General features: G+C 73.2%; 79 protein-coding genes (1 of these 79 running past the window's edge). 38 read left to right on the forward strand and 41 right to left on the reverse strand.

Annotated features, from left to right (window positions below):
- On the reverse strand, positions 1-608 hold the 5' portion of the coding sequence (locus FHU30_RS08495; RefSeq protein ID WP_253873683.1) for a diacylglycerol/lipid kinase family protein. Its footprint begins 406 nt before the window's first position; 608 of the gene's 1014 nt are visible here — the first part of the coding sequence; the start codon lies at positions 606-608; the stop codon falls past the left edge of the window.
- A gap of 184 nt (positions 609-792) precedes the next feature.
- Here FHU30_RS08495 and FHU30_RS08500 point away from each other — a divergent pair, with 184 nt between their 5' ends.
- Both FHU30_RS08500 and FHU30_RS08505 read left to right on the forward strand, forming a co-directional pair.
- Positions 793-1755, forward strand: coding sequence for an alpha/beta hydrolase (locus FHU30_RS08500; protein WP_253873685.1), 963 nt, complete (start codon positions 793-795; stop codon positions 1753-1755).
- A gap of 51 nt (positions 1756-1806) precedes the next feature.
- On the forward strand, positions 1807-2697 hold the full coding sequence (locus FHU30_RS08505) for an amidohydrolase family protein (RefSeq protein WP_308211235.1): 891 nt from the start codon (positions 1807-1809) through the stop codon (positions 2695-2697).
- Positions 2698-2707: 10 nt separating this feature from the next.
- Here the strand turns inward: FHU30_RS08505 and FHU30_RS08510 are convergent, their stop codons facing one another.
- The 6 genes from FHU30_RS08510 to FHU30_RS08535 form a co-directional block, all read right to left on the reverse strand.
- On the reverse strand, positions 2708-3643 hold the full coding sequence (locus FHU30_RS08510; protein WP_253873687.1) for a cation diffusion facilitator family transporter: 936 nt from the start codon (positions 3641-3643) through the stop codon (positions 2708-2710).
- 308 nt (positions 3644-3951) lie between these two features.
- Positions 3952-5139, reverse strand: coding sequence for a vWA domain-containing protein (locus FHU30_RS08515; protein ID WP_253873689.1), 1188 nt, complete (start codon positions 5137-5139; stop codon positions 3952-3954).
- Positions 5136-7469: a DUF5682 family protein gene (locus tag FHU30_RS08520; RefSeq protein WP_253873691.1), complete on the reverse strand. Its 2334-nt coding sequence runs from the start codon at positions 7467-7469 to the stop codon at positions 5136-5138. Before FHU30_RS08520 ends, FHU30_RS08515 begins: the two co-directional genes overlap by 4 nt.
- A complete protein-coding gene (locus FHU30_RS08525) occupies positions 7466-8536 on the reverse strand; it encodes an ATP-binding protein (RefSeq protein ID WP_253873913.1) in 1071 nt (356 codons plus the stop codon). The genes FHU30_RS08520 and FHU30_RS08525 overlap by 4 nt, the downstream gene beginning before the upstream one ends.
- A 98-nt stretch (positions 8537-8634) precedes the next feature.
- Positions 8635-10185, reverse strand: a complete 1551-nt coding sequence (locus FHU30_RS08530) for a DUF5691 domain-containing protein (RefSeq protein ID WP_253873693.1) — start codon at positions 10183-10185, stop codon at positions 8635-8637.
- Positions 10182-11135 carry an SWIM zinc finger family protein gene (locus FHU30_RS08535; protein WP_253873695.1) on the reverse strand — a complete coding sequence of 318 codons (954 nt, stop codon included), beginning with the start codon at positions 11133-11135 and terminating at the stop codon, positions 10182-10184. The genes FHU30_RS08530 and FHU30_RS08535 overlap by 4 nt, the downstream gene beginning before the upstream one ends.
- A gap of 364 nt (positions 11136-11499) precedes the next feature.
- Between FHU30_RS08535 and FHU30_RS08540 the strand changes: the two genes are divergently transcribed.
- Both FHU30_RS08540 and FHU30_RS08545 read left to right on the forward strand, forming a co-directional pair.
- Complete coding sequence (locus tag FHU30_RS08540) at positions 11500-12639, forward strand: serine hydrolase domain-containing protein (protein ID WP_253873697.1); 1140 nt, start codon at positions 11500-11502, stop codon at positions 12637-12639.
- A gap of 95 nt (positions 12640-12734) precedes the next feature.
- A complete protein-coding gene (locus FHU30_RS08545; protein WP_253873699.1) occupies positions 12735-13835 on the forward strand; it encodes a DmpA family aminopeptidase in 1101 nt (366 codons plus the stop codon).
- 70 nt (positions 13836-13905) lie between these two features.
- Here FHU30_RS08545 and FHU30_RS08550 read toward each other — a convergent pair whose 3' ends face one another.
- Positions 13906-14613, reverse strand: coding sequence for a M50 family metallopeptidase (locus tag FHU30_RS08550; RefSeq protein WP_253873915.1), 708 nt, complete (start codon positions 14611-14613; stop codon positions 13906-13908).
- 167 nt (positions 14614-14780) lie between these two features.
- On the opposite strand from FHU30_RS08550, the gene FHU30_RS08555 reads away from it, so the two are divergent.
- From FHU30_RS08555 to FHU30_RS08580, 6 genes are all read left to right on the forward strand, one after another.
- Positions 14781-15611: a hypothetical protein gene (locus FHU30_RS08555; protein WP_253873701.1), complete on the forward strand. Its 831-nt coding sequence runs from the start codon at positions 14781-14783 to the stop codon at positions 15609-15611.
- A 117-nt stretch (positions 15612-15728) separates the two neighbouring features.
- Positions 15729-17336, forward strand: coding sequence for a CocE/NonD family hydrolase (locus FHU30_RS08560; protein ID WP_253873703.1), 1608 nt, complete (start codon positions 15729-15731; stop codon positions 17334-17336).
- A gap of 196 nt (positions 17337-17532) precedes the next feature.
- Positions 17533-19650, forward strand: a complete 2118-nt coding sequence (locus tag FHU30_RS08565) for a fibronectin type III domain-containing protein (RefSeq protein ID WP_253873704.1) — start codon at positions 17533-17535, stop codon at positions 19648-19650.
- Positions 19651-19663: 13 nt separating this feature from the next.
- Positions 19664-20653 carry an AAA family ATPase gene (locus FHU30_RS08570; RefSeq protein WP_253873706.1) on the forward strand — a complete coding sequence of 330 codons (990 nt, stop codon included), beginning with the start codon at positions 19664-19666 and terminating at the stop codon, positions 20651-20653.
- Between the two features lie 2 nt (positions 20654-20655).
- Positions 20656-21783, forward strand: coding sequence for a DUF58 domain-containing protein (locus FHU30_RS08575; protein ID WP_253873708.1), 1128 nt, complete (start codon positions 20656-20658; stop codon positions 21781-21783).
- Between the two features lie 293 nt (positions 21784-22076).
- Complete coding sequence (locus tag FHU30_RS08580) at positions 22077-24341, forward strand: transglutaminase TgpA family protein (protein ID WP_253873710.1); 2265 nt, start codon at positions 22077-22079, stop codon at positions 24339-24341.
- Between the two features lie 91 nt (positions 24342-24432).
- Here FHU30_RS08580 and FHU30_RS08585 read toward each other — a convergent pair whose 3' ends face one another.
- Positions 24433-25383, reverse strand: coding sequence for a DUF5996 family protein (locus tag FHU30_RS08585; protein ID WP_253873712.1), 951 nt, complete (start codon positions 25381-25383; stop codon positions 24433-24435).
- A 78-nt stretch (positions 25384-25461) separates the two neighbouring features.
- A complete protein-coding gene (locus FHU30_RS08590; protein WP_253873714.1) occupies positions 25462-26169 on the reverse strand; it encodes a helix-turn-helix domain-containing protein in 708 nt (235 codons plus the stop codon).
- Between the two features lie 63 nt (positions 26170-26232).
- Between FHU30_RS08590 and FHU30_RS08595 the strand changes: the two genes are divergently transcribed.
- Positions 26233-27180 carry a threonine ammonia-lyase gene (locus tag FHU30_RS08595; protein ID WP_253873716.1) on the forward strand — a complete coding sequence of 316 codons (948 nt, stop codon included), beginning with the start codon at positions 26233-26235 and terminating at the stop codon, positions 27178-27180.
- Positions 27173-28147: an ornithine cyclodeaminase family protein gene (locus tag FHU30_RS08600; RefSeq protein ID WP_253873718.1), complete on the forward strand. Its 975-nt coding sequence runs from the start codon at positions 27173-27175 to the stop codon at positions 28145-28147. The genes FHU30_RS08595 and FHU30_RS08600 overlap by 8 nt, the downstream gene beginning before the upstream one ends.
- A 162-nt stretch (positions 28148-28309) precedes the next feature.
- Here the strand turns inward: FHU30_RS08600 and FHU30_RS08605 are convergent, their stop codons facing one another.
- Entirely contained in the window at positions 28310-29932 is a 1623-nt protein-coding gene (locus tag FHU30_RS08605) for a serine/threonine-protein kinase (RefSeq protein WP_253873720.1), read from the reverse strand.
- A gap of 384 nt (positions 29933-30316) precedes the next feature.
- Here FHU30_RS08605 and FHU30_RS08610 point away from each other — a divergent pair, with 384 nt between their 5' ends.
- The 3 genes from FHU30_RS08610 (at position 30317) to FHU30_RS08620 (ending at position 35961) form a co-directional block, all read left to right on the forward strand.
- Entirely contained in the window at positions 30317-32323 is a 2007-nt protein-coding gene (locus tag FHU30_RS08610; protein WP_253873722.1) for a hypothetical protein, read from the forward strand.
- Between the two features lie 137 nt (positions 32324-32460).
- Positions 32461-34647, forward strand: coding sequence for a hypothetical protein (locus FHU30_RS08615; protein ID WP_253873724.1), 2187 nt, complete (start codon positions 32461-32463; stop codon positions 34645-34647).
- Positions 34648-34812: 165 nt separating this feature from the next.
- The gene (locus FHU30_RS08620) at positions 34813-35961 is read left to right on the forward strand and encodes a CaiB/BaiF CoA transferase family protein (protein WP_253873726.1); all 1149 of its coding nucleotides are present in this window, start codon (positions 34813-34815) and stop codon (positions 35959-35961) included.
- A 36-nt stretch (positions 35962-35997) separates the two neighbouring features.
- Here FHU30_RS08620 and FHU30_RS08625 read toward each other — a convergent pair whose 3' ends face one another.
- The gene (locus FHU30_RS08625) at positions 35998-36645 is read right to left on the reverse strand and encodes a TetR/AcrR family transcriptional regulator (protein ID WP_253873728.1); all 648 of its coding nucleotides are present in this window, start codon (positions 36643-36645) and stop codon (positions 35998-36000) included.
- 71 nt (positions 36646-36716) lie between these two features.
- Between FHU30_RS08625 and FHU30_RS08630 the strand changes: the two genes are divergently transcribed.
- On the forward strand, positions 36717-37025 hold the full coding sequence (locus FHU30_RS08630) for a hypothetical protein (protein WP_253873730.1): 309 nt from the start codon (positions 36717-36719) through the stop codon (positions 37023-37025).
- Here FHU30_RS08630 and FHU30_RS08635 read toward each other — a convergent pair.
- The 14 genes from FHU30_RS08635 to FHU30_RS46955 form a co-directional block, all read right to left on the reverse strand.
- Positions 37022-37666, reverse strand: coding sequence for a DUF1707 SHOCT-like domain-containing protein (locus FHU30_RS08635; protein ID WP_253873732.1), 645 nt, complete (start codon positions 37664-37666; stop codon positions 37022-37024). The genes FHU30_RS08630 and FHU30_RS08635 overlap by 4 nt on opposite strands.
- A gap of 241 nt (positions 37667-37907) precedes the next feature.
- The gene (locus FHU30_RS08640) at positions 37908-40229 is read right to left on the reverse strand and encodes an ATP-binding protein (protein WP_253873734.1); all 2322 of its coding nucleotides are present in this window, start codon (positions 40227-40229) and stop codon (positions 37908-37910) included.
- Between the two features lie 197 nt (positions 40230-40426).
- Positions 40427-42715, reverse strand: a complete 2289-nt coding sequence (locus tag FHU30_RS08645; protein ID WP_253873736.1) for an FdhF/YdeP family oxidoreductase — start codon at positions 42713-42715, stop codon at positions 40427-40429.
- A 199-nt stretch (positions 42716-42914) separates the two neighbouring features.
- Positions 42915-45182 carry an ATP-binding protein gene (locus tag FHU30_RS08650; RefSeq protein ID WP_253873738.1) on the reverse strand — a complete coding sequence of 756 codons (2268 nt, stop codon included), beginning with the start codon at positions 45180-45182 and terminating at the stop codon, positions 42915-42917.
- 244 nt (positions 45183-45426) lie between these two features.
- Entirely contained in the window at positions 45427-47562 is a 2136-nt protein-coding gene (locus FHU30_RS08655) for an ATP-binding protein (protein ID WP_253873740.1), read from the reverse strand.
- Between the two features lie 162 nt (positions 47563-47724).
- On the reverse strand, positions 47725-48903 hold the full coding sequence (locus FHU30_RS08660) for a S1C family serine protease (protein ID WP_253873742.1): 1179 nt from the start codon (positions 48901-48903) through the stop codon (positions 47725-47727).
- Positions 48904-49093: 190 nt separating this feature from the next.
- Positions 49094-50077, reverse strand: coding sequence for a phosphotriesterase family protein (locus FHU30_RS08665; protein ID WP_253873744.1), 984 nt, complete (start codon positions 50075-50077; stop codon positions 49094-49096).
- A gap of 42 nt (positions 50078-50119) precedes the next feature.
- A complete protein-coding gene (locus FHU30_RS08670) occupies positions 50120-50509 on the reverse strand; it encodes a PASTA domain-containing protein (RefSeq protein WP_253873746.1) in 390 nt (129 codons plus the stop codon).
- Between the two features lie 121 nt (positions 50510-50630).
- Complete coding sequence (locus FHU30_RS08675; protein WP_253873748.1) at positions 50631-52376, reverse strand: TRAFAC clade GTPase domain-containing protein; 1746 nt, start codon at positions 52374-52376, stop codon at positions 50631-50633.
- 4 nt (positions 52377-52380) lie between these two features.
- A complete protein-coding gene (locus FHU30_RS08680) occupies positions 52381-54573 on the reverse strand; it encodes a GAP1-N2 domain-containing protein (RefSeq protein WP_253873750.1) in 2193 nt (730 codons plus the stop codon).
- Between the two features lie 5 nt (positions 54574-54578).
- Complete coding sequence (locus FHU30_RS08685; RefSeq protein ID WP_253873752.1) at positions 54579-55850, reverse strand: GTPase; 1272 nt, start codon at positions 55848-55850, stop codon at positions 54579-54581.
- A 20-nt stretch (positions 55851-55870) separates the two neighbouring features.
- Entirely contained in the window at positions 55871-58624 is a 2754-nt protein-coding gene (locus FHU30_RS08690) for a SaeA-related protein (protein WP_253873754.1), read from the reverse strand.
- A gap of 682 nt (positions 58625-59306) precedes the next feature.
- A complete protein-coding gene (locus FHU30_RS08695; RefSeq protein WP_253873756.1) occupies positions 59307-60890 on the reverse strand; it encodes an Hsp70 family protein in 1584 nt (527 codons plus the stop codon).
- Positions 60891-60974: 84 nt separating this feature from the next.
- The gene (locus FHU30_RS46955; RefSeq protein WP_253873758.1) at positions 60975-62294 is read right to left on the reverse strand and encodes a nucleotide exchange factor GrpE; all 1320 of its coding nucleotides are present in this window, start codon (positions 62292-62294) and stop codon (positions 60975-60977) included.
- A 180-nt stretch (positions 62295-62474) separates the two neighbouring features.
- On the opposite strand from FHU30_RS46955, the gene FHU30_RS08705 reads away from it, so the two are divergent.
- From FHU30_RS08705 to FHU30_RS08715, 3 genes are all read left to right on the forward strand, one after another.
- Complete coding sequence (locus FHU30_RS08705; protein ID WP_253873760.1) at positions 62475-63098, forward strand: ACT domain-containing protein; 624 nt, start codon at positions 62475-62477, stop codon at positions 63096-63098.
- 545 nt (positions 63099-63643) lie between these two features.
- Positions 63644-65056 carry a radical SAM protein gene (locus FHU30_RS08710; protein WP_253873762.1) on the forward strand — a complete coding sequence of 471 codons (1413 nt, stop codon included), beginning with the start codon at positions 63644-63646 and terminating at the stop codon, positions 65054-65056.
- A 292-nt stretch (positions 65057-65348) separates the two neighbouring features.
- Positions 65349-66110 carry a PT domain-containing protein gene (locus tag FHU30_RS08715; protein WP_253873764.1) on the forward strand — a complete coding sequence of 254 codons (762 nt, stop codon included), beginning with the start codon at positions 65349-65351 and terminating at the stop codon, positions 66108-66110.
- 177 nt (positions 66111-66287) lie between these two features.
- On the opposite strand, the gene FHU30_RS08720 is transcribed toward FHU30_RS08715, so the two are convergent.
- Positions 66288-67202: a carbohydrate kinase family protein gene (locus tag FHU30_RS08720; protein ID WP_253873766.1), complete on the reverse strand. Its 915-nt coding sequence runs from the start codon at positions 67200-67202 to the stop codon at positions 66288-66290.
- 74 nt (positions 67203-67276) lie between these two features.
- Here FHU30_RS08720 and FHU30_RS08725 point away from each other — a divergent pair, with 74 nt between their 5' ends.
- The 3 genes from FHU30_RS08725 (at position 67277) to FHU30_RS08735 (ending at position 69917) form a co-directional block, all read left to right on the forward strand.
- Complete coding sequence (locus FHU30_RS08725) at positions 67277-67918, forward strand: class II aldolase/adducin family protein (RefSeq protein WP_253873768.1); 642 nt, start codon at positions 67277-67279, stop codon at positions 67916-67918.
- A 745-nt stretch (positions 67919-68663) separates the two neighbouring features.
- On the forward strand, positions 68664-69473 hold the full coding sequence (locus FHU30_RS08730) for an enoyl-CoA hydratase (protein ID WP_253873770.1): 810 nt from the start codon (positions 68664-68666) through the stop codon (positions 69471-69473).
- A gap of 21 nt (positions 69474-69494) precedes the next feature.
- A complete protein-coding gene (locus FHU30_RS08735) occupies positions 69495-69917 on the forward strand; it encodes a TIGR03668 family PPOX class F420-dependent oxidoreductase (protein WP_253873772.1) in 423 nt (140 codons plus the stop codon).
- 809 nt (positions 69918-70726) lie between these two features.
- Here the strand turns inward: FHU30_RS08735 and FHU30_RS08740 are convergent.
- Entirely contained in the window at positions 70727-71725 is a 999-nt protein-coding gene (locus FHU30_RS08740) for an ADP-ribosylglycohydrolase family protein (protein WP_253873774.1), read from the reverse strand.
- Positions 71722-72555, reverse strand: a complete 834-nt coding sequence (locus tag FHU30_RS08745) for an AraC family transcriptional regulator (RefSeq protein ID WP_253873775.1) — start codon at positions 72553-72555, stop codon at positions 71722-71724. The genes FHU30_RS08740 and FHU30_RS08745 overlap by 4 nt, the downstream gene beginning before the upstream one ends.
- A 62-nt stretch (positions 72556-72617) precedes the next feature.
- Here FHU30_RS08745 and FHU30_RS08750 point away from each other — a divergent pair, with 62 nt between their 5' ends.
- Positions 72618-73031 carry a DUF2000 domain-containing protein gene (locus FHU30_RS08750; RefSeq protein WP_253873777.1) on the forward strand — a complete coding sequence of 138 codons (414 nt, stop codon included), beginning with the start codon at positions 72618-72620 and terminating at the stop codon, positions 73029-73031.
- Here the strand turns inward: FHU30_RS08750 and FHU30_RS08755 are convergent.
- Together FHU30_RS08755 and FHU30_RS08760 are read right to left on the reverse strand one after the other, a co-directional pair.
- Positions 73006-74148, reverse strand: a complete 1143-nt coding sequence (locus FHU30_RS08755; RefSeq protein ID WP_253873779.1) for an acyl-CoA dehydrogenase family protein — start codon at positions 74146-74148, stop codon at positions 73006-73008. The two genes, FHU30_RS08750 and FHU30_RS08755, sit on opposite strands and share 26 nt — an antisense overlap.
- Positions 74149-74389: 241 nt before the next feature.
- Positions 74390-74890, reverse strand: coding sequence for a MarR family winged helix-turn-helix transcriptional regulator (locus tag FHU30_RS08760; protein ID WP_253873781.1), 501 nt, complete (start codon positions 74888-74890; stop codon positions 74390-74392).
- Positions 74891-74997: 107 nt separating this feature from the next.
- Here FHU30_RS08760 and FHU30_RS08765 point away from each other — a divergent pair, with 107 nt between their 5' ends.
- The 4 genes from FHU30_RS08765 to FHU30_RS08780 all read left to right on the forward strand — a co-directional run bounded on the left by FHU30_RS08765 (position 74998) and on the right by FHU30_RS08780 (position 79406).
- Complete coding sequence (locus FHU30_RS08765) at positions 74998-76260, forward strand: MFS transporter (protein ID WP_253873783.1); 1263 nt, start codon at positions 74998-75000, stop codon at positions 76258-76260.
- Positions 76261-76515: 255 nt separating this feature from the next.
- Complete coding sequence (locus FHU30_RS08770) at positions 76516-77382, forward strand: peptidoglycan-binding domain-containing protein (protein WP_253873785.1); 867 nt, start codon at positions 76516-76518, stop codon at positions 77380-77382.
- A gap of 122 nt (positions 77383-77504) precedes the next feature.
- Positions 77505-78410 carry a peptidase inhibitor family I36 protein gene (locus FHU30_RS08775; protein ID WP_253873787.1) on the forward strand — a complete coding sequence of 302 codons (906 nt, stop codon included), beginning with the start codon at positions 77505-77507 and terminating at the stop codon, positions 78408-78410.
- Positions 78411-78446: 36 nt separating this feature from the next.
- Positions 78447-79406: a SpoIID/LytB domain-containing protein gene (locus tag FHU30_RS08780; RefSeq protein ID WP_253873789.1), complete on the forward strand. Its 960-nt coding sequence runs from the start codon at positions 78447-78449 to the stop codon at positions 79404-79406.
- Between the two features lie 69 nt (positions 79407-79475).
- Here the strand turns inward: FHU30_RS08780 and FHU30_RS08785 are convergent, their stop codons facing one another.
- Positions 79476-80411: an NBR1-Ig-like domain-containing protein gene (locus FHU30_RS08785; RefSeq protein ID WP_253873791.1), complete on the reverse strand. Its 936-nt coding sequence runs from the start codon at positions 80409-80411 to the stop codon at positions 79476-79478.
- 235 nt (positions 80412-80646) lie between these two features.
- Here FHU30_RS08785 and FHU30_RS08790 point away from each other — a divergent pair, with 235 nt between their 5' ends.
- A complete protein-coding gene (locus tag FHU30_RS08790; protein WP_253873793.1) occupies positions 80647-82866 on the forward strand; it encodes a WD40 repeat domain-containing protein in 2220 nt (739 codons plus the stop codon).
- Positions 82867-82901: 35 nt separating this feature from the next.
- Positions 82902-83885 (forward strand): hypothetical protein, encoded by a 984-nt coding sequence (locus tag FHU30_RS08795; protein ID WP_253873795.1) that lies wholly within the window; start codon positions 82902-82904, stop codon positions 83883-83885.
- Here the strand turns inward: FHU30_RS08795 and FHU30_RS08800 are convergent.
- Together FHU30_RS08800 and FHU30_RS08805 are read right to left on the reverse strand one after the other, a co-directional pair.
- Complete coding sequence (locus tag FHU30_RS08800) at positions 83882-85864, reverse strand: serine/threonine-protein kinase (protein WP_253873797.1); 1983 nt, start codon at positions 85862-85864, stop codon at positions 83882-83884. The genes FHU30_RS08795 and FHU30_RS08800 overlap by 4 nt on opposite strands.
- A gap of 165 nt (positions 85865-86029) precedes the next feature.
- The gene (locus FHU30_RS08805) at positions 86030-86497 is read right to left on the reverse strand and encodes a MarR family winged helix-turn-helix transcriptional regulator (RefSeq protein ID WP_253873799.1); all 468 of its coding nucleotides are present in this window, start codon (positions 86495-86497) and stop codon (positions 86030-86032) included.
- Positions 86498-86527: 30 nt separating this feature from the next.
- On the opposite strand from FHU30_RS08805, the gene FHU30_RS08810 reads away from it, so the two are divergent.
- Together FHU30_RS08810 and FHU30_RS08815 are read left to right on the forward strand one after the other, a co-directional pair.
- The gene (locus FHU30_RS08810; protein ID WP_253873801.1) at positions 86528-87595 is read left to right on the forward strand and encodes a GNAT family N-acetyltransferase; all 1068 of its coding nucleotides are present in this window, start codon (positions 86528-86530) and stop codon (positions 87593-87595) included.
- Between the two features lie 169 nt (positions 87596-87764).
- Entirely contained in the window at positions 87765-89210 is a 1446-nt protein-coding gene (locus FHU30_RS08815) for a prenyltransferase/squalene oxidase repeat-containing protein (RefSeq protein WP_253873802.1), read from the forward strand.
- Here the strand turns inward: FHU30_RS08815 and FHU30_RS08820 are convergent.
- Positions 89207-89722, reverse strand: a complete 516-nt coding sequence (locus tag FHU30_RS08820; RefSeq protein WP_253873804.1) for an NUDIX domain-containing protein — start codon at positions 89720-89722, stop codon at positions 89207-89209. The two genes, FHU30_RS08815 and FHU30_RS08820, sit on opposite strands and share 4 nt — an antisense overlap.
- 182 nt (positions 89723-89904) lie before the next feature.
- Here FHU30_RS08820 and amcB point away from each other — a divergent pair, with 182 nt between their 5' ends.
- From amcB to FHU30_RS08835, 3 genes are all read left to right on the forward strand, one after another.
- Positions 89905-91050: a cyclophane-forming radical SAM peptide maturase AmcB gene (amcB, locus tag FHU30_RS08825; protein WP_253873806.1), complete on the forward strand. Its 1146-nt coding sequence runs from the start codon at positions 89905-89907 to the stop codon at positions 91048-91050.
- Between the two features lie 5 nt (positions 91051-91055).
- Complete coding sequence (locus tag FHU30_RS08830) at positions 91056-91196, forward strand: hypothetical protein (protein WP_253873808.1); 141 nt, start codon at positions 91056-91058, stop codon at positions 91194-91196.
- Positions 91197-91284: 88 nt separating this feature from the next.
- Complete coding sequence (locus FHU30_RS08835; protein ID WP_253873810.1) at positions 91285-91950, forward strand: pentapeptide repeat-containing protein; 666 nt, start codon at positions 91285-91287, stop codon at positions 91948-91950.
- A 109-nt stretch (positions 91951-92059) separates the two neighbouring features.
- On the opposite strand, the gene FHU30_RS08840 is transcribed toward FHU30_RS08835, so the two are convergent.
- Together FHU30_RS08840 and FHU30_RS08845 are read right to left on the reverse strand one after the other, a co-directional pair.
- Positions 92060-92314 (reverse strand): DUF397 domain-containing protein, encoded by a 255-nt coding sequence (locus tag FHU30_RS08840; RefSeq protein ID WP_253873812.1) that lies wholly within the window; start codon positions 92312-92314, stop codon positions 92060-92062.
- Complete coding sequence (locus FHU30_RS08845; protein ID WP_308211236.1) at positions 92311-93249, reverse strand: helix-turn-helix domain-containing protein; 939 nt, start codon at positions 93247-93249, stop codon at positions 92311-92313. Before FHU30_RS08845 ends, FHU30_RS08840 begins: the two co-directional genes overlap by 4 nt.
- Before the next feature lie 260 nt (positions 93250-93509).
- Here FHU30_RS08845 and FHU30_RS08850 point away from each other — a divergent pair, with 260 nt between their 5' ends.
- Entirely contained in the window at positions 93510-93842 is a 333-nt protein-coding gene (locus FHU30_RS08850; protein ID WP_253873816.1) for a hypothetical protein, read from the forward strand.
- On the forward strand, positions 93839-94216 hold the full coding sequence (locus FHU30_RS08855) for an ATP-binding protein (RefSeq protein WP_308211237.1): 378 nt from the start codon (positions 93839-93841) through the stop codon (positions 94214-94216). Before FHU30_RS08850 ends, FHU30_RS08855 begins: the two co-directional genes overlap by 4 nt.
- Here the strand turns inward: FHU30_RS08855 and FHU30_RS08860 are convergent.
- Positions 94206-94979, reverse strand: a complete 774-nt coding sequence (locus tag FHU30_RS08860) for a MerR family transcriptional regulator (RefSeq protein ID WP_253873820.1) — start codon at positions 94977-94979, stop codon at positions 94206-94208. The two genes, FHU30_RS08855 and FHU30_RS08860, sit on opposite strands and share 11 nt — an antisense overlap.
- 2 nt (positions 94980-94981) lie before the next feature.
- A complete protein-coding gene (locus FHU30_RS08865; protein WP_253873822.1) occupies positions 94982-95437 on the reverse strand; it encodes a VOC family protein in 456 nt (151 codons plus the stop codon).
- 109 nt (positions 95438-95546) lie between these two features.
- Here FHU30_RS08865 and FHU30_RS08870 point away from each other — a divergent pair, with 109 nt between their 5' ends.
- Positions 95547-96113 (forward strand): hypothetical protein, encoded by a 567-nt coding sequence (locus FHU30_RS08870; RefSeq protein ID WP_253873824.1) that lies wholly within the window; start codon positions 95547-95549, stop codon positions 96111-96113.
- Here the strand turns inward: FHU30_RS08870 and sbnB are convergent.
- Complete coding sequence (sbnB, locus tag FHU30_RS08875) at positions 96110-97135, reverse strand: 2,3-diaminopropionate biosynthesis protein SbnB (protein ID WP_253873825.1); 1026 nt, start codon at positions 97133-97135, stop codon at positions 96110-96112. The two genes, FHU30_RS08870 and sbnB, sit on opposite strands and share 4 nt — an antisense overlap.
- A gap of 23 nt (positions 97136-97158) precedes the next feature.
- The gene (gene sbnA / locus FHU30_RS08880; RefSeq protein WP_253873827.1) at positions 97159-98196 is read right to left on the reverse strand and encodes a 2,3-diaminopropionate biosynthesis protein SbnA; all 1038 of its coding nucleotides are present in this window, start codon (positions 98194-98196) and stop codon (positions 97159-97161) included.
- 369 nt (positions 98197-98565) lie between these two features.
- On the opposite strand from sbnA, the gene FHU30_RS08885 reads away from it, so the two are divergent.
- Positions 98566-99634: AMP-binding protein (locus tag FHU30_RS08885; protein ID WP_253873829.1), on the forward strand; the 1069-nt coding region annotated here is incomplete at its 3' end.

The following is a 99634-nucleotide window of genomic DNA, read 5'->3' on the forward strand; positions in this document are numbered from 1 at the left end:
GCCGTCAGCGCGTACGCCGGACGGCCCAGCACCCGCTTCAGCTCGTGCGGGACATGCCGCGCGACCTGCACCGACAGCCCGAGACTGACCATGTTCGCGAAAACATGCCCGGCCTCGTCACCCGCGTCGGTGCCCGCGTCAGCGTCGGCGCCCGCGCCCGCGCCCGCGCCCGCGTCGGCCCGGCCCGCGCCGGTTTCGTCGGTGGTGCCTTCGAACCAGCCGACGTCGACGTCCGCGACCTTGCCCGCGCGGAGCACCTCGACGGCGCCCGCGAGGTCCATCGGGAGTTCGAGGCTGCGCGCGAAGTTGTTGGTGGTGCCGAGCGGCAGCACGCCGAGCGCCGCGTCCTGGTGGGTGAGGTGCCGGACGGCCTCGGCGATCGTCCCGTCGCCGCCGCCGACGACGACCAGGTCGGGGCGGTCCGCGAGGACGCGGCGGAACAGCGGCCGCAGCCCGGACGGGTCGGTGACCGGGACGATCTCGGCGAACTCCAGCCCGGCGGCGTTCAGCAGGGCGCGCGCCCGCCCGTACAGCCGGCGGCCGCGGCGGGACCTGGCGTTCACGATCAGCACGGCGCGGCCCGACCCGCTCCGGATGGCGGAATCCAACTCCTCTTTCGAACGCGGCAAAACAAACCTTTCGGTGATTACCGTGCGTTAAAGCACTCTTGGCTCTGGGAATAAGTTACCTAACGTAGAAGGTTTTGAGCGGGGCGGAACGATGTGGCGGCGTGGCTGGCTCGGGGCCGGACTGATCACCGGGGCGGCTCTCGCGGGATGCGCGGGACTAGCGGTGACCTCGGGTTTCCTGCTTCCCCTTTCGATCGCGCCCGGCGGACCGGCGCCCGCGCCGTCCGCCGCGTCCGACGACGGCGCGACCGTGGTCGGCGAGCGGATGCGCGGCGAGCGGGTGCTCGACCTGGCCGTCCGGTCGCCCGTCCTGCCGGACGTCGCGCACGTGCGGCTGCTGCTGCCGCCCGGCTGGCGGCGCGGCTCCGCGCGCACCTGGCCGGTGCTGTGGCTGCTGCACGGGATGCGCGGCGACCACACGTCCTGGAGCGAGCACTCCGACGTGGAGCTGCTCACCGCCGACCTCGACGTGCTGGTCGTCATGCCGGACGGCGGCGGCTGCGGCCTGTACACCGACTGGTGGAACCAGGGCGCCGGTGGGCCGCCGAGCTGGGAGACCTTCCACCTGACCGAGCTGCGGCAGATCCTCGAACGCGGCTACGGCGCCGGGACGTCCCGCGCGGTCGCGGGCGTCGGCGCGGGCGGGCTGGGCGCGCTCGGCTACGCGGCCCGGCACCGCGGCCTGTTCCGCGCCGCGGCGTCCTTCAGCGCCCCGCTCCACATCCTGCACGACGACCCGGACGGCCTGGACGTCTCCGACCTCGTCCAGCTCGCCGTCGCGATCGGGTCCCGCGGCGCCGACTGGACGGACGTCTGGGGCGACCCGCGCGAGCAGCGGATCGTCTGGCGGCAGCACAACCCCTACGACCTCGCCGACCGGCTCTCCGGCGTCCGGCTGCACGTGGCGTCCGGGGACGGCTCGCCCGGCCCGTTCGACCCGCGCCCGTCGCGCGCGCCGGACGTTCTGGAACGCCTGTCCCGGACGCTCAGCGGCGAGTTCACCGGGAAGCTGAAGAAGCTCGGCGTCCCCGTCTCCACGCACTTCTACCGCGGCACCCACAGCTGGGCCTACTGGCAGCGCGAACTCCGCGCCGCCCTCCCCCTGCTGCTCGCCGAGATCACCTGATCCCGCGGCCCCGCGCCCGGCGGGCGGGGTCGGGCGGCTAGGCTCGCGGGCGTGACTGAACCGCGTTCGGATTCGTGGGTGGCCGGCGTCTGGCGGGAGCTGGGGCTGCCGGGCCTGATCGACGTGCACGTCCACTTCATGCCGCCGCGCGTGCTCGCCGCCGTCTGGCGCTACTTCGACGAGGCCGGACCGCTCATCGGCGTCGAGTGGCCGATCCGCTACAAGTGGCCCGAGGACGAGCGGATCGAGCACCTGCGCTCGATGGGCGTCCGGGCGTTCACCTCGCTGCTGTACCCGCACAAGCCGGGCATGGCCGAGACGCTGAACGGCTGGGGTGCGGAGTTCGCCGCCCGCGTCCCGGAGTGCGTCCAGACCGGGACGTTCTTCCCCGAGGCGTCCGCCGCGTCCTACGTGCGGCGCGCGCTGGAGTCCGGGACCAAGGTGTTCAAGGTGCACCTCCAGGTCGGCGGCTTCGACCCGCGCGCGGACGAGCTGGACGAGGTCTGGGGCCTGCTCGCCGAATCCGGCGCGATCGCCCTCGTCCACGCGGGATCGGGCCCGGTCGCGAACGGGTACACCGGGCCCGGGCCGTTCGGCGACGTCCTCGCGCGCCACCCGAACCTGCGGACGGTCGTCGCGCACCTCGGCGCGCCCGAGTTCACCGGGTTCTTCGACCTCGCCGACCGGTTCCCGAACGTCCACCTGGACACGACCATGGTGTTCGTCGACTTCACCGGCGGCCTCGGCGTCTTCCCCGCCGCCGAGATGCCGCGCCTGCGCGACCTCGGCCTGGCCGGGCGCATCCTGTTCGGCTCGGACTTCCCGAACATCCCGTACACCTACGCGCACCAGCTCGAAGGGCTCACGCGGCTCGACCTGGGCGACGACTGGCTGCGCGCGGTCTGCTGGGACGGCCCGTCCAAACTCCTGGGCGTCCCCTAGCGGCGGACGGTCAGTGTCCGCAGGGCGGCTGCACAGCCTCGGCCGTCTGCGCGGGCAGCGGAGCCGCGGGCTGCTCGGCGGGGGACAGTGGGACGTGGCGGGGGCCGTGCGGGTCCTCGCAGTGGAAGCCGTCGCCCTCGTGGTCGACCTCCAGCGTGCTGTGCGTGATGCCGTAGTCGTCGCGCAGCAGTCCGCGCAGATCGCGCCGGACGCCGTGGCAGTTCCCGTCCGGATTCACCATGACGTGCGCCGACAGTGCCGGGTAGCCCGAGCCGAGCTCCCAGACGTGCAGGTCGTGGACCTCCCGGACGCAGGGCCGGTCCGCCAGCCGGGCGCCGATCTCGGCCGGGTTCAGGCCCGTCGGCGCCGCCTCCATCAGCACCCGCCCCGCGTCCCGCAGCAGGTTCCAGCCCGCCTTGAGCATCAGCGCGGCGACGACCAGCGACGCGATCGCGTCCGCGCGGGCGAACCCGGTCGTCCAGACGACCAGGCCCGCGACCGTGGTGGCGATGAACGCGTACAGGTCGTTCAGGATGTGCTGGAACGCGCCCTCGACGTTCAGGCTCGACCGGTTCGCCTTGCCGAGCAGCCAGGTCGCGAGGACGTTCACGCCGATCCCGGCGAGCGAGGTCCAGAACACCAGCGCGCCCTCGACCTCGGGCGGGGCGACCAGCCGCCGCCCGCCCTCGAACACGAAGTACGCCGCGAGCAGGATCAGCGTCAGCCCGTTGAGCTGCGCCGACAGGATCTCGGTACGGCGCAGCCCGTAGGTGTAGCCGCCGCGCGGTGGGCGCGCCGCGATCCGCATCGCGACCAGCGCCAGGACGATCGCGAACGCGTCGGTCATCATGTGCGCCGCGTCCGACAGCAGGGCCAGCGACCGGGCGAGCAGGCCGATCACGACCTCGCCCGCCATGAACCCCAGGATCAGCGCGAGCGCGCCCATCAGGTACCGGCGATCGGCCCCGTCCGAGACCCCATGCCCGTGCCCATGCCTATGCCCATGCCCGTGCTCGTGCTCGTGCCGCCCGCTCCCGTGCCCCGCGTTCCCGTGCCGTCCGCTCCCGTGCTGTCCGTTCTCGTGTGCGTGCGCATGACCGGTGGACATCACGTGGTCGGCCCCCCGACATATGAAGTCTCGTTCATATGAGCAAACATAACCCATCGCGTCCGGGACGGGTCATGCCTCCAGGGAACGGTGTTCCCCGAGGTGAGCGAGGGAAGCATGGCGGGACCGGATGCCCGCCGAAGGGTTCACGCGCCGGCGGCGTCGGCCAGGGCGGCCGGGTCGCGGCCTTCGAGGGCGGCGGCCATGAGGTCGGGGAAGGCGTCCGGGGTGCAGGCGAACGCCGGGACGCCGAGCGCCGCCAGCGCGGCCGCGTTGTCGTGGTCGTAGGACGGCGCGCCCTCGTCCGACAGCGCCAGCAGGACGATCACCCGGACGCCCGCGCCGGTCAGCGCGGCGGCCCGGCGGAGCATCTCGTCCCGGACGCCGCCCTCGTACAGGTCGGTGACCAGCACCAGGACGGTGTCGTTCGGCCGCGACACCAGCGTCTGGCAGTAGGCGAGCGCCCGGTTGATGTCGGTCCCGCCGCCGAGCTGCGTGCCGAAGAGCAGCTCGACCGGGTCGTGGAGCTGCCCGGTGAGGTCGACCACCGAGGTGTCGAACGCGACGAGCGAGGTGCGCAGCGACCGCACCGACGCCAGGACGGCCCCGAACACGCTCGCGTACACCACCGACGCCGCCATCGACCCCGACTGGTCGACGCAGAGGATCACGTCCCGGCGGACGCCGCGCCCGCGCCGCCCGTGCCCGACGAGCCGCTGCGGCACGAGCGTCCCGCGGTCCGGCTGGTAGTGCCGCAGGTTCGCGCGGATCGTCCGGTCCCAGTCCACCTCGGACGGGCGGCGCGGACGGACCGACCGCGCGGCCCGGTCCAGCGCGCCGCCGACCGCCGACCGGGTGCGCTCGGCCAGCCGCCGCTCCAGCTCCCGGACCAGCGCGCGGACCACCGACCGCGCCGACTCGCGGGCCCGGTCCGGCAGCACCCGGTTCAGCGACAGCAGCGTCCCGACCAGGTGGATGTCCGGTTCGACGGCGTCCAGCATCTCCGGTTCGAGCAGCAGCCGCGCGAGGTCGAGCCGCTCGATCGCGTCCCGCTGCATGACCTGCACGACCGAGGACGGGAAGTACGCGCGGATGTCGCCGAGCCAGCGCGCGACGCTCGGCGCCGAGTCGCCCAGCCCCGCCCCGCGCCGCCCCGGCCGGGACCGCCCGCTCTCGCCGGTGCCGTACAGCTTGGCCAGCGCGCCGTCCATCCGCGCATCATCGCCGCTCAGCACCACATCGGCGCCCTCGCCCGCATCCCCGCCAAGCACCAACCGCCACCGCCGCATCCGCTCCACATCGCCCGCGCCGGCCGACTCTGGGGTTTCGGTCATGGTTTGGCCTCCGGGGCGAGGATGCGTAGGACGGTGGCTGTGGCGGGGGCGGCGCGGACGGGGTCGATCGGGGCGTCGGCGCGGTGGGCGGAAGGCGCGTCGTCCAGGTGACGGACGCGGTCGCCGATCGCGCGGCGCTCGGCGACCGCGAACTCGCCGAACGCGCGCCGCAGCAGGGGGAGGACGCCGGTGAACGCCTCGGCGGGCAGGCCGGTGATCCAGCCGTCCACGAGCCTGAGCAGGACGTCGTCGTGGACGAGCACCAGCCCGCCCTCCGACAGGAAGCCCTCCACCCACGCGGCGGCGCGCGCGGGCGCGGCCCCCGCCGACACGGCCCGCGCCATCCGGTCGGGCACGTCGGGGAGGATCCCGGCGTCCAGCAGCAGCCGGGTGAGCCGTCCTTCGAGGAGTCCGTGCAGGTCGTCGCGGTCGACGAGGGCGGCGAGCGTGGTGTGCCAGCGGGCCGTGTGCGCGGCGTCGTCGAGCAGCGCGAGCGCCGCGTGCGTCCGGTCGAGCCGTCCGAGCAGATCGCGCGCCGCGTCGTCGTCCAACCCGCGGGACGCCGGGACGAGCCCGACGCACACCCGCACGACCAGGCCGTCCACGACCGTCCGGAGCGGACCCGTTCCGGTGGCGCGCACATCGCCGTACCTGAGCGCGCGCACGAGGGCGGGCAGCGCGTCCATGAGGTGCGCGACGTCGCCGTCCAGCGCGGCGCGGTCGGCGAGCGCCCACATGACGGCCGGTAGCGCCTCGTCGAGATCGGCCAGCAGGCAGCGTTCGACCACGGCGGTCAGCTCGGCGAGCGACTCGGCCTCGGCCGCCATCGCGCACGCACGAGCCGCGGACGCTCCCGCGACCGTCGTGCCCCACGCGCTCGCCTCGATCAGCTCGACGTCGAACTCCGGGCGCCAGCACAGCGTCCACGTCTCCCGGAACGTGCCCTTGCCGCGGCTCTCCGCCGGGACGCCCCAGTCGACCTCCAGCAGCCGCAGCCGGTGCAGCAGGCGGCTGCGCGCGAGATCGACGTCGCGCCGCAGGTCCAGGTCGAGATCCCGGGAGTCGGCGGACGGCGCGAGCCGCAGCCGCCGCTGCCGGTCGGCGAGGTCGCGCTGCAGCGGCACCATCGGGGTGTCGTCCGGGACGGACCCGAGCCGCTCCCCGACGACCATCCGCCGCCGGATCAGCTCGACCGGCAGGTCCGCGCCCTCGCACAGCACCGCGCGGGTCGCCTCGGTCACCTCGTCCAGCCCGGCGAGCGGGCGGCCGCGCAGCGCGGCGAGGGCCTCCGCCAGCCGCACCGCCTCGATCACGTGCGCGGACGAGACGTGCAGGTCCTCCTGCCGCAGCACGCCCGCCGCGTCGGTCAGCCACCGCTCGACCGGACGGTCCGGAGCCGCGAACAGGTGCGCGTACCAGCCCGGCGACCGCACGCCCGCGCCGTACCCGGACCGCTCGGCGAGCCGCCCATGCGTCCACGGCACCCACGTCATCGACACCTTCGCCTTGGGCAGCCCGCGCAGCACCTGGTCGTCCCGCGCCGCCGGGACCTTCGCCAGGATCGCCGGGACGTGCCACGCCCCGCACACCACCGCGACCCGCTCGAACCCGTCCTTCAGCGCGCGTCGCAGCGTCCGGCGCATGGCCGCCTCGCGCTGCTCCTCACGCAGCAGGTACCCGGGCGGCAGCCCCTTCGAGGACGGCTGCTCGGCGACGCGCTCGCGCAGCTCGGCCATCGCCTCGGCGATCGCGGGGAACGGCGACGGACCGCCGTCGCGATGCTCGACTACGTCGTCCCACCACCGCTCGGCGTCCTCGTACCCGGCCGCCCGCGCCAGCCACCCCAGCGGATCAAGCCGAATCCCCTCGTCCCCCTCGCCTTCGTGGGCGGGGCCGAGATCGTCGCCGGTGGCGTTCTCGGGGACGGGTGGGATGAGCTGGTTCGCGGCGGGCAGGTCGCAGAAGCGGACGGCGGCGCCCTCGTCCAGCGCGTAGCGGACGGCCTGCCACTCCGGGCTGAACTCGGCGAACGGCCAGAACGCGGCCCGCCGGTCCGAACCGGACGCGGGGTCCTCGCCCGGGGCGGGCGGCTCGCCCGGCGCGTACGCGAGCAGCGCCACCGGCGGGACCATGCCGGGATCGGCCGCGAGGTCGACGATCGCGTCCGCCTCGGGCGGGCCCTCGACCAGCACCGCGTCCGGCCGGAACTCCTCCAGCGCCCGCCGCACCGCCCGCGCCGACCCCGGCCCGTGATGCCTGATCCCGTAAACCTCGACCCGCGCCGCCTCGCGTGCGATGCCGCCCGAGCCGTTCGCGGTGGCTTCGGTCAAGAGACCTCCCGGCAGGCGCGGTAGAAGTCGGACCAGTCCGGACGTTCGCGGACGACCGTCTCCAGGTACTCCTGCCAGACGACGCGGTCGGACGCCGGGTCCTGGACGACGGCGCCGACGATGCCGCCCGCGACGTCCGGGGCGCGCAGGACGCCGTCGCCGAAGTGCGCGGCGAGCGCGAGGCCGCTGGTCACGACGGAGATCGCCTCGGCGGTGCTGAGCGTGCCGGACGGCGACTTCAGCTTCGTCCGGCCGTCGCCGGTCACGCCGGCGCGCAGCTCGCGGAAGACCGTGACGACGCGGCGGATCTCCTCCAGCCCGGCGGGCGCCTCGGGCAGCTCCAGCGCGCGGCCGAGCTGGTCCACCCGGCGCGCGACGATCTCCACCTCGTCCGCCTCGGACGCGGGCAGCGGCAGCACGACGGTGTTGAACCGGCGGCGCAGCGCCGACGACAGCTCGTTGACACCGCGGTCGCGGTCGTTCGCCGTCGCGATCACGGTGAACCCGCGCCGCGCCTGCACCTCGGAGTTCAGCTCCGGCACCGGCAGCGTCTTCTCCGACAGCAGCGTGATCAGCGTGTCCTGGACGTCGCCGGGCATCCGGGTCAGCTCCTCGACGCGCGCCACCGCCCCGCGCCGCATCGCGCGCATCAGCGGGCTCTCCACCAGCGCCCGCTCGGACGGCCCCTCGGCGAGCAGCCGCGCGTAGTTCCACCCGTACCGGACGGCCTCCTCCGGCGTCCCGGCCGTGCCCTGCACCAGCAGCGTCGAGTCGCCGGAGATCGCCGCCGCCAGGTGCTCCGACATCCACGTCTTCGCGGTTCCGGGGACGCCGAGCAGCAGCAGCGCCCGGTCGGTCGCGAGCGTCGCGACGGCGACCTCGACCAGGCGGCGCGGCCCGATGTACTTGGGCGAGACCTCCGATCCGTCCGGCAGCTCGCCGCCCAGCAGGTAGGTGGTCACCGCCCACGGCGACAGCAGCCAGCCGGGCGGACGCGGCCGGTCGTCATGCTCGGCCAGCAGCGCCAGCTCGTGCGCGTACTGCTGCTCGGCATGCGGCCGCAGCACATCATCGGGAGAGGCGCCGGAGCCGGAGGCGGCACCGGAGTCGGCAGCACCAGAGTCGGCGGCACCGGGGGCGGGGGAGGCACCGGGGGCGGGCTGGGTCACGGATGGAGCTCCTTCAGCATCTCGGCGCGGAACCGGAGGGTCTCGGTGAGTTCGGTGAGGACGGCGCCCGCCACCCCGCCCGGGTCGGCGGCCAGGTACCGCTCGGCCAGGGCGTGGATGCGCGGCGCGAAGGCGGGGGAGAGGCGCTGGTCGGCGAGCCGGCACAGCTGCGTGAGGGTGTGCTCGTGCCGGTGCGTCTGCCGGTCGGCGGCGGTGCCGAGCGTCGCCACGACGGCGTCGGCCAGCTCTCCCGTCCACGGGGCCAGGACGCGCTCCAGCACGCGGGGCAGCTCAGGCCCGCCCGCGACCCAGCGGATCAGCCCCGCCGCCGCGCCCTCGCGCTCCTCGCTCGGCAGGACGGTCAGCAGGTCGGCGAGGGCGTCCGGTTCGTCCACGACGACGCCGCCCTTCAGCAGCGCCCGCGCCCACGCCGGGTCGCGCTGGCGCAGCGCCGCGCGCGCCCACCCGATGTGGACGTCGCGGGCGGCGCGTCCGGAGTCGCCCGCCGCGTCCGTGATCGGCAGGCAGACGACCTCCATCGGCGGTAGCGCGAACAGGTCCGTCCAGGTCGAAAGGGGCGTGCGCGCGAGGATCTCGCGCAGCCACGCGGCGCGCGTGCCGACCGGCCCGCCGCCCGCGCCCGCCGGGGCGAACGAGCCGCTCGGATGGAACGGGACGCCGTCGCGCGCGAGGTCTTCGTCATGCGTCTCGGGCGGCTCGACCACGACCCACGTCTGCCGCCGCTCGCGGACCGTGCGGGTCTCGGCGCGCAGGCACGCGCGGGCGCGCGAGGCCATCCGCCTGCCGTAGTCGGAGTCGGGCAGCCGCGCGAGCAGGTCGGACGCGAGCTGCCGGACGTCCTTGCCCCGGTCTTCGAGCGCCGCTTCGAGGAAGTCCTCGTCGTCCATCGACAGGCCGCGCGCGAACGTGCCGAGGAACGCCGCCCGGTCGGGCGCGGCCTCCTTCGTCCACACCGCGCCGAGCGTTTCGCGCGCCTCGGACGGGTCGCTCCCGCGCAGGCGCGTGAGGAACGCGACGCGCTGCTGCCGCGTGCCCGTTTCCCACACCTCGTCGCCGCCGCCCGGATCGTCCCCGGAACCGATCAGGTAGGCCCAGTCAGTGTTCCGCAACGCCAGCCACACGCCGCGGTGCCCGGCCGCGCGCGCGATCGCCGGACGCAGCATCCGATCGCCGCGTCCCTTCTCCAGCAGCTCGGGCAGGAGCCGCGCGGGCACCCGCCAGCCGCCGCGCGCCGCCGCGTCCAGCCACTCGGGCAGCACCTTGACCTGCTCGCCCGCCAGGATCCGGGTGAGCCGCCGCGCCGCCGCGCGCGGGACCACGGGAAGCTCCTCGTCGGGCGCGGCGGCGATCGCCTCCACGCCGTCCCGCGGCAGGACTCCGGCCCGGCGCCGCACGGCCAGCACCGCCGCCTGATCCAGCAGCCGCCCGGCCGCGTCCGTGTCGGTGGCCGGCGTCTCGGACGGGGGCGGAGGACGGCGGTCGGTGCCCAGCAGAGCGGCGCTCACGTGCTCCGACCAGGTGCTCACAGCAGCACGACCCCCTCTTCGGGATGCCAGAGGGCGAGCGGATGCAGGCCCTCCGGCGTCCACTCGCCGGACAGCGTCACCGGCCCGCCGCCCGACACCGCCAGCAGCGGCCACGGATCGCTCGTCCGCAGCGGCAGCGCCTCGCCGGAGGTGTCGAGAACGTGCAGGTCACCGCGCTTGTCGCGGCCCGGGCGGACGCCCGCGAGGACGGCGGGCCAGCGGTCGAGCCACGGGTCGTCCGCGAGCGCGGCGGCATGCTCGTCCAGCATCGCGCGCACCGACGTGCCGGACGGCGTTCCGCGCGCGGCGGGACGTTCGGAACGCTCCGCCACGAGCGCGCGCAGGCCGTCCGGGTAGAACGCGAGCGTCGCGTCAACGGCCGTGCCGACGGCCAGGGACGCGTCGAGCGGACGCCCGCGCGCGGCGAACGACAGCACGAGCGCCGACCGGCCGCTCGCCTCGCCGCGCAGCCAGACGCGGCGCGTGGTGAGCTGGTCGAGCGTCGCATCGCGCGACCCGATGACGCACCACGCGTCGCGGACGCGTTCGCCGCGCGCGAGGACCTCGTCCTGCGGCATGGCGAAGCCGATGCGCGCGCGCACGACCTCGCGCAGGCGCGGCGGCAGCGCCTCGCGCCCCTGGTACGCGCGGACGAGCAGCCGCAGCAACGCGTACTCGGCGAGCAGCCGGTCGGGCCAGCCCGCGCGGCGCGGCACCCCGGCGAGCGCCCGCACCTGCGCCGCCAGCGACCCGGCGGACGCGTCGACCAGCCGCCGGGACGCGTCGTCCCAGAGCCGGTAGGGCGCCCGCTCGGCCCGCGCCAGCCCGTGCGCGACCTGGTCGCGCAACCACTGGTCGAGCTCGGCGAGACCGTCCTCCACCCGCCGCTCGCGGCGCTCGGCGGTCCTCGGATCACGCCCGCGCCCGCCCGCGCTCGATCCCTCGCTCACACCGTCGAAACTATCGGCCGGGTCCGACAATCTCCGGCGTTCCCGACACCCCGTCAGAAGTCCCGGTCAGCAGCGCACGCACGCAGTTCCAGCCAACGCTCTCAGCGGCCTTTTCCCTTTCCGGCCGTTGGGCGGCTGCGGTGCCTGCGGGCCCGGACGCGGGCCTTGCGCTTGCGGTGGTAGGAGCCTCGGTCGAGCTTCTTCGCGGCCATGGCCCATGGTCCGTCCGGACGCTCCGACACGCGAGCGCATGGCCGCGTACGGTCAGCGGCACCGCCGCCCCGGACGGGTGTAGATAGGTACACCTCGCGGTCGGTGTCCAAGCCCCTGGGGCGGGAAAGCGCTGGTCGGCAAGCTTGATCACGTGAAGAACAGCATCCGGCGCACCGCCGCCGCCACCCTCGCCACCGCCGCTCTGACCGCCGCCGCCGTCCCGGCGATGGCGTCCGCTTCGTCCGCTTCCACGGCGTCCGCCGCGTCCCGCGGGAGCACGCTGCAGAAGGCCGTGGACCAGCTCGTCAAGGACGGCCAGCCCGGCGTCATCGCGCTGTCCCGCAAGGGCGACCAGGTCACCCGCGTCACCGCCGGGTACGCCGACGTCAAGACGCACCAGAAGATGTCCCCGGAGCTTCGCTTCCGTATCGCGAGCGTCAGCAAGACCTTTACCACCGCGGTCGTCCTGCAGCTCGTCGCCGAGCACAGGATCTCGCTGGACGACACGGTCGCGCGCTGGCTGCCCGGCGTGCTCACCCGCAACGGCAACGACGGCCGGAAGATCACCGTCCGGCAGCTGCTCGGGCAGACGTCCGGGCTGAACGAGTACGTGCAGGACCAGCGGGTCTGGCAGAACCCCGCCCGCGTGTGGAAGCCGCGCGAGCTGGTCGACATCGCCCAGGAGAAGGCGCCGCTGAGCAGGCCCGGCGCCAAGTGGAACTACGCCAACACCAACTTCATCCTCGCCGGGATGATCGTCGAGAAGGCGACCGGGCGCCCGTTCGCCGCCGAGCTGCAGCGCCGGATCGTCAGGCCGCTGCGGCTGGCGCACACCTTCCTGCCGACCTCCGACACCGGCTTCCACGGCGCGTACGTGCACGGCTACTTCGACCAGTACGGCGACGTCAGCACGATGATCAGCCCGTCCAGCGGGTGGACGTCCGGCGGCATCGTCTCGACCGTGGACGACGTGGCGCGCTTCCAGCGGGCCCTGGTCACCGGGAGGCTGCTGCCCGCCCGCGTCCAGAAGGCGATGATGACGACGCGTCCGGTCGTGGACGACTGGGTGAAGGAGAACTACGGCCTCGGCCTGGCGCGGATCAAGACGTCCTGCGGGTTCGCGTGGGGACACGACGGCGGCTGGCCCGGCTACCGGACCTGGTCCTACACCACCCCGGACGGCAGGCGGCAGGCCGTCGTCACCTACAACCAGTCCAGCCCGGTCCTGGAGGCGAAGCCCGCCTTCCGCGCCGACATCACCAAGGCGATCAACGCGGCCCTCTGCCGCTAGCCGTCCCGGCCACGGACGTTGTAGACAGTTGAGGGCGTCCGGCGGCTGGTGAACGCCGCCGCCCGCGAACTCGACATCGACCGACCGGAGAACCCGTGACCCGAGCCCGCGCGTTCGGCCTGCCCCTGCGCGGCACGCCCGGACCGTCCAATGCGATCACCGACGTGCCGGGCGTGGAGGTCGGCTACACGACCCTCCTATCCGGGGATGGACCACTGCGCGTGGGGGAGGGGCCCGTCCGGACGGGCGTCACGGCGCTTCTCCCGCGCGGGCGCGCGGGAGATGGCCATCCGTGCACGGCCGGGCTGTACTCGCTGAACGGCAACGGCGAGATGACCGGCGCGCACTGGATCGCCGAGTCCGGCACGCTCGCCGTGCCCGTGCTCATCACCAACACGCACGCGGTCGGCCCGTGCCATCGCGGCGTGATCGACCGGGCCGTCCGGGAGCGGGGCGGACGGCCCGCCGAATGGATGCTGCCGGTCGTCGCCGAGACCTGGGACGGCTACCTCAACGACATCGACGGCCCGCACGTGACGTCCGCCCACGCGGTCGCGGCCATCGACGCGGCGCGGGGCGGACCGGTAGCAGAAGGCTCGGTCGGCGGCGGAACCGGCATGAACTGCTACGGCTTCAAGGGCGGCAGCGGCACGTCCTCGCGGATCGTCGAGTACGGACCCGACACCTACACCGTCGGGGTCTTCGTCCAGGCGAACTTCGGCGCGCGGCGCGAGCTGACCGTCTGCGGCGTGCACGTCGGGGACGACCTGGCGGACGACAACCCGATGGAGGACACCGACTGGATCGCCCCGCCCGGCGCGGGATCGGTCATCGTCGTGGTCGCCACGGACGCGCCGCTGCTGCCCGGCCAGTGCACGGCGCTCGCCCGGCGCGTCCCGCTCGGGCTCGCCCGGACCGGGACGGTCGGCCACCACTCCTCGGGCGACGTCTTCCTCGCGTTCTCCACGGCCGACCAGGGGCCGATGACGGACGGCTTCCCGGTCGGACCGCCTGGCTACGACACGCTCCGGTACGTCCAGCGGAACCGGATCGACCCCTTCTACGAGGCCGTCGTGCAGGGCGTCGAGGAGGCCGTGCTGAACGCGCTGCTCGCGGCGGAGACGTTGGTCGGACGCGACGGCCACCGCTCCCCGGCCCTCCCGAAGGACCGGCTTCGCGACCTCATGGGCCTCTGAGCGGCGACTCGGCTGAGCGGTGACTCAGCTGAGCGGCTCAGCTGAGCGGCGGCCTGGCCGAGCGCGGACCTTAGACGTGCGTGGTGGCGGCGTCCGGGAAGAGGAGGGCGCCGCCCGCCACCAGGGACAGCAGCGCGACCAGCGCGAACACCGTGACCCAGAACAGGCCGGGGACGCCGGTCAGGTGCGCGAGCTGGTCGGCGTCCGAGCTGGGCGCCATCCGGCGGGTGCGCATCCGCTGCAGCTCGACGACCGGACGCGTCCCCGCGAGCAGCAGGAACCAGGCCGCCAGGTAGCCGAAGACCGCCTGGACGGTCGAGCCGCCGAACCAGGAGACCGCGAACACCACCGCGCCCGTGATGATCACCGACAGCGCGCCGTAGGCGTTGCGGATCATGACGAGCATCCCGGCGAGGAGCAGCAGCGAGAACCAGAGCATGAGCGTGATCCGGCCGCCCGCGAGCAGCGCGGCGAACAGCAGGCCGAGCAGCGGCGGCGTGACGTACCCGGCCATCGCCGTGAACACCATGCCGGGCCCGTGCGGCTTGCCCCGCGACACCGTCACCCCGGACGTGTCGGAGTGCAGCTTGATGCCGTCCAGCTTGCGGCCGGTCAGCAGCGCGACCAGGGCGTGCCCGCCCTCGTGCGCGATCGTCACGACGTTGCGGGCGAGCCGCCAGGTCGGCCCGTGCGCCACCGCCGCCAGCGCCACCGCGGCGGCGATCCCCACCAGCCACCACGGCGGCGCCTGCTGGGTGCCGGTCAGCCGGTCGAACATGTCGGCGATGCTCACCTGGTCGTTCACGTCCACCTCGGGTCTCGTCGGGTCCGCGCTGCCCAAGAGTAGGACGTAGGGGGTAAGCCCCGCGTTCGGTTACATCTCGATCCCCTTTCGACGGGGGCCCGCACGTTGCGAAAATCGGATCAATGGGGTGAAGTCATCCCGTGAAGTACTGGATCGCCGCAGGTCTCACGCTCGCCGGCGCGCTGGCGCTGTCGAGCGCCGTCCAGGGCGAGGGGGCCGTCGGCCTCGCCGTCCTCGCCGGTGTGCCGGGCCTGCTGGCGGCGCTGTTCGTCGTGCCGCTCGCGTCGGCCGGCCGGTCGCGCGATCTGGCCTGCGCCGGGCTCATGGCCGCTGCCGTGCTGGGCGTCCTGGTCACGCTGCTGGTCGCGTCCGACTCCCGCTACCTGGCGCTCGGCGCGCTGCTCGCCGGGTTCGCGCTGGTAGCCGGATGGCCGGTGGCCGCCTCCGCCGCCTGCCTCATGGTGATCGCCACCTTCCGCGCCGCCCGCTCCGAGCCCCGCGCCGGGACGCGCTCCGAGCCGCGCGCCGGGACGCGCGGCGGGACGCGCTCCGGGACGCGCGGCGGGACGTTGGAAGCGTCCGCGATGCGGCCCGCCGGGCTGTCGTGGGTGGGTTTCGGTGTTTCCTGGGTGCCTGCCTGGGCGGCGCGGCCGCGTGCCTGGGGACGGATGGTCTGGACGTCCTCGCTGGCCCTGGCCGCGACCTACGGCTTCGGCCTCAGCCACTTCGACAAGGGCATGAGCGACGTCAAGGACAGTGTGTGTCGCGTCACTCTCGGAGCCGCGGACGCGCCGTCCGGGCCCGGCGGCGGGCAGTCGCTACTGCCGCTGAGCGACACCACCTGCGGTCTCGACACCGTGCCCGGATTCGTGAATCCCCTGCTCGGAGCGCTCGTCGCCCTGCTCGTCGCGTGCCTGGCGGGGTACGGCGGCGCGCGGCTGCGGGCGTCCCGGCCGCGTCCCGCCGCCTGATCCTCCGCCCTGCGCCCCGACCCCGCACGGATTGATCGGCGCTCGCCCCGTGGTGTAGCTATTACTCGCCAGTAATTGCTTGCTGGCGCAGGTCTGGCGCGTGGTGGGAGTGATCGGATGTCCGGAAACGGGTTCAGCGGTGCGTCCGGAATGCGGATCGGCGCGGCGCTCGCGCTCGCCGCGGTCGCCGGCGGGACGGCCCTGGCGGCCACGCCCGCGAGCGCGCAGCCGGGCCGCGCGGCCACCGGTTACGACTACCGGGAGATCACGATCCCGAGCACCGGCGGCGTGAAGCTGGACGGCAACGTGTTCGTCCCGCGCACGCCCGGCCCGCACCCGGCGATCGTGTTCATCTCCAGCTGGTCGCTGGAGGACCACGAGTACGTCGCGCAGGCCGCGAGGTTCGCCGCGAAGGGCTACATCGTCCTCAGCTACACCGCGCGCGGCTTCTTCAACTCCGGTGGCGGCATCGACGTCTCCGGCCCGGACGACTGGGCGGACGGCTCGAAGGCGATCGACTGGCTGGTCGCGCACACCGACGTGGACCGCGCCAGGATCGGCCTGTCCGGGATCTCCTACGGCTCGGGGATCAGCCAGCTCGTCGCCGCGCACGACAAGCGGGTCGCCGCCGTCGTCGCCATGGACACCTGGGGCGACCTCGTCCAGTCCCTCTACGCCAACCAGACGCGGCACATGGGCGCGTACACCGTCCTCGCCGGGTCCGGGCGGCTCACCGGCCGGTTCAGCCCGACCACGGACAAGATCATCAATGACTTCGGGGCCAACCGGAACGTCCCGGCGCTGATCAAGTGGGGCGCCGTCCGGTCGCCCGGCACCTACCGGGCGCGGCTGAACGCCCGCAAGGTGCCGGTCTTCATCTCGAACAGCTATGGCGAGACGCTGTTCCCGCCGAACCAGGTGCTCGCCCACTTTGCCAAGCTGACCGGGCCCAAGCGCCTCGACCTGTCGATCGGCGACCACGCCACGGCGCACCTCACCGGGATCTTCGGCATCCCCAGCCGGACCTGGGACGACGCGCACCGCTGGTTCGACCACTACCTGCGCGGCGCGGACAACGGGATCGACCGCGAGCCGCAGATCTCCGCCGAGACCGCCTGGTCCCGGAAGATCGAGCCCTACCGCGACGTCGCCGCCTTCACCGGACGCCCCGAACACCTCACCCTCGGCGCCCCCGGCCTGCGCGACGGGTCCCTCTCCAGCGGGACGTCCGGACCCGGGTGGACGAAGCGGCTGCCGTCCGGGCTGGACAGCGACGCCACCGGAGGCATCCTGATCGTCAGCGGCGCCCTCCAGACCTTCGGCCTCCCCAACGCCAAGCCGATGAGCGAGATCTCCCGGTACGCCGGCGGGGTATGGAGCACGCCTGTCTTCACCGCCACCAAGCGGCTGCGCGGCGCTCCCAAGCTGGAGCTGACCGTCCGGCCGGGGGCGAAGTCCGCGACCGTCGTGGCCTACCTCTACGACGTGGACGCCACCGGGACCGGCCGCCTGATCACCCAGGAGGCGTCCACCCTGCCGTCCGCCGTCCCCGGGCGGACGTACCGGCTGCCGATCTCCCTCCAGGCCACGTCCTTCGACGTCCCCGCCGGGCACCGCGTCGCCCTCGTCGTCGACACCAAGGACCCCCTCTACGGCGACGCCGACGTGCCGTTCACCACGACCGAGATCCGGTCCCCGTCCACGCTCGACCTGCCCGTGGGCTGACCCTCCGCGCACACCCCCGGACGGCGCGTCCGAAAACGAGCGGCCTTCCCCGAAGAATCGGCGTTCACCCGATGATCAGGCGAAAAGGTCGTTATGTTATGTGCTCCGCAGGCGCTAGGGTGCCCTTCGCGCCGCACGGCGAGGATTTCGGACGTCACGGTGGGGGTGCCGCGACGTGACGGAGAGGTGACGGGGTTTGAGTGGGGACCGAACCCGCGGAGGGTCGCTGCGCGGCCTCGTCCGCCGCGACCGGCTGACCGGCCAGATCGCCTTCGCTCTCGTCGGCGTGCTCGCCGTGAGCGCGATCGTCTACGGCATCGGCACCGCCAGCGCCCGCTATCGGATCTCCGATGTCGGGTCCTGGCTGTCCGCCACCGCCAAGGGCATGATCGTGCACGCCAACGGCCTGGCCGGCAAGGTGGACGGCAAGGCCAACATGATCCCGCAGATGCGCGGGCACCACGTCAAGATCGTCCAGGACGGCACGACCGTGCTGCTCATCGACACCGACACCGGCGTCGTCAGCCGCATCGACCCGTCCCAGCTGACCGTCCAGACCAGCCGCGACCTCGGCACCGCGGGCGTCCAGGTCGTCGCCGGCGGCAACGCCGCCTACTCGGTGGACGCGGTCAAGGGCACCGTCCAGCGCATCGACCCCGTCTCCCTCGCCGGGATCGGCCAGGCCCTCACCCTGCCGCTGCCCCTCGGCCAGGCCGGGATCGACGCCGCCGGAACCCTCTGGGTCCCCGCACCGAAGACCGGCCAGCTCTTCCCCGTCCGCGCCGGGGCGCAGGGCACCCCCGTCCAGGTCGGACGCCCCGGCGACGCCCTCGGCCTCACCATCGCCGCCGGAACCCCGGTCGTCACCGACTCCTCGTCCGCGACGGCCCTGGTCGTCCGCCCCGACGGCACCCAGAAGATCAACCTGCCCGGCGCGGTCGCCCGCGTCGCCGGCGGCCTGAAGACCCCGCCCGTCGCGGACGGCCAGACCGTCCCGATGCTCGGCGACGGCGGCTCCCTCTACCTGCTGGACTCCGGCGCCGGACGGCTCAGCTCGGTCGCCCTCCGCGTCCCGGGCCACGAGTACGAGCCCCCGAACATCCTCGGCCCCCGCGTCTACCTCCCCGACCGCACGGCGGGCCAGCTGATGATCTTCAACACCGAGACCAACGACTGGGAGCGCCCCGTCCAGGCCGCTCGTCCGGGCACCCCGTTCGACGTGACCGTCCGCGACCACATGCTCTGGGTCAACGACCCGGACGGCGCCACCGCCTACGCCTTCGACCCGAACGGCTCCCAGAAGGCCATCAAGAAGTACGACGACAAGGTCCCCGGCGGCAACCGCCGCCCCATCCCCAAGCCCGCCGCCGGCGGCGGCCCCGACGGCAACAACAACGGCGGCGGCAACCCCGGCGACCACGGCGGCAAGCACCCCACCCAACCCCCGCCGCCCCCACCCCCCGGCGCGCCTGCCCTGCCCACCAGCGTCAAAGCGACGCCTGCGGGTGACGGCTCGATCAAGGTGGACTTCACGGCCGCGCACCAGAAGGCGGACAGCTTCCCGATCACCCGATATGTACTGATGGACGACGCCGGAAGTCCGGTGGCGGGCGTCACGCCACGTCAGTACCCGGGCACCGCGTCCGGGGGCTCGTTCACCGTGACCAACCTGGTGTGCCAGGCCGGGACATACGGTTTCAAGATCGCCGTTGAGTACCGGGACAAGGGCAAGAAGCCCCACACGGTGATGACCGGGGTCGTCTCCGCCAAATCGTGTCTTCCCCCGGGTAAGCCGACCAACTTCGCGGGGACTGCCGGGAACCACACCGCACGGCTGACGTGGGGCGCCGCCAGGGGCGCGTCCAACTACCGGTTGAGCACGGAGAGTGGGGAAGTCGACACCACCGTGACCGGGACCTCCTACACCGCGACGGGGCTCCCCAACAACAAGTCGTACAAGTTCACATTGACCGCGTTCAACGGCGCGGGCAGCAGTCAGGGCTCGATCAAGACCACGGTGGATCTCAAGTACCCGAACCCGCAGTTCCAGAACAAGGCCAATGACGTGACCAACACGCTCATCCGGCCGGGGGCGGCCAACTCCGGAGAGATCGGCAAGATCATGAAGGGGCAGTACATCCCCATCACGGTCATCTGCATGGTGCAGGGAGGGCCGCGCACCGAGGACCAGACGGGCGAGAGCAGCACGTGGTGGGACCGGATTCAGTGGAATGGCGGAGTCGGCTACCTCAGCGTGACGTCGATGCAGGGACCTCGCCAGCCCGACGACACGGTGTACGAGTGCTCGGATTGATGAGGGAAGTGGCATGACCGGGGGACAGGTGCGGGAACTGGAGGCGTTGGCGGGGAGGTTCTCGCAGATGTTCGGGGCGCTGGCCTCGAATGTGGAGCGGGTGATCCGGGGGAAGCGGGAGAAGGTCGAGCTCGCGCTGGTGTGCCTGCTGAGCGAGGGGCACCTGCTGGTCGAGGACGTGCCGGGAGTCGGGAAGACGACGTTGGCACGTGCCATCTCCGCGTCGGTCGAGGCGAAGTGGGCGCGGATCCAGTTCACGCCGGACCTGCTGCCCAGCGACATCACCGGGGTGTCGATCTTCAACCAGGGGGCGAACGCGTTCGAGTTCCATCCCGGGCCGATCTTCGCGAACCTGGTGGTGGCGGACGAGATCAACCGCGGCTCGCCGAAGACGCAGTCGGCGCTGCTGGAGGTCATGGAGGAGCGGCGGGTGACGGTGGAGGGGACGCCGCATCCGGTGCCGCGCCCGTTCATGGTCATGGCGACGCAGAACCCCGTGGACATGGACGGCACGTACCCGCTGCCCGAGGCGCAGCTGGACCGGTTCCTGATGCGGATCTCGATGGGGTACCCGGACCACCGGTCCGAGGTGGCGGTGCTGGCGGGCGCGCCGAGCGGCGCGGCGATCGAGCAGCTTCCGGTGGTGGTCGGGGCGGCGGACGTGGCGCGGATGGTCGAGTTCGCGCAGCGGCTGCACGTCGCGCCACCGCTGCTGGACTACGTGGTGCGGCTGGTCGCCTCGACGCGCGAGCACGCCGACCTGCGGCTCGGCGCGAGCCCGCGGGCGAGCCTGGCGCTGCTGCGCGCGGCGCGGGTGCGGGCGGCGGCGGCCGGGCGCGCCTACCTGGTGCCGGAGGACGTGAAGTCGCTCGCGGTGCCCGTCCTCGCGCACCGGCTGATCGTGACGCCGGAGGCGGAGCTGCGCGGCCGGTCCGGCGCGGACGTGGTCGGCGAGGCGCTCGCGACGGTCCCGACGCCGCAGGCCGCGCCCGCCGGGGTGTGAGCGTGCGGGTGCTGACCCCGCTCGGCCGGGGCACGGCGGCGGCGTCCGCGGTGCTGTACGCGGCGGGCTGGTGGCTGGGTTACCCGGAGCCGGCGGCGCTGGCGGTGGCGGGGCTGGTCGCGGTGGTCGCGGCCGTTCTGTGGACGCTGCCGAGCCCGAACCTGGAGGTAGCGCGGGAGATCGCGCCGGTGAAGGTGCGGCGCGGCGAGCCCGCGTCCGGGGTGCTGACGGTGACCAACCGGGGCCGGTCGGTGCGCGGCCTGTCCGCGCTGGACGCGGCGGGCGCGACGAGCGTGGACGTGGCGGTCCCGGCGCTGCGGCGCGGCGCCCGCGAGACGGTGACGTACGCGCTGCCGACCGGACGGCGCGGGGAGATCCCGGTGGGGCCGCTGCGGCTGGTCCGGGCGGACCCGCTGAACCTGGCGCGGCGCGTCCGGGAGTACGGGTCGTCCGAAACGCTTCTGGTCAGGCCGAAGACCGTGCGGCTGTCGGTCCTGCCGTCGGGGCGGGCGCATCACCTGGAGGGGCCGACGAGCGACCGGTCCCCGGCCGGGACGGCGACGTTCCACGCGCTCCGCGAGTACGTCGTGGGGGACGAGCTGCGGCACATCCACTGGAAGTCGTCCGCGCGCACCGGGACGCTGATGGTGCGGCAGCTCGTGGACGCGAGCCTCCCGACGACCGCGATCGTCCTGGACGCCCGTCCGGACGCCTGGGCCGACCCCGACGACTTCGAGCTGGCCGTCGACGCGGCTGCGAGCGTGGCCGTGGACGCCGCCGGTGACCGCTTCCCGGTCCGCGTCCTGACCGGTGACGGCCCGGTCGCGGGCACGCGCGGCGGTCCCGAGGACGCCGAACGCCTCCTGGACGCGCTCACCGGCGTCACCTTCCAGGACACCGAGCGCCCGGCCGTGGACGCCGCCCGGCGCGTCCCGGCCGGAGGCTCGCTGATCGTCGTGGCGCCTGGGACGGACACCGACCTGGGCCGCATCGCATCCGTCCGGAACCGCTTCGACCGGGTCGTCCTTATCCGCGTTCGCCCGGAGGGCCCGGCTTCGCCGCCGCCCGGCGTCCACGTGATCGACATGGCGTCCCTGGACGACCTCGCCGCCGGTTGGCAGGCCCGATGACCGCGACCCGATTCCCCAAGCCGACCGGCCCGAGCGGCCCCACGCCGGCCGGCCCGGGCACTCCGGCGCCGACCGGCCCGGGCAGCCCCGCGTCCGCCGGGCCGGGCGCCCCCGCGTCGGCCGGGCCGGGCGGCCCCGCGTCGGCCGGGCCGGGCGGCCCCGCGTCGGCTGGGCTGGGCAGCCCCGCGTCGGCTGGGCCGGGGGTCGCCGCGTCGGCGCGGCCTGGCGCGTCCGCGCCGAACGGCGTGGGCCCTCGCCCGCACGTTTCTCCACCGACCGGAACGGAGATCCCGGTGGCGACTGGAGCGGAGGCTCCGTCGGCGGCCCGGGGCCGGTTCGCCGCGTCGACGGGAGGGCGCGCTCCAGCCCCGGCGGCGACCGGAGCGGCGCCGAAATCGGAACGCCTGAACCCGCTTGCGCTTCTCGGGACGCTGGCGGTCGTAGCGGCGCTCGCAGCCGTCGCGGGGCTGGCGTTCCATCGGGTTTTCGGGTTCGGGCCCGTGGTTCCGGTTGTTGCGGTCGCGGCGGTGGGGCCGTGCGTGCTGTCCGGATTGCTGGCCAGGTGGCCGCTCTGGACGTCCCTGATCGCGACCGTCCTCGGATGGTTCGGCGCGGTCGCGGCAACGGCCCTCCGGCCCGCGCTGGCCGACGGGACGTTCGCGCAGGCGCTGCGCGACGGCGTGCTGAGCTCATGGAAGACGATTCTCACGACGCTGCTGCCCGTCCCGCCGAAACCGGAGACGCTCGTCCTGGTGAGCCTGCTGACCTGGCTCGGGGCGTTCGGCGCGGCGGAGCTGGCCGTGCGGACGCGGTGGCGGGCCGCCCCGGCGCTGCCGCCGCTCGCGGTGTTCGGCGTCGCGCTGCTCCTCGGCGTGGACGGCCCGGGCTCGAACCTCCCGCTCGCCGCCGCGGCGGCCGTGCTGATCGGCGCGCTCGTCCTCACCAGGGGGAAGGGCGCGCGGGCGGCGCTGCTCGGCGTCCCGGCCGCCGCGGCGCTCGGCGCGGTCGCCTACCTGGCCGGGCAGTTCGTCCCGGTCTCAGGGGATCCGTACAACCCGCGCGAGCAGGTCCAGGCCCCGCCGCCGCAGCAGCGCGACAGCGTCAGCCCGCTGGACCGGGTCGGCGGCTGGCTGCTCAGCCCGGACCAGCCGATGTTCGCGGTCGCCGCGTCCCGCGAGGAGGACCAGCGGCTCGCCGTCCTGGACCGGTTCGACGGCGTGACCTGGACGTCGTCCGGGCGGTTCGTGCCGACCGGCAGCCGCGTCCCGGCGGGGGAGCACGACTCCGGGCGGCACCACCGGGTGGACGAGACGGTCACCGTCCGGAAGCTGCCCGGGATCTGGGTGCCCGCCGCCGACCGGCCCCGGATGGTCCGCGGCGTCGGCGTGGTCGTCGACCCGGCGAGCGGCGCGCTCGCCGCCGCGCAGCCGCTCCGGGACGGCCAGCGCTTCACGGTCGAGTCGAGCGTGAAGGAGTGGCGCAACACCGATCTGACCGGCCTGCACGTCGCGTCCGACGGCGAGGCGCAGGCCGACACGCAGCTGCCGTGGGGGCCGGGCGCGACGAAGCCGCCCGTCCAGCTCGCCGAGTTCCGCCGGTTCGCGAAGGCGGCCGTCGGGGACGCGACGGAGCCGCTCGACCAGGCGTTCCGGCTCGCCGACTACCTCAAGGGCTTCGCCCGGTACGACCCGACCGCGCCGCCCGGACACAGCTACCGGCAGATCGACTACTTCCTCGGGCAGGCGAAGCGCGGCACGCCCGAGCACTTCGCGACCGCGTACGCCGTCCTCGCCCGGACGATCGGCCTCCCGACCCGCGTCGTCGTCGGGTTCAGCGGCGGCACCCCGGCGAACGGGACGGTCGAGTACAAGTCCGGCGACGTGACCGTGTGGCCCGAGGTGAAGTTCGACGGCATCGGCTGGATGCGCTTCAACCCGCTGCCCGAGAGCGCGACCAAGTCGAACCGCAACAACTCGGTCGCGGCGGGCGAGACGCAGCGCAAGCTGGAGCAGGCGCAGAAGGCCGCGGTGTCCCGGCAGTCCGGGGCGGGCGGCGGACGCAGCCAGAACCCGCCGCCGCAGGCCAAACCCGCCCATAAGGACGCCGCGCCGCTCCCGTGGTGGGTGTACGCGGCGGGCGGCGCGGTCGCGCTCGTCCTGCTGTACGTACTGGTGGCGCTGCTCGCGCCGTCCGTCCGGCGGCGCCGCAGGAGGCGCTCGGACGACCCGTCCGAGCGGATCGCGGGCGCGTGGCGGCAGGCGCTCGACCACCTCGCGGACGTCGGCCTCGGCACGTCCCGGACGCTGACCGCCCACGAGGTCGCCGGGTTCGGCGCGGGCAAACTCGGCGAGCCCGCCCGCGCGCACCTCGGGCCGCTCGCCGACCTGGTCAACCGGGCCCGCTTCGCGCAGCCCGGCGGCGACCGGACCGAGGCGGGCCGCGACGCCGACCGCGCCTGGGAGCACACCGACCGGCTCGGACGCCTCGTCACCGCCGAAACCGGCCGCCTCCGCCGCCTCCGCCGTCGCCTGAACCCCCGCACCCTCCGCCCCCGCTGACAGCAGCAACACACGGAGCCGCTCCGAGACCAGGAGCATGCGCTCCGGGGCTAGGAGCACCCGTTCCAGGGTTAGGAGGCTGGCCCCAAAGTCATGAGGAGCCGCTTCGGGGGGAGTCGGCGGGGACGCGGCCTCGGGGCGGGCACCAGGACGAGTGGAAGTCCTCGTAGGGCCAGAAGGCCGAGCGGGCACCGGCGGCGTAGGCGCTCTGCAGGAAGTCGAGCAGGGTGCTGCGCGGGTCGTCCGCGGTGCGGACGGCGTCGTAGGCGAGCCGGGCCTGGTGGGTCATGCCGGTCGGTTCCCAGGACGCCTCGGCGGGGGAGAGCGGCTGCTTGGTCAGGTCGCTCGGCTCGGGATGGGTGTAGGAGTAGAACGCCGACCGCGGCGAGTCGCGGTCGCCGGGCCACCAGCCGAAGCTGATCACCTCGTGGCTGTAGGCCTCGGCGGTGACCGGGTCCGCGCCGTCCATGGGCGGGGCGGTGCGGCCGGAGAACCGCGCGGTGGCGAGGTCGAAGCTGTGCCAGAACAGCTGCACCGGGCTCGCCTTGCCGTCGAACCAGCCCCGGTGCTCGCGGAACACCTCGTCCGTCCAGACCAGCGCGTCGCGGAACTTCTCGACGGCGGCCCGGTCGTAGGACGCGTGCTCGGTGTCGTCCGCGAACGGGGTGGTCATCGGGACGCCGAACGGCTCGGCCTTGATCTTCACCTCGATGCCCAGCTCGCGCAGCAGCGCTTCCAGCTCGTAGTAGAAGCCGGACACCGACAGGCCGTCCCGCAGCGGGATCGCGTCCTCGCGGTCGCGGGTCCGGACCACCAGCCGGTGCCGGATGAGGTCGAACGACAGGCGGAAGTTGACGCCGTCGTGCAGCAGGCGCTGGGTGGAGTACCCGTGCTCGTCGACCCGGAGCGTCACGTGCCACCAGTGGTTGCGCGGCTGGGTCGAGGCGAGCTGGATCTTCCCCACGATCTGCGTCCACAGGTGCAGGGTGTCCTTGGTGTCGGCCCATTCGGCGTAGGGCAGATCGGGCGGTGCGGTGCTCATGCCCCGCCCCTACCCAGACCGGACGTCGCGCATGACCCGGGACGGGTGTTCTGGTCAGACCGGACCGGTTCTTTGCCCTCAGCGAGGCAGCGGCGGCGGGAACGTGTTGCGCGCGAACCGGACGGGACGCTCCGAATCGTTCACATACGCGTACGGACGATCGCTCGCGAACCGGACGGCGTGCCCGGCGGGCAGGACGATCCGGTCCGCGCCGAGCTCCAGCGCCAGCCGCCCGGACATCACGAGGATCATCTCCGTCGTCCCGGCCGGGTCGGGATCGGCGTCGTAGCGGTCGCCGGGCGCGAGCCGCCAGTCCCACAGCTCGTTCCCGGCGGAGGCGACCGCGATCCGGCCGTGGCCGCCGTCCGCTGACGCCCACGGCGCGACCATCGCCTCGGGCGCGACGACCGTGATCTCCCCGGCCCGCTCCGCGCCGACGAGCTGGGCGAAGGTGAGGCCGAGCGCGCGGCCGACCCGCTCCAGCGTGCCGAGGCTCGGGTTGGCCTCGCCCTTCTCGATCAGCGTGAGCATCCGCCGGCTCACCCCGGACCGCTCGGCCAGCTCGACCAGCGTCATGCCCCGGTCGGCGCGCCGTGCGCGCAGCGTGCGCGCGACGGTGGCGATGATCCCCTCACCAGCCGCCCCGATGGTCTCCTCGCCGGTCGCCCCGCCGGACGCCGCGCCGGACGCCGCGCCGGACGCCGCGCCGGACGCCGCGCCGGACGCCGCGCCGGACGCCCCGCCGGACGCCGCGCGGTTCGGCCCGGTGGTCCCTTCGTTGGTCATATGAGAAATATATTGCGCATATCCTGGAGCGCGAGGCCAAGTACGGAAAGGATGTTGCCCACGATGACCGATCCTGAACCCAGGCCGGTGCGGACGCCGACGGCGGCCGACCTGGCTGCGGCGGCCGGCCGCGTCGCGGCGGTGCTCGCGCCCACGCCGGTGCTGCCGACCGCGCTCGCGCCCGGCGCGCTGCTCAAGGCCGAGACGCTGCAGCCGACCGGCTCGTTCAAGATCAGGGGCGCGCTGTCCGCGCTCGGCGCGCTGCCGGACGGCGCGCCCGCGGTGACCGCCAGCGCCGGGAACCACGGCCTCGGCTTCGCCCACGCCGCCGCGCGGACCGGCGCGGACGCGACCGTCGTGGTGTCCGAGCACGCGTCCCCGGCGAAGGTCGCCAAGATCGCGTCCTACCCGGTCGCGCTCGTCCGGCACGGCGCGGACTACGACGCCGCCGAGGCGCACGCGCTGTCGCTGCCCGGCCGGTTCGTCTCGCCCTACAACGACCCGGACGTGATCGCCGGGCAGGGCACGATCGGCGTCGAGCTGGACGCGCAGACCGAAGGACCGCTGACCGTCGTGGCGCCGGTCGGGGGCGGCGGCCTGCTCGCGGGCCTCGCGCTGTGGGCGTCCACGCGCGACGACGTGCGCCTGGTCGGGGTCGAGTCGTCGGTCTCGCGCGCGGTCTCGGCCGCCGTCTCGGCCGGCCGGACCGTCCCCGTCGAGGTCGGCGACAGCATCGCGGACGGCCTGGTCGGCAACCTCGAACCCGGCTCGGTCACCCCGTCCGTCATCGCCGCGGCCGGCGCCGTCCTCACGCACGTCTCGGACGCCGAGCTGCGCGCCGCGATCCGCTGGCTGTTCACCGAGCACGGCCTGGTCGCCGAGGGCGCGGGCGCGGCGGGCGTCGCGGCCGTCCTAGCCGGGAAGGCCGAGATCGCCGGGCGGCTCGTGGTCGTCCTGTCCGGCCGCAACGTCACCCCGGACACCTACCTGGAGGCGATCACCCATGCCTGAACTTCCCGCCCAGCCCGCGAGGCCGACGCCCATCGTGCTGACCGAGGAGCGCGTCCGGGCACTGCTGCCGCTGCCCGCCGCGATCGAGGTGACCCGGGACGCGCTGGTCGCGCACGCGGCCGGGCGCGTCACCCAGCCCGACCCGTGGCACCTGGAGATTCCCGAGGCGCGCGGCGAGGTGCACATCAAGGGCGCCTACGTGCACGGCAGCGGCTACTACGCGGCCAAGCTCGCCACCGGCTTCTACGGCAACGGCGCGAGGGGGCTTCCGGTGTCGTCCGGGCTGAGCGTCGTCGCGGACGCCGTCACCGGCTTCCCCGTCGTGATCGCGCTGGACGGCGGCTACCTCACCGACGCCCGGACGGCCGCCGCCGGCGCGCTCGCGACCGCCGCGCTGGCCCGTCCGGACGCCGAGGTCGTCGCGCTGGCCGGCCCCGGGATCATCGGCGAGCTGACCGCCGAGGCGCTGCTGTCCCTGCGGAACCCGGCCGAGCTGCGGATCTACGGCCCGACGCCGGAACGGGCGCGCGCCGCCGCGGGCCGCCTCTCCGCGATCGGCGGCTGGACGGTCACCGCCGTCCCCGGCGCACGCCAGGCGATCGAGGGCGCGGACATCGTGATCACCGCGACACCGACCCGGGCCCCGCACATCGACGGCGCCTGGCTCGCTCCAGGCGCGCACGTCACGGCCCTGGGCGCGGACATGACGGGCAAGCGCGAGCTCATGCCGTCCGTCCTCGAACGCGCGGGCGTGATCGCCGCCGACGACGTGGCGCAGAGCCGCGCGGTCGGCGAACTCCAGTACGCGCCCGGCCTCCCGGCCGTCGCGCTCGGCGACGTCCTGGCGGCCCGCGTCCCCGGCCGCACCGACCCGTCCCAGATCACCGTCGCCGACCTCACCGGCCTCGGCGCCGAGGACGCCGCGGTAGGCGCCCACATAGCCGCCCAAACCGCCGCCGAAGCCTGACCCGCACCCGCCCTCGGACGGGTCGGTCCCTTCGAGCGGACGTCCGGAGTCGCGCGGGCCGGTGCTCGGCGGGGCCGTCCGAACTGCGGGGGCCGGTGCTTGGCGCGGACGTCCGGAACTGCGCGGGTCGGCGGTTGGCGCGGACGTCTGGAACCGCGCGGGTCAGTCCTTGGCGCGGTTGTCGTGGACGCAGACGGGCTTGGACCACGAGACGTCGGCCGGGCCGTTCTGGTTGACCCGCAGGACGGCACCGACGCGCAGGCAGTAGGTGCCCTTCGGGTCGAGACCCGGGACGGTCACCGACCGCGCGTTGGTGCCCGCGGTGATCACCTGGGAGCGGCCGAACGGCTGCCGCTGCACGATGATCGGCAGGTTGGCGGCGTTCGGCGGCAGCGTCCAGGCGAGCAGCGCGGTGCGGCCGCCGGGCTTGACCTTCACGTTCTGCGGACGCGTCGTCCGGAACAGCTCCTTCGACAGCGGCATCGGCGTGTTGCCGTCCGGCTGGTTGCCCTGCACGCCCTCGCCCGCCGTCGTCCCGGCGGAGCGCTTGGGCGAGGGGCCCGAGCCGTCCCCGCCGCCGCTCGCCAGCACGAGCGCGCCGATCCCCGCGGCCGTGCCGCCGACCAGCGCGACCGCCGCCGCGATCAGCAGGCCGCGGCGCGGGCCGTCCCGGCGGGGCTCGCCGGCGGTGTGGCCGAGCGTGCTCGCCTCGGGCCCGGACGGAGGCCAGGCCGGGGCCGGTGCGGCGCCCGGGGGAGCGGTGTGCGGCGGGACGGGCGCGGCGGGCATCCCCGGCGTTCCGGGCTGTGAAGCGGCGTCCGGCAGGCGTCCCGGGGCGGTGGGCGCCCACTCGGGCACGGCAGGCGGACGCGGATGCGTGGGCAGCCCCGGGAACCCCTCGCCGGACTGCGCGGCGAGGTCCTGCAGCGCGTCGCTGTGCGCGATGTCGGTGACCGGCAGCCCGAGATCGCGCTGGACGGCCTGGAACGCGCGCGCGAACTCGACCGCGCTGCCGAACCGCTGCTCGGGGATCTTCGCCATCGACTGCGCGATCACCCGCTGCACCGGCGGCGGGACGTCCGCGCGCTGGATCGGCGGCGGCGGCTCGTTCAGGATGCGCATCATCAGCTGCGCGATGCCCTCGCCCGCCGGGCCGCGGAACGCGGGCTTCCCGGCGAGCAGCTGGTAGAGCGTCGAGCCGAGCGAGTAGATGTCGGACGCCGGGCCGGGCTGGCGGCCCTCCAGCACCTCGGGCGCCGCGTGGTGCGGGGTGAACGCCTGGGTGTGGGACGCGTCCTGGTTGTCCACGAGGCGGGCGATGCCGAAGTCGGCGAGCGCGGGCTCGCCGTACCGGGAGACCAGGATGTTCTGCGGCTTGACATCGCGGTGCAGCACGTCCGCCTCGTGCGTGGCGGCGAGCGCCCCCGCCATCTTCACCCCGATGCGCAGCACGTCGGGCACCGGCAGCGGACCCTCGCGGCCGAGCCGGTCGGCCAGCGACCCGTGCTCGAAGTACTCCATCGCGATGTAGGGGCGCCCGGCGCCGGTGAGGCCGGTGTCGAGGACGGTCACCACGTTGGGGTGGTCGGACAGCCGCCCGGTGATCCGGCACTCGCGCTGGAAGCGGCGCATGGCGTCGTCGTCGACCGTGCCGAGCGACAGCACCTTCAGCGCGACCTGGCGGTCCACCGTGTCCTGGCGGGCGCGGTAGACGACGCTGAACCCGCCCTCGCCCACCTGCTCCAGCACCTGGTAGCCGGGCACGTCCTCGCTCGTCGTGCTCATGGGCGGGCGGTTCCTCCGGGGTTCTGGGCGGGGGCCGGCGGCGGGGGCTGGTCGCAACAGCGTAGTACGGGGACGAAACGGGCGGGCCCGCCTTCGTCCGGCCGGACCGCGGAGGCGCCCGCCGCGCCGCCCCTGGAACCCGCCCGCCGGGCCACCCCTGGAACGCGCCTGCCGGGCCGTACCGCGGAACGCGTCTGCCGCGCCGCTCCGGCATCGCCTTCACGGGGGTTTTCCGCGGTCCTTCGCGGACCGCATTGCCGGGAAATAAAAGGTATATCCGGCGACGTGGTTAAGCGTTCTCTCAATTCCGGGTCGGCGGGCCTTCGCGCTCCCTAGCTTGGGCCTGTCACCGATCCCTGGACAGGAGCAGAAGGAGCCGCCGCGATGCCGGAAGACGCCATGACGAAGGCCGGAGCGGAGTCGCGCTACTGCGAACTCGTCCGGCTGGCGTACCTCGTCCTTCCGGGGACCGAGAAGCGCGCCTACCGCCTCGCGCTGGCCCGCCGCATCGTCGACGGCGCGGTCGCCGGACGGTCCGGACCGCGCGCGCTGATGGGCGAGGCCGAGCCGCGCGCGCCGCTCGGCGGGGCCGAGGCGCACACGCTGATCGGCGAGGCCGAGCCGGGCGCGCACACCAAGGACGCGCACGTGCCGGGCGACGCCGCGGAGTACGAACGGCTCCGCGAACGCGTCCTGCGCCGCGCGGTCCGGCCGTCCCGGATGCTGCGCGTCGGGCTCGGCCCCTGGCTGCGCGCGCTCCCCGGACGGCTGCCCGACCCGGCGCTCACCGGCGCGCTCGCCCGGATGGACGCCCCGGTCCGCGTCGCCTGCGTGCTGCGCCTGGTCGCGGGCCTGCACCGCTTCGAGGTGCGGGACGTGCTGGTCGGGCTCGGCGTCCGGGACCCGTGGAAGGCGATCGAGGAGGCCGAGCGGGTCCGGCTGCCCGCGCCCGCCGTGCCGTTCGAGCCCGCGTCGGCCCGTCCCGTCCGGCGCCGTTCCCGGCTGCCGGTGGTCGCCGCGTCCGTGCTCACGGCCGGGCTGCTCGGCGCGCTGGTCGTGTCGGAGAACGGCGCGGCGCTCGGCGCGCGCGGCACGCACGGCCTGCGGCTGGTGTCGGCCGCGCCGTCCGCCTGGACGCGCGGTCCGCGCACGCTCGACGCCTGGCCCGCGCGCGGGGACCTCGCGTCCGACCGCGCCCTGTCCCGCGCCGCGCTCTCCGCGTGGGCCGCGCAGCACGGCCCCGGACGCGTCGGACGCGGCGCCACGCAACTCCTCTACGCCGGCCACCTGGACGGACGCACCGTCGCCGTGCTGCGGCACGGCGACCGCATCGCGCGCTACGCGGGCCCGGGCCGTCCGCTGGAGGTCGCGACGACGGGCGCCGACGCGTCCGCGCCGGTCGCGCTCGGCGGCGGCCGCTACCTGCTCGCGCCCTGGGACGCCAAGGCGGCCGTGCCCGGCGGCGACCGCGTCCACGTCCAGGACGGCGTGACCGACCCGATCGCCCCGCGCACCCGCTGCGGACGCGGCCCCGTCCTCGACCTGAGCGGCCCGGACGGCTCCCGCACCGTCGGCGACCTCGGCGGCGCCCGCCCCGTCATCCTCACCTACCGCTCCCCGACCACCCCACCCCCACCCACCCCCACCCACTCCGCAGCCGCCGCCGCGCAACCGACGCCCGCGCAGCCCGCCGGCGCGGGAGCGCCGTCCACGGGCATGCAGCCCACCGCCGCGCAGGCGGCGGCCGCCCGGCCCGCGAGTGCTCAGACCGCGGGCGCCCAGTCTGCGGGCGCGCGGCCCGCCGCCGGGCCTGTGACCGCGCAGAGCACCGCCGCGCAGACGCCGGGCGTCCGGCCCGCGAGTGCGCAGCCTGCGGGCGCGCGGCCCACCGGTGCACGGGCCGCGGGTGCGCAGGGCGCGGGCGCTCAGGGGATGCCGGGGAAGCTCGGTGGTGGGGGGTTGAAGTTGTGGGATCGGCTGGGGTGCGTGTTGCCGCAGCCGGCGCGGCCGGTCGAGCGTGCGGACGCGGCGGATTTCTGGTCCGGGTCCGTTCCGCATGGTGGCGGGGCGGCCGACTGGGTGTGCACCCGGTTCGACTTCGCGGGCGGCGGCAGCGCCGGGCAGGCCGCGCTGGTCGGGCACGCCGCAGACTCGACGCTGTCGGCGGGCGCGGGCGGGTGCGACGACCGGCGGCCGGTGTCCGGGCTCTGGTGGCGCGCGGAGGGCGGCCACTGGTACTACCTCGCCGCCGCCGGGCGCGGCCTCACGCCGCAGGCGGACGGCCCGCTCCGCCGCGCCGACGTGGCGGACCGCCTCCTGGTCGGCGTCCCGCACGGGGACGGGAAGACCCGCCCGGACGCGCCGGTCACCCTCGCCGCGCACGACGAATGACAGAGGAATCGAACTTTCGAAAGGCCGCGGCGGATTTCGCCGGCCCCGGCCTTTTCCCTGATAGTGCATGCCTGAACCGGGAAATCACGCCATCCTTTTCTCCCGAGGCAGGACGTGACCGGGTCGAGGAGTTTCCCGTGGCGGAGGAAATCAGCGCCAATTCCGTGGTGAACAGGCGCTATCGGCGGCTTGTCCGGATCGCTTATCTGGTCCTGCCGGACGGGCTCGACCGGCACGACCGGGTGGTGCTCGCGCACTGGATCGTCGGCCGCGCCCGGCCCCGCCGCGACCACCGCGGCGACGCCGAGGCCATCTACGCCGCGCTGCGCGGCCGGGTGCTGGCCGCCGCGCTCGGCTCGGCCGCCCGCGTCGACCGGCGCGGGCGGCGCGCCGGGCGGATCCGGTCCGGGGCCTGGCTGCGCACCCAGCCGCTCGCCGCCGAGGCCGACCCGGCGACGCTGACCGCGCTCGCCCGGCTGTCCCCGCACGCCCGCGCCGCGTACGCGCTGCTCCGCCTGGAAGACCTGCCCGTGGACGCGGCGCGCGCCGAGCTCGTCGCGCTGGGCGTCCCCGGCCCGGACGCGCTGCTCGCCGAGGCCGGCGCCGTCCCGCCGCTGGGCGAGGCGGCGTCGCGCGCGCTCGACCCGACCGTGGTCCGGCTGCACGCCCGCCGCGCGTTCCGTCCGCTGGCCTCCGTCCGCGAGCTGCGCACCGGACGCGCCGCGCTCGGCCTCGCCGCCGCGGCCGTGGCGACCGCCACCGCGTTCGCGCTGTTCGGCGGCGGGATCTCGATCGAGGGCGTCCGCCTCGCCGACGGCCCGGCCGCCGAACCGAAGGCCGGACGCGTCACCGCAGCCCCCGCCGACCTGTGGCGCCGCACCGGCCGCTTCGACCTCGCCGCCTGGCCGGCCCGGGGCAACCTCGTGCACGACTCCGGGTTCGTCGCCCAGGCCGTCCACGCGTGGGAGAACTCCAAGCGCGCGCCTTCGGCCCTGTCCAGCGGGCCGCAGCTGCTGTTCGCCGGGACGGTCGGCAAGCACCGGGTGACGCTGCTCCGCGCCGGGGACGCCGTGGCCCGCTACCTGGACGGCCGCCTGGAGGTCTTCCCTGTCGCCTCCACCCGGTCGGCGGATCCGGCGCACCCGTTCGACCGGCAGCGCCCGCTCGACCCGCCGCAGCCGACCGGTCAGGACCAGCCGACCGGTCACGAGCAGCCGTCCGGCCCGGAGCACCCGATCGGCCAGGACCAGTCGGGCGGGGGCCAGCCGCAGCCGGACGGCCCGCCGCAGTCCGTGGGGCAGCAGCAGTCGCAGGCCCAGACCCACGTGCTCGGCCCGACGCGGCCGGACGGCCCGTCGCAGCCGGGAGGCCAGGAGCAGCCGACCGGAGGGGCGCAGTCTCCCGGCCGGGGCCCGGCGGCCGGACAGTCGCAGCAGCCCGGGCAGGGGCGGCTCCTCGGAGCGTCGCAGCCGGACGGGTCGGCAGTCCAGGCGTCGCCGCTGAAGATCCTGCCGGGGCGCTACCTGCTGCCGCCGTGGGTGAGCGGCGTCCGCGCGACCGACCTCGCGTCCGGCGGGGCGGCGTGGACGCCCGTCCCCGTGCACGACGGCCTGACCGGGCCCGTCCCGCAGCCGGGGCACGGCGGGTGCTGGCGCGGCCCGGTGCTGGAGCTGTCGCAGCCGCAGGTCCCGAACGGCCGTCCGTACACCGTGGCCGACCTCGGCGAGCTGGTGTCGGCGAACCTGCTGTACGAGCCCCCGCCGCCCGCGCCCGTCCTGCCGCACCAGGTCGGCGGCGGGCCCGACGCGCTGCCCGCCGGGTTCGCGCTGTGGCACCGGCTGGGCTGCGGCGACGCCGGACCGGACGCGCTCGACCGGCACGGACGCGGCGACGTCGAGTCCGCGACCGCCTGGGACTTCTGGACCGGCCCCCTGCCGGACGGCGCCGGCCCCGGCCACTGGGTGTGCGCGCGGTACGCCTACACGGGCGGACGCAGCGCCACCTACGTCGCCCTGCTCGACGGCCGGGACTCCCGTGTCAGCGGACACCGCCTGGACGCCGCCGACTGCTCGCCCGCGCAGCGTGACCTCGCGGGCGCCACCTGGTGGCGGTCGCCGAAGGGCCGCTGGTACTACCTGGCCGCCGCGAGCCGCCGCGTGACCGTCCTCGCCGCGGACGGCCCGTTCGAGCACACCACCGCCCGGGACGACTTCCTCGCCGGACGCGGGCCGGTCGCGGCGTCCCCGCCGTCCGGCCGGATCGTGGTGAACGCCCGCGGCACCGACCAGGCCCCGGTCCCCGTCTACCGCCGCGACGCCGGCTGACGGGTCCCGGGACTCCCCGCTGACGGGCCCGGTCCACCGCCGCGACGCCGGCCGACCGGTCGCCGCGTCCGCTCCGAGGTGTGATCAATATCGGCCGCCCTGGGGTCAGTGACCGCTTACTGCGTCGGGCACAATGGGAGCGGCAACCGACGAGAGGGGCGCGAGATGGGACGAGGGCCGCTGGCCGGGGTCAGGGTCGTCGAGCTGGCCGGGATCGGGCCCGGCCCGTTCGCCGCGATGCTGCTGGCCGACCTGGGGGCCGACGTCGTCCGGGTGGACCGCGCGGCCGCCGCGCGCAAGGGCGGCGAGGCGACCGGCGGGACCGACTTCACCAACCGGGGCAAGCGCTCCATCGCCGTGGACCTCAAGAACGAGCGGGGCCGCGAAGTGGTCCTGCGCCTGGTCGAAACCGCCGACGTGCTGCTGGAGGGGTTCCGCCCCGGTGTCACCGAGCGGCTCGGCCTCGGCCCGGACGACTGCCTCGCGCGCAACCCGCGGCTCGTCTACGGGCGGATGACGGGCTGGGGCCAGGAGGGCCCGCTCGCGCAGAGCGCCGGCCACGACATTGGCTACATCGCCGTCACCGGCGCCCTGCACGCCATCGGCCGCGCGGGCGGCCCGCCGCAGGTCCCGATGAACCTGCTCGGCGACTTCGCGGGCGGCAGCATGTACCTGGTCGTCGGCGTCCTCGCGGCGCTGCTGGAGTCCCGGACGTCCGGCCGCGGCCAGGTCGTGGACGCCGCGATCGTGGACGGCACGACCCACCTGTCCACCTTCATCCACGGCTTCATGGCGGGCGGCCTCTGGCAGGACGAGCGCGGCGTGAACATGCTCGACACCGGCGCTCCCTGGTACGACGTGTACGAGACCGCCGACGGCGGGCACATGGCGGTCGGCGCGCTGGAACCGCAGTTCTACGCCGAGTTCCTCCGCCTGCTCGGCCTCGCCGACGCCGGCCTGCCCGGCCAGCACGACCGCGACGCGTGGCCCGAGCTGCGCGAGCGCTTCGCCGCCAAGTTCAAGGAGCGCACCCGCGACGAGTGGGCGGAGATCTTCCTGCCCTCGGACGCGTGCGTCGCGCCCGTCCTGTCCATGAACGAGGCCGCCCGGCACCCCTACAACACGGCCCGGGACGTCTTCGTCGAGCGAGACGGCCACCTCCAGCCCGCCCCGGCGCCGCGCTTCTCCCGCACGGCGACCGACACCGACGGCAAGCCCGCCTGGCCCGGCGGCCACACCCGCTCCGTCCTCGCCGACCTGGGCATCGAGGACGCCGACGACCTCATCGCCTCCGGCGCCGTCGCCGAAACCTGACGGCCCTCCGCACCCGGCTGATCGTCCTTGCGGCGGTCAGCCGGGGAGCGGGCCGTTCGGGGGGACGGTCGTGATGGTGACGAGGTGGTGGCGGAGCGCGCTCGCCAGCTCGGCCGGGCCCATCCGCTGCGGTTGCAGGACGCCGTGCATGGTGAGGCCGTCCAGCAGCGCGTTCAGGCGGATCCGCTCGGCGCGCAGGTCGAGGCCGGTGCGGAGCGCGCCCAGGCCGTCCGCGGCGGCGAGCAGCTTGTCCAGCATCCCGGCCAGGTCGTCGTACAGCTCCTGCGCGTAGGGGCGCAGGTCGGGGTTCGTGCGCGCGGACGTGACGAACGCCAGCCAGACCTCGGCCTCCTCGCGGCGGCGGTCGTCCAGCGGGAGGGTCTCGGCGAGCAGCAGCTCCAGCGTGGTCACGTGCTCGGCGGCGGGCGCGTCCGGGTCGGGCATCCTCAGCCGCCCGGCCGCCTCCCGGATGCGCTGCCCGGCGCGCTCGGCGAAGTACCGCATCGCGAAGATCATCAGGTCGGCCTGGCCGTCGAAGTAGTGCCGGACCGAGCCGACCGCCAGCCCCGCCTCCGCCGCCACCGCGCGCAGCGAGGCGTGCTCCAGCCCGTCGCGCCGCGCCACCCGGAAGATGGCCTCGGCCACCTCGCGACGGCGCTCCCCGGGATCCACCAGCTTCGGCATGGTTGTTTTATAGCACACCTGTGCTACGTTGTTCATATAGCACGGTCGTGCCAAATAAAGGGGAGGGAACCATGGCCGAAGTCCTCACTTTCCTGCTGCTCCGCCTGGCGATCGTGGTCGGCGGCATCCTGCTGCTCGCCGTCATCGCGATCACGCTGCTGGTGATGCTGAAGCGGCACGGCCAGCTGGCCCGGGCGCGCTCGTTCGCCGAACCGGTCGTCCGGGGCTGGGCGGAACGGCCCCCGTCCGACGGCGGCGGCGCCCTCCGCCGAGCCGCCATGCGCGAGGCGCTCGACCGCCTCGACCGCGCCGAGAGCGGCGGCAGGTCCGGCTCCGCGCCAAGCACCCGCACCGGAGGTTCCGGCTCCGAGGGTGCCTAGCGCTCGACGGCCCGCCTTCTGGGACGGCGCTTGACGTCCACGCCGCCCCAGAAGGCCAGCCCGGAGATGACGATCTCCGGCGCGCCCGGGATGCCGGGCCCGGTGGCGCGGTGGTCGAAGCCGCCCATGATGCCGATTCCGGTCACCCGGACGTTCACGTCGTCCGGGACGATGATGTCGATCCCGCCCATGATGGCGACCGCGTTGATCCGGGTCGTCCGGGACGTGAACCGCGCCTCGCGCAGGTCGATGTCGCCGCCGCCCCAGAACGCGAACGCGGTGAACGTCTCCGGGACGGTCCAGACGCCCTTGCGGTCGAACCCGCTCATGATCGCGATGCCGTTCGTCCAGGTCGGGGTCTCGCCCGGGACGACCACGAACCCGCCCGCGCCCGCCCGCGCCGCCGGGGCCGGTCCGGACGGCGCGTCCCCGGCGGCCGGCAGGTCCCGCGTGAGCGGCTCCAGCTCGGCGTACGTCTTCGCCTTGTAGACCGCGTCGAGCCGCTCGTCCACCTCGTCCAGGGTGAGGCGGCCCTCGCCCGCGGCGTCCCGCAGGATCGACGCGACCCGGTCGCGGTCGGCGTCGGAGGCCCGCATCTCCGGCGGACGCGCCAGATCGGGCTTCTCGGGCAGGTTCGTCATGGCCCACACCCTACGGGCCGGGGCCTAGGGCCTGTTTCGAAGTGGCCTCGGCCATGCGCGCGAACGCGTGACCAACCCGACGGAGCGAAGCCGAAGGCGAGCGAAGCCGGGTTGATCGCGAAGCGATGCCGCGTTCGCCCAGGCACGGTCACGGAGCGAGCCGCTAGGCGAGCGCAGTGGGCCGTGACTGCGTAAACACGCCGCTAGGCGAGCGCAGTGGGCCGGGACTTTGAAACACAGCCTAGGCGCGGCGGGCGTGGCGGACCCAGGCGGCGATCTGGGCGCGGGACGCGAGGCCGAGCTTGGCGAGGATGTGCTCGACGGCGGTGTCGACCGTCCGGCGCGCCACCGCGAGCCGGTCGGCGATCTCCCGGTTCGACAGGCCGCGCGCGACCAGCACCGCGACCTCGCGCTCCCGGCCGGTGAGCGGCTGCCGCTCCGGCTTGGGCGCGGGCTCGCCGCGGGCCAGCGCGATCGCCTCGGCGACCGACAGCCGCGCGCCGCGCTCCTTGGCCGCCTGGAACCGCTCCGGCGGCAGGCGCTTGCGCAGCGCGTGCTCGGACGTGGCGCGCCGCCGCTTGTAGTCCGGCCCGTACATGCCGGCCGCGCCGATCCGCCGCCACATCGCCTCGGTCGCGCCGAGCAGCATCGCCGCCTGCTCGTACTCGCCGTGCACGACGGGCGCGGGGGTGAGCAGGTCGAGCGCGAGCGTGATGCCGAGCTGGTCGCCGAGCCGCTCCTTGATCCGCAGGCAGGCGAGCAGGTCGTCGGTCGCGGCCCCGTGCTCGCCCAGCCACCACAGCGCCGCGCCCCGCGCGTACAGCGCGAACGAGTGGCACCACCGCTCGCCGGTCGCCTCCCCGTCGCGGGCGGCGAGGTCGGCGAGCGCGAGCGCCTCCTTCTCCTTGCGCTGCAGCAGCAGGACGGTCGACAGGTGCGGACGGGTCAGCAGCGCCAGCGGGTCGCGGTAGCCGAGCCGGTCGAACGCCTCCCGCGCCCGCTCCATCCGGACCCGCGCCTCCTCCAGCTCGCCCTCGAACAGCGCGATCAGCCCCTCGCCGTGCACCACGTGCGCCCGCAGATCCGGCGCGCACGCCGCCTCCCCATCCGCATCCGCGGCGGCCTGGGTGAAGAGGGTGCGGGCCAGGTCGGTCTCGCCCTGCTGGACGGCGACCATGCCTGCGCCGTAAGCGATCCACGCGCGGTCGAGGGCCACCTGCGCCTCGTCCTCGGGGGACCCGGCGTGCGCCGCCAGCGCGCGCTCGTGCCAGCGCCGGGCCTCGCCGAACATGCCCAGGCAGATCCAGTAGTGCTGGAGGACGACCGTCAGGTGCAGCCCGGTCGCGACCTCCTCCGGCGTGGCGAGGGAGTACTCCAGCGCGACGCGCAGGTTCGGGTTCTCCTCGCCGAGCCGGGTCAGCCAGCCGAGCTGCTCGGTGCCGAGCGCCGCCTCGCGCCCGCGTTCGGCGAGGTCGAGGTAGTGGTCGCGGTGGCGGCGGCGCAGCCGCGGGCCCTCGCCCAGCTCGGCGAGCCGCTCGGCGCCGTACTCGCGCAGCGTGTCGAGCATCCGGTAGCGGCGGCCGTCCTGCTCGACCTGGACGACCGACTTCTCCACCAGCCGCCCGAGCACCTCGAACAGCTCGTCGCCCGGCAGCCCGTCGCCGCCGCAGACGCGCTCGGCGGCGGTCAGGTCGAAGTCGCCGGGGAACACCGACAGCCGCGCCCACAGCAGCCGCTCCTCGCCGGTGCACAGCTCGTGGCTCCACTCGATCGCGGCGCGCAGCGTGCGGTGCCGGTCGCCGCCCGCGCGGGACGTGCCGAGCAGCTTGAACCGGTCGTCCATCCGCTCGGCGAGCTGCTCGACCGACATCGTGCGCATCCGGACGGCGGCCAGCTCGATCGCGAGCGGGATGCCGTCCAGCCGCCCGCACAGCCGCGCGACGACGGGGCGGTTGTCCTTGGTCAGCGCGAACCCCGGCACCATCGCCTCGGCCCGGTCGGCGAACAGCGCCACCGCGTCGTCCGCGCCCCGGACGGTCCCGGCGAAACCGCCCTCCCCGGCGACGGCGAGCGGCGGGATGACCAGGTTGTGCTCGCCCATCACGTCCAGCGGCTCGCGGCTGGTCGCCAGCACCCGCAGCCGCGGCGCGGCCCGCAGCAGCGTCTCCACCAGGGACGCGGTGCCCTCGACCAGGTGCTCGCAGGTGTCCAGGAGCAGCAGCAGCTCGCGGTCGGCGAGGTGCTCGCAGAGCCGCTCGGTCTGGTCGCCCGCCGCCTGGCCGGGCAGCCCGAGCTTGTCGGCGACGTGCCGGCCGAGCAGCTCGGGCGCGCGCAGCGCCGACAGCTCCACCAGCCACGCGCCGCCCTCGAAGTCGCCGCGCAGCTCGGTGGCCAGCCGGATCGCCAGCCGGGTCTTGCCGACCCCGCCGACCCCGGTCAGCGTGACCAGGCGCGAGCGCGCGAGCACGCGCCGGGCCTCGGCCAGCTCGCGCCGCCGGCCGATGAACCGGGTCACCTCGGCGGGCAGGTTGCCGCCGTGCCGGTCGTCCGCCAGTGCCGTCACCGGTCACCTCGTCAGGGGGAGGGGTGCGTCGGGGGATGCTGCGTCGGAAAAGAGCCGTGTCAGGAGCCGTCAGGGGTGCCGCGCCGGGGGACGCGGGCGGAGGTGCGAAGGGATCTGTCGGATCGGTGCGTCAGGATGGGTGCATCGTACGCCGTCGGAGGCCCGGCCACCGGGTTATCGCGGGTCAGCGCGGCCGGTTATGGACGGACGTCCCGCTCCAGCCGCACCACCACCGACTTCGACGTGGGGGTGTTGCTGACCTCGGCCGTGCTGTCCAGCGGCACCAGCACGTTCGTCTCCGGGAAGTACGCCGCCGCGCAGCCCCGCGCCGTCGGATAGGCGATGGCGCGGAAGCCGGGGGCGCGCCGCTCGGTGCCGTCCGTCCACTCCGAGACCAGGTCCACGGTGTCGCCGTCGGCGTGGCCGAGCGCGGCGAGGTCGTCCGGGTGGACGAACACGACGCGCCGTCCGGCCTTCACCCCGCGGTAACGGTCGTCCAACCCGTAGATGGTGGTGTTGTACTGGTCGTGGCTGCGGACGGTCTGGAGCAGCAGCCGCCCCTCCGGCACGCGCAGCACCTCCAGCGCGTTCACGCTGAAGTTCGCCTTCCCCGTCGCGGTCGGGAAGCGGCGCTCGTCGCGCGGCGCGTGCGGCAGCGTGAACCCGTCCGGCTCGCGGACGCGCCTGTTGTAGTCCTCGAACCCCGGGACGACCTTCTCCACATGGCCGCGGATCACGTCGTAGTCGCCTTCCATCGCGTCCCAGCGCAGGCCGTACCGGTCGCCGAGCACCCGGCGCGCGAGCCCGGCGACGATCGCGACCTCGGACCTGAGCTGCGGAGACGCGGGCGCGAGCCGTCCGCGCGAGGCGTGCACCATGCCCATCGAGTCCTCGACCGACACGAACTGCTCGCCGGACGCCTGGACGTCCCGCTCCGTGCGGCCCAGCGTCGGCAGGATCAGCGCGGTCGCGCCGGTGACGGCGTGCGACCGGTTCAGCTTCGTCGACACCTGGACGGTCAGCCGGCAGTTCCGCATCGCCGCTTCGGTCACGTCCGAATCGGGGGTGGCGCGGACGAAGTTGCCACCCATCCCGAAGAACACCTTCACCTTGCCGTCGCGCATCGCGCGGATCGCGTCCACGGTGTCCAGGCCGTGCTCGCGCGGCGGCTCGAAGCCGAACTCGGCGGCGAGGGCGTCCAGGAAGGCGGGCTTCGGCTTCTCGTAGATCCCCATCGTCCGGTCGCCCTGGACGTTGGAGTGGCCGCGCACCGGGCACACGCCCGCGCCCGGACGGCCGATGTTCCCGCGCAGCAGCAGGAAGTTCACGACCTCGCGGATCGTCGGGACCGAGTTGCGGTGCTGCGTCAGGCCCATCGCCCAGCACACCACGATCCGCTTCGCCGCGAGGACGTCGCCGAGCGTCGCGGCGATCTCCCCGCGGGTCAGGCCGGTCGCCGCGAGCACGTCGTCCCAGTCCAGCGCCTTCACGTGGTCGGCGAACGCCTCGAACCCGTGGGTGTGCTCCTCGATGAACGCGCGGTCGACGGCGTCCGGGACGTCCGACTCCAGCAGCAGCCGGTTCAGCGCCTGGAACAGCGCCAGGTCGCCGTTCACGCGGATCTGCAGGAACCGGTCGGCGAGCTTCGTGCCCTTACCGACCACCCCCGACGGGACCTGCGGGTTCTTGAACCGGATCAGCCCCGCCTCCGGCAGCGGGTTCACCGCGACGATCCGCGCGCCCGCCTTCTTCGCCTTCTCCAGCGCGGACAGCATGCGCGGATGGTTCGTGCCGGGGTTCTGCCCGACCACGAAGATCAGATCGGCCTGGTACAGGTCGTCCAGCAGCACCGAGCCCTTGCCGATGCCGATCGTCTCGGTGAGCGCCGAACCGGACGACTCGTGGCACATGTTCGAGCAGTCCGGAAGGTTGTTGGTGCCGAACGCCCGGACGAACAGCTGGTAGGCGAACGCGGCTTCGTTGCTGGTGCGGCCGGAGGTGTAGAACACCGCCTCGTCGGGGGAGCCGAGCGCGGTCAGCTCGTCCGCGACCAGGCCGAACGCGTCGTCCCAGGAGATCGGCTCGTAGTGCGCCGAGCCCGGCCGGCGGACCATCGGCTCGGTGAGCCGGCCCTGCTGCCCGAGCCAGTGGTCGGTGCGGACGGCCAGCTCGTCCACCGTGTGCTCGGCGAAGAACTCCCGGGTGATCCGGCGGGTGGTGGCCTCCTCGGCTACGGCCTTCGCGCCGTTCTCGCAGAACTCGGCGGTGTGCCGGTGGCCGGGCTCGGGCCAGGCGCAGCCGGGGCAGTCGAACCCGTCCTTCTGGTTGACCTTGAGCAGGGTCAGCGCGGTGCGCCTCACGCCCATCTGCTCGACCGAGTCGCGCAGCGCGGCCGTCACGCCCGGCACGCCCGCCGCCCACCGCTTCGGCTTGCCGACCTCCATCGCGGAGTCGTCGAAGTCCTCGCGCGGCGCCTCACGGCTCATCGTCCACACCCATTCCCGACCTTGGAACCACTGCCCTACCACTCTCGCACCCATTCTGCGCGATAGGACACCGTGCACCCGCCCACCTGCGCAGACACCCACCCGAGCGCGATCAGCAAGCGGTGCCGATCAGCGGAGGGGCGCGGTTCTCGGGCGGTGCCGGTCAGCGGGTGGTGCGGCCGGTCGGCGGGCGGTGCGGTCAGCGGGCGGTGCGGCGTTCGATGGCCCAGGCGGCGACGCGGGTCCGGGAGGTGAAGCCGAGCTTGCCGAGGATGTGCTCCAGGTGCGAGTCGACCGTCCGCTTGGCGATCACGAGCCGCTCGGCGATCTCCCGGTTGGTCAGGCCCTCGGCTACCAGGTCGGCGATCTCCAGCTCGCGCCGGGTCAGCGGGGTCTCCTCCGGCGCGGCGTCCGGCGCGTCCGGGCCGGGACGGCGCGCGGCGGGCAGGTCGTCGTCGCCGAGCGCGAACGCCGCCGCGTCCTCGACCTCCAGGGCCGCGCCCTTCGCGAACAGCTCGGACACCCGGTCCCCGCCGAGGGCGTCGCGCAGGCCCGCGACCAGCGCCTCGCGCATGGCCAGGTAGTGCGTGCCGCGCTGGATCGGCGAGCCGAGCAGGTGCCACAGCTGCTCGCCCGCGCCGCACAGCACCGCCGCCCGCTCGGGGCGCTCGGCGGTGATCGCGCACGCGCCCATCAGGTCCAGGCAGACGACGATGCCGACCAGGTCGCGGCAGGCGGCCTTGACGCGCAGGCTCTCCCGGATGTCGGCCTCGGCGCGCTTGCCGTCGCCCTTCAGCCAGTGCGTGGTGCCGCGCATCCAGACCGCGGACGCCGCCGTCCACCGCTCGCCCGTCCGCGCGCACACCTCCAGGCTCCGCGCGCACAGGTCGAGCGCCCGCCGGAAGTCGCCCAGCAGCGCGTGCGCGCCGGCGTGCGCGTAGTGGACGTTCAGCGCGATCGGGTTGCGGTAGCCGATCCGGTCCCAGACCAGCTCGGCCTGCTCGTAGGACGCGACGGCCTCTTCGAGGTCGCCCTCATAGAACCTGATCAGGCCGATCTCGAAGTGCGCGTGCGCGAGCAGGTCGGGGTCACGCAGCTCGTCGGCCCGGACGAGCAGCCCCTCCAGGACGTCCCGGGCCGGATCGAGGTCGCCTTGCTGGATGGCGTAGGTGGCGTTCCAGAACTCCGTCCAGGCGCGTTCGGGCCCGTCGTCGCAGGCCTCGGCGGCCCGCTCGTACCAGGAGCGCGCCTCGCCGAACAGCCCGGCGAAGTACCAGTAGGGCGCGAGCCGCAGCGCCAGCCGCACGCCCGCCTCCTGCTCGTCCGGCGTGGACAGCGACCACTCCAGCGCGACCCGCAGGTTCGCCTGCTCGTCGCGCAGCCGCCCGAACCACGCGAGCTGCTCGGGGCCGAGCTGGTTCGCCGCGACCCGCTCGGCCAGCGCCGCGTAGTGCTCCCGGTGCCGCCGCCGGACCTCGTCCGCCCCCTCCAGGCGCTCGGCGCCGTACTCGCGGAGGGTGTCGAGCATCCGGTAGCGGCGGCGGTCCTCCTCGTACTGCAGGACGGACTTCTCGACGAGCCGTGTCAGCAGGCCGAACACCGTCCCGGCTGGCAGGTCGGCGTCGGCGCAGATGCGCTCGGCGGCGGTGAGGTCGAAGTCGCCGGGGAACACCGACAGCCGCGACCACAGCAGCCGCTCGGCGCCGGTGCACAGGTCGTGGCTCCAGGTGATCGCGGTGTGCAGCGTCTGGTGCCGGAGCTGCCCGCCGCGGGTCGGGCCGAGCAGCCGGAACCGGTCCGACAGCCGCTCGTCCAGCTCGTCCACCGACATCGCGCGCAGCCGGACGGCGGCCAGCTCCAGCGCGAGCGGGATGCCGTCGAGGCGGCGGCACAGCCGCGCCACCGCCGCGCGGTTCGCGCCGGTCACCGCGAAGCCCGGCCGCACCGCCGCGGCCCGCTCGGTGAACAGCCGCACCGCGTCGCAGGTCTCAGGGTCGGCGGCGTCCTCGGGCGGGACGGCCAGCGGGCCGACCGGCAGGATGTGCTCGCCGATCACGTTCAGCGGCTCCCGGCTGGTCGCGATCACGTGCAGCCGCGGCGCGGCCCGCACCAGCACCTCGGCGAGCAGCGCGCAGCCGTCCAGCAGGTGCTCGCAGGTGTCCAGGACGAGCAGCAGGTGCCGGGACGCCAGGTGCTCGGCGAGCAGGTCGACCGGGTCGCCCGCGCCGACGTCCGGCAGCCGCAGCGTCTCGGCGACCGTGCGGGCGAGCAGCCCCGGATCGCGCAGCGCGGACAGCTCGACCAGCCACGCACCGCCCTCGAACGCCGCGCGCAGCCCCGCGGCGGCGCGCAGCGTGAGCCGCGTCTTGCCGACCCCGCCCGGCCCGCAGAGCGTGACCAGCCGCGACCGCTCCACGGCCCGCCGCACCTCGGCGAGCTCGTCCCGGCGGCCGACGAAGCCGGTCATCTCGGCGGGAAGGTTTCCGGGCCGGAGCTCCGTCGCCAGAGTGGACACCGCCGCCTCGACCCTCGCCTCGGGAACCTCGGACTCTCGTATCCTACGCCGCGGCCACGCTCGGTGTGCGCCCGCTTACGAAGGATTCCGCGCCCTCTCGCGAACGAATCCGCGCGCCCGCGACCCCCGCTGCGCGTTTCTGCGAAAACCCGCGCCCCCACGAAACAAACCACGCGCCCCGCCCGTCCGCCCGCGGTCAGGACGGGTTGGGGCCGGGCCAATCCTGCGGGGGGTCGTCCATGGCGAAGGCGAGGGCTTCGGGGAGTTGGAGGGAGCGGCCGCGGGTGATCAGCTCGCGGGTGCGCGCCTCGCCGAGGGCGCGGACGATCGAGGCGATGCCCTCCTCGCGCAGCCCGGCGTAGTGCGGGCCGCGCAGGGCGTGCATGCCGAGGGTCTCCCAGAGCCGTCCGGACGCGCCCGCCAGCACGGCCGCGCGCTCGTGGCCGCCGTCCGCGACCGCGCAGGCCATCAGCAGGTCCAGCGCGAGCGCGATGCCGCCGAGGTCGTCGAACGCGGCGCGCACCGGCAGGCTGGCGCGGACGTCGGCGAGCGCCGGGCCGGTCTCCCCGGCGAGCCAGCGGGTCGCGCCGCGCATCCACACCGCCACCGCGCGGCACCAGCTCTCGCCCCGCGCGTCGCAGATCGCCAGGCAGCGCGCGCACAGCTCCAGCGCCTCGGCCACCTCGCCGCGCAGCGCGTGCACCGAGGCGATGTCGGTGTGCACGGTGATCGCCGCGACGTCGGAGTAGCCTGCCTCCTCGTAGTGCGCGCGGGCCTCCCGGTACAGCTCCAGCGCGCCGGGCAGGTCGCCCGAGTGCAGCCGCAGCCGCCCGAGCTCCTGGACGGCGTGCGCCCGCAGGTCGGGATCGCCGGACGCCTCGGCGAACGCGACCGCCGCGTCCAGCAGCTCGGCCGCCGCGCCGAGGTCGCCCTGGAGCAGGGTGAACATGCCCGCCGCGTACAGCGCGCGGCCGCGTTCGGGCAGCTCGCGCGGGGTGGCCGCGAGCGCCTGCTGGTACCAGGTGCGCGCCTCGCCTATCCGGCTGGTGAGGAACCAGTGGTCGAGCAGTGACACCGCCAGCCGCAGGCCTGCCGCGCGCTCGGCGGGTGTCTCCAGCGACCACTCCAGCGCGGCGCGCAGGTTGCCCGCCTCGTTCTGCAGCCGCCGCGTCCACCACAGCTGGCGCGGGCCGAGCCGGTCGCGCGCGGCGTGCCCGGCGAGCGCGGCGTAGTGGTCGCGGTGCCGGCGCCGCAGCAGGTCGCGCTCCCCGGCCTGGACGAGCCGCTCGGCGCCGTACTCGCGGAGCGTGTCGAGCATCTGGTACCGGTCGGCCTTCGGGTCGAACCGGACCACCGACTTGTCGACGAGCATGGTCAGCACGTCGACCAGCTCGTTCGGCGGCAGGTCGTCGTCGGTGCAGACGGCCTCGGCGGCGGCGAGGTCGAAGTCGCCGGGGAACACCGACAGCCGCGCCCACAGCATCCGCTCGGCGGGCAGGCACAGGTCGTGGCTCCAGGTGATCGCGGTGCGCAGCGTCTGGTGCCGGTGCTCGGTCGTCCGGGACGCGGTGGCGCCGCCGAGCACCCGGAACCGGTCCGACAGCCGCTCGACGATCTCCTCCACGGGCATCGCGCGCAGCCGGACGGCGGCCAGCTCCAGCGCGAGCGGGATGCCTTCCAGGCGGCGGCACAGCTGGCACACCGCGGCGTGGTTGGCGGGCGCGACCGCGAAGCCGGGGCTGGACGCGACGGCCCGCTCGGCGAACAGCGTCACCGAGTCGCACGCCGCGCCCGTGTCGGGGCCGCCGCCGGCGCCCGTGCCGTCCCGCGGGCCGGGCACCTCCAGCGGCGGGACGGGCACGATGTGCTCGCCCACGACGTTCAGCGACTCGCGGCTGGTGGTGAGGACGCGCAGCCCGGGCGCGGCGGTCAGCAGCCGCTCGGCCAGCAGCGCGGTCGCGTGCACGAGGTGCTCGCAGGTGTCCAGAATGAGCAGCAGCTCGCGGGCGGCGAGCCGCTCGGCGAGGAACTCGGCCGGGTCGCCGAGCCGCCGGCCGGGCAGCCGCAGCGTCTCGGCGATCACGCACGGCAGCGACTCGGGCGCGCGCAGCCCGGACAGCTCCACCAGCCACACCCCGTCCGGGAACAGCGGCCGCGCGCGGTCGGCGGCGCGCAGCGCGAGCCGGGTCTTGCCCACCCCGCCGGGCCCGAGCAGCGTCACCAGCCTGGCCCGCTCCAGCGCGCCCAGCACCTGGTCCAGCTCGGCCCGGCGGCCCACGAAACTGGTCGACTCGGCGGGCAGGTTGCCCGGCCGTCCTTGCAAACTCGCCACCGCTGGCCTCGGCTATCGCGTCGGGTTCGGGGGATCGTGCGGATCGCGGCGCGCCCTCCTGCCGGAGGACAGGACGCGGCCATCCTACGCCGGTCGGCACCTTTCGTGACGACCTGATTACCGGTCCCGTACCAGCGGTTCCGCCGGACCGCCGGCCGCCGGCTACTGCGGCGGGCCGTCCGCCAGCTTGATCTGCTGCGTGACGCCCTGCCCGCCGGACGGCCGGTAGGTGAGCGCGACCGTGTCCCCGGGGTGGTGGAGGAGCAGCAGGTCGGTGAGGGTGCCGGGGGAGTCGACCGGCTTGCCGTCCAGCGCGGTGATCACCGCTCCGGTCGGGATGTTGCGCTGCTCGGCGGGGGAGTCGGGCAGCGTCGACTGGACCAGCGCGCCGCCCTGCCCGCCGCCGGTGCCGCCCGTGCCGCCGGTGCCGCCCGTGCCGCCGGTGCCGCCCGCGCCCTGGCCGCCGGCCGCCTGGCTGACCTCGACGCCGAGCATCGCGGTCTTGCCGATGTGCACCTTCGGCCCGCCCTGCCCGGCGAGGATCTGCTCGGCGATCGCGAGCGCCCGGTTGATCGGGATCGCGAACCCGCGGCCGCCGCCCTGCTTGGCCATCTTGAACCCGGCGGACGCGGCGGTGTCCATGCCGACCACCTGGCCGGCCGCGTTGTACAGCGGGCCGCCCGAGTCGCCCGGACGGATCGCCGCGTCCGTCTCGATCAGCCCGGACAGCTTCTCGGACGACCCGTCCGAGTCGTCCCGCGCCACGACCGACGCGTCCTTCGCGGTCACCTTGCCGCGGGCGACCTTCGGGGCGCCGCCCTTGCCGCCCGCGTTGCCCTTCGCGGTCACCGGATCGCCCTCGGCGACCTTGTCGGAGTCGCCGAACGCGGCGGGCTTCAGCCCCGCGCCCTTGGCGTTCCCGAGCCGGATCACCGCGACGTCGTTGGACTTGTCGTAGCCGACGACGTGCGCGGTGTAGGTCGCGCGGGTACGGGTGTCGGTGACCTTGATCGAGGTCGCGCCCTGGATCACGTGGTTGTTGGTCAGCACGATGCCGGTGTCGCTCATCAGGATGCCGGTGCCCGCGGCGAGCGTGCTGCGGTAGCCGAGCTCGGTGTCGACGTTGACGATCCCGCCGCCGCGGACACCCCCGGCGGGCCGGTGCACCGCGTAGGGCGAGGACGACTCGGCGACCGCGGGCGAGGCGCCGCCCGTCCCCGCCAGGATCGGCCTGACCAGCAGGAACGCCGCCAGACCGGCGAGTGCCAGCAGCACCAGCCAGCCCGCCGCCGAGCGGGACCCGCCGGGTTCGGGGCCGGTGCGGTCCGGGACCGGGTACATTCCGCCTCCTCGCGCCGCGGACGCGGACGGAATACCCGCTGCGTCGTCTTTACACCATGGCGGCTCTACATCATGAAACGCACCGGGAACCGGAAATGTTCGGGATCTTCGGACGGGAGAGTCCCGGATCACCTGATCCGGACATCCGGTCCGTCCCGCGGACGGCCCTCCGCCGCGTGCCGCGCGGGGGTCAGGAGGCGGACGTGAAGTACCGCCGGGGGTTGGCGACGAGCATCTGGTCGATCTGCTCCTCGGTCACCCCGGCCGCGCGCAGCGCGGGCAGCACGTCGTCGGTGAGATGCCGGTAATGCCAGTTCGGGGCGATGGGGCGCAGCACCTCGGGGTCGGGCCCGAACCAGTCGATGAAGCAGGACGCGTCGTGGCTGAGGACCATCCGGTCGGCGTAGCCGCGTGCGCAGAGTGCCGCGACGGTCGCGGTCCGTTCGGGCGTCGAATTGTAGGCGTCGATCCCGAACCGGTCCATGCCGAGGATCGCGCCGGTGTCGGCCAGCTCCGACAGGTAGTCCAGGTCGTTGGAGTCGCCCGCGTGGCCGACGACGACCTTGGCGAGGTCCACGCCCTCCTTGCGCAGCAGCTCCAGCGCGCCGCGCCCGGTGTGGGACGCGCTGTGCGTGTGGACGGTCACGGGCGCGCCGGTCTCGCGGTGCGCGGCGGCGACGGCCCGGAGCACCCGCTCGACGCCGGGGGTGAACCCGGGCTCGTCCACGGCGCACTTGAGGAACGCCGCCTTGACGCCGGTGTCCGCGATGCCCTCGGTCAGGTCGCGGACGAAGTCGGCGACCATCGGCTCGGGCCCGCCGAGGACCGTGCCCGGCCCCCGGTGGTGGAACTGGAACGGCAGGTCGTTGTAGGTGTAGAGCCCGGTCGCGACGATGATGTTCAGGTCCGGGACGAGGTCGGCGATCCGCTGGATCCGCGGGATGTACCGGCCGAGCCCCCACACCGTCGGGTCGGCGATCGTGGTGATGCCGCGCTCGACGAGGCCGGTGAGCTTCTCCACGGCGTCCGCGACCCGCTCCTCCTCGTCCCACCAGGCGCCGGTGCCGTAGTTGCGCTGGTGGTACTCGTCCAGGACGAAGACGTGCTCGTGCATGAACGTCCGGCCGAGACCGGCGACGTCGACGGGGCCGCGCACGGTCTCCACGGTGGGCATGCCTCGAACCTAGGCCGCCGCCGTGAACGCCGTCAATGACGGTCAGCCGCCCATCCCGGCGGAGACGTAGAGGGTGACCTGCCGACCTGCCGTGACGGGTGTGCCGCCCTCGGGGTAGCTGCGCACCACCAGCCCGGACGCCCGGGACGACGGGACCTTGATCACCGCGCCCACCGGCAGCCGCCGCTCGGCCAGCCGGTCCGTCGCGCTCCGGACGGCGAGCCCCGCGACCGGCGGCACCGTCACCGCGCCGGCGGCCCGCCCGACCTGGGCCGTGGTGACCGTGGCGTCCGGGCCGCCGGGCGGTGACCCGCCCGGCCTGCCGCCCACCAGCACCGTGAGGCCGAGCACCAGCCCGGCCGCGGCCGTCGCGCCGCCGCCGAGCAGCAGCATCGTCCGCCCCGGGATCTCCTGCGGCCGACTCTCGGGCATCCCGCGCCCCCATCGCCCGGGGACGCCCCGACCGCGTCCCCTCTGGCCCGATGGGACTCCGTTTCCCGAGATCGAGTTCGCCCCGGGCCCGATTCGGCATGGACGGCGCCGTGGCGCCCGGTCAGAACGGGTACAGGAAGCCGATCTTGACCTCGTGCAGCAGCAGGGACGCGGCGACGCCGACCGCGAACAGCAGTGCGAGGCCCGCCGCCGACAGCCCGCCGAGCACCGACCAGCGGCCGACCTGGTAGCCGAGCGGCAGCAGCGCCGGGTCGCGGCCGCGCACCGGCCACGGCGCGCGCATCGGGGACGTCCCCGGCACCTCGTCGATGATGTCCGGCGACGCCTCGACCGGCACCGGCGGCGTCGCCGACGCCAGCCCGGACGCCCACAGCAGCAGGTCGGCGACCTCGCCCGGCGCGGTGGACAGGCCCGACCCGAAGTACCGCACCTCGGACGCGACCTGCTCCAGCGTCCGCACCGAGTTGCCGAGCCCGACCTCGGCGAGCCAGTCGCGCAGGCCGCCCGCCGTGACGTCCCGGCCGACCTCGGTCTTGACCAGCAGGTCCAGCTTGGTGACGATCACGCCGATGCGCTTCTGCCGGCCGCGGTCCGGACGCGTCCGCAGCTCGTTCAGGACGCGCTGCAGCGTGTCGGCCGGGTCCTCCTCGGACGTGCCGGCCGACTCCTCGACCAGGTGCAGCTCCGACTCGCCCAGCGAGTGCCGGACGTAGGGCAGCGCGAACGGGTCGACCACGAACAGCAGCGCCTCGCCGTGGTCCAGGTAGCGCAGCGACTCCACCTCGGTCGCGCCCGTGTAGTGCTCGCCCGCCGGGTCGAACAGGTACAGGATGCGGCGGACGCGCCCGGGCAGCTCGACGTCCAGCATCGTCGCGAGCGGCAGTTCCGGGCCGGTCTTGGCGGGCCGCCCGCCCGAGTTGAACACCTGGACCATCGCCGCGTACGCCTCGGCGTGCCGCCGCTCCACGAACGCGAGCCGCCCGTGCGCCGCGCGGGCGCGGGCGTGCAGCGCGCGGATGCCGAGCACCATGAACGTGGTCTTCCCGGCGGCCGGCCCGCCGACGAACGGCAGCGGCTCGATCCGGACGCGTCCGATGCGCTCCGGCAGCCGTCCCTCGCAGTGCGGGCAGTACGCGGCGAGCCGGAACCGGCCCAGCGGGACGGTCGTCGGCAGCCGCGTCCCGCACTTGCAGACGTGCCGGAACGCGCCCGCCGCGCCGGGCGTCAGCCGCGGATGCCGCGCCCCGCATCCGGGGCACGCGTACACCGGCAGCCCGATCCGCTCGTAACAGAACGGATGCGGGCACGTCTGCAGGATGCGGCCGTACACCATGAACCCGCGCTCGACCGCCGCCAGCGCGAGCACGCACACCGACCACGCCGCGAGCCCGACCGCCGCGACCGCCCCGTACAGGACGGTCAGCGCGAGCCCCAGCACCGCCGCCGGGACGGCCGCGACCACGATCCCCGCGCACACCGCCAGCCAGAACGGGAACGCGAAGAACCCCCACAGGCCGCCGAACTGCAACTTCGTCAGCCGCACGATCGCGCTGCGGGCCGTCTCGTACACGCGCGGGACGACCGTCCTGGTGATCGTCCACCAGTCGCGCCACGCCTGGCCGAGCAGGTACGTCCGGTACGACACCTCCGGCTCGTCCACCGGGGACGGGCCGCTGCGCTCGCGCGGCGTCAGCGCCCGGACGGCGTGCAGGTAGTACAGCCCGAACGCGGCGAGCCCCGCGGCGGCCACCGCCGCCGGGAACAGCACGGGGAACACCAGGACGAACCCGGCGTACATCGCGCCGAGCCACACCACGATCATCAGTCCGATGACGACGGGGCCCACCCGATCACCCCCGCCGCGCTTCGTCGAGCAGCGCCTTCAGCGCGCCGCGCAGCTCCGGTTCCGACCCGAACCGCGACTCCAGGTGCCGCGCCGCCAGGAACCCCGACGCCGCGCCGCGCACCCACTCCTCCAGCGCGGGCTCGCGGACGCCGCGCGCCCGCAGCCGCAACGCCACCTCGACCAGCTCGTCCCGCCGCTCGCCGTCGCCGCCGCGCCTGCGCCGCGCGCCGGGGCCGCCCGTCCAGCACACCCCGAGCCGGGCGCGCGCGGTCGGCGACGCCGCCGCGAGCAGCTCCGCCCGGAACGCCGGGTCGCGCCGCTCCAGCCGTTCGGCCGCCGAGTCGAAGGCGCGCGCGGCGAGGCGTCCCGCACGCGGCAGGGCGTCCAGCGCACGCGCGGCCGCCGCGGGCTTCTCGGCCGTCACCGCGTCCGCGTGGGCCCGCACGATCGCCGCGTCCGCGTCGGCCGCGCCGCCCGGCAGGACGGTCCGGACCCGCTCGGCCAGCCGCAGCGTCGAAGCCTCCGCCAGCCCGCCGTACCCGGCCGCGACCTTCACGAACGTCCGCGAAGGCAGCACGCCCAGCGCCGGATGCTCGGCACACGCGTCCGGGAACGCCGCCAGCAGCTCCAGGCAGACAACGGGATCAGGCGGCTCCTCCCACACAACGCTCCACACCGGATCGAGCTCGGCGACGCTCAGCCCCAGCCCGAGGATCCTCCCGGTCACCGCGACCCGGCGCTCCGGCACCCTGCGCCCGACCGACGCCAGCACCTCGGCCGCCACCACGTCCGGCGGACTGAACCATCCACGCGGCTCGGCCGACGCGTAAAGCTCGTCATAGAGCAGGTCGCAGGCCGCATCGGTCAGGACGGCCCGGCGTGTCGAGGCGTCCGCCGCCTCCAACCCGTTCAGGACGCCTTCCAGCAGCGCCGCCCGCTGATCCGCAGGGCACTCGACGAACGCCTTCGGCAGATCGGACGCGCCGGTCCGGGCCCGTCCCGAGGCAGCGGCCACGAGATCCGCATCGGCCCCGTTCCCGGCCAGCCGGACGACCGACGTCAGATCGGGCGCCTGCGAGAGCGCGCGGGCCGCGCACTGCCCGGCCACCTCGGACGCGCCCGCCGCGTCCGCCCACCGGTGCACCGCGAGCGCCAGCTCGTACCCCATCGACGGGACGCCCTGCACGAGATCGCCCCACACCCAGTCGGGGATCGCCGTCCCGTGCCGCGTGAGCAGGTCGGCGGCCCCGGCCTCCTCGTCCTCCGGGACGCCGTGCTCGCCTCGGCACAGGGCGAGCAGCCCGGCCGCGCGGTCGAGCACGGACGGGTCGACCGTGTCCGGCGAGGACCCGAGCAGCGCGAGTTCGGCCAGCGCGTCCAGCCCGGCGAAGTCCGCGTCACGCCAGCACGTGGCGACCGTCCGCGCGAACCGCCCCACCTCCTGGCCGTCCGCCACGGGCCGATCGAGCAGGAACGCGGGCGACGTGCGCTGCGCTGACGCCCATACGTCCGGCGTCGTCCCGACAAGCCGCTGCGGGGCGCCGTCCGGGTCCGCGCTGTAGGTGACGAACGACAACGCCGAAGCCGCCGCGACCGGCAGCGAATACGAGACGACCGCGATCCACCGGGCAATGACCTCCACATCGGACGCCACGAGCACCACACGCCCGTGCCCCCGCCCGAGGACGTTCACGACCGCGTCCACGATGCGCGCGAGCCGCTCGTACTCGTCCTCCGGCTCGTCCGAGAGCCACGCGGCCAGCGCCTCCGGATCGAGCCCCTCGTCGGGGACCAGGTCGTCCACCTCGGGAAGCTCGGTTCCCTCCTCCGGCGCGTCCGTCCACAACGCCGCATGCCACAACTCGGCGGGACGGACGCCTTCCAACTCGTCCGGCTCGGCGACGACCGCATGCGCGAAGAAGTTCCCGTACCGTCCCGAGTAGTCGCGTCCCAGGTACCGGCACCGCAACAGCAGCGGCCGCCCGTCCACCCGGTCATAGAGCAGCGACACGGGGAACTGGTCCAGCTCGTCATCGGCCGGCGACAGCGGCGCCTCCGGCGGCGGACGGTACGACAGGTGCGGCGTCACGCGCGCGCGCATCCCGTCCGGCAACCCGGGCGTCTCCGCCACGAACTGGAACCCCGACCGCCCGGTGGGCCCGCGCCGAGCCGACGTGTAATGCAACTGCCACGCCACGATCGTCACTCCCCGTCAAGCATCCCGAAGCGGTAGAGGAGCCAGAGCAGTGGGTCTTCGGCGCGGTAGGGGCGGACGCCACCGGCGCCCACGCGGTCGCCTTCGGGCATGGAGCCGAGGGCGGAGAGGCCGAAGAGGGCGTAGTCGGCGTACTGCTGGGACAGGAACAGGTCGAGCTGGCCCGCGTTCCAGTCGTGCAGCAGCGCTCTGACCTGCTCGTTCACGGCGGAGCGGTCGTCCAGGTCGAGGACGCCGGAGCCGGAGCGGGAGCGGTGCAGGGCCGACTGGCGCGAGACCGCGGGGCCGAGCGCGTCGATCTTGGTGAGGGCGACGGCGACCGGGACCGGGAGGCGCTCGCCGGGGCGCAGGCCGTGCCGGAGGCGGAGCGCCTCGGTGACGCGGGCGATGATGTTGATGGGCTCGCTGTCCGGGTCCTCGCCGAGCGTGCCCTCGCGGGTCTGCGCCTCGTCGGCGAGCGCGTTGTGCGCGCCGGGTAGCTCCAGCGGGTCGACCAGGAAGATGATCGCGTCGGCCGCTTCGAGGTAGCGCAGGTGCAGGTCGCGGACCTCGCGGCTGCGCAGGTCCTCACCGGCGGTGTCGAACAGGACGAGCGCGAGCGCGTCGTGCTTGGCGCGTGCCAGGCCGCCGAGCGGGGTGCGGGCGAGGCCGCCGAGCGGGGTGCGCGCCAGCTTGGACGGGCGGGTGCGGGTCAGCAGGTAGACCAGGGGTTCGCGCGGGGCCGTCGCGGCGCTCGCCGTTGTCGGCAGCAGGCGGCGCTCTTCGAGCAGCGGACGGGCGAAGTCGCGCTTGTAGCGCTCGATCGTCCGGTCGTCGCAGGCGACGAGCGAGGTGTCGAGCTCGGTGCCGACCCGGTTCATCAGCTCGTGCAGCAGGACGGCGATGTAGGTCGACTTCCCCGCGTTCTTCGCGCCGACGAGCGCGACGATCCGTCCGGGGGAGTCGCAGTAGGCGGTCGGCAGCGGGTTGTGGCACTCGGGGCAGACGCGGTTGTGCGTCGGCTGGCCGCAGTCGGGGCAGTCGGCGCGTCCGCCCGAGCGGGGCGGCGCGGCGAACACCGGCGGCAGCGACGCGCCCGCCGTCGAGCCGGTGTACTCGGCCAGCTCGCGGTCCAGCACGGGGGCGCAGCCCTGCCGCCGCCCGACCTGGCCCCGGCAGCGGAACGGGATCCGCTGCGGGTTGATCTCCACGAAGCAGTACGGGCAGGTGATCTCCTGCCGGGCGAGGCCGGGCAGGCTCACCCGGGACGCTAGGGACACCGGCTCCTCCTGGGGGGCTTTTACCGGGGGCTGTGCAGATGACGGACCGGGGGATCGGTCAGTTCGACCACGGTGTCATCCGTGAAGCAGCGTAGCCAGTACTCGCCCCCCGACCGAGGCAGCGGCACGGTGAGTTCCCCGGGAACCGGGACCTGCGTCCACGATCCGACGGTCTCGCCGTCGGTCGGGCGGTGCGGCATCACCCTTCCTCTTCGCAGGACGAGTTCCAGCGAACCCACCCGGAGCGGACGCGGCGCCGACAGCTTCACGGTGAGCGTCCGCTTCCACGGCGGTCCGCCGCGTTCCAGCTCGTACCGGACGAGCGTCCGCGCCTGCACCTCGACGGTCGCGGGCGTGCCGACGACCCGCTGGTCTCCGGCGGTGCCGACCGCGGCGACGGCCAGCTCGACCGGCTCGGCCTCGGGCACCTCGACGCGCAGCCCGCCCTGCGCCTCGTACGCGGCGCGCGTCACTGCGACGCGTTCGGGCGCGGCGGTGGGGAGGCGTCCGGCCTCGATCCGTCCTGCCGAGACCAGGTTCGCCTCGATGCGGCCGGTGGCGATCGCGTCCACGCCGATCCGCCAGCTCAGCTCGACCTCGGCCACCTCGTCCGGCCAGTCGAACCCGACGTGCACCACGCCGCCGCGCCGCTCGGCGACCAGCCGGCGCGGCGGCGGCAGGTTCACGTGCCGGTGCCGCGCGCCGACCGCGGCCGAGCCCTCGGCGACGGTGACCGCGAGCAGCCATCCGCCGCGTCCCGGCTTCACCAGGATGCCGTCCGAGGTCACCGCGTTCGGGATCCGCTTGGACGCCTTGCGCACCTCCTCGACCGGGACGATCGCGCTGCGCGGCCACGCCGGCGCCGCGTCCAGAAGGACGATCTCGGGGCTGCCGTGGCCGGGCCGCTCGAACCTTACGAGCAGCTCGTCGTCCTCGCCCGCCGACGCGTCCACGGCGATGTCGTACACCGGCTCCGGCGGCGCGGACGGCGTGACCGACACGCGCACGCCCGGCGTCGTCACCTCGCGGCCCTGCTCGTCCAGGTACACCGCGGCGATCCGGTAGTGGTGCGTCACCCCGTTCGGGACGCGTTCGGAGAACCCTTCGCGTCCGGCCGGAACCACCTTCTCGCCGCCGCGGTCGGCGCGGAACACCGCGATCCGCGCGGCCTCCGGCGGGCACCGCCAGCGCCCGGTCACCGCGCCGTCCGCAGGCGTCACCTCGATCTCGCGCGGCTCCGGACGCACCAGGACCGGCCCCGCGACGGTCGGCGGCGCGGCCGCCTCGCCCCGCACCGCGATCACCGCGTAGTACAGGTGCACGTTCACCGGCGGGTCGTCGTCCCTGGTCAACGGCATCGGCTCGCCGTCGGCGGGACCGTGCGGCGGACGGTCCCGGCGGCGCACCATGTGGTACAGCACCTCGCCCGCCGTCGACGGCGACGCCTCCCACACCAGCCGCACCGACGGCTCCGGATCCGCATGCACCGTCGCGATCAGGCTCTCGACCGGCTTCGGCGGCAGCCTTCGCTGATGCTCGGCCGCACCGGGCAGGTCCCGGACGAGCTTCAACGCGTCCGCGAGCAGCCGCCACGCCTTGTCCGGATCGCTCTCCTCAGCCGCCGCCTCCCGCAACCGCGTAGCCGTCACCACCCGATGCCGAGCCTCAGCCGCAAGCACAGCCACGTCCTCAGGCAACTCGTCGCCCCGGGCCGCATGGCGTCCGCCCGTCACGCGCCCCTCGGCCGCAGTGTCGGTGTCGGCGGACGTCTCGTCGTTCTCGGTGAGGGCGCGGGCGAACTCGGCGGCGGCGTAGATGTCGCCGGCGTCGAGGAGTTCGCGGAGGCGGTCGGCGGGGCCGGGCTGCGGGGGAGCGGCGGCGGCCGGGGCGTGCTCGCGCAGGACGGCGAACACCAGGCGGCGCGCGTCCGACGCGTCCACGCCGAGTTCCTCGGTCGCGTGCCGCAGCAGGGCGCGCTCGGACGCGCGCTGCCGGAGGCGCTCACGCAGCCGGTCCACGATGTCGTAGCGGAGCAGGTCGGTGAGGTGCGCGCTCGTGTCGTCCGGCCCCGCGCGCAGCGCGGCGAGGACGGTCTGCGCGTGCGTCGTGCTCGTGTCGCGGCTCCGGCGCGCCCACTCGGCGGCGACGGCCGCGACCGCGTCGGCGGACGGGACGAGCGGCCCACCGCCCCGGCCCGTCGCGGCGAACCCGTCCAGCACCCGCATCGGGCCGCCGATCCGCCCGCCGAACAGGAAGTCGGCGAGGTTGCGGCGGCCCAGCACGTCCAGCGACTCGCGGACCTTGGCGTACGCGGCGTACGGCGGCGCGGCGGGCAGCGCGTCCGGCTCGCGGACCTCGATCCGGCCCTGCGCGAGCGCGGTCAGCTCAGCGCCGGTCACCCCGGCCGTGCGGGCGATGTCCTCCAGCTCGCCGGGTGTCACCATCTGGATCAGCCCGCCCGCGTCGGCGAGCCGCGCCGCGGCGGTCTCCAGCCGACGCCGGGACCGCGCCGCGCCGCCCGCGAGCCGCTGCTGCAGCGGCCGGAGGTCGCCGCGCTCGGCCGCGGTGAAGATCGGCGCCAGCTCGCGGTGTTCCGCCTCCAGCCGGTCCACCAGCTTGCGGTACTTCAGCTGGCCGCGGGCCCGCCGCCAGCACTGCCGCACCTGCTTGACCCGCGCCGCGACCGCCTCCGGCGTCGGCTGGTCGGGCAGCGCGTACCGCACGCGCAGGTCCTCCGGCGGCTGGTCTCCCGCCGCCCGCGCCGGTTCCAGCACCTCCCGCTGGTAAGCCGCATCAAACCCCTGCCCCGAAGCCGCTCCCGCCCCCCGTCCAGAGCCCGACCCCGCACCCCGCCCGGAGCCCGCGCCCGCACCCCGCCCGGAGCCCCAGGCCGCTCCGCGTTCGGAGGCCGAGCCCGCACCCCGCCCGGAACCCGACCCGGCACCCCGCCCGGAGCCCGAACCCGCCCCCCGCCCGGAACCCGAACCCGCACCCCGCCCCGAGGCCGATGCCGCTCCCCACCCGGAGGCTGGAGCGGGCCCATGGCCCTGAGCCGGGCCCTGACCTTGAGCCGGGCCCTGACCTTGAGCCGGGCCCTGACCTTGAGTCGGGCCTCGACTCTCGCCGGGGCCTCGGCCCTCGGCTGGGCCTTGGCCCTGTGCCGAGTCTCGCGCCTGAGCCGGTCCCTGGGCCTGGGCCGGGCCCTGTCCTTGGGCCGGGCCTTGACTTTCGGCCGGACCTCGGCCCTGGGCCGGGCCTTGACCTTCGGCCGGTCCTCGGCCCTGGGCCGGGCCTTGACCCTGGGCCGGTCCTTGCGCCTGGGCCGGGCCGTGCCATTGGGACGGTTCCTGGCCTTGGGCCGGTTCACGGCTCTGGGCCGGGTCGTGGGCTTGGGGCGGTCGGTGGGCCGGGGCGGGGTTCTGGCCGGACGGGTGGCCGCCGGTGGTCATCGTGCGCTCAGCTCACCTTCACCCGGGACAGGGCGGTGCGGGACCGCTCGACCTCCTCCTCGGACATCCCGCCGACGTCCACCTTCAGCTCCAGCCGCTCGCCGGTCTCCTTCTCGACGGCGGTCACGTTCAGCAGCCCGGACGCGTCCAGCTCGAAGGTCACGCCGATCGGCCAGCCGGCCTGCTTGCCCGGCGGGATGCGGATCTGCCCGGTCGCGATCTCGGAGTTGTCGACCAGCTCGGCCGACTCGACCGACCCGGCCTGCTCCATCACCCGGACGTCCGCCGAGGCCTGCTCGTCGTGCACGGTGTAGAAGTCCTCGGTGTGCGCGGACGGCAGCTCGTCGTTGGCGTGCACCAGGTGCGCGACGTGCTCGGCGCCGGAGTCGCGGTCGACCACGACGATGCCGAACGCGTGCGACGCGACGGTCCGGATCCGGCGGCCCGCGATCTGCCGCTTCTGGTCGGCGGACAGCCCGGCCCGCCCGGCCATCTCCTCGGCCTGGTCGTCCTGCCCGGCTGCGAGCAGCCGCCGGTAGGTCTCCTCGAACGCGTACAGCGCCGCGCCCTTGGCGACGGCGAGGTCCGGGTCCTGGAGCCGCGGGTTCAGGCCGAGCTCGGTGGACAGCCGCGCCGCGACGACCGGCATCTTGGTCGACCCGCCGACCAGGACGAGGTCGTCGAAGTCGTCGACGCCCTTCTCCTTGGCGGTCTCCAGCGTCCGTCCGGTGATCTCGATCGTCCGGTCCAACAGGTCCCGGGTGAGCTCCTCCAGCTTCTCCCGGGTGATCTCGATCGTCGCGCTGCGTCCGTCGTGCATCACCCGGACGGTGTGCGAGGTGCGGTTGGTCAGCGACTTCTTGGCGTCCTCGGCGTCCCGGCGGAGCTGCTGCTCGGACTGCCGGTCGTCCAGGGGGTCGCCCGCGTCGGGGTGCTCGGCGCGGAACCGCTCGGCGAGGTACTCCACCAGCCGCGCGTCCCAGTCGGCGCCGCCGAGCTCGTGGTCGCCGTCGGTGCAGATGACCTCGATGTGCCCGCCGCGCAGCGTGATGACCGTGGTGTCGAACGTGCCGCCGCCGAGGTCGTACACCAGGATCGTGCGGTCCTGCTCGGGGTTCAGCACGCCGTAGGTGATCGCCGCGGCGATCGGCTCGGACACGATGTCGATGACGTTCAGCCCGGCGATCCGGCCCGCCTTGCGGGTCGCGTCGCGCTCGGCCGCGCCGAAGTAGGCCGGGACGGTCACCACCACGTCCCGGGCGTCCTCGCCGGTCTGCGTGCGCGCGTCGGTGACCAGCTTCAGCAGGATGAACGCCGACAGCTCCTCGGGGGTGTACTCGATCCCGTGGATCTCCCGGGCCACCTCGCGGCCCATGTCCCGCTTGACGAGGCTGACCACGTTCTCGGGTTCGAGGATCGCGGTGTCCTTCGCGGTCTGCCCGACGACCACGTTGTCGCCGCTCTCGAAGTACACCACCGAGGGGGTGGTGTCGGTGCCCTCCAGGTTCCGCAGGACCCCGGGGCGTCCCACATCGTCGATGGAGGCAATGCAGGAGTAGGTGGTTCCCAGGTCGATCCCGTAGACAGCCATATCCTCTTCACCTATCGCTACCGGAGTGCGGCGGAGTGCCGGGTCCGCGTCCCGCCGGGCGCGCGGCCGGCCAGGACGGGGACGTCAGCGCGCCGACCGTCGATGACCATCGTCCCGCTCCGGACGCCGCCGCGCAGTGCTCTTGACCGACTTCCCCACCCGCACACCGGCCTTCCGGACGACCCTGCCGCCCATTTCGAACCCGTCCGCGAGGACCGCGACGACCGTCCCCGCGCGGTCCGGGTCGTCCACCTCCTCCACCCCGAGGGGACGGTGCCGGGACGCGTCGTAGGGCTGGCCCGGCTCGACCTCGAACCGGACCGCGCCCGTCCTGGCCAGGGCGTCGGCGACCTCGTTCGCGCAGTCGCCGAGCAGCCTGGCCGACTGCTCGGGCCCGGGCGGGGCCGCGGCGGCCTGCCGGAGCGTGTCGTGCACCTTGTACAGCGCGGCCCGGACGGGTTCGAGCATCGACTCGATCTCGCCGCGCCGCAGCCGCTGGTTCTCCTCGTGCAGCCGGTCGATGACCGACTCGCGGTGCGCGGCCCGCCCGTCCTCCCGGTCGAACCGCTCGACCAGCTCGCGCAGCGCGTCCCGAACCTCCCCGACCGCCTCAAGCGCACCCGCGCCCGCGTCGCCTTTACCGGACGCGCCGTCGCCGGGCGTGTCACCGCCGGACGTGCCCCCCTCAACCCCGCTTTCGCCGTCCCCACGCTCGCCGCGCCCAACCTCGCGAGAGGCGCCCTCCCCGTCCCCGCGCCCGCCCGCCCCGCCCTGACGAGATGTGTCCCCGCCGTCCGCGCGCTCGACCGGCCCGGCCTGGCGCGAGGTGTCCTTCCCGTCCACGCGCTCGCCCTGCGCGGCCTCGCGAGAGGCGTCCTGGCCGTTCGCGCGTTCGCCTGGCGCGGCCTGGCGCGAGGTGTCTTTACTGTCCGCGCGTTCGCCGGACCCTGCCGCGCGAGTGGCGTCCTTGCCGTCCGCGCCTTCACCCCGCCCGGCCTCGCGTGAGGTGTCCTTGCCGTTCGCACGTTCGGCTGGCGCGGCCTCGCGCGAAGCGTCCTCGCCGGACGGGCCTTCACCAGGCGCGGCCGCGCGCGAGGCGCCCTTACCGTCTGCGTGTTCGCCTGGCCCGGCCCCGCGCGAAGCGCTCTTGCCGTTCGTGCGATCGCTGGAATCGGGCGTCGTACCGTCCGCTGCCGCGTTCCCGTCCGCGCTCGCCTCGTCCTGACCGTCCAGACCATCCGGACCGTCCGGACGCGGGGTCTCCTCCGCCTCGGGGGTCTCCCCGGGCTCACTCGCCTCGGCGGGCTCGGAGACGTCCGCGGACTTGCCGGAGCGCACGGCCACGCCGCGTTTCCGCTCGTCCCGCGAGTGTGCGCTGACTTCCCGCTTCCGATCGCTCGACACGTTGAGTCACCTTAATGGGACGAACCTCGCAGGCATAGGGCGCGCTTGACCGGCGCCTGACTTTTCCCTGGCGGGACGCGGTGCCGGGGCCGGGTTCTTCATCCGGACACGGCGGGGTAACACCACCGAAACGCGCGTCGGTGAGGCTGGTGACCTCGGAAGACATCACGGGAGGTGCCCATGCTGCTGCGGATTCGGGTTCGGCTGCCGGACCGTCCGGGATCGCTCGCGAGCGTCGCGCGCACGCTCGGCGCTGCGGGCGCGGACGTGGTGCAGATGGCGGTGCTGGAACGGGACGCCGGCCGCGCGCTGGACGACTTCACGGTCGCGTGGCCCGCCGGGGCCGCCACCGCAGGGCTGCGCGACGGCCTCACCGCCGTCCCTGGCGTCATGGTGATAGGAATCTGGCCCACGGTCGAGCCGCAGGGCGCGCACCCGGACGCCTCGCTCCTCGGCCAGCTCGCCGCCGATCCGGTGCGCGGCGCGATGACGCTCGCCGACGCGGTCCCGGCGCTGCTGTCGGCCGAGTGGGCGGGCCTCGCGGACGGCCCGTCGCTCATCTACGGCAGCTTCGGCGCTCCGGAGGCCGCGCCCGACGGCGGACGGCTCGGCCCGTCCCGCGCCCGCGCGTTCGATGGGGACGACGGCGTCCACTACGCGGCCTGCCCGGTTTCGGACGGTCTGGACCTGGTCGTCGCGCGCGGCGGCGAAGCCCCGCCCTTCCACCGCACCGAGGTGTTCCGCCTCGACCAGCTCGTGGCCGCAGCACGCGCCGTCCTAGCCGCCGCCCCAGTACGGAAGTAGCACCCGCCCGAACGCGAAAGCACCCCGCTCGGTTCCCCTCCCACAACCCACCCGCAGCCCGCGCGCAACCTGCTTGCGGCGCGCCCGCAGCCTGTGCGGCGCCCCCTTCAGCCTGTGCGGCTCTCCTGCGGCCTGCACAACCTGGGTGCGGCGCGCCTGCAGTTCGTGCGGCGCGCCTGCGGCTTGCGGGCAGCCTGGGTGCGGTGTGCCTGTAGGTCGTGCGGTGCGCCTGCGGTTCGCGCGCGATCTGGGGGCGGCGCGTGCGGAAAACGAGCAGAGAAGGCGAAACCGGACGCGGCGCGCGTGCGTCTACGTTCTTGGACACGGTTCCCGGCCGCGGCGGCGCGGTCGCGTACGGGGACCGTGTCCTTGCGCGTCCAGGCCCAGGGCCGCAGGGGCGGATCACCTACCACAGTGCGGGCCGCGCGGGGCGTATTCGGCGCTATGCCCAATAGGTAACACTCCACAGACAGTCGCGTCCTTTTGTGGTTCCCTGCCACGTGACAAAAGCGGGTCCCGACGACGAGCTGTTCGGAAGTGGTCTCTTGAGCAGTGGCTCCCACATCTTCGCGATCCCTCTTGAGAACGAGGTGCACACCGGCGAGACGCAGGACGGACGGGCGCACGAGGACGAGGCGTACCTCGTGTACGCGCCCCTGCACGGTGTCGCGTTCGCTTCGACCAAAGGACTGGTGGCGTCCCTCTCCGGCGTCCTCGCGGGCGAGGACGGGGACGAGAGCGTGGTCGAGTTCGCCCGCCAGACCGGACTCCTGGACGACCCCCCGCCGCTTCCCGTCACCCGCCAGCAGGGCGACCCGTCGCCCACCGAAGTGACGCTGTTCCTCACGACCGCGTGCAATCTGCGCTGCACCTACTGCTACGCGTCCGCGGGCGACGCCCCCGCCACGTTCATGAGCATGGACGTTGCCAAACGCGGCATCGACTTCGTCATAGACAACGCCAAGCGCCTGGGCGCGCCCTTCGCGGGAGTGCATTTCCATGGCGGCGGCGAGCCCAGCGTCCACTGGAACCTCATGACCGAGGCCCTCGCCTACGCGCGCGAGCGTGCGGGGGACCTGCGGGTCATCTCGTCCTCGGCGGGCAACGGCGTGTTCACCGACCGGCAGATCGACTGGATGATCGCCAACCTGGACGGCGGGATGAGCCTGTCGTTCGACGGCCTGCCCGAGGTGCACGACAAGCACCGTCCGACCGTCCGGGGGACGGGGTCGAGCGGGCGCGTCATGCACACGATGCGGCGGTTCACCGAGGCGGGCTACCCGTACGCGGTGCGGCTGACCGTCACCGCCGAGCAGATCCCGCTGCTGCCGGACTCGGTCGAGTTCGTCCTGGCGAACTTCACGCCCGCGCGCGTCCAGGTCGAGCCCGCCTACCAGCTCGGACGGCACGAGGGCGAGCCGGACGCCGAGACCACCGAGTTCATCGACGCCTACCGCGAGGCCCAGGCGCGCGCCGCCCGCTACGGGCACGAACTCGCCTACAGCGCGGCCCGCGTCGGCCAGCTCACCAACCACTTCTGCGGCGTCACCCAGGACAACTTCTGCATCACGCCATCGGGCAACGTGTCGGCGTGCTTCGAGGCGTTCTCCGAGGACAACGAGTTCGCGGATGTCTTCTTCTACGGCTCGTCCGGCCCGCCCGGCACCGACGGCTACACCTTCGACATGGACGCGCTCGACGGCCTGCGCGACCTGGGCGTGGAGAACCGCTCGTTCTGCGACGGCTGCTTCGCGCGCTGGAACTGCGCGGGCGACTGCTACCACAAGTCCCTCGCGACCAACGGACGCGGCGAGTTCGCCGGATCGCAGCGCTGCCACATCACCCGCGAGCTGGTGAAGGACCAGCTGCTCGCCCGCATCGCCGACGCGGGCGGCCTGGTCTGGCGCGACGGCCGCGAGGACGTCCCCTGCGCCGTGCACGGAGGCGCACATGAGTGACGTCATGCTCCCCTGGCCCGAACCCCGCCGCCCCAAAGGCGACCCCCGCCCCGAGGCCCGAGCCGAGGGCCGCGCCGAGCCGCGGGCCGGGGGCCGCCCCGTCCCTCGCGCCGAGGGCCGAGCTGAGCCCGGCGCTGGAAGTCGAGCCGAGCCGCGCGCTGAGGGCCATGCTGGGGCCCGCGCTGAGGGCCGGGCCGAGCCGCGCGCCGGGGCCCGCGCTGAGGGGCGAGGCGGGTCTCGCGCTGGGGGACGGGCGCGGGGGGCGGCGCCGCATTATGAGTTGCGGAGTGTGATGGACGATGGGACGGCCGGTCCTGTCGAGGTGCTGCCGATCGTGAAGCCGCCGTGGGAGGCCAAGGCCGGGCGGCGCGGGTTCCTCGGCGCGGGCATCGCGTCGTCGGTCGCGGCGGCGATGCTGCTCAGCGCGTGCGGGACCGAGGAGAACAGGAACACGCCGTCCTTCACCCCGTCCGAATCGGACTCGCCGTCGGATTCCCCGTCCGACACCTACACGCCTTCAGAAGAGCCGTCCGACGAACCCTCCGATGAGCCGTCCGACGAGCCGACGGACGAGCCCTCGGACACGCCGTCCGACGACGACACGGGCGGTGGGGTCGGCGGCGGACGGATCTGCACCTGCAACAAGGTGTGCACCTGCATCCCGGTTTGCCAGGCGCACCGGCTACTGGACGCCGATCCGGTCGTCCGCCGGATGGCCGAGACCGTCGTGGTCGCGATGGGCCTGGACGAGCTGCCCTACCTGGAATGGGCCGCGGACGAGGCCGCGCCCGCGCTGAGCCGCCGGATCGCGCGGCTCGTCGCGGAACTCCAGGCCGGACGCCGCCTCCGCCCGGACGACCTGCACGGGTTCGACTGCGATCCGTATCTCGACTCCGGCGATCCGGTCGTCGCGATGATGGCGGCGCAGGTGCTCACGCTGCGGGCGCGCTTCCTCGGAACGCGCCTGACCGGTCCTCTCGCCGACCGTGCCGCGGAGGCGTTGCGCGCCGGGCAGGTCCTGCACGCCGAACGCCGCCTCGCCTGGACGGCCTGATGCCCGGTCCTGCCCAGCAGCCGTCCTGCTCCCAATCATCTGCTACGGAACCATCTGGTTTCGAAGTAGATGGTTCCGAGCCGTCCGATATCCGGACGGCCTGATACCTGGGCGGTCTGGCGTCCTGCGGGGTGACGCCGGCCGTTCCGGGCCTCGCCCTGCTCTGGCCCTCGCGGCTCAGAGCAGGGCGAGGACTCCTTCCAGATCGGTGAGGTTCGCGTCCGAACCGAGCCCCTGCGCGACGGTCGCGGCGGCGGCCGTCCCCCACCGCGCGGCCTCCACCAGGGGGAGCCCGCGCAGCAGCGCCGACAGGTAGCCCGCGCAGTACGCGTCGCCGCAGCCCGTGGTGTCGACGACCGGGACGTCCAGCGCCGGGACGCGGTGCACATCCTCGCGCGTGGCGACCAGGCTGCCCTCGGCGCCGAGCGTGACGACGACCGAGGCCGGCCCCTCGGCGAGCAGCATCCGCGCGGCCAGTTCCGGGTCGTCCTCGCCGGTGAGCGAGGCGGCCTGCTCCTCGTTGGGCAGGACGTGGTCGACGTGCGCGAGGAAGCCGCGCGCGCCGTCCAGCAGGTCCGGCATGTTGGACAGGAAGTCCATCGTCACGATCGTCCCGGACGAGCGGGCGGCGTCGAGCGCGCCGAGGAACGCCGGGTCGTTCAGGCCGAACGTGACGTCCGGGCCGCCGAGGTGGACGGCGTCGGCGGCCACGAGCAGCCCCGGGTCGACGGAGTTCGCGGTGAGCGTGAGGTTCGCGCCGGGCGCGTGGAAGGACGGCCGGCCGCCGTCCGCCCGGATCGGCAGCACCGACGCGGCGGTCTGCGCGTCCGCGCGCCGGACCAGCCCGCTCACGTCCACGCCGTGCCGCGTCATCAGGACGGTCAGCAGGTCGCCGAGGTCGTCGTCGCCGATCGCGCCGACCGACACGACCTGGTTGCCGAGGTGCGCGAGCGCCACGGCCGTCCCCGCGGCGGACCCGGCCGCGGTCACCCTGACCTCCTCGACCACGACCGTGCCCTGACCGTCGGGGAGCTCGTCCACCGGGCGGGCCAGGACGTCCACGATGTGCGCACCGACGGTCAGTACCACCACGGCGGGTCTCCCTCAGAAGATCGTCAGGGCCGTAGCCTACGACTCCGGACGGCTCGGATGTGGGGAGTGGACGCATGTACTGGGGAGCGCGCACGGACGTCGCGCGGGCGGGACGCCGCGTGGTGGAGGCCGGGCTGGTCGGAGGCGCCGCGGGCAACGTCAGCGAGCGAAGCGGGGACCGCGTGATCGTGACGCCTGGAGGCGCGCGGCTGCACGAGCTGACCGACCGGGACTGCCCGGTTTTGACCCTGGATGGACGGGTCGTGGACGGCCAGCAGACGCCGTCGTCCGAAACGCCGATGCACCTCGCGATCTACCGCGCCACCGACGCGGGCGCGATCGTCCACACGCACTCGGCCAACTGCGTCGCCGTATCGACCGTCCTGGACGTGCTGCCTCCCATCCACTACTACACGCTGATGCTGGGCGGCGTCGTGCGCGTCGCCGAGTACGCGACATACGGGACGCCCGAACTGGCGCGCAACGTGCTGGCGGCGCTGGAAGGCGGCCGACGCGCAGCGCTCATGGCGAACCACGGCGCGGTCGCGCTCGGCCGCGACCTGGACGAGGCGATCGAGAACGCGCAGCTCCTGGAATGGCTGTGCGGCGTCTACATCTCCGCCAAAACCCTGGGCGAACCCCGCGCCCTGACCGACGCCCAACTAGGCGAAGCAGTCGAACGCTTCGCCGCCCCCTCCTACACCCACCCCTCCTAACCCCGCCCGCACAGCACCACACACCCTCGCCCCCACACGTCCGCCCCGGCGCCATGCAACCCCGCATCCGGCACGGCCGGCCCGGTGCCGTGCTGCCTCGCGTCTGCTACGGACGCCTCGATGCTGGTGCAATTCCACATCCGGGACGGACGCCTCGGTTCTGCGTTGCCTCGCGTTCGGTGCGGCCGCTCCGGTGCCGTGCAGTCTCGCGTCCGCCGGGGACGCCTCGACGCTGGTGCAGCTCCGCATCCTTCACGGACGCCTCGGTATTGCGTTGCCTCGCGTCCGGCGCGGCCGCTCCGGTGCCGTGCAGCCTCGCGCTCGCCGCGGACGCCTCAGCACCGGTGCACACCTGCATCCGCGGACGTTTCGGTGCCGGTGTAGGCATTTGGCACGGAGGCTTCAGTGCCGTGCAGTCTCGCGTGCGGCACTGATGTCTTAGCGCCGGTGCAACCTCGTATCGAGGACGAGCGTCTCGGTGCTGTGCAACCCGCACGCGGCACGGAGGTCTGGGCGCCGGTGCAGCTCCGAATTCGGCGCGGGCGTCTCGGGTGCTGGAGCAGCTCTGCATCCGGGAGGGACGCCTCCGCGCTGTGCAACCCCGCACCTGGCGCGGACGCTTCGGTGCTGTGCGGTTCCGACGCCTCGGCGTCGCGGTGCGGGCCGGCGTCGGGCGGTGGCGGGTGGTGGTGCGTAACCTAGCGCTTGCTAGGGAGCATCGCGTCCGTCGCGAGAAGGGAAGTCCATGTCCGACTTCGTGCTGGTCGAGCGGCCCCGTCCGCACATCGCGCTGGTCACGCTGAACCGGCCCGAGCGGATGAACGCGATGGCGTTCGACGTCATGGTCCCCTTCCGCGACACGTTGGCCGAAATCTCGCGCGACAACGACGTCCGCGCGGTCGTGGTCACCGGCGCCGGGCGCGGCTTCTGCTCCGGCGCCGACCAGGAGTCGCCCGGCCGGATACCCGGCATCGACGGGCTCACGGTGTCCACGATCGCGCTGCGCTCGATGGAGCTGCTCGACGACGTGATCCGGACGCTGCGCCGCATGCACCAACCGGTGATCGCGGCGGTGAACGGCCCGGCGATCGGCGGCGGGCTGTGCCTGGCACTCGCAGCGGACGTCCGGCTCGCCGCGTCCGGCGACGCCTACTTCCGCGCCGCCGGGATCAACAACGGGCTCACGGCGAGCGAGCTGGGCCTGTCCTACCTGCTGCCGCGCGCGATCGGGTCGTCCCGCGCGTTCGAGATCATGCTGTCCGGACGGGACGTGGACGCCGCCGAGGCCGAGCGCATCGGCCTGGTCTCGCGCGCCGTCGAGCCGGACAAGCTGCTGGACGCCTGCTACGACCTCGCCGACCGGATCGCCGGGTTCAGCCGTCCGGGCGTCGAGCTGACCAAGCGCATGCTGTGGGCGAGCCTGGATTCCGGAAGCCTCGACGCGCACATGGACCACGAGGGGCTCGGCCAGCTCTTCGTCCGGCTCACCACGCGCAACTTCGAGGAGGCCACCGCCGCGCGCAAGCAGGGCCGTCCGCCGCGCTTCGCCGACTGAGGCGTGTGATGTGATGGGCGGGTGCCGAGCCTGAGCCACGAGGGGGCGCGCGCCCGCCTGGCCGCCGCGCCGGTCGCCCGGCTCGCCACGGTCGCGCCGGACGGCCGCCCGCACCTCGTCCCGATCACGTTCGCGCTGGCGCGGGGCAGCGTGTTCACGGCCGTGGACCACAAGCCCAAGGCCAGCCGCGACCTGCGGCGGCTCGCGAACCTCCGCGCGAACCCGCGCGCCGCCGTCCTCGCCGACCACTACGACGACGACTGGGACCGCTTGTGGTGGGTCCGCGCGGACTGCCGCGCACACGCCATCACCGACCCGTCCGCGATGGCCGCGCCCCTGGACCTCCTCGCCGCCCGCTACCCCCGCTACCGCGACCAACGCCCCGACGGCCCGCTGATCGAGCTGGTCATCGACCGCCTCTCTGGTTGGACGGCCCAGCCCTAACGCCCGCCCAGACGGCCCGTCCCCCAGATGCGACCGCAAAGCGCGCGATCCCCGCCGCGCGCGGATCGCCCAACTCTCAGCCCGGCCGGATGGCGCCCCCCAGCGCGGGCCGCAGCGCGCGCGACTCTCGACGCGTGCGGATCGCGTGTCTCCCGGCTCGGCTGGACGGCGCGCCCCCGAGCGGCCGCATAGTGCGCGCTCCCGGCCTGCGCGGATGGCGCGCCCCCGGCCCGGCCGGACGGCGCTCCCCAACGCGGGCCGCAGCGCGCGCGACTCTCGACGCGTGCGGATCGCGTGTCTCCCGGCTCGGCTGGACGGCGCGCCCCCGAGCGGCCGCATAGTGCGCGCTCCTGGCTTGCGCGGATGGCGTGCCCCCGGCCCGGCCGGATGGCGCGCCCCAGCGCGGGCCGCAGCGCGCGCGACTCTCGACGCGTGCGGATCGCGTGTCTCCCGGCTCGGCTGGACCCCCGAGCGGCCGCATAGTGCGCGCTCCTGGTCTGCGCGGATGGCGCGCCCCCCGGCCCGGCCGGACGGCGCGTGCGCCCCAGCGCGGGCCGCGAAGACTTCCGGCGCTCGGGGATTGCGCGACTCCTTGCTCGGCTGGACGGCCCGTCCCAGCACGGCCGCAAGGTGCGCGCTTCCGGCCTGCGTGGATGGCGCGTGACTCCCAGCGCGGCCGGGCGGCGTGGCCCCAGAGTGGCCGGACGGCTTGCGACTCCCGGCGCGCGGGGAGCGCGCGGCTTCTAGCTTGGCTGGATTGCGCGGCCCCGAGAGCGGCCGGGCGTGGCGCGGCTCTCAGGCTGGGGGGGTTAGTCCCAGGCTTTGGCGATGGTTTGGAGGCGGGCGGAGTATTCGATTTGGGATGACCATTCTGTTGGCCAGGCGTCCATGCCTTGGTGGGCGCCGGCGAAGGCGCCTGCTAGGCAGGCGATGGAGTCGGAGTCGCCGGAGCTGGCCGCGCCTCGCCAGATCGCCGAGACCGGGTCGTCCGGAAACAGCAGGAAACAGTAGAGGCCGGTCGCGAAGGCCTCCTCTGCGATCCAGCCTGCGCCGGTCGCGGCGCAGGGGTCGGCGGTGCGGTCGGGGTGCAGGAGCGCCGCGTCCAGGCGGTCGAGGACGGCGAGGCAGTCGTCCCAGCCGCGCGCGATGAACGCCTCGGGGGACGCGTCCTGCGCGTGCGTCCACAGCGCGCCGAGCCAGTCCTCCCGGTACACCGTGCGCTGCGCGAGCGCGCGCTCCCGCAGGGTGGCGGGGAGGGCGGCGGGGGCCATGCCGTCGGCGAGCCAGCGGGTGGTGAAGGCCGTCAGCTCGCTCGCCGCGAGGGCAGTGGGGTGGCCGTGCGTGAGCGCCGCCTGGAGCTGGGAAGCGCCCGCGAGCGAGTCGTCGGTGAGGCCCGGAGCGAGGCCGACCGGCGTGACCCGCATGTTCGCGCCGCAGCCTTTGGATCCGATCTGCGTCGCCTCTTCCCAGGGGAGGCCGCGGTCCAGGCGCTCGCAGGCGCGCAGGCAGGTGTTTCCGGGCGCGCGGTTGTTCTCCGGGTCGTGCAGCCAGTCGACGAAGCGCCGCCGCCACATCGGGGTGATCAGCTTGGCGGTGAACGGCGGGTTGCGTAGGGCGTCGACCAGGCCCTCGGCCACGGCCAGCGCCATCTGCGTGTCGTCGGTGACGAGCGCGGGCGTCCGCTCGAAGTCGCGCGGACCGTCCTGGCCGAACCGCTCGTGGATCTGCTTCATGTTCAGGAACTCGGTGGGCGCTCCCAACGCGTCCCCGTAGGCCAGGCCGAACAGGCTCCCGCTGACTCGTCTCATCTGGCCCATTGTGCCCCGGACGCGTAGGTTCCCGGCGTCATGCCGTAGTACCGGACGAACCATCGGTGCATGTGACTCTGGTCGGCGAAGCCCGTGAGCGCAGCCGCGTCAGCGGCCGGTGTCCCCGCGCGCAGGAGCTTGCGCGCCTCGCGGAGCCGCAGCTGCCTTTGGTAGTCGCTCGGCGCCATTCCGTAGGCGCGACGGAAACCCCGGTACAGCGCGAAACGGCTGCTCCCGGCGGCTTCGGCCAGTTCGTCGGCAGTCACGTCCGCCAAGGGCTGGTCGTGCAGGATCTCTCGTGCGCGCGCGACAGCGCCGTCCGGCTGGGGGCGAGGAGCGGAGAGGCGCGCGGCGCGATGGGCGAGGGCCGTCACGGCGCGGGTGGTCAGCTCGTCCCGGCGGAGGGCGGACGCGCCGCCGACCAGCCCGCTGTGCAGGTCGCGCAGGCTCGCCGCAAGCACCGGATCGGACACCACCGGGGACGCGAACAGCGGCACGCCGCCCCGGATCCGCGCGTCCGTGAGGACGTCCTCGACCAGCTCAGGCCCCAGATGGACGATCCGGTAGGTGAATCCGAGCGCGTCCGCGGCCTGCCCGTCGTGCGGATCGTCCGGGTTGAACGCCATGACCATCCCGGCGGCGCTGGTGTGCGCGCCGCCCCGGCAGCGGAACGCCTGCGCACCCGCCTCCGTCACGCCGAACGAGTACGTCTCGTGGCTGTGCCGGTGGTACACGTGCCGCTCGAAATGCGCGTACATGGCCTCGACCGGACGGTCCGGCGCCCGCCAGTACCGCGTCCACTCCCTTTCCGCCCGTCCGTCCCCGTCCATCCGTCCATGGTGGCGCACGAGCGTTCAAGACCACGACCTGCGGGTTCGGTGATGCTCGTCGCATGCGCTTCGACACCAAGATCGCCATCGTGGTCCGCGACGACCTGGCCGCCTGGCAGCGGCTCAACGTGACCGCGTTCCTGTCCAGCGCGGTCGCCGCGGGGGAGCCCGCCCTGATCGGGGAGCCCTACGAGGACGCCTCGGGTAACCGCTACCTCCCGATGTTCGGCCAGCCCGTCCTCGTCTACGTGGCGTCGGCCGAGCAGTTGGCGGCGGCTCATGCGCGCGCGCTCACGCGGGACGACATCCGTGAGGCCGTCTATATCGAGGACATGTTCAAGACCGGGAACGACGCCGACAACCGCGCGACCGTGGCGGACCGCGCGTCCGATGACCTTCCCCTAGTCGGGATCGCCCTGCACGGCCCGCGCAACCCCATCGACAAGATCCTCAAGGGGCTGCCGCTGCACCCGTGATGCCGACGAGGTCCGCGAGCCGGTTCCGGTGCATTGCGGGCGGGCCGAAAAGCTCCTGGGACGACTTCGCGCGCTTGAAGTACAGGTGCGCGTCGTGCTCCCAGGTGAAGCCGATGCCGCCGTGGAGCTGGATCGTCTCGCCCGCGACGTGGAAGTAGGCATCCGAGCAGAACGCCTTGGCGAGCGCGGCGGCCACCGGAAGCTCGCCGGGGGAGTCGTCGGCGGCCGCGGCCGCGTTGAGCATCGCCGACCGCGCCGACTCCACCTGGACGAACATGTCCGCGCAGCGGTGCTTGACCGCCTGGAAGCTCCCGATCGGACGTCCGAACTGCTCCCGCACCTTCGCGTAGTCGACGGTCATCTGGAGCGCTCGTTCGGCCCCGCCGACCTGTTCGGCGGCGAGCAGCGCGGCGGCGACATCGCGTGCGCGCGCGAGGACGGCTTCGGCATCGGACGAGATCAGAAGTGCGTCCACGTTCTCGAAGTGGAGGCGGGCGAGCTTGCGCGTCTGGTCGAGCGTGGGCAGCGGCGTCCTGGTCAGGCCGGGTGCGTCGCCGTCCACCGCGAACAGCGCGACGCCAGTGCCGCTGCCGCTGCCGGTGTCTGTGCCGGTGCCGGTGCTGGTGCCGGTTCGGGCCGTGACGAGGACGAGGTCGGCCGTGTGGCCGTCCAGGACGTAGGTCTTGGTGCCGGTGAGGCGGCCGTCCTCGCAGGTCATCGCGGGCGGGGCGGCCCAGCGGTCGTCCTCCGTCCAGGCGAGGGTGGCGATGGTCGTCCCGTCCGCGATGCCGGGAAGGTCGTCCGTGGCGCCGGCCGCGAGGAGCGCGGGCAGGGCGAGGCCGACCGTGGCGAGGAACGGGCCGCAGTACAGGACGCGTCCCATCTCCTCGAACACGACGGCCAGCTCCCGCACGCCGAACCCGGACCCGCCGTGCTCCTCCGGCACGGCGAGCCCCTGAAGGCCCAGCTCACCGGCCATCCGCCGCCACAGCTCGCGGTCGAAGCCGTCGCGCGTCGCCATTTGCCGCCGCGCCTCGGCGACGGGCGCGTGCTCGGCGAAGAAGCGGCGCAGCATGGCGCGCAGCTCCCGCAGCTCCTCGGTCTCGACCAGGCCCATCGCCCGCCTCCCGACGCAGTTCGGCCAAACGCTTGCTTGGCAAGCATAAGGGTCGCCGGACGCGCGCGGCCAGGCGGACGTGCGCGGGCAGGCGGACGTGCGCGGGCCGCCGGACGTGCGCGAGCCGCCGGATGTGCGCGGGCAGGCGGATGCCGCTGGGCGCGTCCGGACGGGGGGCGCGTATGGGCGGGCGGACGCATGCGGGTTAGCGGACTCGCACGGGTCAGCGGATGCCTACTGGTCAGCGGATGGTCGTGTCGTCCAGGGACTCCAGGAGTACGCGCAGTGCCGTGTCGAACTGCTCGCGCTGCTCGGGTGAGAGCGCGGACAGCATCCGCGCCACGTTGTCGACGTGCGGGCCCATCAGCCCGTCGATCAGGTCGAGCCCGCGCGGCGTGAGCCGGATCCGGACCGACCGCCGGTCGGAGCCGTCCCGGACCCGCTCGACCAGCCCCTTCGCCTCCAGCTTGTCGATCCGGTTCGTGATCGCCCCGGACGTGACGAGCGACGCCTTCAGCAGCGCGCCGGGTGTCAGGGCGTAGGGCTCGCCCGAGCGGCGCAGCGTGGCGAGCATGTCGAACTCGTGGTTCTCCAGGCCGTGCTGCCGGTAGAACTCGTGGTTGGCCTGCTGGAGCCGGTGCCGGAGCCGCGCGATCCTGCCGTTCGCGCCCATCGCCCAGAGGTCCAGGTCGGGCCGCTCGCGGGCCCACTGTTCGAGGATCGCGTCCATCGCGTCGCCCATGCGCACTCCCTCTGCGACGTATCTCTCAACGCTAAGAGACTTGACGTTCAACTACCTCTGTGATGTTATCTCAACGTTGAGATTATCAAGATGAAGGAGTTCGCGCGATGGCCTCCACCCGGACCACCTCCGAGCCCGTCCAGACAGACCAGACCACCGAGCCCGTCCAGACCGCTCAGGCCGCCGCCCAGGCCGCAGGCCGGGCAGTGGCCGATGCCCCGGAGAAGGTGCCGCTACGGCGCTGGCTCGGCGTGGGGGCGGTCGCCTCCGGGACGTTCGCGATGGTCACCCTCGAACAGCTCCCGGTCGGCCTGCTCAGCTCCGTCGGCTCCGACCTGCACGTCTCGGAGGGGACGGCCGGGCTGATGGTGACCGTCCCGGGCCTGGTCGCGTCGGCCGCCGCGCCGCTGCTGCCGGTCGCGATCCGCCGCCTCGACCGCCGGCACGTGCTGATCGGGCTGATCTCCCTGATGGTCGCGGCGAACCTGCTGACCGCGCTCGCCCCGAACTTCGGCACGCTCCTCGCCGCCCGCTTCCTGGTCGGCATCGGCATCGGCGGCTTCTGGGCGATGGCCGCCGGGATCGCCGTGCGGCTCGTGCCGTCCCATGCCGTCCCGAAGGCGACGGCCCTGACCTTCGGCGGCGCGACGGCCGCGAACGTCCTCGGCATCCCGGCCGGGACCCTGATCGGCAGCGTCACCGACTGGCGGATCGCGTTCGTCTCGGTCGCCGTCCTCGGCCTGCTGATCGTCGGCGCGCTGGTCGCGCTGCTCCCGTCGCTGCCCGCCGACAACGCGGTGCGGCTGCGGGCGCTCGGCGAGCAGCTGCGGGTCCCGGCCGTCCGGACGGGCATCCTCGCGACGTTCTTCCTGGTGAGCGGGAACTTCGCGGCCTTCACCTTCGTGAACCCCCTGCTCCGCGACCTGTCCGGCCTGCCGGGCAAGTCGGTCGGCGGCCTGCTGCTCCTGTTCGGCGCGGCCGGGATCGCGGGCAACTTCCTGGCCGGGATGCTGCTCTCCCGCGACGTCCGCCGGACGATCATGACCGTCAGCCTCACCCTCGCCGCCGTCCTGGCCCTCTTCCCGCTGCTCGGCGCGAAACCGGTCGGCGGCGTGGCGCTCCTCGTCCTCTGGGGACTGGCCTTCGGCGGCATCCCGGTCAGCGTCCAGACCTGGATCCTGCGCTCGGCCCCGGACGCCGCCGAAGCGGCCACCGCCCTCAACACCGCGCTCTTCAACCTCGCGATCGCGCTCGGCGCCCTGTTCGGCGGGCTGGTCGTCGACCACCTCGCGCTCCGGGGCGTCCTGTGGCTCGGCGCCGTCCTGATCCTCGGCACCTCCGCCGCGATCTACCGCGCCCGAGGCAACTGACCGTAGCCCCCCAGCGTCGCCAGCCACCGTCCTTAGCCACTGACCGTAGCCACCCAGCAGCGCCGCCGACCGGGGCGGTGCGGCGTCAGACGAGTGTCAGACGCCGCATCCGCCCTGGTCGGCGGCGTTCTGACAACTTGACGACACCGGATCCCTTGTTGACATCCGGGCCGAGCCGTGACGCTTCGGCGTGGTGAGCCGCCCCTGGCGGTGGCTCCGCCCACGGAGCTTTCCCGGTCCAGCACAGGAGATCCGATGAAGTCGCGTTCCCGCGCCGCCGTCCTCTCGGCGGCGGTCCTGCTCGCCGCCCTGACGGGTGCGCCCGAGGCATCGGCGGCGCCGGCGCGGGCCCCCAGGGCCCTTCCGAGCGTGGACATGGAGGCCGTCGTCAAGGCGGCCCAGATCGACCCGCGGCGTCCCGACAGCACGCTCACGCCGGGCGCGAAGGCGAGCGTCCTGCTCGTCGAGCGGGCGCTGTCCGACCGGCACCTGCTCGACAAGAAGTGGGTGGACGGCTACTTCGGCACGATGACGGTCGACGCCTTCGCGAAGTACCAGAAGTCGCTCGGCTACACCGGGCTCGGCGCGAACGGGCTGCCCGGCAAGGCGTCCCTCACCAAGCTCGGTGAGGGACGCTTCAAGGTCGCCCACGTCATCACGCCCGGACCGCGCGTCCACATCGGCGCGTTCGTCATCAACGTCCGGACGCAGAAGATGCTCGCCGAGGCGCAGCGGCTCCTGCACCGCAGGCTGACGCTCGACCAGGGGTCCTACAACCCCGGCGGCGACCCGACGTCCGCGGGCACCCACGACGGCGGCGGCGTCGTGGACGTGGACGTCAAGGGCATGAGCGCCGCGACCCGCACCTCGGTCGCCCGCGCGCTGCGCCGCGTCGGCTTCGCCGCCTGGGTCCGCAACCCCTCGCAGGGCGACTGGCCGTGGCACATCCACGCCGCCGCGATCAACGACACCGACCTGTCGAGCCAGGCGCAGCACCAGATCGGCGACTACTACCTCGGCGAGAACGGCCTGGCCGGCCGCGGCCCGGACGACGGCCCGAAGGTCACCCCGATCCGGACGTGGGAGGAGTACCTCCGCCTCGTCCACCCGACCCGTCCCTGACCCCCGTTCCCGACGCTCCCGCCCCTGACCCCCCGCGCCTGCCCCCGCGCCTGGACCCCCGCCTCTGACGCCTCGTCCCTGACCCCACATCCACAACCCCGCATCCGCAGAAGGAGAAGACCATGCGCACCCTCAACAAGTTCCTCAGCGCGGCGACCGCCGCGGCGGCCATTGGCGGGGCCGTCGTCGCGTCGTCGTCGCCCGCGATGGCGGCCGGACGCAACGGCGTCTGCGACCCCGGCGAGTTCTGCTACTACTTCAACAGCAACAACCAGGGCTCGGTGTCGGACTTCACCGGCTCGGTCGCCGACTACGGCGCCAAGCAGCCGTCCTGCTACGAGTTCAAGGGCGCCGGCAACGGACGCGGCGTGTGCGTCAAGAACAACGCCGCGTCCGTGTGGAACCGCAGCGGCAGCACCGTCCGGGTGTACTACAACAGCCGCTACGGCGGCCGGTACCAGGACTTCGGCCCGGGTGCGCGCGGCAACCTGAACTCGGCGCTGAAGAACCAGAACGCCTCGCACCAGTACCTCGGATCCACCCCGCCGCCGCCCTCGCAGCACACGAACATGTCGTGGGCGCTGTACCTGGCGAACGGCGGCCGGATCACCTGCGGCTTCGACGGCTACCACGGCACCCCCGGACGGCACGAGGGCATCGACATCGCCCGCGGCATCGGCTCGGACGTGCACGCCCTGGTCGCCGGGCAGATCATCAACGTGGTCTGGGGCCGCACCGGCGGGTCCGGGCTGTCCACGATCGCGGTGTACAACTCGTCCCTGAACAAGACGATCATCTACCTGCACTCCGCGCCGCTCGGCTCGCTGCGCATCGGCCAGTGGGTCAACCGCGGCCAGCTCATCGCCAGCGAGTCCTACCGCGGCATCTCGTCGGCGTCCGGCGCGCACACCCACGTCGAGATGCGGCTCGGCCGCAAGACCCTCGCCGCGAAGAGCGTGAACGACTGGAACCTGGAGAACCCGAACCCGACCTCGTTCTGGATCTCCCAGGGCTACAACGTCCGCTGACCCCGGCCGACCCCCCACCGAAGGATGAGTGTGTCGATGCGCAAAGCACGGCTGATCCCGCGGGCGTCCGCAGTCACCGCCGCGATGGTGGTCGGCGGGACGATACTCGCCACCACCTCGCCCGCCATGGCCGCGGGACGCAACGGCGTCTGCGACCCCGGCGAGTTCTGCTACTACTTCAACAGCGGCGAGAAGGGCTCGGTCTCGGACTTCACGGGCTCGGTCGCCGACTACGGCGCGAAGCAGCCGTCCTGCTTCGAGTTCAAGGGCGCGGGCGCCGGCAAGGGCGTCTGCGTCAAGAACAACGCCGCGTCGGTCTGGAACCGCAGCAGCGTCACCGTCCGGGTGTACTTCAACAGCCGCTACGGGGGCCGCTTCCAGGAGGTCCGCGCGGGCGCGAAGGGCAACCTCGACGCCTGGCTGAAGAACCAGAACGCCTCGCACCAGTTCATGTCCGTAACCCCGCCGCCTCCGCCGCCCCCTCCGCCGCACGGCTGCAAGACCGACGGCTCGAACACCAGGCTGCCGTCCTCGATCCTGGTGTACCGAACGGGCCTGCACCGCGTGGACCGGGTGGACTTCCGGACGTACGTCAAGAACGTCCTGCCGAACGAGTGGGTGTCGAGCTGGCCGCGCGAGTCGCTGCGCGCGGGGGCCGTGGCCGTGAAGAGCTACGGCTGGTACTGGGCGCTGCACTCGACGCGCAAGACGTCCTGGGGCCAGTGCTTCGACGTCTACGACAGCACGTCGAGCCAGGTGTACCGGCCGGGGTCGGCGGTGACGTCCACCAACGCCGCCGTGGACGCGACGTGGAGCACGCGGATGACCCGCGGCGGATCCATCTTCCAGGCGCAGTACTGCGCGACGTCGTCCGCGTGCGGCGCGTGGCGCGACGGCGAGTGGATGTCGCAGTTCGGTTCGCGTGACAAGGCGAACGCGGGCTGGGGCTACGCGAGCATCCTCCGCTACTACTACCGCGGGATCGCGCTCTCCTGATCCCCTCCGAGCGGTCCTCCGCCGCGGTGCCCACTGGGGTTGCACGCCGCGGCGGAGGACTGGGGCTGCCTAGGGCCCGTCGACGACGATCTGGAAGTTGACCGGACGCTTGCCGGGGAACGCGACCGTTCCGGTGGCGTCCATCATCTTGAACCGGACGTAGCACAGAACGCCCTTGGCGGGCGTGACGACCTCGGTGGAGATGTCGACGGTCTCCTTGGGCTCGGTGTCCCTGATCGGGATGTGCTCGGACGTCCGGCACTGGTCGGGCTTCTGCGGCACGTCGATCCGGGCCAGCCAGTACCCCTTCCACGGAACGGTCCCGATGTTCTTGATCCGCCAGGTCTTGGTGACGGTCTTCCCGGCCCCGACGTGCGTGCAGTCGGCGAGCGTGACGTCCTTGACGAAGATGGACTCGTCGCCCTTGTGCGCGGCCGGCAGCGCCGTGGCCGGCGGTCCCACCACCGGGCACGAGACCGTCGCCTCCGAGTTCGCCCCGGACGGGTTCAGGTCGTGCCCCGGCGGCTCGTTCGAGCCCTGGCCGAAAACCACCGCGCAGACGACGATCGCGCCGAGCGTGACCGCCGCACCCGCCGCCGCGAGCGGCGGACCGAGCCGCTTGCGCTTCCGCTTCGCTGCTTCTGGGACGGCGAGCAGGGTGGCTTCGACAGCGCTCCTGGGCTGCGTCGTTTCGGCCGACACCACCTCACCCGTGATCCAGCCCTCTGGCAGAACCTTGGCGGCGGGCTGCCCCGAGGTGCCCGTTGGGTGCGGGGGGACGTCGACGGGACTTGCCGGTTGCGGGGGGACGTCCACGACGGGATTGCCGCCGGTGGTCACCGACCGGACGACGAGGTTCGCCGCCTCCCAGCGCTCCCGGTACTCGGCGGGCTCCCCGCCGCACGCCTTGACGAACTCGACGGTGGTGGACCAACTCGGAAGCCGGTTCCCCTTCGTGGCCTCGTGAAGCGTCGCGTGCGAAATCGCCTTTGACCGACCGGACATCTCCCGGAAAGAAGGATTACCCACGGAGTTTCGCAGTTCTCGTAGAACCGCTGCGAAGTGCTCAATCGCCTCCGCCCGTGCACGCACGTCGTCCACCGGCAGAAGTTAACAGCGCCCACGCGCTTTACTCAAGCTTGAACGTGCACCAGGAGACAAACCCCACGCGTCCAGCTGATGTACGCCCCGGCGCGAAAGCTCAGCGGCCTGTCACAGGTGACCGCTACCGTCCGGTCGCATGCCCTCCGCCAAGGTTCCGTCCCACGCGTTGCTGACCGACTGCGTCTTCCTCGTCCATGCCGACCCCGCCCAGGTCGTCCCGCTCCTGGAGCACGCGGAAGACGACGCCGCCCGCCTCGCCGCCGCCGTCTACCGGACGTCCCTGCACGCGCACCGCCACGCGACTCCCAGCGTGCGCCGCCAGCTGCTCGCCTTGGACGCCGCCCGCTGGGGTTCCCCGGACCTGTCCGCCCGTTTCGCCGACATCCCGATTACGGACGCCCCAAAACCACTCTGGAAAGTAACCGAGTCCACCGGTTCCGGTGCCCGGCCGCGCTTTTTGTTCCAGCTGGAAGGGGCCGAGCATGGCCGAGCGGTGACCATCATCGAACTGAACGGCCGTGCTGTCGCCGTTCACGGCGGCGCTTCCGGAATCCGCATGTGGGACATGGCCACCGGCACCGTGCTCGTCCCGCCAGGAACCGCCCTCGCCGACGTCCGGAACGTCGTCGCCTTCGCCAGGGCCGGCGGCCGGTCACTGGCGCTGGCAGCGGAACAGGAGCGCTGCGGCGGCTGGCTTGAGGCCGCCGAGACCGCGCGCTTCCAGGTGTGGGACCTGACCAGCGGGGAGCCGGTAGGAGATCCGGTCACCGGCCCGGCAGGCTACCTCGCCACCGTCGCGTTCACCGTCTGCGCCGACCGTCCCATCATCGCCGCCTACATCCACGGGAGAGGGGTGACCGTCTGGGATGAGGCAGGCGGGACGCCGCTGTGCGATTCCGACGTCGACATCGCCATGGTCGCCTGCGCGATCGTGAACGGACGGCCCGTTGTGGCCACCGGTGTCCCCGACACGGTGACGGTGTGGAGCCGGGCCTCCGGCGCCTGGACCGGCCAGATGACGGTCGAGCCCCCAGGCTGGCTGAGCGCGATCGAGATCGGCGAGCTTGGCGGACGTCCGGTGCTCATGACCGGAAGCGGCGTCGATGCCGAGACCTCCAACGACCACCAGATCCGGATGTGGGATCTGGCAGACGGCGAACCGGTCGGCCAGCCGCTCTCGTCCGGCCATACCGACTCCATTGGTGGCCTGAACTGCGTTTCCGCGTCCGGACGAACCCTGGCGGTCACGGCCGGTTCCGCACCGGACTGGACGGTCCGCGCGTGGAACCTGACGGACGGTTTCCAGCTCGGCGGCGCCCTGACCGGGCATCAAGGCTCTGTCATGGAGGCGGCCATCGCCGAGGTCGACAAGGTTACCTTCGCGGTCACTGTGGACATGCGGGACCAGGTCTTCCTCTGGAACCTGTCGCCCCAGGCGATCCCGCAGGGGAGCTCTCGCACTGCCGAGCCGTCCGGCGCGGACACTTTGGCGACCACCGAGCTGGACGGACGCTCCGTTGCGCTGATCGGCAGCTGGGAAGCTGGGCTGCAACTCCGCGACCTCGCCACCAGCGACCCACTCGGGCCTTCCTTCGCTGCGGAAGAACTGCTCACGATCCGGGACGTTGCGGCCACGGTTCTCGATGGCCGCCCGATTCTCCTGGTGGCCGGTGAATCCGACGCGGCCGTTCGGCGGTGGGACGTCCTGACCGGGGAGCCACTCGCGCCGCTGAAGGCCGGTGCTGACGCATCCAAGCCATGGCCCCACGACAGCGAGACGATGCTCGCGGTCGCCTGCACGGAAATGGACGGACGACCTGTCGCGCTGGCCGGTGGCGAGCACGCCGAGCTGTGGATGTGGGACCTGGCGTCCGGCGAGCCGCTCGGCACGATGCACGGCCACCTGAAGTGGAGCGAGGAGGCCCAAGGTCGGCCCGGCCTCGGCACCAAGCTGTACATCACCGCCCTCACCTGCACCCACCTCGACGGACGCCCGATCGCCGTGACCGGGGGAGAGGACGGAACCGTCCGCCGCTGGGACCTGACCACGCTCCAGCAGATCGGGACGCCCGAAATCCCCGCCCAGCTCGACGACAAGAGCAAGACGATCACGTCGCTTTGCCACACCGAGCTGGACGGACGTCCCGTCGTGATCAGCGGCGGCCAGGACCGCACCCTCAGAACGTGGGACCTCGCCACAGGCGAGGGGCAGGGCCCGGCGATGACCTTCCCGGCGCCGATCACCAAGGTCTCGGCGACCGAAGCGGGCCTGGAGGTCCGTTTCGGCGCCGACACCGCCGTCCTGGAGGCCGAAAGTGGACGCGGACGGAACATCGGGGCGATCGGGGCCGACTAACGGCTGAGTTCCGGACGGGAAACGGGGGAGTCGCGATGTCCGAGGAGCAGGGGGCCATCCCGCAGCTGAACAGGACGAGGGCCCCGGCGATGGCCTGGTCCCAGCAGGTGGCGGGCAACGACCGGATCACCTGGGCGCCGAACAGCGAGAGCATCGGGTCGGAGGTGCGCTGGGCGCCGACACGTCCGCTGCGGGACGGGCGTGCCACCAGCAGCGTGCCGTCCATCAGCGGCAACCAGTCGCCCACCTGCATGGTGTGGAAGGGCGTCGCCGGCGACACGCGCATCTGGTACTCGCTGTGGGACGCGGCGGCGAACGACTGGGGCGACCAGATCCCGTCGAACTTCAAGACCGAGCAGTACCCGACGGTGGTCAACTTCAAGGGCCATACGCTCATGTTCTGGAACGACCCGGACTCCAGGCACCACATCGCGTGGTCGGAACTGGTGAACGGCAGGTGGGTGCACCCCATGACGCCCGGTGACGAACCCAAGGCGCAACTGGGCTTCCAGTACGTCACCGGTATCTCCGCCGCCTGGGACACCCATCAGGACGGCCTGTACATCGCCTGCCGTGGCGTCAAGTCCGACGATGCCGACGACACCGGCATCTACTGGCTCCAGGGGGACGACCACACCACCAGCGGGCAATTCCTGTGGCAGGAGAGCGGCCAGATCCCCTTCGCCGCCGCCAGGACGCAACCCGCACTCGTCTCGGACGGCAACGTTCTCCACGCGGCCTGGCACAACGCCAACGACGACCACATCTCCTGGGCCTGGTCGGTCAACGGCGGCGTCTGGACCCGTCCACTGTCCCTCACCGACCGCCTCACCTCAGCCACCCCGGCCCTGGCGGCTATCAGCACCGGCGACGTCATCATGGCCTGGAAAGGCGCCGGCGCCGACCCCCGCATCTGGTGGTCCCGCCTCCGCAACAACGCCTGGGGCCCGCAAACCCCGTTCCCCGACCGCCAACTCAACGCCGACCGAGCCCTCGCCCTCTGGGCCCCGGCGCTCTAACGACCGTCCGGCGCCATCTCCCGGGCGATCGCCAGCAACGCCATGGCCCGCACGGAAGGGATTCTGATAGTGCGGGCGATGCGTTCGGCTTCGACAGGATCGGTGCCGGCCAAGGCCTCCGCGACCGCGTTCAGGGCCCAAGGCCTTGCGCGCTCGTCGACAGAACGGGCGATGCGTTCGCCCTCGATTGGGTGAGCCTTGGCCACGGCCCCCGCGACCATCTCCAGCGCCTCAGCCCGCCCGAAAAGGGCGCCCTCGGGGACGGCGCGGGCGATGCGTTCGGCCTCGGCGGGAAGGGCCGGGGCCACCGCAGCAGCGACGGCGGCGGAAGCGCGCATCCGTGCGAACGGGGTGGGGATGGTACGCGCGATGCCTTCGGCTTTGCTCAACAGGGCCCCGGCCCGTGATGGGTCGGCGGCCGCCATCGCCGCCATCGCTACGGCCAATACATCGGCTGTATATCCGATGTCACCGAGGTGAGTGGCGGTGCGGACGCTATGTTCGGCATCGGCGAGCAACGCGCGTGCATGCGCTGGGTCACCGGCGGCCATCACCGTCACGACCTTCGCTAACGCTTGGGCTCGGGGGATGAGGTCAGGGATGGAGCGGGCGATGCGTTCGGCCTCGGCGGGATTGGTGGCGGCGACCGCTTCCGCGACCGCTGTCAACGACCTTGCCGGTCCATCCGTTTCGGGGAGGGCCCTGGCGATGCGCTCGGCGCCGACGGCATCGGTGAGGGCCATTTGCCCGATGACATCTGCCATCGCAAGGGCCGTCGCGTGAGGGGCGGGGATGGCTCGGGCCATGCGTTGGGCCTCGCTGGGGTCGATGACGGCCATCGCCGCCGCGATCGGGCCGAAGATTGATATCTGCGGGTCGGGATCCAGGAAGAGAGCGGTGCGCTCGGCCTCGCGCAGCAGCGCACGGGCTCGGCTCGGCGCGCTACCGGTTACGGCCTTCGCGACTTTCGTCAACGTCCATGCACGATCCCGAGGATTGCTGACGGAGCGGGCCGCGCGTTCGGCATCGGCCAGCAGGATGCGAGCTCGCTGAGGCTCGCTTCCGCCCACGAGACTCGCGATCGTTGCGAGCAGCTCCGCCTCTGGATGGGATGTGGAACGGGCGATGCGTTCGGCGTCGTCCACCAGGACACGGAACCGGGGATGCGGTCTTTCGGCCGCTCCGGTGAACGAACGGAGCGTGGCCGGGATGCTCTGGGCGGACGGCCTTCTGGCAGGATCCGGAGCGAGCAGCGAGGCGACGTAATCGCCGAGCGCCGTAGGAATGTCAGGACGCACGCTGCCCAGGGCCGGCGGCTTCTCGCCCCGAAGGTGCCGGGTCACGATGGTGTGCGCGGGGCCAACGTACGGGGTGCGGCCCGTCAGCAGGTGGAACAAGGTCGCGCCCAGCGCGTACACGTCGGCGGACGCGTCGACCTTCTCGCCGTACACCTGCTCAGGCGGCATGTAGGCGAGCGTCCCCAGGACGCCATTGGACGGCGTGAGCCGCATTGAGCCATCTTCCAGCCGCGCGATCCCGAAATCGCAGATCTTGATGCCGCCGTTGCCGTCGAGCATCAGGTTGGACGGCTTGACGTCCCGATGGATCACCCCGGCCGCATGCGCTGCCGCCAGCCCCTCAGCAGCCTGCGCGCCGTACTCCAATACGCGCTCGACAGGCAGCCCGCCCTGATGGGCGTCCAGTTCCGCCGCCAGATCAGGCCCCGGCAACAAAGCCAACACCAGAAACGGCAAGCCACCATGCTCGGCGATGTCGTAAAGAAGCGCGATCCGAGGATGGTCAAGTCGCGCCGCCGCCTTCGCCTCCACCCGGAACCGCGCCAGCGCCTCGTCCTGAGACCGGCCCCCGAGCAGCACCTTCACCGCGACCGAGCGGTCCAGAGTGAGATCCAGCGCCCGCCACACCTCGCCCATGCCGCCGCGCCCGAGCAGCTCCACCAGCCGATACCGGCCGGCCAACTCGTCTCCCGGGTGCATCCCCACCCCAACCCGCACGACGGGCGCCGCAAGGGCGCGTCCCCTGACGACGAGGTGATCGTATCCCTCAAGCAAACACCGACGGCTGGCTGTGTGGCCGAGTCCTCACCGGCCGCCGTCGTAGGCGCGGCCGACCGGCGCTCACCGTCAGCCCTCGATGTCCTCGAACCTGCGGGCGATGCGTTCGACGGCGTCGAGGTCCTCGGGCGGGAGCCGGTCGACGAAGTGGCGTCGCACCGAGGCGGCATGCGCCGGGGCGACGTCCTTGAGGGTGTCCAGGCCGTGGTCGGTGAGGATGAGGAGGCATCCTCTGCCGTCCGCCGGGTCGGGCGCGCGTCGCAGGAGGCCGCGCTCTTCCATCCGGGTGGCGTGCCGGGAGAGGCGGCTGCGGGACCATCGCATCTTGGCGGCCTGTTCCCAGAGGGTGCTGGTGTGGTCGGGGCGCTCCGACAACGTGCTGAGCACCTCGTAGTCGGGCTCGGAGAGCCCGGCCGCGGCCAGGTCGCGCGCCGTGGCGGCCTGCACGGCGACCACCATGCGCCGGTAGGCCCGCCATGCCCGCTCCTCGTCCGGGCTCAGCCAGCGCACGCTCTCCGCCGGAGACTTCTTTGACATGTCATCAATCTACCGGCTACTTTCATTTCCATGTCAACGAAAACGGCGCGCGTCCTCGTCCTGGTGTGCAGCAGCCGGCCCGGCGCCCTCGGCCCGGCGGTCGGCACGTGGTTGACCGACACGCTCGCGCCTCGCGCCGGGGAGCTCGACGCCGAACTCGTGCACCTGGCCCTCGGCGACCTCGACCTGCCCTTCCTGGACGAAGAGGAGCACCCGTCGTCCGGGGTCTACGCGCACGAGCACACCCGGCGATGGAGCGCGCTCGTGGACGCCGCGGACGGCTTCATCGTGGTGACGCCGGAGTACAACTACGGAATGCCGGCGACCCTGAAGAACGCGCTCGACTACCTCGGTCGCGAGTGGGCCTGGAAACCGATCGGCTTCGTCAGCTACGGCAACACCTCCGCGGGCACGCGCTCGGTCCAGCACGCCAAGCAGGTGGTGACCACACTGCGCCTCGTGCCGTTGGGGCGCACCGTCGCGATACGCATCAGTGAAGCGGTCGAAGACGGACGGATCCGCCCGAGCGCCACTCTCGCCTCGGCGGCCGTCGGCGTCCTGGACGAGCTGGTCCGGGTCGCCCACGCCCTGCGTCCGATGCGCGAAGCGGAGCTGTCCGGCCCGCTGCCCGGTTTCTACCTGAGACGGCTGACCCCCGATGACGCTCCCGAGGTCACGGTGATGCAGCGGTGCTGCTGGGTGGACGAGGCCCTCGCCAACGACACCCTGGACATCCCGGCCCTGCACGAGTCACCGGAGCAGACAGGCGAGTGGCTCGCGACCTGGGACGCCATGGGACTGTGGCGGGACGGCCGGCTGCTGGGCATGGTCCGGGCCCGGCGCGTCGGCACCGACTGGCACCTGGGCCGCCTGGCCGTCGTCCCCGACCTGCGAGGCCAGGGACTCGGCCGCTGGCTGCTGCGCACCGCCGAAGCCGCGGCCGACCCGACCTGCCATCGCGTCGTCCTGCACACCGGCACCCACAGCCGCCAGAACATCGCCCTCTACCAAAGCGAGGGCTACCGCCCAGCCCCACCCACCAGCGACGCCGAAACAACCCGCCTAACCAAGGAAATAACCCAAAGAAACGTCGCCTAGCAGCACCCCCGCCGACGAGCGCGCCCCTCCTGACCATCGCTCGCCGAGCCCGTCCAGGACAAGCCGCCCAACGACCCGAACCTGCTCCGCCTTTCCCAGACGGCCTGCTTGGATTCCGCCGCGCGTGGTTTGCTCCTTGTGACGTCTCATGCGGTGAGGGTGATTGCCGGTGAAGCTTGTCGGGCTGGGGTCTTACGAACAGCGGCTGGCCGTCTCGGGGCGTACTTTGCTGGAATGCCAGGGCTTTGACGGCGGGTGGGGCCTGACCTTGTCGTCGGTGTCGTCGATCGTGCACACCAGTGAGGTGCTCGCGGTGCTGCGCGCGGCGGGGATCGGGGGCAGCCCAGTCCGTGCCGCACTTGGTTTCCTCTCCGGCGCCGTGGAGGAGCATTGCCGCCCCCGGCAGAAGGGCGGGCGCGGCGAGAACACCCGGTTCGTGTGCTTCGGGTTGACCGGCCTGCTGTACTTCCCGGAGTTCTTCACCCAGCCGCAGGTGTGCGGGACGGCCGCCTGGTGTGTGGATTGGCTGGAGGAGCATCGCATCGAGCAGGGCTGGCCCGAGGTTGTCGGCATCGACGACACCTCGCTGCGTCAGACCGCTTTGGCCGTGCTCGCGATGGCACGCCTGCGGGACGTGGTGGACGGGCTCGGCCCCGACCTGGTGTTGCCGGACGGGACGAACACCAGTGCTCTGGTGGAACGGGCAGCAGCCCTGGTCGAGCATGGGTTGGCCGGGCTGCTGTATCACCGTCGCTCCAGCGGGGCGTGGGGATGGCGGACGTATGTCGAGACCGCTCCTTCGCCGAGTAAGACCGCGCTGTGCCTGCTGGCAGTCGACGCTGCCCGTTGGGCCGACCGAACGCTGGAGGTGGGCGGGGTTGATGGCAGCCCGGTACTGCTGCCCGCGGACAAGGTCGTGGCCGAAGCGGGCAACTGGCTGCTGCGTCACCATTCCCGTTGGGAGACGTTCGTCGAGGACGACAAAGACGTGCAGGGAACCGCATGGGAGCACATGGCTTACGCGCTGGGCGTCCAAGCCGCACTGCGAGCGGGAGCCAACCCGGGCGACCAGCGGTTGATCAGGGCGTGGAAGCTGATGGACGAGCTCTGGGACGGCGAGGCAGGATTGTGGAGCGAGCCTGGTGCGTCCGGCCGCCGCGCGACGATCCGAGCCGCCTACTACAGCGTGTGCGCGTATGAGGAGGCTCGGACCAGAGTGGCCCAGCTCGGCATGACGGGACGGGCGGAGGCATCGGCTTCACTGGAGGTGCCGCCAACGCCGCTGCGTGAGGTCTCGTTGTTCTCCGACGGCACCCAGCTCGTCGTTTCGACCACCGAAGCCGCCGTCACCTGCACATTGACCCGGCGGCTGTTCGATTTGGCCGTGCTGCTCCACCACCATCCGGCCGGATTGACCGTCCGGCGACTCGCCGCGCTGATGCATGTCGCGCCATCGTCGATCCCCAAATACGTGCAGCGGATCAACGCCGCGATCAGCCGGGAGTTCAACGGCGCCCCGGTCCGGCTGATCGTCACCTGCCAGACCCCGGAGGGGAGCGGCTACCAACTCGCGCTCCCCGCCGAGGGACGCGGCAGCGCTGGTCGGCCCGGCTAGGCGCGTTCGCTTTCGATGGGGTAGTTGCCGAGCGCGAACCGGGCCAGCGACCGAACCTGCTCGAAAGTCTTGAGGTCGTCGAGCTCGGCCAGACCGAACCAGCGGGCATCGTGTACTTCGGACAACTCGGCCGCCAACTCCTGACCGTGGCTGGCGGCTGCCCGGCGAACGTAGAAGAACTGCACCAGAGCAGGGGTGGCGAACCCTTCGCGCTCCAGGTCCGCATAGAACGGCACAGGCTCGGGAGTCGCGTTGTCGTCCGGTGGATGGATTCCGGGCTGGGACGAAAGGGCTTCGACCAGCAGCCCGGTCTCTTCTTTGAACTCACGAACCGCGGTCTCGGCGAACGTCTCGCCGGGCTCGATATGACCACCCGGCGGAACCCACTTGTCGAACCGGTTGTGGTGGACGAGGAGGACCCTGCCCTGCTCGACCAGGTAGCCCGAGCAGATGAGGACGAGCCCGAGGTTCTTGGACACCTCGTCGTCCTGGATGAGGATCGAACGTCGCACCACACGGCCACAGTACCCACCCATGGTGATCACTCGGGCGGAAAAGAGAGGCCGCCCCCGCCCTCGGACGGCCACCTCCCTGCGGGGCGCCTGACATGTCATCGGAGCGGCAGGGACAGGTCAGGGGCGATGACATCGAAGTGTCATCGGGAAGCCGGGCGGACCTGTCGGATTCTTCACTCATGGACACCAGCGCCCTCCGCCCGCGGCGCGGCTACGACGAACGGATCGGCCGCACCTTCCAGACCGTTGTCATCCAGCCGACCAGCCTCTGCCCGGGTGACTGCGACTACTGCTACCTGCCGACCAGAAGGCAGCGCCGCGAGCTGCTGCCCCTGGTCGCCCAAGCCGTGGCGAGATCGATCGCCGAGCAGGACCGCCGGCACGACATCGATCAGCCGGTGAGCGTGGTCTGGCACGGCGGAGAGCCCACCGCGCTCGCGATCAGCGAGTTCGGTCGACGGCTGGACGCCTTCGAGGACCTTCGCCACGCGGGAAAGGTCAAGCACTCCATCCAGACCGGCGCGTTCCTGCTCAACGACGATTGGTGCGAACTGCTCCGCCGCTACCGGTTCAGCATCGGAGTCAGTATCGACGGCCCACGCGCAGCCAACGTGAACCGTGTCGACTGGGCCGGGAAACCGCTGTTCGACAGGGCCATACGTGGCATCAGGCTCCTGCAAGCCCACCGGCTGGAGTTCAGCGTCATCTGCGTGGTGTCACCCGAGACCATCCATGACCCCGACGCCCTCATGGCCTTCTTCGCCGACCTGGGCTGCACCCACGTCGGGTTCAACATCGAGGAGTTCGAAGGGACCAACACCCGCACCCCGGTCACCCACGACGCCGCCCAGGCGTTCTGGGAGGGCGTGCTGGCCGCCCGGTCCCGCCACCCGCATCTGCGAGTCCGCGAGACCGACCAGCTCGCCGCCTACCTCGCCCAAGCCCGCACAGGGCGGAAGGAGGAATGGTCCACCGCCAGACACGACCCGATTCCCACCGTCGCCTGGAACGGGGACACCGTCCTGATGTCCCCCGAGCTACTCGGCATCAAAGACGACGACCATCACGATTTCGTCATCGCCAACGTGCTCAGCACCTCACTCCCCAGCATGCTGCGCACCGCCGACCAGGCCCCCTACATCAACGACGTTCTCGCCGGACTGGACGCCTGCGAGGACACCTGCGACTACTGGGCGTTCTGCCGCGGAGGGCACGCCGCCAACAAGTACTTCGAGACCGGCACCTTCACCGCGACCACCACCGCCCACTGCCGCAACTCCCGGCAAGCCCTCGTCAACGCCCTCGCAGCAACCATCAAGGAGTAGAAACCATGCCCGTGCTTCAGCTGCTGGAGACCACCTCCGCCACTACCTTGGAAGAGTTCCTCGCCGACATCCTCACCGGCGCCCCCGACCTGGCGCCCGAGGTCTTCGACAACCGCCCCACCTGGGACAACTGGAAGAAGAACTAGCCGCCGGCCAGGCGATCAACAGGCCCGGCTCCGGAACACCGGCCATGGTGTTCCGGAGCCGGGCGTCCAACCACGAAGGGCAGCGCTCATGGACGTCCGGACGATCCGCGAGATCAAGGTCCTGCTGCCTTCCACCGAACTCGACCTCACCGCCACCGACCAGCCCCCGGCCCGCGGCGATCTGATCGGCCTTGAGGCCCGCGACACCGACTGGTCCCGGCTCCAACTGATCAAACGCCGGCTCATCGACTGCCGCCTCCACACGGTCACACTCGACGGGCTCCAACTGGAAGACACCCGAGTCGGCAACACCACCTTCACCGACTGCGATCTCAGCTCCAACCGCTGGAACACGGTCAAGATCGACCGGTGCGTCTTCACCGGCAGCCGCCTGATCGGCCTCCAGGCCAGCGGCATCACCATGGCCGACGTCGTCTTCGAACGCTGCCGCCTCGACTACGCCACCCTGACCGCCATCCAAGCGACCGGCTCGGTCGCCTTCATCGACTGCACCCTCCGCGAAACCATCATCGAAGACTCCCGCCTCGACGGCATCGTCCTCGCCGACTGCCCCATGCCCGGCACCCAACTCACCCGCACCAGACTCCGCGACGCCGACCTACGCGGCAGCAACATCGAAACCCTCACCGGTACCGCCAACCTGACCGGCGCCACCCTCTCCGAAGATCAGATTCCGCAGCTCACCCAGGCCTATCTGGAAGAGCTGCAACTGACGATCGAAGACAGCGTGTGAAGGAGAGGAAGCAGCAGACGAGCCGGCGCGCGTTTGGCCACAGGCAGCACGGCCTCTAGGACGACCCTAGCGGAGCCGGTACGTATCGCCGGGGTCGTCCGATGGGGTGTCAGAGGTCGAGGTCGCCGGACTTGACGCGGGCGAGGAACCCGCCGAACGCGGCCGGGGCGAACTCCAAGTGCCCGTTCTCGGGGGCCTTGCTGTCACGCAGACCGACAGCGGTTTCTGCCCTGGCGACTTCGACGCACTCCCGCTCGGCGTCGCTGTAGCTGCTCTTGCGCCAGGCTGCGGCTTCGACGCACTCCTGATCGGAGTTGCTGTAGCTGGACTTGCGCCACACGGCGGACAGGTGATCGGTGATCATGGCTCGTGCATCTCCCTTGCTGTCTGCCGGAAGAGATCCGTGCTGTCGGCTTCGGACAGCGCGTCCTCCCAGATGTTCTTGAACGCACCGGAGTACTGGGCGACCTCGTGAGCCTTGTCCAGGTAGAGGGCTCCGGTGTAGCCCTGCACGTACACGGTCGGTGGTTCGTGGTCGTGACCGTCGCCACTGGTGTGGAACCCCAGGATGATGAACGGTCCAGTGTCGAACCCCGGGTGCGCGCCTCTGTCGAAAGGGGCCACGCGGACGTAGACATTGGGCAGCTCGCTGAGTTCCGCGAGCCGGTTGAGCTGGTCGGCCATCACCTCTGTGCCGCCGACCGGACGGCGGATGACGGCCTCGTTGAGGACGAGCCGGAGAGTCGGCGGTGAGGTCACGCGGGTGATGAGCACCTGCCGCTGCTTCCGCAGCGCCACTTTCCGCTCGATCTCGTCGGGCTGGAGTCCGGGACGGTTCCGCTTGAGCAGCGCCCGGTAGTAGTCGGGGGTCTGGAGGAGGCCGGGGATCAGCTCGGGGGAGTACTGCTCCAAGCTGACGGCGGCCTCTTCGAGGCCGATGTAGAGGTCGAAGCCCTCGGGGATGACGTCGCCGTAGGCGTGCCACCAGCCCTTGGACTTGGTCTCGCGGGCGAGGCCCATCAGGGCCAGCCTCATGTGGTCGGGGGCTCCGTAGACGCGGCAGATGGTCTCCACGTCCAGGGAGCGGAGGCCGGTGTTGCCGGTCTCGATCCGCCAGATCTTCGCTTCGGACCACTCCAGCGCTTCGGCGGCCGCCTTGACAGTCATGCGCGCGTCGGTCCGAAGCTGGCGCAGGTACCGGCCGAGCTGTCGTCGGGGGACGGTCGAACCCGTCGGGGCGTCCGGCATCCGCGTCACCTCCTTCAAAACGAGGCGGCCTTTCACTCGGAATGAAAGCATCCGGCCGCAGGGTGTGCAATGGGTCTCCGACCTGCGGAAATTCGCTTCGCAGATTCCCGCGGGCGTCTTGCCGTACGGGAGGCATGCTGCTCTACTCGAAGACACTCCGGAAGCGGTTCGGAACAATCCGTGAGCGCATTTTCGTCGTGAACGCCGACGTTCCGTATTCGTTCCGAGCGTGAGAAAAGGCGCCGCGCGGCCGGTTCGAGATTGGAACCCTCCACCGGCCGCGCAGCCTCATCCCCCAGAGGAGGACGCACATGAGCATACGTGCGGTGCGGTTCGCCGTGCCGGTGACCGCGGACGTCCAGGACCGCCATCTCGGACGGCTGGGCCGGGCGCTTGCCGAGCGCGGGTGGACGACCACCACGCCGTCCGCCAGCTCCGGGCTGTGGCTCCGGGTGTTCCACCCGGTCATCCCGCGCGTCGGCGAATCCGTCTGCGTCGGCCGGAAGCGGGTGCGGCTGTACTACTACGACAGTTCGGGCGACGTGCTGGGACGCGTCGGTGACCTGCCGCGCGTTCTCGCCGGGATCGAGGCGCGGCTGGAGCCTTGTCGGCGCGCTGCGGATGTTCGGCGGATGATCGCGTGAGCGCATGTCGTGCGGGCGGCGGGCGTCGCGAGGCGTTCGCTGCCTGCGTCACTCAGGTCGCGGTTGTGCGGAGGTGGGTAGCCGAGGTGCTTCGGGAGCATCCGGCGCTGGACGACTGCGTGCTTCTGGCTTCCGAGACGTTCACCAATGCCGTCCTGCATGGCGGCGGCGACAAGGTTGAGGTTTCGGTGGACGTTCAGGAGCGCTCGGTTGTCGTCGCGGTGACCGATGGTGGGTCGGGCATGCTTCCGCATGTTGTGGACGAGCCTTGCGCGCTTGGTGGGCGTGGCCTGTTCATCGTCCAGGCGCTTGCGCGGGAGTGGGGGTTTGACGTGCTCGATGGTGGGGGTGTGCGGGTTTGGTTCAGTCGGTGAGGTCGGCTTCCATCGTGACCGCGTACGCCTTCAGGGCTTCGCGGACGAAGATTGCGCCGTCGCGACCGCCGTAGGTGGGGTGGAAGTCCGGGTGGTTGACGTAGAGGTCGCCTATGCAGCGGACGAGTTCGATCGAGCGTTCGCGGTCGCCGTCCGCCACAGGGGTGCCGGGGATCTGGGCCAGCCAGGTGACGTGCCGGGCGGCGACGGCTTGGGCGCGGGGTGAGGTGGGTGTTTCGCCGTCCTGGTAGACGGCTCGCCAGGCGGCGACGAGTTCGTCCGTTTCGCGCTTCCAGGCGATGCGCTGGCTGAACGACTTGCTCTTCCACCAGGCATTGCTCGCCTCGTAGGCGCGCTCGCCCCAGCGGGCGACGACGTCCTCGCGGTAGCTGTCGTTGAAGCCGTCCAGCATCATCTCCATGGACGGGTCGCGACCGCTGCGACGGGCTTCCAACGTGTGGCGGACCGCCTGGATGCGCTGGTCCAGGCGGTCCCGCTCGGCTTCCAGCAACGAAATGTGGTCGCTGAGCGCGGTCTCCTCGTCCTTCTCGCGGGCCAGGACGTCCGCGATGACGGGCAGGCCGAGCCCGAGGTCGCGCAGCAGCAGGATGCGCTGGAGGCGGGCCACGGCAGGAGCGTCGTAGTAGCGGTAGCCGTTCTCGCCCACGCGGGACGGGCGCAGCAGACCGATGTCGTCGTAGTGCCTGAGCGTCCTACTGGACACGCCCGCACCGCGCGCGACCTGCTGGATCGTCCACTCCACGCCTACTCCTGCTCTACGACCTCGTAATCGCCCTCGAAGGTCTTCGCCCACTCCTTGGCCTGGCCCATCTCCCCCATCCGGGGCGCGGTCAGGATGATCCGGTTCCCGTCAGGATCGTCGATGGTCAGGTCGGAGGTGAACCACGGGGTATCCGATGGGCCTGAGACATGAGCACCTTCGAAAGCCGCCTCGCGGAGCGACGCGGCCAGGGCGGCCAAGTCCTGGTCACCGGCCGAGAAGCTCACGGTAGTGCTTCCCGGGACCGCTTCGCCCGGGACGAGCAGCAGGTCCTGGTACTTCATCCGGCGCAGGTGGATCACCGCCGGGGAGCCGTCCGGGCCGGGGACGGTTGCCAGGGAGACGAAACCGGCGGCCTCGTAGAACGCGGCGGCGGCCTTGACGTCCGCGACGCGGAACGTGGCGAACATGGGCATGGGGTAGATGGTTCGGTCGATCACGCACGCCACGCTAGAAGTTGACGTAGCGGCAAGGTCAAACCGGCGAAGGTGAACCGGATTCGGGGACCGCGCGTCCCATCGGGACACACCCACCGCCCCAGGAGCCGCCATGACCGCGCGGCTCGCCGCCGCCCTCACCGTCCTCGGCCTGGCCCTCACGGCCTGTTCCAACCCGCTCGCGCCGAAGGCCGAAAGCACCCCGCCCCAACCCACGCGACCGGCGCCGCCGGCCTCCACCCCCACGCCGAGCGCGGCGCCCGCGCTCCAGCTCGGGACGCCGGGGACGGCCGCGACGCAGTACGTCGCGGCGTCGATCACCGCGCTCACCTACCGCCAGCCGCTTCCGGGCCGGCGCCTCCCGCGCACGGGCTACGAATGGGCCGGAGCGGAGGTGGAGACCTGCATGAAGCGCTCGACGGCGTCGATAGCGACCGTCGCCGTCCAGGCCTGGGCGCTCAAGCTGCCGGACGGCTCCAAGGTCCAGCCCGAGGAGCCGGAGGCCAAGGACTACGAGGTGACCTTGTACCCGGTCACCCCGCGCAACATCCGGCCAGGCGACTGCGTGCGCGGATGGGCCGTCTATGAGGTTCCGGGCGGCAAGCGCGCCACCGGCATCGTCTATTCGGCGCCCAACCCGGACAGTCCGATCGCGCCCGTCACCTGGGCGGTCGGCTAGCCGTAGCGCTTCATCTCGTGGAAGAAGCCCGGCACTTCCTGGAGCTGACCCGACGCGGTGACCTGGTCGTACACGTGCCGTGCGACGGCCAGGTCCAGGACGCCGAGGCCGAAGGGGGAGAAGACGACCGGCTTGTCCGCGGGCGGGACGACCTTGCCGGTGAGGACGTCGTACAGCGTGCCCGCCACGAAGTCGCGGTTGCCGACCCTCTGCTCGGCCAGGTGCGGCGAGGTGTTCGCCTTCATGCAGTGCTCGACGTCGTCCACGACGTTGCAGGACGCCAGGATGATCTCCGGCGCCAGGTCGCGCAGGGACACGTGCAGGACGAGCGGGTTGTGCGCGAACCAGGCCGGGTCGTGGACGTGCGGCTCGCCCGCGACGGTGGCGAAGACGATCAGGTCGGACGAGCGGACCAGGTCCTCCGGCTCGGCGTGGATGAAGATCGAGCCGCTCTCGGTGCGCGCGAGGTATTCGCCGAAACCGGCGGCGTGGTCGGCGGACAGGTCGTAGATGCCCAGCTCGTCGAACGCGAAGCCGTTCGCGGCGAGGTAGGTGTGGATGTAGCGGGCGATCAGCCCGACGCCGAAGAAGCCGACCCGGCGCGGGCGGTCGCCGCGGGCGTCGGCGATGCGGGCGGCGGCCAGCGCGGCGGACGCGGCGGTCCGCGCGGCGCTGATGATCGACGACTCCAGGCACGCGAACGGGTAGCCGGTCTCGGTGTCGTTGAGGATCAGCACGGCCGAGGCGCGCGGGACGCCGTTCGCGACGTTGCCCGGGAACGAGGAGATCCACTTGATGCCGTGCGCGTTCACCTCGCCCTTGACCGACGCGGGCAGCGCGATGATCCGGTTGGACGGCTGGTCCGGGAAGCGCAGGAAGTAGGAGTCCGGGTTGACCGTCGCGCCCTCGCCGTGCAGCCGGTAGGCCGCCTCGACCATGGCGGTGACCTCGGTCTCGTGGCCGTGCACGGCCTCGTGCACCTGCGCGCCGGAGATCACGGCGAAGGACGGGCTCTGGGACATCGGGGGCAGCTCCTCTTCGGTTCTCACGGGCGGACGCCGAGGACGCCGGCGTCCGGGGCGCCGAGTCGGGCCGGGACGTCGTCCGGCAGGTCCGGCTCCGGCTCGGCGGGCAGTTCGGGGAAGTGCTCGGCGAGCCAGCCCTCGTCGTAGATCGAGTCGAGGTAGCGCTCGCCGAGGTCGGGGGCGATGGCGACGGCGACCGGGTGCGGGCCGCCCGCGGCGTGCCGGGCGGCGAGCCAGCGGGCGGCGCCGGAGACGACCGTCCCGGTGGAGCCGCCGAACAGGAAGCCGCGTGCCGACAGCCGGTGGACGGTCCGGATCGTGTCAGTCTCCGGGACGTGCACGATGTCGTCGATGTACGACTCGTCCACCAGGGCGGGCCGCGCGCTGGTGCCGAGGCCGGGGACCATGCGGCGCTCGGGGATGCCGCCGAAGGTGACCGAGCCGACCGCGTCCACCGCGACGATCGTGACCGGACGGCCCTGCTCGCGGAAGTAGCGGGCGCAGCCCATCAGCGTGCCGGTGGTGCCCGCGCCGACGAACAGCACCTCCAGGTCGGGGAAGCGCCGGTCGATGGCGGGCGCGGTGCCGGTGTAGTGGGCGCGCCAGTTGTTGCGGTTGGCGTACTGGTTCAGCCAGATGTGGTCGGAGCGGTCGGCGCAGAGCCGCCGGACGTGCTCGATGCGGCTGGCGAGGTACCCGCCGTTGGCGTCCTGGTGCCCGATGACCAGCACCTCCGCGCCGAGCGCGCGCATCACCCGCATGGACGCGGGGTTGCAGCGCGGGTCGGTGACGCACAGGAACCGGTAGCCGCGGTCGGCGGCGATGATGCTGAGCGCGATGCCGAGGTTCCCCGAGGACGACTCGACGATCGTGGAGCCGGGCCGGAGCAGCCCGTCCCGCTCGGCGGCCTCCACCATCGCGGCGGCGGCCTTCAGCTTCACCGAGCCCGCGAAATTGAAACCCTCGCACTTGAGGAACAGCGGAACGTCGAGCACGGGACGCAGGTCCACATAGAGGTCTTCGACGTTGAAGTCCTGCGGCGAGGAGATGATGGGCACGCTGCCACCCTGGGGAGAAAACCGATCTCGTTGGCCGTTGGAAGTGGGGACGGCGAAGCGGCGAAAGGGATGGTTCCGCCCCTCGCCGATCCGTTGTGCGAATGGCTCGAACGCAATTTCCGGCCGTTCTCCCAGCTTCCCCCGAAGTGTGCCGCGATCATCTGGTGGAACCGTGGCGGATCATCACGGTACCTAGCAGCATGGATGCCCGCAACCCCCGGCTTACTGGGCGGTAGGGTTGATATCCGACAGAAACCCGGCAGGACTGGCCGGGGTCGGACATAAGCTTCTCTCCACGTCGAAGCGCCCCGGAAGGGGCGGAGAATTCGGCGATGACGGGTGAGCGCCACCACATCACGGAGGGTGACGATGAACGCTGGGCTGCCGGTCCGCGACCGCCTGCTGCCGGCCGCGGCGCTGCCGGTGCTGGACGTCCCGTCCGGGGAGATCGCGCGCGCCCGCGAGCTGGCCGCGCGGCACGGCATGGTCCGCGACCACGGGATCGACATCGGCGCGCCGGTCATCGCGCGCGTCGAGCGGTTCGCGGCCGAGCGCGACCGTCCGGCCGTGGCCGACGAGCACCGCGAGCTGAGCTATGCCGAGCTGGCGCAGGAGGCCCGGCGGTTCGCCACGCTGCTGGAACGCGAGGGCGTCCAGCCGGGCACGGTCGTCGGCGTGGGCGGCGAGCGCCGCATCGAGGTACTCGCCGCGTTCCTGGCGTTGGAGCTGGTCGGGGCGCTGTACGTGCCCGCCGACGGGAGCTGGCCGGCGGGGCGCGTCCGGGACGTCCTGGACCAGGCGGGCGCCGCGCTGCTGATCACCGTCGAGGACGAGCCGCCCGCCGCGCTGCGCGAGGGCGCCGAGGCGGCGGGCTGCCGCATCGTCCCCGCGCGCGAGGCCCGCGACTGCGCGCCGTGGCAGGGCGAGGCCCGCCTGGAGACGCTCGACCAGCCCCGGTACGTGCTGTTCACCTCGGGTTCCACGGGCAAGCCGAAGGGCGCGGTCGTCGAGCACCGCGGCATGATCAACCATCTGTTCGCCAAGATCGTCGACCTGGGCATGACCGGCGCGGACGTCCTCGCGATGACCTCGCCGCTCGGCTTCGACATCTCGGTCTGGCAGATGGTGTGCCCGCTGCTGATCGGCGGCCGGGTCGAGATCGTCCCGGACGCGGTGGCGCACGACCAGGTCGCCTTCGCCCGCGCCGTGGACGAGCGGGGCATCACGGTCGTGGAGCTGGTGCCGACCATGGTCCGGCACCTGCTGGACGACCTGCCCGACGCGCCCGCGGGCTCGCTCGGCGGGCTGCGCTGGATGATCGCGACCGGCGAGGAGCTGCCCGCCGAGCTGTCCCGGCGCTGGCTGGAGGCGATGCCGCACGCCGGGCTGCTGAACGCCTACGGCCCGACCGAGTGCTCCGACGACGTCACCCACCACG

Origin of the sequence: Actinomadura rupiterrae (assembly GCF_024172125.1) — a bacterium.
Classification (GTDB): domain Bacteria; phylum Actinomycetota; class Actinomycetes; order Streptosporangiales; family Streptosporangiaceae; genus Spirillospora; species Spirillospora rupiterrae.

Excerpts from the sequence above, each read along its gene's own strand:
- FHU30_RS08510 (WP_253873687.1), bottom strand. The coding sequence starts at position 3,643 with ATGGGCGCGCTCGCGCTGATCCTGGGGTTCATGGCGGGCGAGGTCGTG.
- FHU30_RS08515 (WP_253873689.1), bottom strand. The coding sequence starts at position 5,139 with ATGACCGAAACCCCAGAGTCGGCCGGCGCGGGCGATGTGGAGCGGATG.
- FHU30_RS08550 (WP_253873915.1), bottom strand. The coding sequence starts at position 14,613 with ATGTTCGACCGGCTGACCGGCACCCAGCAGGCGCCGCCGTGGTGGCTG.
- FHU30_RS08560 (WP_253873703.1), top strand. The coding sequence starts at position 15,729 with ATGTCCGGAAACGGGTTCAGCGGTGCGTCCGGAATGCGGATCGGCGCG.
- FHU30_RS08570 (WP_253873706.1), top strand. The coding sequence starts at position 19,664 with ATGACCGGGGGACAGGTGCGGGAACTGGAGGCGTTGGCGGGGAGGTTC.
- FHU30_RS08585 (WP_253873712.1), bottom strand. The coding sequence starts at position 25,383 with ATGAGCACCGCACCGCCCGATCTGCCCTACGCCGAATGGGCCGACACC.
- FHU30_RS08590 (WP_253873714.1), bottom strand. The coding sequence starts at position 26,169 with ATGACCAACGAAGGGACCACCGGGCCGAACCGCGCGGCGTCCGGCGGG.
- FHU30_RS08595 (WP_253873716.1), top strand. The coding sequence starts at position 26,233 with ATGACCGATCCTGAACCCAGGCCGGTGCGGACGCCGACGGCGGCCGAC.
- FHU30_RS08600 (WP_253873718.1), top strand. The coding sequence starts at position 27,173 with ATGCCTGAACTTCCCGCCCAGCCCGCGAGGCCGACGCCCATCGTGCTG.
- FHU30_RS08605 (WP_253873720.1), bottom strand. The coding sequence starts at position 29,932 with ATGAGCACGACGAGCGAGGACGTGCCCGGCTACCAGGTGCTGGAGCAG.
- FHU30_RS08610 (WP_253873722.1), top strand. The coding sequence starts at position 30,317 with ATGCCGGAAGACGCCATGACGAAGGCCGGAGCGGAGTCGCGCTACTGC.
- FHU30_RS08620 (WP_253873726.1), top strand. The coding sequence starts at position 34,813 with ATGGGACGAGGGCCGCTGGCCGGGGTCAGGGTCGTCGAGCTGGCCGGG.
- FHU30_RS08625 (WP_253873728.1), bottom strand. The coding sequence starts at position 36,645 with ATGCCGAAGCTGGTGGATCCCGGGGAGCGCCGTCGCGAGGTGGCCGAG.
- FHU30_RS08630 (WP_253873730.1), top strand. The coding sequence starts at position 36,717 with ATGGCCGAAGTCCTCACTTTCCTGCTGCTCCGCCTGGCGATCGTGGTC.
- FHU30_RS08635 (WP_253873732.1), bottom strand. The coding sequence starts at position 37,666 with ATGACGAACCTGCCCGAGAAGCCCGATCTGGCGCGTCCGCCGGAGATG.
- FHU30_RS08645 (WP_253873736.1), bottom strand. The coding sequence starts at position 42,715 with ATGAGCCGTGAGGCGCCGCGCGAGGACTTCGACGACTCCGCGATGGAG.
- FHU30_RS08650 (WP_253873738.1), bottom strand. The coding sequence starts at position 45,182 with ATGACCGGCTTCGTCGGCCGCCGGGACGAGCTCGCCGAGGTGCGGCGG.
- FHU30_RS08660 (WP_253873742.1), bottom strand. The coding sequence starts at position 48,903 with ATGTACCCGGTCCCGGACCGCACCGGCCCCGAACCCGGCGGGTCCCGC.
- FHU30_RS08665 (WP_253873744.1), bottom strand. The coding sequence starts at position 50,077 with ATGCCCACCGTGGAGACCGTGCGCGGCCCCGTCGACGTCGCCGGTCTC.
- FHU30_RS08670 (WP_253873746.1), bottom strand. The coding sequence starts at position 50,509 with ATGCCCGAGAGTCGGCCGCAGGAGATCCCGGGGCGGACGATGCTGCTG.
- FHU30_RS08695 (WP_253873756.1), bottom strand. The coding sequence starts at position 60,890 with ATGGCTGTCTACGGGATCGACCTGGGAACCACCTACTCCTGCATTGCC.
- FHU30_RS08705 (WP_253873760.1), top strand. The coding sequence starts at position 62,475 with ATGCTGCTGCGGATTCGGGTTCGGCTGCCGGACCGTCCGGGATCGCTC.
- FHU30_RS08715 (WP_253873764.1), top strand. The coding sequence starts at position 65,349 with ATGGACGATGGGACGGCCGGTCCTGTCGAGGTGCTGCCGATCGTGAAG.
- FHU30_RS08725 (WP_253873768.1), top strand. The coding sequence starts at position 67,277 with ATGTACTGGGGAGCGCGCACGGACGTCGCGCGGGCGGGACGCCGCGTG.
- FHU30_RS08730 (WP_253873770.1), top strand. The coding sequence starts at position 68,664 with ATGTCCGACTTCGTGCTGGTCGAGCGGCCCCGTCCGCACATCGCGCTG.
- FHU30_RS08740 (WP_253873774.1), bottom strand. The coding sequence starts at position 71,725 with ATGAGACGAGTCAGCGGGAGCCTGTTCGGCCTGGCCTACGGGGACGCG.
- FHU30_RS08745 (WP_253873775.1), bottom strand. The coding sequence starts at position 72,555 with ATGGACGGGGACGGACGGGCGGAAAGGGAGTGGACGCGGTACTGGCGG.
- FHU30_RS08750 (WP_253873777.1), top strand. The coding sequence starts at position 72,618 with ATGCGCTTCGACACCAAGATCGCCATCGTGGTCCGCGACGACCTGGCC.
- FHU30_RS08755 (WP_253873779.1), bottom strand. The coding sequence starts at position 74,148 with ATGGGCCTGGTCGAGACCGAGGAGCTGCGGGAGCTGCGCGCCATGCTG.
- FHU30_RS08760 (WP_253873781.1), bottom strand. The coding sequence starts at position 74,890 with ATGGGCGACGCGATGGACGCGATCCTCGAACAGTGGGCCCGCGAGCGG.
- FHU30_RS08765 (WP_253873783.1), top strand. The coding sequence starts at position 74,998 with ATGGCCTCCACCCGGACCACCTCCGAGCCCGTCCAGACAGACCAGACC.
- FHU30_RS08770 (WP_253873785.1), top strand. The coding sequence starts at position 76,516 with ATGAAGTCGCGTTCCCGCGCCGCCGTCCTCTCGGCGGCGGTCCTGCTC.
- FHU30_RS08775 (WP_253873787.1), top strand. The coding sequence starts at position 77,505 with ATGCGCACCCTCAACAAGTTCCTCAGCGCGGCGACCGCCGCGGCGGCC.
- FHU30_RS08780 (WP_253873789.1), top strand. The coding sequence starts at position 78,447 with ATGCGCAAAGCACGGCTGATCCCGCGGGCGTCCGCAGTCACCGCCGCG.
- FHU30_RS08785 (WP_253873791.1), bottom strand. The coding sequence starts at position 80,411 with ATGTCCGGTCGGTCAAAGGCGATTTCGCACGCGACGCTTCACGAGGCC.
- FHU30_RS08790 (WP_253873793.1), top strand. The coding sequence starts at position 80,647 with ATGCCCTCCGCCAAGGTTCCGTCCCACGCGTTGCTGACCGACTGCGTC.
- FHU30_RS08795 (WP_253873795.1), top strand. The coding sequence starts at position 82,902 with ATGTCCGAGGAGCAGGGGGCCATCCCGCAGCTGAACAGGACGAGGGCC.
- FHU30_RS08805 (WP_253873799.1), bottom strand. The coding sequence starts at position 86,497 with ATGTCAAAGAAGTCTCCGGCGGAGAGCGTGCGCTGGCTGAGCCCGGAC.
- FHU30_RS08810 (WP_253873801.1), top strand. The coding sequence starts at position 86,528 with ATGTCAACGAAAACGGCGCGCGTCCTCGTCCTGGTGTGCAGCAGCCGG.
- amcB (WP_253873806.1), top strand. The coding sequence starts at position 89,905 with ATGGACACCAGCGCCCTCCGCCCGCGGCGCGGCTACGACGAACGGATC.
- FHU30_RS08830 (WP_253873808.1), top strand. The coding sequence starts at position 91,056 with ATGCCCGTGCTTCAGCTGCTGGAGACCACCTCCGCCACTACCTTGGAA.
- FHU30_RS08835 (WP_253873810.1), top strand. The coding sequence starts at position 91,285 with ATGGACGTCCGGACGATCCGCGAGATCAAGGTCCTGCTGCCTTCCACC.
- FHU30_RS08840 (WP_253873812.1), bottom strand. The coding sequence starts at position 92,314 with ATGATCACCGATCACCTGTCCGCCGTGTGGCGCAAGTCCAGCTACAGC.
- FHU30_RS08845 (WP_308211236.1), bottom strand. The coding sequence starts at position 93,249 with ATGCTTTCATTCCGAGTGAAAGGCCGCCTCGTTTTGAAGGAGGTGACG.
- FHU30_RS08850 (WP_253873816.1), top strand. The coding sequence starts at position 93,510 with ATGAGCATACGTGCGGTGCGGTTCGCCGTGCCGGTGACCGCGGACGTC.
- FHU30_RS08870 (WP_253873824.1), top strand. The coding sequence starts at position 95,547 with ATGACCGCGCGGCTCGCCGCCGCCCTCACCGTCCTCGGCCTGGCCCTC.
- sbnB (WP_253873825.1), bottom strand. The coding sequence starts at position 97,135 with ATGTCCCAGAGCCCGTCCTTCGCCGTGATCTCCGGCGCGCAGGTGCAC.